This is a genomic window from Pseudomonas sp. IPO3747, assembly GCF_013385245.1.
Classification (GTDB): domain Bacteria; phylum Pseudomonadota; class Gammaproteobacteria; order Pseudomonadales; family Pseudomonadaceae; genus Aquipseudomonas; species Aquipseudomonas edaphica.
This window is the reverse complement of the sequence record NZ_JACAQL010000022.1, coordinates 30,721-146,063: the sequence shown is the minus strand read 5'-3', so window position 1 is coordinate 146,063 and position 115,343 is coordinate 30,721. Positions and strand designations below refer to the sequence as shown.

Here is a 115,343-nt window from a genome sequence, read left to right as displayed (position 1 = left end):
TTCGACCCTGCACGATGTAAAAACGCCGAATCCTTGACTATGCTGAAATCGCCTTGCTGGTCATCCAGGGTTGGATGGCCGCAGTTCATCGCAGCGGAGCCTGTGCTGAGTACAAGAGCGTCGTCCCGTCAACGGGGTACGACCCGGCATCATTCGACAAGGACGTGACACCGATGAAATCTGCCTCATTAAGCGAGGGCCGTCGCGGCCCTGCGCAAATCTGGAACAGTGCGCCACAGTTGGCGCAAATCCCCTTTATCAAGCCCTCCTCCCTGGTGCCACGCGGCGCGCGCGTGGTGGTCATCGCGCCTCACCCCGGCGATGAGGTGTTGGCGTGTGGCGGATTATTGCAACTGCTCAGCACCCTCGACCACCCACTGCAACTGATCTCGATCACCGATGGCAGCGCCAGCCACCCAGGCTCGAATGCTTGGCCGGCAAGCCGCCTGAGTGTGATCCGGCCGCAGGAAAGCGCCGAGGCGCTGCGGCGCCTGGGCATGCCGCTGCACAGCCTGAAGTGGATTCGCGGCGGCTTTTGCGACGACGCCCTTGCCGCCCGCGAACAACCCATGAGCCAGTTCATTGCCCGCTACCTGCAAGCGGGTGACGTGGTGTTCACCACCTGGCGCCACGACGGCAAGGACGACCATGACGCCGTCGGCCGCGCCAGCGCCAAAGCCTGCCAGCTCACCGGCGCGCGCCTGTATGAACTGCCGATATGGGCCTGGCACTGGCCGGTGCGCGAAGGCTCGGTGATCCCCTGGCATCGCGCGCGCAAGGTGCGCCTGGACAGCTGGAGCGTTGCGCGCAAGCTTCACGCCGCCCATGCGTATGCCAGCCAATTGGTCGGCGACCCGGAGATCGGCCTGGCGCCAATGCTTGCCCAGGAGTTGCTGGAGCGGATGCGTGAGCCCTATGAGATCGTGTTTGCCTAGGCCAGCACTCGCCTGTACCTGTCAGTTCTCACAGTAGCACCCGGCTCACTCTGCGACTAAGGTGCAAAAAGCCTGCACAGCTTGATGTGCAGTCGAGAAAGCCATGCCAACCCCTTGCATTCGCCGGTGTTTTCGTAGAACAGGCAACCCGTCGTGCCTGCTCCGTATCGCGCTCTACCTTCCCATGGCTTGAACCGCACCTGATTGCTCAGGTGCGGGAACTTCCTTCGGACAAGGAGCCGTCATGCGCACACTGCCAGTTTTTCTGACTTACCTGGGTATCACGTTGATGGCGGTGTGGCCGCTGCCGTCGCTTGGCGCCTGCACGATCAACATTACCGCCGGCAATGACACCTCGACCTGCAACAGCGGCGCCGCGCCGGGCTTTACCGACACCGCCGGCAACAACACGCTGAACCTCAGCGGCAGCGGCTCCCTCAACGGTGATGTCACCTTGGGGGCCGGCAACGATCTGGTTGACATCAACGGTGCGACAGCGGCAATCAATGGGATGCTGCACCAGGGCGACGGTGCGAATACGTTTCGTCTGACGCTGGGCGCGGTCACGGGGTCCATTACCCAGGGCGATGGTGTGGATCTGGTGCAGATCAACGGTGGGCACGCGGGGGCGATCATCCAGGGCGGGGGCATTGACAGTTTTGTCATGCGCGATGGCACTGTCGAGTCACTGGCCCAAGGCGACGGCCATGACACATTCGTTATGAGTGGTGGCACCATCAAGGGCGCCTTTGAAGACGGCGATCAAGCATTGATGACCGGCGGCACCATCGGCCGGGTCGACATGAAACTCGATAACAACGTCTTCGATATGCGCGGCGGCACCATCGTCGGCAACCTTGTCACAGGGCTGGGCAGGGACACCATTCTCGTCTCGGGCACCAGCACCATCGGCGGCAACATCAGCACCAGCGCCGGCGTGGATTTGATCCAGGTCAGCGGTGGCAGGGTCAACGGCCAAATCCTCACGAGCTTCGGCGCCGATCAGTTCATTTGGACCGACGGGGGAACAATCAACGGGGCAATTCTCATGGGTGCCGATGATGATTCTGCCCTGCTGAAAAACCTCCGCGAAACCTTGCTGGCCGCCACCCCCCAACTGGACGGCGGCGTGGGTAACGACACCCTCACCTTTGACGCAACGCAAACCAGCGTCCCGAGCCGCTACACCGGCTGGGAGCAGGTGTCTATGATCAATGGGTCAGCCCTGACACTGGGTGGCACATTCGTATTGGGAGGCAGCGATACCGGTACCGGCGCAATGAGCATCGATGCAACGAGCAGATTGATCGTCACAACGGGCACTCTCGCGCCCTTCACGTCCGGGCAATTGGCAACCTTGAACAACGCCGGTCTGATCGATATGAGTACCTACAGTTCCAGCACGACCGACAGCTTGACGGTCAACGGCAATTACATCGGCACGGACGGTCGGTTGGCGCTGCAAACGGTGTTGGGCGCGGATAACTCACCCAGCGACAAACTGGTGGTCAGCCAAGGCACCCTGCAGGGCGCCACGGCGATCAGCATCACCAACCTGGGCGGTGCAGGTGCGCTGACCGTGAAGGATGGCATAGAGGTGGTACAGGCAACCCAGGGCGCAACCAGCAGCGTCGGTGCGTTCTCGCTGGCTGGCCCCGTGTCTGCTGGTGCGTTTGACTATCACTTGTTCAGAGGGGGCGTGACCGCGGGTACGGAACAGAATTACTACCTGCGCTCCACCGTGCCGGCGCAGCCTACGCCGGATGCGGTGATTACCCCGCCCACCCCAGCGCCTGGCACCCCGGCATTGCCGCCCAATCCAGGCAACACCGCAATCCCCCTTTACCGCGCCGAAGTGCCGGTGTACGCCGTGCTGTTTCAAGCTGCCGAGCAAATCGTGCAAGGCATGCTGGGGACTTACCACGAACGCGTGGGCGATCAGCGCCAGCAGCAACAAACCGGGGTATTCCCCACGGGTTGGGCCAGGGTGTACGGCGGCAACAGTCGCCAGAGTTTCGCGGGAACGGTCAGCCCGACACTGGACAGTTCGCTGTCGGCCTTCCAGGTGGGCAGCGACCTGTACGCCACCACCACGGACAGCGGCCAGACTCACCGGCTTGGCTTCTTTGTGGGCCACAGCCGCCTGCAAGGCGACGTCAAGGGTTTCAACGGTGGCTTCCAAGACAAGGACGCAGGCCGCCTGACCTTGCGCGGCGACAGCCTAGGCGCCTACTGGACACTGATCGGCGCCAACCGCGCCTATCTGGACCTGGTGGTAATGGGCACCCGCTTCACCGGCAACAACGAGTCCGACCGGGGCATCAAGATGAAAACCAAAGGCAGCAACGCATTGGCGTCCGCCGAAGCGGGCTGGCCTTTTACTGTGAGTGCCCAATGGGAACTGGAGCCACAAGCCCAGCTCATCGTCGACCGCACGCGGCTGGACAGCCAGAACGACCGAATCTCCGCCGTCTCCTACGACGCTGACACGCATGTCACCACCCGCCTGGGTGCCCGCTTGCGTGGCAGCTATGAGGTGAGTGGTATGCCCCTGCAGCCATACGCGCGTGCCAACGTCTGGCATGCCCGCGCCGGCACCAACACCGTTAGGTTCGATGATGCTACCGACATAAACACCGAGCAAAAGTCGACCACGCTGGACCTCAACGTCGGCGCCACCTTGACCGTTGCCCAAGGCATCAGCCTGTACGGCCAACTGGGCTACAACCGCAACCTGGACAGCAATGCCCTCAACGGCCGCCAAGGCACGCTGGGGCTTCGAATGGATTTCTGATCCGCGTATGTGTATCGCACTGTATCCAGGGCCCGTTGCGATACACAACGTTTAACCCATGGCACTTGCTGAAACACAGCCGATACAGCACGACGTTCAACTGAGCACCCGGCACACATCAAGCCCCAGGAGGCTCGCCATGCACGCTCAGTTGAAACGCCACCCACTTTTCCTGGCTTTTGCCCTGTTGCCATTCGCGGCCATGGGCATGGCCCATGCCGAGATGCCCGAACCGCAAACCCCGGCACCGCAGCATCAATCGGCGTTCGGGACGCTCAAGCACATCAAGGCCGGCCTGCTGGACGTGGCCTACGCCGAGGTCGGCCCGGCCAATGGCCAAGTGGTGATCCTGTTGCATGGCTGGCCCTACGATATCGACAGCTACGCCAACGTCGCACCGCTGTTGGCCGCCAAGGGCTACCGCGTGTTGATCCCGTATGCGCGGGGTTATGGCGACACGCGTTTTCTGTCGGATAAAACCTTGCGTAACGGTGAACCGGCGGCGCTGGCCCAGGACGTGATCGATTTCATGGATGCGCTGAAGATCAATCAAGCGGTGCTGGGCGGTTACGACTGGGGCGCGCGCTCAGCAGATATCGTCTCGGCGCTGTGGCCGGAACGGGTCAAGGCATTGGTGTCAGTCAGTGGCTACCTGATCGGCAACCAGGCCGCCGGTAAGAACCCGCTGCCACCCAAAGCTGAGTTGCAGTGGTGGTACCAGTTCTACTTCGCCACCGAACGCGGCGCCGCCGGCTACCAGAAAAACACCCACGATTTCGCCAAGCTGATCTGGCAGACCGCCTCGCCGAAGTGGGCCTTTGACGAGGCCACCTTCGAACGCAGCGCCAAAGGCCTGGACAACCCCGATCACGTGGCCATCACCGTCTTCAACTACCGCTGGCGCCTGGGCCTGGTACAGGGCGAAGCGCAATACGCTGCCCTGGAGCAAACACTTGCGCAGTCGCCGAGCATTGGCGTGCCGACTATCACGCTTGAAGGCGACGCCAACGGTGCGCCGCATCCATTACCCGAGGACTACGCCAAACGCTTTACCGGCAAGTACCAGTTCCGTCTGGTGAGCGGCGGCATCGGCCATAACCTGCCGCAAGAAGCGCCGGCGGCGTTTGCCAAGGCCATAGTGGACGCCGATCGCCTGTGAAGCGACGTGAACTGCTTGGCAGCCGTGCCTAAAGTCGCCCAAAGGAATGCCGATACGCTTCTGGCGCCGCCCTTTGGCGTTCCTTTTGCGAGCCGTCATGGCACGCCGCATGCTTTGTTCCTGGCTCGACCACATGGAGTAAGAGTGAATGCCCGCACGCGCCCGCTTCCTGGAGCACTACCGCAAAGCCGACCGCATCATGCTGGCGTTGATCTGGCTGATGTTTTTATTCTCCCTGGGCCTGGCCTTCTGGCACGACACCTGGTTGCAAGCGGTGATCGTCGGCGGCGGCGCCAGCGTGGTGCTCACCTTGCTCTATCGCGCCCTCGGTGGCACCCGTTTGATGCGTTGTTTGCTGGGCGCCGGCCTGATGGTCATGGCGGCGCTGCAGATTAACCAGGCGCAGGGCTTGATCGAAGCGCACTTCGGTATCTTCGCGCTGCTGGCGGTGCTGACGTTTTACCGCGACTGGCTGCCGATCCTCGTCGCGGCGCTGACCATCGCCGTCCACCACGTGGTGTTTCACGCGTTGCAACATCAGGGTTTCCCGGTATTTGTGATGGACCATCATGGCGGCTGGAACATGGTGTTCGTGCACGCCTTCTACGTTGTGATGGAGACGGTCGCCCTGCTCTACCTCGCCATTCATAGCCAGGCCGAGGCGGTCGAAAGCCAGGAGATGCTGGAAAAAATGCTCGCCGTGACCTCCCAGCTCACCGTTGAAACCGCCCAGGGTGAAGGCAAGGTGCATATGTCCCTGGCCAAGCGTTTCGACCACTTCCTGCAACAGATCACCCACCTGATCGATGGCGTGACACGCGACTCCCACGGCCTCGGCCAACTCGGCCAGGCATTAGCCAGCGCCAGCGGTACCCTGGAAACCGGCGCACGCCATCAGTTGGCGGAAATCAACCAGATGACCGGCTCCATGCAGCGTATGGAAGACGCCACCGCCCACATCACGCAACACGTCGAACACGCGGTGGAGCATGCAGGCCAGGCCCGCGAACAGATTGTGCGCGGCCAGCAAAGCGTCGGCCGTGCCCAACATGAAATCACCCAACTGGCCTCGCGCATCGACGGCACCAACCACACCGTACAAGGCCTGGCCACCCAGGCCGAACAGATTGGTTCGGTGCTTGAAGTGATCAGCAGCATCGCCAACCAGACCAACCTGCTGGCGCTCAACGCCGCCATCGAAGCCGCCCGCGCCGGCGAGCAAGGCCGAGGTTTTGCGGTGGTCGCCGATGAGGTCCGCAGCCTGGCGCAACGCACTGCCGTCTCCACCCAGGAAATCAAACAGATCATCGAAGGCCTGCAACACGGCAGCCGCCAGGCCGTCGAGGCAATGCACGACAGCCAGGCAGGTGTAGCGCGTTGTGTGGAGGACAGCCAACTGGCGGTGGACATGTTGCAGGCCGTGGGCGCCGACATCGCGCATATCGACGAGCTGAACGGGCGAATCGTGATGACCACCCGCGAACAAACCTCGGCCAACCTGGAGATCGTCGGGCGCCTGCAGTCCGTGCAGAACATTGCACAAAACACCGCGGATGATGTGGAAACCCTCGCGCGCAGCAGTGAGCAGTTGCCGCCGATTGCAGTGCGGCTGGATGCGTTGGGGCGCAGGTTTCACTCCTGAAAAACGCCTCAACGTGAGGATGGCTCAGCCTGGCAAAATCCCCAGTTTTTTAGCCCGCATGCGCGCCAAGGCATACACGGTGCGCGTGCGAGGTATCGGTGCCCCGATGCGATCAGCCACTGAAACAAGCGTGCCAAGGATGGCCTCGATCTCCACCGGTTTGTGCCCCTCAACGTCTTGCAGCATCGAGGTTTTCACCTTGCCGAGCTTGCCGGTGATCGCAATGCGTTGCGCGGAATCAATCTGGGGCGCGATGCCCAGTGTGCGTCCCAAATCCAGCAACTCATCCATCATGCCGATGAACAGTGCGTGCAGGAATGGGTCGTCGATCAACTCATCGGTTGCGCAGCCCACCAACAGGCTGACCGGGTTGAAGCAGGCATTGCCCAGCAGCTTCAACCATATTTCTTCGCGCACATTGGCGTGGGCGTGGGCATCAAAACCTGCCTCACGAAAAGCCTCGGTGGTTGCATCTACGCGCGCGCTATTACCAACGGCCGGCTCACCGAACACCATTCGGCTTCCGGACATGTGCTTGATCACACCGGGACTCAGCACGGTACATGAGGCAAATACAACGCAACCGACAACGGCTGCAACGGGCACAGCCTTTTCTATCACGCCACCGGGGTCGACAGCCTCAAGACGCATACCCGCCAAAGCGCCTGCCGACTGCAGGAAATACCACCAGGGTAAGCCGTTGAGTGCAGGAATAACCAGGGTTTGCGGGCCAATCAATGCCTTGGCCTGTTCCACCACACTGGGCATTGCCGGCGCCTTGACGGCAAATGTGACCATCTCCTGAATGCCAAGCTCTTCAGGTGCGCAGGTCGCTTTCAGTGGGGCAACCAACACCTCATCGCCCGTGTGCAGCTTCAGCCCATGCTCGCCAATGGCGGCGAGTGTTTCGCCACGCGCGATCACGCTGACGTCGTGGCCGGCGGCGAACAATTTGCACGCCAGGAAACCACCGATTGCTCCAGCACCTACGACCGTGACGCGCATGGGTAAACCTCACTGAGGGAGTGGAACAGAATACTGGCTAAACAGGCCGGAACAAGCCCGTCTCATTGAAAAAGCAGCCGCACTTGGCTCACACCCATCAGCCAAGGCAAACATAGCCACAGGTTACTTTTGCAGCGCATCCAGCCTGCGTTTCAGTCGCCTCAAGTCATTGTTGACGATGAGCTTGTGCACCGGCCCTACCGGCAACATGTACAGGCGCCCAAAGGTGTTATGGGTGATCACCGATGAGGTGATCGTAAACACGCGGTCACTGACAGACAGACAAATCATCACATCCAGGTGCCGGTCGCGCTCGGTCAGCACCAACCTATCGGGAGCACTGTGCTCCACCAGAAAGAAGTCCAAGCGCTCGCCCGCCTGTACCGCATTTTGCGGTGTGCCGGAGAACCCACCGATACGTTTCACCCCAAACAGCGACGAAATCCCGTCGCGGATTCGAAAAGCCAACTGCATCGGCCACCCGCGCTCGGCGGTCACAATGTTCCAGGCCTCCAGTGCTGTGACATCAGTTGGCAACATGACCGACCTGCGGTCGTAGTAATCCAGCTCTGCAGGTGTGCCCAGTGTGTGAATAACATCTGTAGTAACCAACTGATTTCTCCCTGAAAAGCGCGGTTGGTGATGAAACCGAGTGATGCCTGCAGGCGCAGGTTATTTTGCAGGGCTGCTCAAGTAAAGCGCGGGACAGGCTGGTTGACATATCGATAATTCTCGATATGATCCGCCCATGGAATTACTCGACGTATTCAAAGCCCTCTCAAACCAGACACGCCTGGAAATACTGAAAGGTTTGAAAGACCCCGAAAAGAACTTCCCCGCACAAGATGAGGGTGACGTTCACACGGTGGGCGTGTGCGTAAGCAGTATCCAGGAAGGCATCGGCCTTTCGCAGTCCACCGTGTCGGGCTACCTGGCCACCTTGCAACGGGTGGGGTTGGTCGAAGTCACCCGTATCGGGCAGTGGACCTACTACAAGCGTAACGAGGCAAACATCCGTGTGCTTGCCGAGATCATAGGCAAAGAGTTGTAGGTTTTTTTTATCGCAATATATCTAGTTTTCGCGATATCTCTTTTTATCGAAACGAGGATGAGCAATGAAAGCATTGATACTCAACGCATTTGGCGGCCCGCAAGCGTTCGAACTTCGCGACGTGCCTAAGCCCGTCCCCCATGCCGGGCACGTGTTAGTGCGGGTTTACGCCACTTCCATCAACCCGTTGGATTATCAGGTGCGACGTGGCGACTACCCTGACCTGGTGCCCTTGCCGGCGATAACCGGGCACGACGTTTCCGGCGTCGTCGAAGCCCTCGGCCCAGGCGTCACTGCTTTTGCACCAGGCGATGAGGTTTGGTACACCCCGCAAATATTTGACGGCCCCGGCAGTTACGCTGAGTACCACGTGGCGGCCGAACACATCATCGGCAAAAAGCCTGCGGCCCTGAGCCACCTGGAAGCCGCGAGCCTGAGCCTGGTCGGCGGCACCGCCTGGGAAGCACTGGTGGTGCGCGCGGCGCTGCGGGTCGGCGAGAGCGTTCTGGTACATGGCGGCGCAGGCGGCGTCGGCCATGTGGCGATCCAACTGGCAAAAGCCATCGGCGCCAAGGTGTTCACCACCGTACGCGAAGCCAACATTGAGTTCGCCCGCAGCCAGGGCGCCGATGTGATCATCGACTATGAAAAGGACGATTACCTTGAGGTCATCCTGCGCGAAACCGCTGGTCGTGGCGTTGATGTGGTGTTTGACACCATCGGCGGCAACACCTTGGCCCGCAGCCCCGACGCACTCGCGCAACTGGGCCGTGTGGTGTCGATTGTGGACATTGCGCAGCCGCAAAATCTGGTTAATGCCTGGGGCAAGAATGCCAGTTATCACTTTGTCTTCACGCGGCAGAACCGCGGCAAACTCGATGAACTCAGCGCGTTGGTAGAACGCGGACAACTGCGGCCACACGTGGGTGAGGTGTATTCGCTGGCAGATATCCCGCTCGCCCACGCGCGGTTGGAGCGTCGCAATAACGGCCTGCTGGGGAAGATTGCGATTGCCGTCGCGCCGTCGCTTCTCGCGTGAATACAGCGGTTTAAGGTTGAAAACTTGCCTGGAGAAACATCATGGTTTACGAGATCGCGCTGCTGCCGGTTTACAAAGCACAATTCGAAGCGTTTAGAGCCGCATTTGCCGAGGTCTTGCCGCTGCTCAGCCGCGCTAAAGGTTACGGTGGGCATATGCTCGCGCAAGGGGTTGAAAGCCCAGAGGTGTTCAACTTGATAGTGCGCTGGGAGACCTTGGAGGATCACACGCCGGGGTTTGAGGCGAGTGAAGATCATCGTGTGTTTATGTCGGGGTTGGAGGCGTACTTCTCTGCAGAACCGGCGGTTTACCATGTGGAGGCGTTTGCCGATGGAACTTCTCTAAACAACGATGTCAATTTGACGGCTCGCTAGCGCAGCAAAAGCAGCATGGATCAGTCAGCGTCAGGCTACTTCCTGACACCCATGGAGAGAATAATGAGAGTCATCATTGCAATATTGTTGATGCTCAGTGGCTACGCTTACGCCGGGTGCGGCAATATCAGTGACGGCAACCTTCGAGCCACGTGCCAGGCAGAAATGAACGGGCAAAGCTGCGGCAACATCAGCGACAGCGATCAACGCGCTTATTGCAATGCCAAGAGCAACGGCCAAAGCTGCGGCAACATTCAAGACAGCAATTTACGTAACGAGTGTGAAGCCGCGAAGCGCTGAGCCGCCCGCGAGATGGGACCAGCCTTCGCGCTGGCCCCGTCCATCTTTTATCTTTGTGCACGCCTCTGGCCGGCGCGGTGAACCCAACACTTTTAAAGTGAAAGCACGCGTACTTAGGGATCATTGCGTCGCATCAAAACACTCATGGTATTTCACCGCGCCTGGTGCGGTTTTTGCGGATTGTCCAACCCCCTCAAGACCCTTTATCCTCCTCGCTCCCGCTCGACCCACTCCGGAGCCGCCATGGACCTCGCCACGCTCGCCCTCTTCCTCCCCGCCTGCTTCGCCCTGAACATGGCGCCTGGCCCCAATAACCTGCTGTCCGTAAGCAACTCCACGCGCTATGGCTATCGCACTTCTTGCCTTGCGGGTATTGGCCGTTTGCTGGCCTTTGGCGGCATGATCGCCCTCGCCTCTGCCGGCTTGGCGGTGGTGCTGCAGACTTCGGAGCTGCTGTTCTACGGGATCAAGATTCTCGGTGCGGCGTATCTGTTTTATCTGGCATTTCAGCTTTGGCGGGCTAACCCGCAGAAAGAAGCTGAATCAGCGACAGACAAGGTGGGATTGTGGGCGTTGGCACGTCAGGAGTTTCTGGTGGCGGCTGGCAACCCGAAAGCCATCCTGATCTTCACCGCGTTCCTCCCGCAATTCGTGGTACCCGGCCAACCGATCACCCCCCAATTCGCGCTGCTGGGTGGGATGTTCCTGGGTTTAGAATGGATAGCGATCAGCGCCTACGCCTACATGGGCACGCACATGCGTCGCTGGTTTGCCGAACCCAGCGGCAAGCGCCTATTCAATCGCTGCTGCGCCGGGCTGTTATCGGCGGCGGCGACGGTGTTGTTGATGGCGCGCAGGGTGTGAGGACAAGCCTGCGCACTCAACGAACAGGGAAAACGCGACATGACCCGAATCGAACTCGCCGACTTTTACCAAGGCTACATCGACTGCCTCAACCGCCAGGACTGGGAGCACCTGGGCCACTTCGTCCACCCGCAGGTGACCTACAACGCCACCACCGTCGGCCTGGCAGGCTACCGCGCGATGCTGGAACGCGACTTTCGTGAGATCCCGGACCTGGTGTTTCGCATCCAACTGCTGGTAGCCGACCCGCCTACCATCGCCAGCCGGTTGAATTTCAACGTCAGCCCCAGAGGCGAGTTCTTCGGGCTGCCGATCAACGGCAGGACCGTGGCCTTCGATGAAAACGTATTCTACGAGTGCTGCGACGGGAAAATTGCGCGGGTCTGGTCGGTCATCGACAAAGCCGCGATAGCCCAACAGCTGACACCCGATAAACCTTGATCGACCGTCTAGACTCTCTACACCCAACCACCCCGTGGAGACCCAAGATGAACAAAAACACCCTCTGCCTCTGGTACAACGGTACCGCCCTGGAGGCGGCCACTTTCTACGCCCGGACGTTCCCGAACAGCGCTGTGACGGCCGTGCATCACGCCCCTGGCGACTTTCCGGCGGGCAAGCAAGGCGATGTATTAACCGTCGACTTCAGCGTGCTGGGCATTCCCTGCCTGGGCCTGAATGGTGGCCCGGCGTTCCCGCACAGCGAGGCGTTTTCGTTTCAGGTGGCGACGGACGACCAGGCCGAAACCGACCGCTATTGGAATGCCATTATCGACAACGGCGGCCAGGCCAGCGCTTGCGGCTGGTGCAAGGACAAATGGGGCGTGTCCTGGCAGATCACCCCGCGCGTCTTGTCTGCGGCGGTGACGCATGCCGACCCGGCCATCGCCAAGCGTGCGTTCGATGCGATGATGACCATGACCAAGATCGACGTGGCCGCCATCGAAGCTGCGATAGCTGGGCGTTGAACGCTATACAGACCAGTGTGGGAGCGGGCTTGCTCGCGAATGCAATCTTTCAGACAGGCAGATATTGACTGACCCACCGCTTTCGCGAGCAAGCCCGCTCCCACACCCGCCCGCAGTCTGGCATTCTTGCGGCCTCAGTCGTCGAACACGAGTCTCAGGCCCATGAACCATGGCGTAAAACTTGAACCGCGCACCATCCCGGTCCCAAGCTCGATCAGCGCCCCAGCCCAGGCGACACTCCAGCGCCTGGTCGGGGCTGATGGCGTGCCGTTGAACGCACTGCACAGCATGCCCGCGCCGCACGACCACGATGGCTGGCGCCAGCTGCAAGCCGTCGTCGACCAGAACTACACCAGCGCCAATGCCGGGCAGGCGGACGCACTGCGCGCCAACCTGCACACCATCACAGTAGAAAGCGCCACCGTGCACGTGGCCACACCGACGGGCCACACGCCCTTTGCCTACATCGATCTGCACGGCGGCGCACTGGTGTTCGGTGGCGGCGAAAACTGCCGTATTGCCGCCGGCAAGCAGGCCGACCTGCACAACCTGATGTGCTACGGCATTGATTACCGCATGCCGCCTGATCACCCGTACCCGGCGGCGCTGGATGACTGCGTGGCCACCTACCGCCATGTACTCAAGCACCATGCGCCTGAGCACATCGTGATTGGCGGCCGTTCGGCAGGCGGTAACCTGGCGGCGGCAATGGTCTTGCGCGCCCGTGACGAAGGGTTGCCAATGCCAGCGGCGCTGGTGCTGCTCTCGCCGGAGGTCGACCTGACCGAATCCGGCGACAGTTTCCACGTCAACCGAGGCGTCGACGTGGTTCTGCCCATGCCGCTGATGAGCACCAACCTGCTGTATGCCAATGGCGCGGATTTGTCCCACCCGTACCTGTCGCCCCTGTTTGGTGATTTGGCCGGCTTCCCGCCGACCTTCCTGCAAAGCGGTACACGGGATCTGTTCCTGTCCAACACCGTGCGCATGCACCGCGCCTTGCGCCAGGCGCAGGTGCCGGCGCTGCTGCATGTGTTCGAGGCCATGCCCCATGGCGGCTTCATGGGCGCACCGGAAGATGCGGAACTGGCAGCCGAGGTCGCCGCATTTGTGCGCGAGCACCTTCGGCGGAGTTGACATATTCAGTCACATCCCCTGAAGATGGAGATCTTATTCAGGGTGTGCCAGCGCATGTCAGCAACGTCTTTCGTTAACCTTTGTGCCATTGGCTTGATTGCCAAGGCGCAAGGTTGCGTGGCGCACGCCCTTAAATCGAAGAAACAGTCGCTCATGTGACCGGGGCGCGCTGTCCCGTCAGATGAGCTGACAGGACATTGAGCGCGGCGGCCCCCTCCTCCTTCTGCACAATCCCTCTGCCCTTCTGACGGTGACTTTAGCGGTCAACCATCAGGAGAAAGTGCATGTCATCGTTTCAAGGTATCTGGGTTCCCATAGTCACGCCGTTTCAGGATGGCGCCATCGACTTTATCGGCCTGCACCGGCTGGTCGGTCACCTGCTGGAAAAACACGTCGCCGGGATCATGGTCTGCACCACCACGGGCGAAGCCGCGTCGTTGAGCCGTCAGGAGCAGCTCGCCGTGCTCGATGCCGTGCTGCAATGGGTGCCCGCGCAGCAGGTGGTGATGGGCCTGGCGGGCAACAACCAGATAGAACTGCTGCACTTTCAAAGCGAAATTCTCAAGCGCCCGGTAGCCGGTCTGCTGGTGCCCGCGCCCAGCTATATCCGCCCTTCCCAGGCTGGCCTTGAGGCGTTTTTCCGCACGGTGGCGGATGCCTCCAGCGTGCCGATTGTGCTCTACGACATTCCCTACCGCACCGGCGTGACCTTTGAGCAGGCCACGTTGTTGAGCATCGTCAAACACCCGCGAATCAGCGCGATCAAAGATTGTGGCGGCAACCTGGCCAATACCCTGGCGTTGCTGGCCAGTGGTGACGTGAATGTGTTGTGCGGCGAAGACGTCCAGATTTTTAACGCGCTGTGCCTGGGCGCCAGTGGCGCAATTGCGGCCTCGGCGCATCTGCACACCGAGGCCTTTGTGGCGCTGTGCCAGCAAGTGCGCGATAACCAATTGGCCGAGGCCAGGGCGACGTTTTTCACGTTATTGCCACTGATCAACACGATGTTCATGGAGCCCAACCCGGCGCCGGTGAAGGCTGGGTTGGCGTTGCAGGGCTTGATCGGCAGCGAACTGCGCGCGCCGATGCAAGCTGCCAGTGCGCGCGTACAACAGGCGTTGGGCGCGCTGCTGTAAACGCCCTGTCGGGTTCATGCGCCAAAAAAAGACATCCAACGGACCGCCCGGTTGCGACCGGCGCGATCCCGGCCTATGTTCCAAGGCACGCCTTTACTTTGCTGCTCCACCTCTGTCTGCTCGCAACCAAGGTGAATTCATGCCCAGCCTCCCACGTCCCGCCGTGCTCGAACTGATCGGCAACACGCCGCTGGTCAAGGTCAGCCGTTTCGATACTGGCCCTTGCACGCTGTTTCTCAAGTTGGAATCGCAAAACCCCGGTGGCTCGATCAAGGACCGTATCGGCCTGGCCATGATCGACGCCGCCGAACGTGACGGCCGCCTGCAACCGGGCGGCACCATTATCGAAGCCACCGCCGGCAACACCGGCCTGGGCCTGGCGCTGGTCGGCCGGGCCAAAGGCTACCGTGTGGTGCTGGTGGTGCCCGACAAGATGTCGACTGAAAAGGTCTTGCACCTCAAGGCCATGGGCGCCGAAGTACACATCACCCGTTCCGATGTCGGCAAGGGCCATCCCGAGTACTACCAGGATGTGGCCGCTCGCCTGGCCAAAGACATTCCCGGTTCATTCTTCGCCGACCAGTTCAACAACCCCGCCAACCCGCTGGCCCACGAAACCAGCACCGCCCCGGAAATCTGGGCGCAAACCCAGCATGATCTGGACGCGATTGTGGTCGGTGTCGGCTCGGCCGGCACCCTCACCGGGCTTACGCGCTTCTTCAAACGCGTGCAGCCCGAACTGGAAATGGTGCTGGCCGACCCCGTGGGCTCGGTGATGGCCGAATACAGCCGCAGCGGGAAAATGGAAACGCCCGGCTCCTGGGCCGTGGAAGGCATCGGCGAAGACTTTATCCCCTCGATTGCCGACCTCTCCAGTGTGCGCCATGCCTACTCCATCAGCGATGAAGAAAGCTTCGACCACGCCCGTCAGTTACTCAAGGCCGAAGGCATCCTCGGCGGCTCATCCACCGGCACCCTGCTTGCCGCCGCACTGCGTTACTGCCGCGAACAAACCGAGCCAAAACGTGTGGTCACCTTCGTCTGCGACACCGGTACGCGCTACTTGTCCAAGGTCTACAACGACCAGTGGATGAACGACGCGGGCCTGTTGCAATACAAACACTACGGCGACCTGCGCGACCTGATCGCGCGGCGCTTCGAAGACGGCCGGGTGATCAGCGTGAGCCCCGATGACAGCTTGCTCACCGCCTTCCAGCGCATGCGCCTGGCGGATGTTTCGCAGCTACCGGTGTTGGTGGACGGCCGTGAATTGGTCGGCGTCATCGACGAATCCGACATCCTGCTGGGCCTGCATCAGGACGCCACACACTTTTCCATGGTGGTGGCAGACGCCATGAGCAAAACCTTGCAAACCCTGGCCCCCAGCGCCAGCCTGGCCCAATTGCAGGCGGAACTGGATCGCGGCCTGGTCGCGATTATTGCCGACACATCCGGCTTCCATGGCCTGATCACCCGCGTCGACCTGCTTAACCACCTACGGAGATCCCTTGCATGAGCCTGCCCGATAAAAGCGCGTTTGCCACCCGTGTGATCCACGCCGGGCAATCCCCCGACCCAACCACGGGCGCGCTGATGCCGCCGATCTACGCCAACTCCACCTATTTGCAAGACAGCCCCGGCGTGCACAAGGGGTTTGATTACGGGCGCTCCCACAACCCCACGCGGTTTGCCCTGGAGCGCTGCGTGGCCGACCTGGAGGGCGGCAGTGCGGCGTTTGCGTTTGCTTCGGGGTTGGCGGCGATTTCCACTGTGCTGGAACTGCTGGATGCCGGTGCGCATATTGTCTCCGGCAACGACCTGTATGGCGGCACGTTCCGGCTGTTCGACAAGGTGCGTCAACGCAGTGCCGGGCACCGTTTCAGCTTTGTCGATTTAAGCGACCTGTCGGCCTTTGAAGCCTCACTGCAGAGCGACACACGCATGGTCTGGGTCGAGACCCCGAGCAACCCGCTGCTGAGCCTCACCGACCTCAGCGCCATTGCGCGTATCTGTCGCGATCGCGGCATCATCTGCGTGGCCGATAACACCTTCGCCAGCCCATGGATCCAGCGCCCACTGGAGCTGGGCTTCGACATCGTGGTGCACTCCACCACCAAATACCTCAACGGCCACTCCGACGTGATCGGCGGTATCGCCATCGTCGGCCACAACCCGGAACTCGCCGAGCGCCTGGGCTTTTTACAAAACTCGGTCGGCGCGATTGCCGGCCCGTTCGATGCCTTCCTGACCCTGCGCGGTGTAAAAACCCTGGCACTGCGCATGGAGCGCCATTGCAGCAACGCCCTGGACCTGGCCACCTGGCTGGAGCAGCAGCCGCAAGTGTCGCGGGTGTACTACCCAGGCCTGGCCTCGCACCCGCAGCACGCACTGGCGCGCAAGCAGATGCGTGGGTTTGGCGGGATGATTTCGGTGGATTTGAACAGTGACCTGGCGGGTGCCACACGTTTTCTGGAAAACGTGAAAATTTTCGCGTTGGCCGAAAGCCTCGGCGGCGTGGAAAGCCTGATCGAACACCCGGCGATCATGACCCATGCAAGCATTCCTGCGGCGACGCGGGCGCAGTTGGGGATCGGCGATGGGTTGGTGCGGTTGTCGGTGGGGGTTGAGGATGTGGAAGATTTGAGAGCCGATCTGGCTCAGGCGCTGGCCCTGATCTAGACGCCTGTGGGAGCTGGCTTGCCTGCGATACAGACACCTCGGTGTATCAGTTGCACCGCGGTGATGCTATCGCAGGCAAGCCAGCTCCCACACAAGCCAGCTTTCACAAGGGGGATTGTGTCAGGCTGAAGTGACGTTGGCCCGCGCCGAGTGCAGTTTTTTATAGCTCTCGATCAAGCGCAAATGCCGATCCAGGCCTTCCAGCTTCATGCTGGTCGGGGTCAAGCCATAAAACCGCACACAGCCGTCCACCGAACCCATCACCGCATCCATCCGCTCGTTACCGAACATTCGGCGGAAGTTGGCCTCGTAATCGGCGAGGTCCAGGTCGTCGTCCAACTGCATCTCCAACACTGCGTTCACGGCCTGGTAGAACAGGCCGCGTTCAGCGGTGTTGTCGTTGTATTGCAGGAACATCTCCACGCACTCCTTGGCCTCCTCATATTGCTGCAAGGCCAGGAAGATCAGCAGTTTCAACTCCAGGATGGTCAACTGACCCCACGCCGTGTTGTCGTCGAACTCAATGCCGATCAAGGTGGTGATGTCGGTGTAATCGTCCAGCTCGCTTTCGATCAGTCGCTCGACCAACGCCTGCAGCGCCTCCTCGTCAAGGCTGTGCAGGTTGAGGATATCGGCACGGAAAAACAGCGCCTTGTTGGTGTTGTCCCAGATCAGGTCGTCCACCGGGTAGATTTCCGAGTAGTCCGGCACCAGGATCCGGCAAGCCGTGGCGCCGAGGTGTTCGTACACCGCCATATAGGACTCTTTGCCCATGCCTTCGAGAATGCCGAACAGGGTGGCGGCTTCTTCGGCGTTGGAATTTTCACCTTCGCCCGAGAAGTCCCACTCGACGAACTCATAGTCCGACTGCGCACTGAAGAAGCGCCACGACACCACGCCGCTTGAGTCAATAAAGTGCTCGACAAAGTTGTTCGGCTCGGTCACCGCCTGGCCTTCAAAGGTCGGCTGCGGCAGGTCATTCAAACCTTCAAAACTGCGGCCCTGGAGCAGTTCGGTGAGGCTGCGTTCCAGCGCCACTTCCATGCTTGGGTGTGCGCCGAACGAGGCGAATACGCCGCCGGTGCGCGGGTTCATCAGGGTGACGCACATCACCGGGAACTCGCCGCCCAGGGATGCGTCCTTGACCAGTACCGGGAAGCCCTGGGCCTCCAGGCCTTCGATACCCGCGACAATGCCGGGGTATTTGGCCAGCACTTCTGCGGGCACGTCCGGCAAGGCGAACTCGCCTTCGATGATTTCGCGCTTCACGGCGCGCTCGAAGATCTCCGACAGGCACTGCACCTGGGCTTCAGCCAAGGTATTGCCCGCGCTCATGCCGTTGCTGAGGTAGAGGTTTTCGATAAGGTTGGACGGGAAATACACCACTTCGCCGTCGGACTGGCGCACGAACGGCAGCGCAACAATCCCGCGCTCTTCATTGCCCGAATTGGTGTCGAACAGGTGCGAGCCACGCAGCTCGCCCTCACGGTTGTAGACCTTCAGGCAGTAGGCATCGAGAATTTCACTCGGCAGCTCGTCCTTGGGCCCAGGCTGGAACCAGCGTTCGTCCGGGTAATGCACGAACGGCGCGTTGGCCAGCTCCTCACCCCAGAACTGGTCGTTGTAGAAGAAGTTGCAGTTCAGCCGCTCGATAAACTCGCCCAGGGCAGACGCCAATGCGCCTTCCTTGGTTGCGCCCTTACCGTTGGTGAAACACATCGGCGAGTGTGCGTCGCGGATATGCAACGACCACACGTTGGGCACGATATTGCGCCACGAGGCGATTTCAATCTTCATGCCCAGGCCGGCGAGAATGCCGGACATGTTGGCGATGGTCTGCTCCAGCGGCAGGTCCTTGCCGGCGATGTAGGTGCCCGCCTCGGAGGTGGAATTGGGCATCAACAATGCCTGCGCATCCGCGTCGAGGTTTTCCACTTCCTCGATCACAAATTCCGGCCCGGCCTGCACGACTTTCTTCACGGTGCAGCGGTCGATTGAACGCAGGATGCCCTGGCGGTCCTTGTCGGAGATGTCCGCTGGCAACTCGACCTGGATCTTGAAGATCTGGTTGTAGCGGTTTTCCGGATCAACGATGTTGTTCTGTGACAGGCGAATATTCTCGGTGGGAATATTGCGTGTTGCGCAGTACAGCTTCACAAAGTACGCCGCGCACAACGCCGACGAAGCCAGGAAGTAATCGAACGGACCCGGGGCCGAACCGTCGCCTTTGTAGCGAATCGGCTGGTCGGCAATCACCGTGAAGTCATCGAACTTGGCTTCAAGCCGAAGGTTGTCGAGAAAGTTGACCTTAATTTCCATGCGGGCACACCAGAATAACGAGCTAAACAAATTGGCCGCCATTATGAAGATTTTCGCCGGGAAGTCTCAGGGTTTTGCGAATCGGCTGCCGATCGGTGCTAACGTCCACCCACCACACTTTGAGCCATCGGCCCATGTCCATTACCGATAACCTCCTCGCCTTTACCTTCGCCGCCACCCTGCTCACGCTCACGCCGGGGCTGGATACCGCGCTGGTGCTGCGCACCGCCACAGTCGAAGGCAAACGCCAGGCGCTGCACGCCACCTTCGGCATCAACGCCGGTTGCTTGCTGTGGGGCGCGGCCGTGGCGTTTGGCCTGGGCGCTTTGATTGCAGTGTCGGAGCTGGCGTACAACCTGCTCAAATATTGCGGCGCGGCTTATCTCGCGTGGCTGGGCCTGAACATGTTGGTGCGCCCACGCCGCTCACTGTCACCCGCCAAAGCCGAGGGCAAACCGGGCGGCAACTGGTTCCTCAAGGGCATGTTGGGCAATGTGCTGAATCCCAAAGTGGGCATCTTCTACGTGTCCTTCCTGCCGCAATTCATCCCCCAAGGCCAGCCGCTGATTGCCTGGACCTTTGGCCTGGTCAGCATTCATGTGCTGCTGGGCCTGCTGTGGTCACTGCTGCTGATTGGCGCCACCCGGCCGCTGTCCGGTTTCCTGCGCAGGGAAAAGGTGATCCGGTGGATGGACCGCACCACCGGCATGATCTTCGTGTTGTTCGCCGCGCGCTTGGCATTGAGCAAGCGCTGAACCTTAGCCGAGGCGGATCGACAGTTCGATATCATCGGCAAACGGCACCGACAGATAGCCGTTCCCAGGTTCGCGCACGTGCGCCAGGTATTCAGGGCAGTAGTTGGTGTTGTCAGCCACCACCAGCGCGCCCGGCCGCAGGTGCTTCTCTACCAGATTCAACACATCGCCATACAGCGACTTGGCGCCATCGAGCAGCAGCAGGTCGACCGTTTGCGGCAGGTTTGCAGCCAATGAGACCAGCGCGTCGCCTTCGCGCACCTCGATCAGGTCGCTGACGCCGCCTTCGATGAAATGTTCGCGCGCCAGGGCAATCTTTGACGGTTCGAATTCGCTGCCGATCAACACGCCGCCGCCGTTGTCGCGCAGTGCGGCAGCCAGGAACAAGGTGGACAACCCGAACGAGGTGCCGAACTCGACAATAGCTTTTGCATGGCTGCTGCGGGCCAGCATATAGAGCAGGTTGCCGGTGTCACGCGAGACGGGCAGCCACAGATCCTTGAGCATCGTGTAAAGCTCAAGGTACTCGGTTTTGCTGTGCATCAGGCGGTTGCGCTCTTGCGGCGACACAGTGTCGATGAGCGGGCTGGTCGCCGCATTGGCTTGGGCGTAGAGGCGTTCGATCAGGGCTGCAAGAGGCGCGGTGGTCAGGGTGGTCATGATTGATTTCCGTCGAAGGGGGACTAAGATGCGATTAATTCGTCGCATTAAAAGTATGCGAGTGATTCATCGCCTTCGCTATTCGCGTTCGCCCAGCGCTCGGAGCCCGAAATGACCACCCGCCAGACTCCCCGTATTGCCTCGCGCAAACAGCCACAACAGGCACGCTCGACCGAGTTGGTGGCGGCGATTCTCGAAGCCGCTATTCAGGTTTTGGCCAAGGAAGGCGCTACGCGTTTCACCACCGCGCGGGTCGCGGAAAAAGCCGGCGTGAGTGTCGGCTCGGTGTATCAATATTTCCCCAACAAGGCCGCGATCCTGTTTCGGCTGCAAAGTGATGAATGGCAGCAGACCACCCAAATGCTGCGCGACATCCTCGAACAAACCGAAATAGCACCGCTGACCCGCCTGCGTACCTTGGTGCATGCATTTATCCATTCCGAGTGCGAGGAGGCGCTGATGCGCGGTGCGCTCCACGACGCGGCGCCGCTGTACCGCGATGCACCGGAAGCGGAGCAAGTGCGCGCGGCCGGCCGGCAAGCCTTTGAGACATTCATGCACGAGTTGCTGCCCGAGGTGCCCGACGCAACCCGCGCACTGGCGTGCGACCTGATCCGCAGCACGCTGGGTTGCGTGGGCAAGGACTTTTCCTTCAGCCCGCGCACCGCTGCCGAAATCGAGGTGTATGCCGATGGCATGGCCGCTATGTTCAGTGCTTATGTGAATACACTCAATCGGCCTTGATTGCTTACGAAGCCGTAGCGGAAGGTTCACACGGCGATTGAAGGCACCAGCGCTCGATGGGAGTATCGGCGACTGTGGGAGCTGGCTTGCCTGCGATGGCGGTGGGTCAGTCACCGATGTATGCACTGATAGACCGCTATCGCAGGCAAGCCAGCTCCCACTTTGGATCGATGTGCATCGTGCAAATGAGCTTCGAACAATAGACCTGTTTAAGCACGCCCAATCGCTGCTATGTTTCGCGCCTGATCCAGCTAAAGGATGTGCCATGGAACCGCTAGCCACAAACGCCGCGTTGTTGATCATCGACATGCAGCAAGGCATGAATGACCCCACGCTGGGGCGCCGCAATAACCCCGACGCCGAGGTGCAGATACAGCACCTGCAGCGTGCATGGCGGCAGTCCAATCGCCCCGTGGTGCATGTGCGGCACATGTCCCGCAGCGAAGGCTCGGTGTTTTGGCCGGGCCAACCGGGCTGTGAGTTCCAGCCGGCACTGGCACCGCTCAAGCATGAGCATGTGGTGGAAAAAAACGTCCCGGATGCGTTCGCCGCCACCGGCCTGGAGCGTTGGCTGCATGTGCGTGGGATCCGGCAATTGGTGATCGTTGGGGTGATCACCAACAACTCTGTCGAGTCTACGGCGCGCTCCGGCGGCAACCTGGGTTTTGAGGTAACAGTGGCGGCGGACGCCTGCTACACCTTTGATCAAGCCGATTTATCGGGCCGCCTCTGGCCTGCCGAGGATGTGCATGCACTGTCGCTCAGCAACCTGGCGATGGATTACGCCAGGGTCACAGCCACTGCCGATATCCTGGCCATGCTTTAAAAAACGCCTGCCTGCGCGAGCATGTCGATAAGCCCTTCTGGCCATACCGTGTCTGCCGTCGAATGCAGCGCCTCGGTGGACCACCAATGGTGATCCGCCATGACCTGGGCTTCTTGCACTGTCCATTCGTCTCGCGACAGGTGCTCGTTTTGCGCCTGCACAACAAAGTACTGCTCAATGGCCAACACCGTTTCACCACTGGGTAGCATCAGCTCAAATCGGCGATCTGCTACCGGCGCTTGTACGTCACTGACCACAATGCCGGTCTCTTCGCGCAGCTCACGGATCGCAGCGGTGTGAAAGGTTTCCCCGGCTTCAACACCGCCGCCGGGCGTCGCCCAGTAATTCCTGCCGGCCAGTGCCCCGTCCTTGTGGACGAACCGGAACAGCAGCACTTTTCGAGCCGGGCTGATCACCAAAAGGCGTGCCGCCTTGCGCTCACGCATTGTCTCTCGTCCTTTCACCAAGCCGCTCTACCAGTCTTACCAGATAACCATCCGGGTCCTGTACCAGAAACTCGCGCTGCCCAACCTCGACCTCGCCTGCCCGGTACCACACGTCTTTGCAGGCCTTGAACACGGGATAGGCCGCCCTCTCCAGCCGTTGAATAACCGGATGTACCGCCACGACATCAATTTGCAGGTTCATGCCGCGCCCGAATGGCCTTTCCAACGCCCCCGTGAGCCATTGACTGGCGAGTGGGTCGACTTGTTCAAGCATCACCTGGGCTCCGTCCAGGTCAAGATACGCGAAGCCGTCTTCCAGGCGCTGATAAGCCACCGTGAACCCCAGACAACCGACCCAGAACTCAAGGCTGCGGTTCAGGTCGGTCACCATCAATTCCGGGACCAGATTATTTCTATGCATCGCCCATCACCGCCCAACCTGAGGCCATGCGGCAGATGACTTTATCGTTGGCACCGCTGCGGGCCAGTGCGACACGTTCCGTGATCAGTGGCATGCATCATCCTTAATGAAAAAATATCGATGGCATCTTAACGGTGAAAACACCACAGGGCTCAACACTTTCAACCTGGCGGGCCCCATGCTTGTGCATTGTTAAATTTTCAGGACAAAAACATTTTTTGTTGTACACAAAATAAAGCTAAAGCTTTATAACCCTCGGGCCGAGACAGTCAGTGATATCAAATAGCCTCTTCGCCCGGTGGTCGTCTCGATGAAAATAAAAAACAAGCTCGTCCTCGCGTTCGTCTCTGTCGCCTTTATCCCGGTTAGCCTGGTTGCAGTTATCTCCGTCATGAACACGCGGACTCAGGCGGTCGATCAGTTTATTGATGGCAGCACCCGCGAAATACGTCAGATCGATGGCAATATCCGGCAATTCTTCGATGGCACCTTGCAGAACGTCGATCAAATGTCTGCTGATCCTGTATACACTTCAGTGAACACTCTAAAAGATTATCAGCCTGCAAACGCCGCGAGTCAGCCAATGCCCGCCCAGGCGCAGCAGGTAATCGACCAGTTTGCCCGTTTTGGCGCCACCCACCCTTCCGCTGCGATTCTGTCCATTGGCCTCGAAGACGGCACCTACGCCAAATGGCCCGATGACCCACAACTGGCCAAATACGACCCGCGCACCCGTCCCTGGTACAAGGCTGCCATGGCCAGCCCCAACAAGACCGTGCGCACACCCGCTTACTACTATGACAAGGATGATGTGGCGCTGGTGGGCACCGCACGTGCGCTGCTCGATAGCAGCGGCAAGGCCAAGGGCGTGTTCGTGGTCAGCGTGTCGCTGAAGAACCTCACCGAATTGCTCAAAAGCATTAAGCTGGGTGAAAGCGGCTACGTGATGTTGATCGAAGACGGCGTGGTGCTGGTCGACCCGCGCAACGCCGCGCACAACTTCAAGCCGCTCAAGGACCTCGGCGCGCCGTATGCGCACTTGGCCGAGACGCCCCAGGGCTCAACCGAGGTGGTCATCGACGGCGTGCGCTACATGGCCAACGTGTGGACCTCACCGGGCCTGGGCTGGCGGTATGTGGGGCTGATCGAATACAACGAAGTCATGGCGGCGGCGACGCGCATGACCTACCTGACCACGGCAATCGTGGCCGTGCTGGTGCTGATCTTCGGGCTGATCGCCGCGGCGTTTTCCAAGGTGATCGTCAAACCGATCGGCCAGGTCAGCACCGGCTTGCAGTCCATCGCCCAGGGTGAAGGCGATTTGCGCCATGAGCTGCAAGTACAGGGCAAGGATGAAACTGCCGAGCTGGCGGGCTGGTTCAATAAATTCCTCGCCGCAATCCGTCAACTGATCCAGCATATTGGCGCGGCCTCCACCAATCTTCAGGACGCGTCACGGGTCAACAGTGAAGTGGCACACAACATGAACGAAGCCGCCGGGCGCCAGCGTGAGGCGGTGGAATTGGTGTCTACCGCGTTCAATGAAATGGTCGCCACCGCCAACGAAGTCGCACGCTCGTGCAGCGGCGCGGCGGAGTCGGCCGAGAACGGCCATCGCCGTGTGGCCGAAGGCAAACAGCAGATCGAAGTCACCACCGATAACGTCAACCGCCTGGGCCGCCGCCTGACCGAGTCATCCCAGGCCATGGTCGAGCTGGAAGCCGGCAGCCGCAGCATCAACCAGATCCTCGGCACTATTCGCGCCATCGCCGAGCAGACCAACCTGCTGGCCCTCAACGCCGCCATCGAAGCCGCCCGCGCCGGTGATCAGGGCCGTGGTTTTGCCGTGGTGGCCGACGAAGTGCGCGCACTGGCCAAGCGCACCTCCGACTCCACCGGCGAGATCGAGCAGTTGCTCGGCACCCTCGGCAGCAAGACCGAAGAAGTCACCCAGAAGATGAGCAGTTGCCTGGACCTGTCCCGCGCCAGCGTGTCGTCCATCGAAAACGCGCGGGACAGTTTCGAGGGCATCCAGTTGTCGGTAAACGAGATCCGCGACCAGAACCTGCAGATTTCCGCCGCCGCCGAGGAGCAACACAGCGTGGCCGAAGAGATCAACCGCCATATCCAGCAGATTTATGACGAGGCAAGGTTGGTGGAGAGCCTGGCCAATGCTGCGCAGGATGATTCGGGGCGGTTATCGAGCCTGTCGCAGGAGCTGAATGGCTTGGTGGGGCGTTTTAAATCCTGATGTGCGCAGCGTAGGTAAAGTGAGCCTGAGTGCCAAATTACCTATCTATACCTGCTGTCTATACCTGCTGTGAAACCATCCACTCGATAAAGGTTTGCAGTCGCACGCTGAAGGGCTCGCCCACGGCACTCGGGTTTCGCGCCTCGAACAGGAAATACGCGATCTGGATGCGCATCGCGGGGTGATGCTGTACGAACAAGGCAACGTGCTCTTCGAGGGTGTACGGCCAGGGCGCGTCGGGGCCGCGCAATATGTTGGTCGCTCGAATCAGCTTGCGAGCCGCTTCGCGTTGCAGCCGCAGGCGCTCGGTTGGGGTATTGGCCTGATGGATGAGGTTGAGATAGCCGCTCAACACGGATTCAAAATCACCATTCAACGCCAAGGCGATTTCGCGCGAAGGCAGGAAGCGTTCAAAGCGCAGCGAAAGATCCTCGCCCCACACACAACGGCAATGATGCTTGAGCCAGAAACCCCATTTACTTGCGTTTTCGGGCGCCAGTACTTCGGCGCGGTGGCCGATATCGAAGTCAATCTTGGTGACCACCGGGTGGCGTTGCTCCAGCGCCTGGCGCAGCGTTTCCAAGTGTGCCAATACCTGTGCATCCGGCGGTTCGAGCAGAATCAGGCTAAGGTCCAGGTCCGATTCGCCTGGGCTTGCTTCGCCCCTGGCGACACTGCCATACACATAAATGCCGTCCAGCCCGGACTGGGAGAGGCTGGCGATGACATCCGCCAGCAGCGGCTCAAACTCAGGCTGGAAGGCGGCATTGCCCAGCGTCAGCACACAGCCCTGGGCATCCACACCGGTCACCGTACTCATGGGCGATGCACCTCGATCACCAGGCCTTCCGCCTCACTCGGCACACAGAAATGGCGGGTGATCAGGTCAAACTCGGCGTCGGTGGCGGCGAAATCATGCTCGCCCTGGGCATTGCGCGCCTGTAAACGGCTGCGGCAGGTGGCGTCATCCAGTTCCAGATAGTGCAGGCAGTGCGGCGCTTGCGCAGCCTGGGCCAAACTCAGCAGCCACTCGCGATTAGCCAGCGTATTGGCTGGGAAGTCCAACACCACGTTGATGCCCGATTGCAGCACGTTGATCACCAACGGCCCGAGCACACCTCGAATACGCTGGGCGCAGCTCACGTAATCGGCAATCGAGAGGACTTCACCGGGGTAAAGGGTGGCGAGCCAATGGTCTTCGCTCAACAGGATGGCGGCGTGTTCAGCGGCCAAAGTGTTGGCCAGGGTGGATTTGCCGGAGGCGATCTTGCCGCACAGCAGGTGCAGGGTTGGCATGGACAGGGTTCCTTTTGTCAGGCCCTGAAGCATGCCAGTTTTCAGGGTTCTGCATAATGAGAACCTATTCTGTAACAGTGAATGGGCACCCTGGTTTCGACAAATTAACGACAAGGGATGGTTATGATTCGCGATGCATTGCCCAAGGACGCCAAGCACATCGCTCAGGTGCATGTGAGCAGTTGGCAACAGGCTTATGTAGACCTGATGCCAGCAGATTTTCTGGCCTCGCTGAGCACAACACTGCCGCAGAAAGAGGCTAACTGGGCGCGCTTGATTGAAAGCCAAGACGCTGGCGTATTAGTCGCCGAAGTGGATGGCAACGTTATCGGCTGGCTGTCGCTGGGCCTTTGCCGGGATACGGACACGCCTGAGGTCGCATCGGGAGAGGTCATGGCTATCTACGTGTTGGCGGACTACTGGGGTCACGGCATCGGCGCGCAATTGTGGCAGGCGGGTTTCCAACGTTTGGTTGAACAGGGTTATAAACGCATTTCCTTATGGGTTTTAGCCGCCAACCAAAGAGCCGTACGTTTCTATACACGCTTTGGCGGCACTGAAGACCCGGGTAGCCGTCGCACGCTGGTGCGCGGTGGCGTGACGCTGGAAGAGGTGCGCTATGTGTGGACCCGTTGAGGCGCTGTCAAACCCTGAAATAATATTTCGACACGAATTGCGCTGAACTATCCGCCAGGCTCTACGCTCCTTCCCTATGCGCTGCCCCGCCCCGGGGCGTTGGATAAAACAAGGAGCCGCGACCCCATGACCACCCTTCCCGCCTACCCACTCGTCAGGCCTGGCCCGCTGCACTCGACCCTGTTGGCCGGCACCGTGCCGTTGTTTCTGGGCACGTTGCTCAGTGACATCGCCTACGGCCAGACCTATCAGATCCAATGGGCCAACTTCGCGTCCTGGCTGATCGCCGGTGCCTTAGTGTTTTGTGGCTTTGCATTGTTGTTCGCGCTGGTCAACCTGGTGCGCGCCGAGCATAAAGGCGGACGCCCCGCCGCGTACTTCCTGCTGTTACTGATCACCTGGGGACTCGGGCTGGTCAACGCCTTCCAACATGCCAAGGACGCCTACGCCATGATGCCGGTTGGCCTGGTACTGTCGGTTATCGTGACGGTTCTGGCGATTGTTGCCACATGGGTCGGCCTGACCAACCTGCGCTCGGGAGCTGCCAAATGAACCCACTCAATACGCTGACCTTGCTGAGCGCAGCGCTGTTGCTGAGCGCGTGTGGCGACGCCGGCGACAAAACCCAGGCACGCGGTCCCGATCCCAAACTGCCCGAGCAACAAAGCAGCCTGCTGCCGAGCATGAAGATTGCCGAGCCGACACCCTGGGGCGAGCAAAAACCCACGGTGCCGCAAGGCTACAGCGTCACGGCCATCGCCACCGACCTGGCCATTCCTCGGCAAACCCTGGTGCTGCCCAATGGCGATATCATCGTCGCCGAAGGCCGTGGCGGCAGTGCGGCCAAGCTCAAGCCCAAGGATGTAATCGCCAGCGTGATCAAGGCCCAGGGCAACACCAAGGTCAAGGGTGGTAACCGCCTCACGTTGCTGCGCGATGCCGACGGTGACGGCAACTACGAGCTCAAGACCGTGTTTGCCGACAACCTCAACGCGCCCTATGGCCTGGCTTTCGCCGACGGCAAGCTGTACGTGGCCAACCAGGATGCCCTGGTGCGCTTCGACTATACCGACGGCCAGACCAAAGCCAGCGGCGCGCCAACCAAAATCATCGACCTGCCAGCGCAGATCAACCATCACTGGACCAAATCCCTGGCCATCAGCGAAGACGGGCGCCAGCTCTATGTGGGCATTGGCTCCAACAGCAACATCACCGAGCGCGGCATGGAAGTGGAGATCGACCGCGCCATGGTCTGGCAGATCGACGCAGCCAGCGGCGCGCACAAGCCCTACGCCACCGGCCTGCGCAACCCGACCGCACTGACCATTCAGCCGGGCTCGGGGCAATTGTGGACGGTGGTCAACGAACGCGATGAACTCGGCCCCGACCTGGTGCCGGACTACCTCACCTCAGTGCGCGAAGGCGCCTTCTACGGCTGGCCCTACAGCTACTGGGGCCAGAACGTCGACCCCCGCGCGCAACCGCAGAACCCACTGAAAGTGGCGGCCGCGATCAAGCCGGATTACAGCCTGGGCTCGCACGTTGCGGCACTGGGCGTGGATTTTTCGATACCGGCCATGGGTGAACAATTCGCCGACGGCGTGTTTGTCGGCGAACACGGCAGCTGGAACCGCGACAACCCGGTGGGCTACAAGGTGATCTTCGTACCGTTCAGCAACGGCAAGCCGGCTGGCGAACCGATTGATTTCGCCACCGGTTTCCGTGGCGACGACGGCAAGACCCGTGGCCGCCCGGTGGGCGTGACGGTCGACCCCAAAGGTGCGCTGATCATTGCTGACGACTTGGCCAACACCGTTTGGCGGGTGACACGCAATCGGTAACCGCCGTTGAACCTTGTCACTGTGGCGAGGGAGCTTGCTCCCGCTGGGCTGCGAAGCGGCCCCTGCTCTTTGCTTCAAGAGCATGGGACTGCTACGCAGTCCAACGGGAGCAAGCGCCCTCGCCACAGGGGACGGGTTTACAGGTCAGTGATTTCCTTATGCCGCGGCACCAGCGCCTTCATCACGCTCCACGCGACCAGGTACGCCAAGGCACAAATCGCAAACATGATCATATAGCCGGTGTGAATGTCGTTGATGGACTTGTAGTAGTCGAACACCCAGCCACCGATCTTGGTCATCACCACACCGCCCAGGCCGCCCGCCATACCGCCGATGCCGACCACCGATGCCACGGTTTTTTGCGGAAACATATCCGACACGGTAGTGAAAATGTTGCACGACCACGCCTGGTGCGCCGAGGCGCCCACGCCGATCAACAACACCGGCACCCAGAAGCTCAGGTAACCGAACGGTTGCGCCAACAGCACCACCAGAGGGAACAGCGCGATCACCAGCATGGCTTTCATGCGGCCGTCATACGGGGCATCACCGCGCGCCATAAAGTAGCTGGGGAACCAGCCGCCGCCGATACTGCCGACCATGGTCATGCTGTACAGCACGGCCAACGGCATCACGATATCCGCGCCTTTCATGTTGTATTGCGCCGACAGGTACGTGGGCAGCCAGAACAGGAAAAACCACCACACGCCGTCGGTCATGAACTTGCCGAAGGCGAACGCCCAGGTCTGGCGGTAGGTCAGCAGCTTGAACCACGAGACTTTTTTCGGCGTCGCCCCCACAGGCTCAGGCGCGAAAGGCTGTACGGTCTGGTCACTGCGGATGTAGGCCAGTTCTTCGGCGGACAAGCGCTTTTGCTGCTCCGGTTTCTCATAGAGCATCGACCACACCGCCACCCACACAAACCCGAGCATGCCGATCACGATAAACGCGGCTTCCCAGCCCCACATGCCGGCAATCAGCGGCACACAGATCGGCGCGAGGATTGCACCCACGTTGGCGCCGGAGTTGAAGATGCCGGTGGCCAGGGAGCGTTCTTTTTTCGGGAAATATTCCGCAGTAGCCTTGATCGCGATGGGGAAGTTGCCCGCCTCGCCAATCGCCAGCACGGCGCGGGAGAGCATAAAGCCAGCAATCGACACCGGGATCACCGCCAGGCCGATGGCGGCGCTGAGCGAGGCAATCCCCGCGCCCATCGGCACCGAGAACGCATGCATGATCGCGCCGGTGGACCAGATGGCAATCGCCACCACATAGGCCGCCTTGGTGCCGATCTTGTCGACAAACCGCCCGGCAAACAGCATGGCAATCGCATAAACGAACTGGAACACCGCAGCGATGTTGGCGTAATCGGTGTTGCTCCAGCCAAATTGCGTCGACAGTTGCGGCGCCAAGAGGCTGAGCACTTGGCGGTCGAGGTAATTGACGGTGGTGGCAAAGAACAACATCGCGCAGATGGTCCAGCGATAGTTGCCGACGGCCTGGCCGACGCGGTGGGCGTTGATGGGCTCATTCAAATTCATGGCATCACTTTTTATTTTTGTTAGATAGGACATATGTAACGTCATATGTCGTCGTACAACTGCGACTTTTATAGCCGGGCGCCTTGGCGGTGTCAATCTGAAAGATTGCCGTTTCTTCAGGTATTACTTGGGCGTATAAACAATCAGTTCAAAGCGGTTGTAGGATGACAAACGCGAAACACCCGGCTAGGCGCCTTGCCCGGTACATCGTCGAGCAGGCCGTAGGGCTGCATGCCTAGCTTTTCCAACACACGGATCGAAGCCGCATGATCGGGTCGCACCAGACCGAAAACCTCCGGCAGATTCAGTGTTTGGAAGGCCAGCGCCAGCGCATCCCGACCCAGCTCGGTGGCGTAGCCCTGCCCCCACGCCTCCACGGCGAAGCGATAACCCAGGTTGATGCGCCGCTCGGTCAGGTAATTAAGCGGCGCTATGCCGCCAAAGCCAATGAGGTGCCCAGGCTGCTCCTTACGGGCGATCGCCCACCAGCCATAACCCTGGGCGGCCCACTGTTCGAGCCAATGGTTGAGCACACGCTGGGCGTGCTCCAGGCTGGCCATCGGCCCTGCAGGGTTGAACATATTTGTCTGCGGGTCACCGAAGATCGCGAACAATCGCTGCACATCGTTGGCTTCGGGCTTGCGGTAGATCAGCCGTGAGAGGGTGTCAGGCATGCGCATAATTCCTTGTTGATGCCATGAAGTTCAACGCATCAGCAAAAAAACGCAAATAGAGGTGAATTATTTCATGTCGGCTTGTATCTGAACTGACAGAGCGGTGCCATCGCAACGATGGCACCTCCCCTGTTCAGTTTTAGAGTGACCCGCATGAAATTACGTAAGAAAAGCGTCAAACCCATCGGTTTGAAAGACATCACCATCGTCGACGATACCAAGGTGCGCAAGGCCATCACCGCCGCCGCACTGGGTAACGCCATGGAGTGGTTCGACTTTGGTGTCTACGGGTTCGTCGCCTATGTGCTCGGCAAGGTGTTCTTCCCCGACGCCTCGCCCAGCGTACAAATGATCGCTGCCTTGGGTACCTTCTCCGTGCCCTTCCTGATTCGCCCGCTGGGCGGCCTGTTCTTCGGTGCCCTGGGTGACAAATACGGGCGGCAGAAAGTATTGGCCGCCACCATCGTGATCATGTCCCTGAGCACCTTCGCCATCGGCCTGATCCCCGGCTACGCCTCGATAGGCATCTGGGCGCCGATCCTGCTGCTGTTGTGCAAAATGGCCCAGGGCTTCTCGGTGGGCGGTGAATACACCGGCGCCTCGATCTTTGTCGCCGAATATGCACCGGACCGTAAACGCGGGTTCCTTGGCAGCTGGCTGGACTTCGGCTCCATCGCCGGTTTTGTGCTCGGTGCCGGCGTCGTGGTACTGATCTCGACGATCCTCGGTGAAGCTGACTTCGAGGCCTGGGGCTGGCGCCTGCCGTTCTTCCTCGCCCTGCCCCTGGGCATCATCGGCCTGTACCTGCGTCACGCGCTGGAAGAAACCCCGGCCTTCCAGCAGCACATGGACAAGCTCGAACAAGGCGACCGCCAGGGCCTGACCCACGGCCCCAAAGTCTCGTTCAAGGAAGTCGCGACCCAGCATTGGCGCAGCCTGCTGACCTGCATCGGTATCGTCGCGGCCACCAACGTGACGTACTACATGCTGCTCACGTATATGCCCAGCTACCTGTCGCACAACCTGCATTACAAAGAAAACAGCGGCGTACTGATCATCATCGCGATCATGGTCGGCATGCTGTTCGTGCAGCCATTTATCGGCTTTGTCAGTGACAAGATCGGCCGAAAACCCTTCATCATCGCCGGCAGCGTGGGCCTGCTGTTCCTGTCCATTCCGGCGTTCATGCTGATCACCAGCGGCAAGATCGGCCTGATCTTCGCCGGCCTGCTGATCCTGGCGGTGGTCCTCAACTTCTTTATCGGCGTGATGGCCTCGACCCTGCCGGCGATGTTCCCCACGCACCTGCGCTACAGCGCGCTGGCCAGTGCGTTCAACGTCTCGGTATTGATCGCCGGTGTCACCCCCACCGCCGTGGCGTGGCTGGTGGAAAGCACAAACGACCTGTTCATGCCCGCCTACTACCTGATGGTGTTTGCCGTGGTCGGCTTGATCACGGGCCTGACCATGAAGGAAACCGCCAACAAGCCACTGCGCGGCGCCGCGCCTGCGGCCTCGGACATGGCAGAAGCCAAGGAAATACTGCAAGAGCACCACGACAATATCGAGCAGAAGATCGAAGACATCGACACTCAGATTGCCGAACTGGAAGCCAAGCGCCAGAACCTGGTGCAGCAGCACCCACGCATCAACTGACTACTGACCTGGTGTGGCGGCCCCTGCCGCCATGCCTTTGGAGTGCCTGAACATGGTTCCAAGCGTCACCGCAGCACACTCGCTACTCAGCGCCGACGAACGCGCTGCCATCGCCGAAATAGAAGCCACCACCAGCATCCTGCAACTGGTTACCCGCTTGACCGGCATGCGCTTTGCCGGCATCGCCAAATTCACTGACCTTGAGTGGGTCGTCTGCTCGGTGCACGACACGGCCGACATGGGCATTCATGTCGACGACGTGCTCGACCTCGAAACCACACTGTGTAGTGAGTTCTGCATTAACCCGCAGACCCTGTTCATCCCGCAGATCAGCCACAACGGCCGCTTCGCCGCGCGCCCGGTGGTCAAGCAGTTCGCCATCGAAAGCTACGCCGGTGCGCCGATCTTCCTGCCTGATGGGCGCCTGTTCGGCGCATTGTGCGCGCTGGATTCGCGCGCGATGCTGTTTGAAGACCCCAACCTGCCGGAAACCCTGAGCCTGTTTGCGCGGCTGATCGGCTGTATTTTTTTCGCTAACTTGAGCTCGGTTGATCAGTGAGCTTGCCGCGCAAGGCGGCCATGTCGCGCTTGGGCGGCACACCGAACAGCCGGCTGTACTCACGACTGAACTGTGACGGGCTTTCATAACCCACCTTGAACGCCGCACTGGACACGTCTTGATGTTCGTTGAGCATCAAGCGCCGCGCTTCATTCAAGCGCAGCCATTTCTGATACTGCAAAGGGCTCATCGCGGTCAGGTGACGAAAGTGATGATGAAAGGTGGCAGCGCTCATCTGCACCCGCGCCGCCAACTCCTCCACCCGCAACGGTGCGGTGTAGTTGAGCTTCAGCCAATCGATCGCCTTGGCGATCCGATAGCCCTGCCCGTCAACGGCGCAGATCCTGCGCAGGCACCCGGCCTGGTCAGTCTTTAACAGCCGGTAATGGATTTCACGCTGAATCAAAGGCGCGAGTACCGGGATCGCCTCGGGTTCGTCCAGCAAAGCGACCAAGCGTGCGAACGCTGCCAGCATGCCTTCGGTGACCGTGCCGATTCCCACCCCTTTCATCACTGCCCGCTCCCGAGTGGGCGGCAACTCACTCTGGGCGATCAGCTCGGCGAGGATGCGCAGGTCCAGTTTGTAGGTCAGGCCCAGGCAGGGCCGGGCCGGGCTGGCAACCAGCACTTCGGAGTTGGCCGGGATATCCAAAGACGTCAGCAGAAACCGCGTCGGGTCATAGGGGTAGCCTTCACCGCCGACCCACAGTTGTTTTTCACCCTGGGCGACCAGCACGACGCACGGCTCGACCATGCACACCACCGGCGCTGCCGGCTGCTCACGCCGATAAAAGCCCAGGCCCGGGACTGGCATGGGGTAATCGCCGGGCGCCGTGACCTGCGCGTTGATCGCCTGGATCAAGGCGTCCAGGGGCAATGGATTAATCGTCATAAAAGGCTCTTTTAAGGCGTGACCGAACTGTACCGCGCACACCAAGCAAGTGTCACCGACAACCCACAAGACTCAGAGGATCAGGCAAGTAATCCACTGGAACGCACTACAGAACGCCGGTCCATGCCGGCAAAATGCGCGGACCAACCTTATCCGGGATCACGCCATGAAAAGCCTTTTGCTCGCCCTGAGCGTGCTGCTGACGTCTTTTTCTTCATTGGGAGCCGATATGTCCAACGGTGCTGACAACTTCTACAAAAGCGACAAAGTGACGGTGCAAAACGTCACCTTCAACAACCAGTACGGCATGGCGGTGGCGGGCCATTTGTTCATGCCGAAAAACCTCGCCCCCGGCGCAAAAAACCCAGCCCTTGTGGTTGGGCACCCGATGGGCGCCGTCAAAGAGCAGAGCGCAGATCTATACGCTACCAAAATGGCCGAACAAGGCTTCGTCACCTTGTCTCTGGACTTGTCATTCTGGGGCGATAGCGCAGGCTCACCACGCAATGCGGTGCTGCCCGACCTCTACGTCGAGGACTTCAGCGCTGCCGTGGATTTCCTCGGTACCCGCCCGCAAGTTGATCGCGAGCGCATCGGTGTGATCGGTATTTGCGGCAGTGGCAGCTTCGCCATTGCCGCCGCGAAGATTGACCCACGCTTTAAGGCAATCGCTACCGTGAGCATGTACGACATGGGTGCGGCCAACCGCAATGGCCTCAAACATAGCGTGACGCTGGCGCAACGTCAGCAACTGCTGCGCCAGGCCGCCAACCAGCGCTATGTGGAATTCCAGGGCGGCGAGACCGTCTACACCGGCGGCACGCCAGCCACCCTCACCGGCGATGCGGTGGGTGATGAGTTTTACGATTTCTACCGTACGGCGCGCGGCGAATTCACACCCGTCGGCGGCTCACCGCAAACCACCACGCGGCCGACCCTGACCAGTAATGTGAAGTTCCTGAACTTCTACCCCTTCAACGATATCGAGACGCTATCCCCTCGCCCGCTGTTATTGATCGCCGGCGCCGACGCGCACTCACGTGAATTCAGTGAAGACGCCTACCAACGCGCGGCCGAGCCCAAGGAACTGCTGATTATCCCGGGCGCAGGCCATGTCGATCTTTACGACCGGGTCGATCTGATCCCTTTCGACAGACTCGCCACTTTCTTCAAAGGCCACTTGAAATAATGTCCGATAAATCACAGATGCATAGCTGGGCCGCGGTGTTTGCGATGTCGTTGGCGGCGTTCGCACTGGTGGCCTCTGAGTTCATGCCGGTAAGCCTGCTGACGCCGTTGGCCGCCGACCTGCAGATTTCCGAAGGCCAGGCCGGCCAAGGCATCTCGGTGTCCGGTCTGTTCGCCTTGCTCACCAGCCTGGTCATCGCTGCCGTCGCTGCGCGGGTTGAGCGCAAGCGTCTGCTGTTGGCGCTGATCGTCGTGATGATCCTGTCTGGAACCGTGGTGGCGCTGGCGCCGAATTACTTGACGTTCATGCTCGGTCGCGCGCTGATCGGCGTGGCCATTGGCGGCTTCTGGTCGCTGTCGGCGGCGACCGCCATGCGCCTGGTGCCCACGGCCCAAACACCGCGCGCGCTGGCGATAGTGAATGGCGGCAACGCGCTGGCAACGGTGATCGCGGCGCCTTTGGGCAGCTTTCTTGGCGCACTGATCGGTTGGCGTGGCGCATTCTTCTGCGTCGTGCCGGTGGCGGTAGCGGCGGGCCTATGGCTGCTGTTCAGCTTGCCCGCGATCAAGGTGCAAGGCCAAGCCAAGACTGGCAATGTGCTGCGCTTGTTCAAACAGACGCCTGTGGCCCTGGGCATGCTCGCCATCAGTGGCTTTTTCATGGGCCAGTTCATGCTGTTCACTTACCTGCGTCCGTTTCTGGAAAGCGCCACGCGGGTCAGTACCTCCACACTCTCGTTGATGCTGTTGGTACTCGGCCTGGCCGGGCTGGCGGGCACTGTGCTGATAGAGCGCGTGCTGAAAAACCGCCTGTATCCTGTGCTGATTGCCATTCCATTGATCATGGCGGTGATCGCCGTGGCCCTGGTGGCCTTCGGCGGCTCGCCGATCACCACAGCCGTGTTACTCGGTTGCTGGGGTTTCGTGGCAACCGCCGCGCCGGTGGGTTGGTGGACCTGGCTGGCGCACGTGTTGCCGGACGATGCCGAAGCCGGCGGTGGATTGATGGTGGCGATCATTCAATTGGCAATCACTGCCGGTGCCACTGTCGGTGGCCTGGCGTTCGACCACAGCGGTTATCAGGCGACCTTTGAACTCAGCGCAGCCACGCTGGGGGTTGCCGTGCTGCTGGCAGGCCTGGCCGCGCGGCACTCAGCGCCGGGGTTGATGGCCAGCCGCCCTACCTGAAAAACTGACTCGGCGTCTTGCCAAACTGTTTCTTGAACATGCTGGTAAAGGCGCTCGGGCTCTCGTAGCCCAGTTCGATGGCAACATCGATAATCTTCTGCCCCACCGCAATCCGCTCCAGCGCCAGCAGCAAGCGCGCCTGCTGGCGCCATTGGCCGAAGGTCAACCCGGTTTCCTTTCGAAACAGACGCTGGATGGTCTTCTGGTCCAGCTCAAGCCGCCCACTCCAATCCTCCACCGTCGACGCATCCCCAGGATCCTGCTGCAGCGCCAGGCATATCCGGTTGATACGCGCGTCGCCCGGTTGTGGCAACGACAGCGGCAAGGCGGGCAGAATCGCCAGTTCATCAAGGATCAGGTGCATGATCCGCGCATCGCGTGAGTCCTCGGCATACGGCGGTTTCAAACTCACTGACGCCTTGATCAGCTCACTCAGCAACGGTGAAACGCTCACCGCCTTGGTCTCGGTCGGCAGGTTCGGGAACGCTTCGGGGCGCACAAACACACTGCGCATTTTCAACGGGCCGACACAGCGCAGCGAGTGGACTTGCCCGCAAGGCATCCAGAAGCCACGATTGGACGGCACCGTCCACTGGTTCTGCGCCGAGTGCACCACCATCACGCCCTCGATGGCGTAGAGTAACTGGTGCTTTTCGTGGCTGTGCTCGGGGATCACCCAGTTTTCGGGATAATCGGTGGCAGAACTGATCACCGCCCAGTCGCCTGCGTCGATTTCCTGCAAAAATTCATTCAGTGGTTTGATCATTTCGCCCTTTTTGCGACAGTTGTCTCCCGAATTTCGTGAGACAGGCATTGGCGCCGAATTTAGCATAACCGCTGAAACAATTAGAAATGGGTGGCGAGCTCAAGTACTCGCCACCTCAGTTTGCTGCCCTGTATGGAATGCCTGCATGACGACCGTCACCGCGTCACCCGCCGCTGCAACCACTACACCCCAAGTGAGCCCCTTGGTTATGCGCGTCCTCGGCGCCTGCGCCTTGGCCCACCTGATCAATGACCTGATCCAGGCCGTGCTGCCCTCGATCTACCCGATGCTCAAAGCCAACTACGGGCTGAGCTTCACCCAGGTGGGCCTGATCACCCTGACCTTCCAACTGACCGCCTCCTTGCTGCAACCCTGGATCGGCTACCACACCGACCGCCACCCCAAGCCCTGGCTGTTGCCGGCCGGCATGGTGTGTACCTTGATCGGCATCCTGATGCTGGCGTTTGTCGGCACTTTCCCGGCGATCTTGTTGGCGGCGGCCTTGGTGGGCGTCGGCTCGTCGACCTTCCACCCGGAAACCTCGCGCGTCGCGCGCCTGGCCTCCGGCGGGCGTTATGGCCTGGCGCAATCGACCTTCCAGGTCGGCGGCAACACCGGCAGCGCCTTCGGCCCGTTGCTGGCGGCGGCGATCATCATTCCTTACGGCCAAAGCCATATCGCCTGGTTCGGGCTGTTCGCTGTGTTTGCGATTCTGGTGCTGTACGGCCTGAGCCGCTGGTACCGCAACCACCTCAACCTGTTCAAGCTCAAGCAAGGTGGCAAGGCCACCCACGGCTTGTCCAAAGGCCGCGTGACCTTTGCCCTGGTGGTGCTGGCGCTGCTGGTGTTCTCCAAATACTTCTACATGACCAGCCTGACCAGCTACTTCACCTTCTACCTGATCGAGAAGTTCCAGCTGTCGGTGGCCAGTTCGCAGATGTACCTGTTCCTGTTCCTTGGCGCGGTGGCCGTGGGCACCTTCGCCGGTGGCCCGATTGGCGACAAGATCGGGCGCAAGAAAGTCATCTGGTTCTCAATCCTCGGCGCGGCGCCCTTCACCCTGGCCCTGCCCTACGTCGACCTGTTCTGGACCGCCGTACTCAGCGTGGTGATCGGCTTTATCATCGCCTCGGCCTTCTCGGCCATCGTGGTCTTCGCCCAGGAACTGGTGCCGGGCAATGTGGGGATGATCGCCGGTATCTTCTTCGGCCTGATGTTCGGCTTCAGCGGCATTGGCGCCGCGTTGCTGGGCTTGCTCGCTGACAACCATGGCATTGAGTACGTTTATAAGATCTGCTCGTTCCTGCCACTGGCGGGCATCCTCACGATATTGCTGCCCTCGACCAAAGGCGTCTGACCCGCCGATTATCGGCTGGCCGTGTGCTATTAGCCGGAATGCTCTGAAAAACCTGCGTGTGCGCTTACAATCCCGATTTTCAAGCGTACACCCAGGCAGCCCGGCACGACATGACGCTCGACCCTCCTACGATTCTGATTCTGACCATCGCGCTGGCCGCCGCTGCCGCGTTGTACCTGGCCATTGAATGGCGCAGCGTACGCGAGGCTTCCCTGCTGTTCTGGGCCGCAGGTTTTGCGACCATCAGCGTCGGCTCCACCCTGGCGTTGCTGCGCGGCAGTGGCCTGTTAATGATCGGCATCTGGTTCGCCAACGGCTTGCTGGTGACTGCGCACTTTCTGTTCCTGCTCGGCGTGGCGCGTTTTACCCAGGCGCGCCTTTCACCGCTATGGCTGTTGATGCTGCTGGTGTGGCTGGGAATGCTGATGCTTCCAGCCGAGCTCCCATGGTCCAAAGCCATGCTGGCGGTGCAGTCGCTGCTGGTGGCAGCGCCGACTCTGCGCGCCAGCTTTTTGCTGCGCCCGCACGGCAAATCACTCAGCATCGGCGCGGTGCAGTTGCGCTATGTGCTGCTGATTCACGGCGCGTTTTATGTGGCCAAGGCATTGTCGGTGCTGATCCCCGGCACACTGATTGACCTGGCAGCCTTCAAGGGCGAAATTATCCAGGTGTCCTTGGTGGAAGGTGCGATGGCGATCATGTTGATCGCGTTGTCGATGACCGGCTCCGAACGCTACCGCCGCGAGCAGCACATCGCGCGGCTGGCGGCCCGCGACCCACTCACAGCACTCTTCAACCGTCGCGCCCTTGACCTTCAAGCGCCACGCCTGTTGGCGCGAGTTTCGCCGGCCCAGCCAGGCGCCGTGCTGTTGATCGATATCGACAACTTCAAAGGGGTCAACGACCTCTACGGCCATACCGCCGGCGACCGTTTGCTCATCGCCCTCAGCGAGATGATCCGCGGCGTCGTCCCCCAGGATGCATTGGCTGCGCGCCTGGGCGGGGACGAGTTTTTGATTCTACTGAACAACACCTCAACCCAGCAGATTGTCGAACTGGGCAGCCGCTTGCGTGAACAGTTCCAGCAAGTCGCCGCTGACACCTTTATCACGCCAGCGCCGGTGACCTTGAGCATCGGCGCCAACCTGTTCGACCAACCACCGCCGAGCCTGGCCGCGCTGATCGAACAAGGCGACACCACGCTCTACGAAACCAAGCGTGGCGGGCGCGACAGCATTCGTCTGGTGGACCAGACCCGCACGTTCGGCTAAAGGTCGTAATGCACCGCTACGCTGCGCCCGGTCTTCACCGACTCCAATGCACTATCGGCCAGGTGCAAGGCATACAGGCCATCACGCACGCTGGTCGGTAGCTCTCGGCCAGCGTTCAGCGCGTCAATAAACTGTGTTAGCTCATTGCGATAAGCATCCGCGTAACGCTCGAGGAAAAAGTGCTGCAACGGCTCCAGCGCTTCGGTGTGGTCGGCACTCCAGTGGCGCAACGTGCTGGGCCGGTGGTTGTCGGTGAGCAACACGCCTGTGGCGCCGGAGACTTCCACGCGCTGGTCATAGCCATACACCGCCTGGCGGCAGCAGTTGATGTGGCATTGCTTGCCGGAGGCGGTGCGCAGCAACACCATCACACTGTCGTAGTCGTCGATGTCGGCCAGGCTCGGGTCCACCAGGCGGCTGGCGAACGCACTGACTTCCACCGGTTCCTCGCCGAGCAGGTGGCGAGCGGTGTCGAAGTCGTGGATGGTCATGTCGCGCAGGATGCCGCCGGAGTGTTCCAGGTAGTCACGCGGGGCCAGGCCAGGGTCGCGGCTGGTGATGATCACCTGGCGCACGGCGCCGATCTGGCCGGCGTCCAGCGCCTGGCGCAGGCGCAGCATGTCGGGGTCAAAACGCCGGTTGAAACCAAGCATCACCTTGCCGCCCAGGCGCTCGACGGCTTGGGCGGCGCTGCGGGCCTTGGCGATATCCAGGTCGATCGGCTTTTCGCACAGCACCGCCTTGCCTGCGGCCACCGCTGCCAGTAGCAGGTCGATATGGGTGTCGGTGGGCGTGCCGATCACCACGGCATCGATGTCTTGGCGGGCAAGCACGGCGGCGCAGTCATAGGCCGCTTCGCAACCTAACTGCGTGCTGAGCGCGTCGACACCTTCGCGCCAGGGGTCGGCCACCAGCACCAGCGTGGCGTTGGGGTGAGCGGCGACGTTGGCGGCGTGGATCCTGGCGATGCGCCCGGCACCTAAAACGGCAATACGTAGCATGGTCGAACTCCTGGCGTTGTTATTGAGGGAGCTTCAGTCCGGCAGGTTGAACGGTGTCACGATCTGCACCTGTGACGGCGCGATCGGCCCGGCTTTCCATAGCCGGTGGTGTTGCAGGATGTGCAAAAACACGCTGCGGGCATCGATCTGCAGGTTGTGATCGATGATCGCGGCGACTTTTTCTTCCAGCAGCAGCTGGCGATTTTCTTCGTCCAGGTCATGGCCGATAAACACTTCCAGCGGGCGCTCGAGCGCGGTGAAGGCATCGACAATCGCGCGGTTACCGCCGCCGACGCTGTACACCGCCTTGAGTTCGGGGTGTTGCTTGAGGGCCTGGGTGACGCGCTCAAACGTGCGGTCGTATACGCCGTAGCCACCGCTGATATCCAACACCCGCAGGTGCGCGGCACGCCCGCGTAGCCAGGCGCGAAAGCCCATCTCGCGTTCTTCCTCGCCACGGAACAGTTCGCTGCCGATCACCACCGCTACGTCCTGGGGCTGCGCCGGCAGCCAGCGCGACATCAGGTAGGCGGCGGTTTGGCCAGCGGTGCGGTTGTCCATGCCCACATAGCCAATGCGCTCGCTTTGCGGCAGGTCAGTGACCAGGGTCACCACCGGAATGCCCGCCGCGATCAACTGCTTGACTGCCTGATTCACCGCCGGCTCATCCGCCGCCTTGAGCACCACGCCCTGGCTGCCGGTTTCAAGGCAGCGCAGCAGCTGGTCGTGCATGGCCTGGGGTTCGATTTCTTCAAACAGGTGAAAACGCGGCGCGATGCGAAACGGCGCCAAGCTGCCCAATTGCGCGGTGATCGCCGCCTGCACCGCCGCGCTGAAGCGTTGGGGCGTGTGCATGATCACATCGACGTGAAAGGTGCGCCCCACCGCCAGGCCGTTTTTTTCCTGGGCCTCCAGCTCATCCAGCGCCTGCTCGATGCGCCGGGTGGTTTGCGCATGCACGCTGCCGCGCTGGTGCAACACGCGGTCGACCGTGGCTTTGCTCACGCCGGCCTGGGTCGCGAGTTGCTTGATGGAGAAGTGTTTTGCGCGTTCGAGCATGCGGTTCGCCTGAGGTGTTTTTGAGGTCTTTTTTGGGCGTTACTGAGGTTTTTCAATGCTAGTCTCAGTTTTGCCCGGCGTCGAGCCAGGTCGATAAAACAACAACAATTTCAGGAGAACCGCATGCCTCACACCGATCTCGCCAACGCATTCAACGGCCAATATTTTGTTGTCACCGGCAGCACCCAGGGTTTGGGCGCTGCCGTGGCGCATACCCTGGCGCAGCGTGGCGCTGCCGGGCTGATCATCTGCGGGCGCCGCCGCGCAGAGGGCGAAGAGCAGGTCCGGCAACTGGCACAGCTCGATTGCCAGGCATTTTTTGTCGAGGCTGACCTGGAAAACGTCGAGGATTGCCGCGCGATCATCGACGCAGCACGCACCCACTTCGGCACCTTGCACGGGCTGGTGAACTGCGCCGGCATGTCGGATCGCGGCACTATTCTCGACACCTCGCCTGAGCTGTTTGATCGGCTGTTTGCGGTGAATGTACGTGCGCCGTTTTTTCTGATGCAGGAAGCGCTCAAGCTGATGATCAGCACCGGCGTGGAAGGCGCAGTGGTAAATATCCAGAGCATCACCGGGCATGGCGGGCAGTCGTTTTTGAGCGCCTATGCGGCGTCCAAGGGCGCGCTGGCGATTTTGACCAAAAACGTGGCATTCACCGCGTTGCGTAATCGCATCCGCGTCAATGGCCTGAATATCGGCTGGATGGACACGCCTCACGAGGATCAGATTCAGCGCCAATACCACGGTGCGCAAGATGGCTGGCTGGCCGAGGCCGAGCGCGCACAGCCGTTCGGGCGGCTGCTCAAGCCCGAAGAAGTGGCGCAAAGCGTGGCGTTTTTGCTCTCGCGTGAAGCCGGGATGATGACCGGCGCGGTGATCGACCTGGAGCAAGGCGTGGTCGGCTGCACCGACAGTGGCAGCCCGCAACCGCACCAGGCGCTGAGCCTGCCGGGAGGTGTGTAATGTCGGCGTTCGTGACTGGCGCGGCGGTGCGCCTGGCGGATTTCAGCCGTATTTGCGCCCAATACACCAGCGCCGAGGATTACCCGCTGTGTGCAGAAGTGGTGAGCAATGTGCCGATCTATCAGGCCGGCACTTTACGCAACAGCGAGCGCCTGCGCGTCATGGATGAGCTGCATCACCTGTTCCGCGACGGGCCTGGGGTGATGGTGGTGCGCCAGGCCTATGAAGACCTGGCGGTGGTCGATCGCCATAGCCAGGTATTCGAGGCGATCTTTGCCCATGAGGCTGCGCAAGGCGTGGCCGCCGACCATTTTGCCCAGGCCGGCAGCAACGGGCGCATCTGGAATTCGCTGCAGAAAGCCGCGCTGCAGTCGCCGGAATCGTTTGCCGAGTACTACGCCAACCCGCTGCTCGGTTTGATCGCCGAAGCGTGGCTGGGGCCGAGCTTTCAGATGACCGCGCAAGTGAACGTGGTCCACCCTGGCGGGCAGGCGCAACAGCCGCACCGTGACTATCACCTGGGCTTTCAGACCACTGAGGTGGTTGAACGCTTTCCGCTGCCGCTGCATCTGTTGTCGCAATACTTGACGCTGCAAGGCGCGGTAGCCCATTCGGATATGCCGCTGGAAAGCGGGCCGACCCAACTGCTGCCCTTCTCCCAGCAATACCCGCTGGGTTACCTGGCCTGGCGCCGCGCGGAGTTTATCGACTACTTCCAGCAGCACGCCGTGCAACTGCCGCTGAACAAGGGCGACCTGCTGTTCTTCAACCCGGCGCTGTTCCACGCGGCGGGCAGCAACCGCACGACACATCACCGGCGCATGGCCAACCTGCTGCAAATTTCCTCGGCGTTCGGCAAACCCATGGAAGCCCTCGACCGCGACCGCATGATGCTGGCGGTGTACCCGGTATTGCTGGCCAACCCTGCGTTGAATGCCGAGGCGGTAATCGCCTGTACGGCCGACGGTTATGCCTTCCCCACCAACCTCGACACCGACCCGCCCTTGCACGGGCTCGCCCCGCAAACCGGGCAGCAACTCATGCAACAAGCCCTCAACGAACGCTGGCCCTCTGCGCACTTCGCCGCTGCCGTGGCGCAGCTGCGGGCCAAGCGCCAGGCGTGAATCACACTGCTTTTACAACAACAAAAAGAACGGAGCACCACCATGAAGAAGCAACTCCTCGCAGCACTGCTGAGCCTCGCTGTTACGTCCTGGGCCTGGGCGGATATACGTATCGGCGTGAGCATCGCCCAGGTCGACGATGTGTTCCTCGCACAGATGCGTGACTACATGGCGGCCCACGCCAAGGAGCTACCCGGGGTGACCCTGCAATTTGAAGACGCCCAGGGCGATGTGGTGCGCCAACTCAACCAGGTGCAGAACTTTACCGCCCAGGGCATGGACGCGATTATCGTCAACGCGGTGGACACGGCAGCCACGCAGAAAATGACCGTCAATGCCCAGCAGGCCAAGATCCCGCTGGTGTACGTCAACCGCCGCCCGGAGTTCAAGGACGTGCCGCCGGGCGTGGGCTATGTTGGCTCGGATGAGATCAAGGCCGGGGAAATCCAGATGCGCTACCTGGCAGAGAAAATGGGCGGCAAGGGCAACCTAGCGATCATGCTCGGGCTGTTGTCCAACAACGCCACGCACAACCGCACGCTGGGGGTGAAGACGGTGCTCAAGGATTATCCGGACATCAAGATTGTCGAGGAGCAAAGCGCCGAATGGCAGCGCGGCAAGGCGATTGACCTGATGAGCAACTGGATTGTGTCCGGACGCAAAATCGATGCCGTGGCGGCGAATGCCGATGAAATGGCGATTGGCGCCGCCATGGCGATCAGCCAGGCGGGCATGCAACCGGGCAAGGATATCCTGGTGGCCGGCAGCGATGGCGGCGCAGCGGGGCTGGACGCGGTGAAGAAGGGCCAGTTGCTGGTGACGGTGTATCAGGACAACAAAGGCCAGGCCGTCGGCTCGATTGATCTGGCGGTGAAGATGGTCAAGAAGGAACCCTATGTGGCTGAGCTGACCATTCCTTATCAGCAGATCACCAAAGACAATTACCAGGCGTTTCTGAACCCTTAATCCCTTGCCTATGGCCAGGTTTTCTTGTGGCGAGCGGGCTTGTTGTGGCGAGCGGGCTTGCCACAATAAGTTTGCTCAGCCAGGGGGGATTTCATCTCAGCCTCAAGACCACCAGGGCACCGAGCCCGAAGAGGCAGGCCACGCCCACTGCATAGGCCAGCGTGCGCCAGGGTTGCAGCCCTGCCAGATATGTCACCGTGTGCGCCAATCGGGCCAGGGTAAACAGGCCAAAGAGCCAACCCGTGACACCCTGGGAACTCCCCAGCGCCACACATAATCCGCCCAACACAAAAAACAGCGGGATGTTTTCCAGGTCATTGGCCCACGCCCTTTGCGCCCTCACGACGTGCGGCAATTCTTGTGGCTGCGCCATGCGGCTGAAGAACGCCGCATCTTCAAGGTTGGTGAACGCCCGCCGCCGAATCCGCCAAAAACCCTGATAGCAGGAAATCGCAAACATTTTCAGGCACAGCACCAGCACACAGCCTGCGTAGATAGCCAGCAGGTCATTCATCGCGCAACCCATTGACGACGATATAAAGCAACGGCCCCACCGAAACAAACACTGCCGTCAGCAAGAAATACGGCAGCACAGACACTACCGACCGCCCGCGACCACGCGCATCCCGATACATCCACACACACGCCAGCACCGCCATCAGGTACAGGTCCATCACTACCTGCGCGGTGTCCGGACGCGACATCAATTGCCGCCCGAAGGCCAGCAGCGATTGCTCGGCGGTGAGCATCGTCACCAGTGTATAGAGTGAAAATCCAACTAACCCGACCAGGGCAATAGAGGGTCTGTGCATGGTCTCGTCCTTGAAGTGAATGAAGCTCACGATAGTGATAAGGTCTTGGCCCTCGCAATGACCTCACAGGTTATGAACCCGCCATGGACACTACTGCCGGCGACCAGCTGCGCCAACTGCGTCGCCACGCCAAGCTGAGCCAGCTGGACCTGGCGCTGATCACCGGCGTTTCGCAACGCCACCTCAGTTACATCGAAACCGGCCGCGCCAAGCCGAGCCCGGGCACGTTGCACAATTTACTGACCGCGCTGGATGTGCCGCTTGAGCAGTGCAATCGCGTGTTCCTCGCCGCCGGCTACGCGCCACGCTACACCGCCACCCCGCTCGCCTCACCGGCCATGGCCGCGATTCGCGAAGCCGTCAGCCATGTGTTGCACGCCAATAACCCGGCCCCGGCGATTCTGCTCGACAGCCAATGGCAAGTGCTGGCGGCGAATGCGAGTACCGGCGTTCTGTTTGAATTGTTGGGGCTTGAACCGGATGCGGCAGACGGGCTGAACCTGCTGACCACGCTGCTGCAAACCGGCGGCTTGGGCGACCACCTGATCAACGCCGAAGAGATCCGCACGCTTGCCTGGCAACGCGCCAGCCGGGAGGCGTTGGGCAATCCTGAATTGGCGGTTTTATTAGCCAGCCTGCCGACGCCCACCCACACCGAACCACCCGGCCACATGCCGCCCTTGGTGCTGACGCGCATCCGCTCACCCCAGGGCGAGCTGAGCTTTCTGTCGACCTTCACCACGTTCGGCATGCCCCAGGACATCACCCTCACGTCGCTGCGTATCGAGCATCTGATTCCGGCTGACGAGCCGACGTGGCAAGTCATGCGCGCCGCCTATGCGGAGCATGCCGCGCTGGTTTTGTGAAATATCTGTCCGTAGACTGCCGCCATACCTCCCACTTGAAGGCGGCGAAAAAAACGTGATGCAAGTTACCGAAGTCTCCATTGCCCAACTGCGCGCGGCGCTTGAAACCGGCCAGACCACTGCCGTTGAACTGGTAAACGCCTACCTGGCGCGGATCGATGCCTATGACGGCCCGCAGACCGCCACCGCGCTGAACGCCGTGGTGGTGCGCAACCCTGAAGCCCTCAAAGAAGCCGAGGCGTCCGATGCGCGCCGGGCCAGGGGTGAAACGTTGGGGCCATTGGACGGCATTCCCTATACCGCCAAGGACAGCTACCTGGTCAAGGGCCTTACGGCCGCATCCGGCAGCCCGGCCTTTGCCAAGCTGGTTGCGCAGCGCGACGCCTTCACCATCGAACGCCTGCGAGCGGGCGGCGCCATCTGCCTGGGCAAGACCAATATGCCGCCGATGGCCAATGGAGGGATGCAGCGGGGTGTGTATGGCCGTGCCGAAAGCCCTTACAACGCCGACTACCTGACTGCACCGTTTGCCTCCGGTTCGTCCAACGGGGCGGGTACCGCCACGGCGGCAAGCTTCGCCGCCTTTGGTGTGGCTGAAGAAACCTGGTCGAGCGGGCGTGGCCCGGCGTCCAACAATGGTTTGTGCGCCTACACACCGTCCCGTGGGGTGATTTCGGTACGCGGCAACTGGCCGCTCACGCCGACCATGGACGTGGTGGTGCCCTATGCACGCACCATGGCCGACCTGCTGGAAGTGCTGGATGTGGTGGTCGCCGAAGACTCCGACACCCGTGGCGACCTGTGGCGCCTGCAGCCCTGGGTGCCGATCCCGAGCGTGGCGTCGGTGCGCCCCGCGTCTTACGCCGACTTGGCGGTAAGCAGCGAAGCCCTCGCCGGTAAACGTTTCGGCGTGCCGCGCATGTACATCAATGCCGCCCCCGAGGCGGGCACCAGCGAAAAGCCCGGCATTGGCGGGCCGACCGGGCAGAAGATCAACACCCGCGCCAGCGTGATCGACCTGTGGGAAGGTGCACGCAAGGCGCTGCAAGCCGCCGGCGCCGAAGTGATCGAGGTGGATTTCCCGCTGGTGTCCAACTGCGAAGGCGATCGCCCTGGCGCGCCAACCGTGTTTACCCGTGGCTTGGTTTCCAGGGAATTCCTGCACGACGAATTGTGGGAACTGTCGGCCTGGGCCTTCGATGACTTCCTGCGCGCCAACAACGACCCGGCGCTTAACCGCCTGGCGGATGTCGACGGGCCGAAAATCTTCCCGCATGACCCGGGCACCCTGCCCAACCGTGAAGATGACCTGGCCGCCGGCATGGACGAATACGTGCGCATGGCCGAGCGCGGCATCACGCCGTGGAACGAGATCAGCACGGTGCCGGACGGTTTGCGCGGCCTGGAGCAAACCCGGCGCATCGACCTGGAAGACTGGATGGACACGCTTGGGCTCGATGCGGTGCTGTTCCCGACCGTGGCCGATGTAGGCCCGGCAGATGCCGACGTGAACGAAGCCAGTGCCGACATCGCCTGGAGCAATGGCGTGTGGGTCGCCAACGGCAACCTCGCCATCCGCCACCTCGGCGTGCCCACCGTCACCGTGCCGATGGGCGTGATGGCCGACATCGGCATGCCCGTCGGCCTGACCTTTGCCGGTCGTGCTTACGATGATTCGGCGCTGCTGAGCTTTGCCAGCGCGTATGAAGCCACCGGCAGCAAACGCCTGATCCCACCGCGCACACCGCCGTTGTAAAAAATGTGGGATCACTGATCGTTCCCACGCCCCGCGTGGGAACGCATTCTGTGACGCTCCGCGTCACGACTTCAAGAGCGGACGCAGAGCGTCCAGGATTGCATTCCCACGCGGAGCGTGGGAACGATCAGGGCGATCAGGGTTGTGTTTAATATCAGGCCATGTAGGGCACGGCGATCAGCAGGATGGCGGTGCCGTGGGCGAGTGCAGCGGGCAGTACGCCGTAACGCATGCGCACCAGCGCACAGGCCAACCCTTCAAGCAGGGTGAACAGCAACACCGGCCAGCCCAGTTGGGTAACGCTTAAGGCCAGGAACCCATGGCAGGCTGCAAAGGCCACGCCGCTGATCAATGCAGCGCGCAATGGCGAAACCTGTTGCTCCAGGTAACCCTGCAAAAAGCCGCGGAACAGCACTTCCTCCAACGCATTGGCGCCATAGGCCAATACCACCATGCCCGGCAACCACACCCAGTAGCCGTGGAACTGGCTTGCATCAATGCCTTGGTAAACCCGCAGCGGCACGCCGATCAAACAGCCGACCACAACCCCCACCGCCATGCCAACCAACGGGTTGCCAATGGACCAACGCATCAACCGCCACAACTCGGGTGCCAGGCGTGAGAGCAGCATGATCAGCAGCACCGACAGCCCGCCCAGCGCCGCCAGTACGAAGGCATTGCCACTGAATGCGATCTGCACATCGCGACTCACCGCCCACATACCCAGCGGTGTCATCACATCGCGCATCAGCACAAACGCCGCCAGCAGAATCAGGATGCGCATCGCCACCTGCGCTCTCGGTGTCAACGCGAACCACGCACCAAACAGCAGCAGACCCGGCGCCAAGTGCACGGCGTAGTCGTTCAGTACCTCAAGCCCTTGGGTGATCATCGCCAGTTCAATCGTGTGCAACAGCGATCATGTCGATTTCGACGGCCGCCGATTTGGGCAACTGCATCACCCCCACCGACGTGCGCGTGTGCACACCGGCAGCGCCGAGGATTTCGTGGAACAGGTCCGACGCGGCGTTGGCCACTTCACTTTGCTGATCAAAGTCTTCGGCGCTGCGCACATACACGGTGATACGCACGAGGGTCTTGACCTGATCCAGCGAACCCAGCGCTTGCTTGAGCAACCCCAGGCAACGCAACGCGCTGATACTGGCGGCGATTTGCGCCTGGGCCAGGGTCAGGCTTTCACCGACCTTGCCCGGCAGCATGAGGGTGTCACCGACACGCGGAATCTGGCCGCTGATGTACAGTTGGTTGCCATCGCGCACCAACGGCGTGTAGTTGCCGCCGATTTTGAATTCCTCCAGCAGGTAGCCGATGCGTTCCTGGGCAGCCTGGTATTTTTCGTCGCGTGTCATGGGCGTGCGTCCTCGTTGCGGCGTTGCCACTCATCCACCACATCGCCCAAGGTTTTGGGCATGTCGTTGCGAATCCAGGCCATGAACGGCCGGTCGAACTTGAACGTCGGGCCGCAGTGTTCGAGCATGAAACGGCGAACGTTCTGGGTATTTTTGTAGTGTGGGGTCACGGGAGTGGCGCGGGTGATGGCGTCGCTGTGCCAGTCAAAATCCATGTTGTCTCTCGGGCGGCTTGTTATTTGCGCAGTAGCATAGCGATCGGCTTGTTGGGCTGGAAGCGACAAGGTGTACCGCCCTCAGTTATTTATTGTGTTGGGACGTCGTACAAGAAGCTATGTGATTTACGACGCCATCCAGCTTAATCTTTTCGAGATATTTCAAAATTTCACTTTCCTTGCCCCTCGAAAATATTGCATGGTTGTACGACGACTTAAGTTGTCGTGTTCACCCCAACAACAATAAGGAAACACCCATGCCAAACGTCAAAGTGCTGATCGGTTTTCTGTGCCTGTTCACCGGCTACGTCGCAGCTGCGCCTGCCCCGGCCGAAAAGGATGTGGCTCAAGCGGTCGACCAACTGACCCAAGCCATGCTGCACCTGGACCTCAAGGCGCTGCACGCGCTGACGTCCGACAAGCTCACCTATGGCCACTCCAGCGGCAAGGTGCAGAACAAAGCGCAATTTATCGCTGACCTGGAAACCCACACCAGCGCGTTCAAAACCCTCGAAATGCAAAACCAGACCATCACCCTGGACGGCGACACCGCACTGGTGCGCAACCACTTTCACGCCCTGGCCGTGAACAGCGGCGTCGAAGTGCCGACCGATATCGACAACTTCCAGGTCTGGCAGAAGCAAAAAGGCAAATGGCTGCTGATCGGGCGTCAGGCTTACAAATACTGACGCCAAGCGGTGCGGCTCACCACCGCACCGCTTCCCGGACCTTCAGCAGCGCCTCACCCAGCGCGGCCATGCTCACCGAACCCAGCGCCAGGCGCAGCGCGTGCGGCACCGTGGCCGAGACCGCAAACGGCTCGGCGGTGGACACGGAAATCTGCTCGCGCTGCAAGGCCATGGCCACCTGATCGGCCCGCGCCTCGTCCCCAAGCGGCAACCACAAAAAATACGAAGACGGATGGCTGATGTAAGGCACGCCTTTGAGCACCTGAGCAGCCAAGGCTTGGCGTGCCCGTGCGTCCTGGCGCTTTTGTGCTTCGAGCTGCGCGACGGTGCCGTCCTCGATCCAGCCCACCGCAATCGCGCTCATCACACCGGGCACGTTCCAGGTGGTGGCCATGATCGTGCGCTCCAGTTTTTTCACCCACTCCAACGGCGCGGCGATAAACCCGACGCGCAAACCCGTGGCAACGCTTTTGGATAACCCGCCCACGTACACCGTGCACTCAGGCGCCAATGTGGCCAGCGGCGGTGGCGCGTCTTCTGCCAGAAACGCATAGGCCGCGTCCTCAATGAGCATCAGATGGTGCTCACGCGCGATGGCAATCAGTTGCACGCGTTGCGCAAGGCTCATCACCCACCCCAACGGGTTATGCAGGGTTGGAATGCTGTACACCGCACGCACCGGGCGCCTGCGGCACAGCGCGTGCAGGAACGCCAGATCCGGGCCGCTGGCGGTCACGGGAATGGCGACGATTTCCAGGTGCAGGGTTTCGGCCAACACCTTGAAGCCTGAATAGGTCAGCGCATCCACGGCAATTACATCCCCAGGCTTGAGCAACGCCATCATCGTCACCGCCAGGCCGTGCTGGGCGCCGCTGACCATCAGCACCTGCTCCGCCTCAACCGCCAGGCCTCGGCTCAATAGATGCCGTGCCACGGCAGCGCGCTCATGCAGGCGACCGGCATGCGGCTGGTAACGCAACAGCGCTTCCAGGTCGCCCGACAGCGCCAATTGGCGCAGAGCGGTGCGCAGCAGGTCTGCCTGACCGGGCAGCGAGGGGTAATTGAAGTTCAGGTCGAGCATGCCGGTGGCCACATTCATCTGCCCACTGCCCTGCCCTGGCGGCAACGCGATTTCCCGCACAAAGGTGCCGCGCCCGGTTTCGCCGCTGACCAGGCCCATGGCTTCAAGCTCGGTGTACACCCGGCTCGCGGTGACCAACGCCAGGCCATGTTCAGCCGCCAATTGCCGGTGCGTGGGCAGGCGTGTGCCGGGCGCCAGTGCGCCGCTGCGGATGTCTTGGGCAAAGGTGTCGACCAGCGACTTGTAGCGGGCGCGCGGCATAGGCGGTGTATCCATGACAATTTTTTGATTGTCTTAATCCTGGCCCCTAGGATGGTGTTTACGCAACCACCTAGTTCGAGCCCTCACCATGGAACGCACCGCAAGCCTCACTGCACCGGACACCAGCGCCCAAGGCTGGATCAACGGCTTTATCGGCGTCGTCATCTTCAGCGGCTCCTTGCCAGCCACGCGCCTGGCGGTGATGGAGTTCAACCCGGTGTTTCTGACCATGATCCGCGCCGCCATTGCCGCGGTGCTCGGCGTGCTGTTGTTGGGGTTGTTCAGGGAAAAACGCCCTGCACGCCACCAATGGGGGCCGCTGGTGATCGTCGCCCTGGGTGTGGTGATCGGTTTTCCCCTGCTCACGGCACTCGCGCTGCAATACGTGACCTCGGCCCACTCCATCGTGTTCATTGGCCTGCTGCCGCTGGCCACCGCAGTGTTTGGTGTACTGCGTGGCGGCGAGCGGCCACGCCTGGTGTTCTGGGTGTTTTCGATCCTCGGCAGCCTGCTGGTGATGGGCTACGCCGTTGCCCAAGGCTTGAGCGCCGCGCCGGCCGGTGACCTGCTGATGCTGTTGGCCGTATTGGTGTGCGGCCTGGGATACGCCGAAGGCGCCACGTTGTCGCGCAGCCTGGGCGGCTGGCAGGTGATCTGCTGGGCGCTGGTGGTGTCGTTGCCGGTGGTGGCGCCGTTGAGCGTGATGCTGGCGCCGGCAACCCTCACGGGCATCAGCCTGCCGGCGTGGCTGAGCCTGGGCTATGTGTCGCTGTTCAGCATGCTGATCGGCTTTGTGTTCTGGTATCGCGGCCTGGCCCAGGGGGGCATCGCTGCGGTCGGCCAGTTGCAGTTGCTGCAACCGTTTTTCGGCCTGGCGCTGGCGGCGGGCCTGCTGCATGAGCAGGTCAGCCTGGGCATGGTGCTGGTGACGGTTGCGGTGATCGGCTGTGTGGCCGGGGCCAAGCAGTTTGCCCGTTAGCGCTGCGGCGCAACCATCTTGAATTTGATGTTGATGTCATTGGACACCACGCTGTTGCCCGCCCATTCACCCTCACCAATCTTGAAGTCGCTGCGCTTGAGGATGAACGCCCCGTCAAACACGCCGATGCCGCTTTGCTCCTTGAGCTGCACCTCAATATCCACCGGCCGCGTGATGCCCCTGATCGTCAGGTTACCGGTGATCTTGTAGCGGTTATCGCCCAGCGCCGTGGCGCCATTGGACTCATACACGCCCACAGGATAGGTCGCGGTGTCGAACCACGCCGGTTGCTGCAATTGGGTATTGGCGTCCTGGCTGCCGGCGTCGATGCTGGCGAGCTGGATCTTGAGCAACGCATGCGCCGCCTCAGGCTTTTGCGTGTCAAAGGTCAGGGTGCCTTCAAAGTCACTGAAGGTGCCATACACGCGCTGCCCGAACTGCTGAAAGGTAAAACTGATCTGGCTGGCAGTGCGGTTGACGTCTTTGTATTCCACGGCCTGCGCGCTGCCGAGAAACACACCAAGGAGGACCGCCAGGCTTACAAACAGGGGCATTCGACGCTTCATGCAACACTCCGCAAGACAAATGAACAGATGTGCTGAGCTAACACGCCATGCCATGGTTTTATTCCCTTTCGCAGCGTGCCCTGCTAAACAGAGTAGTCGCCAAAAGAAACAATAAGGACTTTGCATGCACACCCCTTCCCTGCAGGACATCACCGCGCCCGAAGGCATCTGCTACGGCTGCGGCGGCAGCAACCCCCATGGCCTGCACATCAAAAGCCGTTGGGATGCCGATGGTATCCATGTGATCGCCGAGCACCTGCCCGAAGCCCACTACAGCGGCTGGCCGGACCTGGTCTACGGCGGCCTGATCGCCATGCTGGTCGACTGCCACTCCAACTGGACCGCCATGGCCTACCACTACCGCAACGAACAGCGCGAGCCCGGCAGCCTGCCGCGTATCGACTGCGTGACCGGTAACCTGGGGATCAAATTCATCAAGCCCACGCCCATGGGCGTCACGCTGACCCTGCGCGCGCGTGTTGAAGGCGACGTGGGGCGTAAAAGCCGCGTGGTCTGCGAGGTGTACGCCGGTGACGTGCTCACCGCCCTCGGCGACTCGGTGTTCGTGCGCGTCGATACCCGGCAACTGTCGGATTCCGCCCATGGCCGCGAACGTTGATCCTGGTCTACAGTGATGACCACCGCTAATCGAGGACTGCTCCGATGACTCGTCTCACCGCGAAAGACTTCGCCCCCGAACTGCTGGAACTCTACGACGGCTACGCCCACGGCAAGCTCAACCGCCGCGAATTTCTCGACCGCGCCGCGCTGTTCACCTTCGGCGGCCTCACCGCCTCGGCCCTGCTGGCAGCCCTGAGCCCCAACTACGCGCTGGCCGAACAAGTCAAATTCACCGACCCAGACATCGTCGCCGACTACATCACCTACCCCTCACCCAAAGGCAACGGCACCGTGCGCGGCTACCTCGTACGCCCGGCCAAGGCCAGCGGCAAACTGCCCGCCGTGGTGGTGGTGCACGAAAACCGAGGCCTTAACCCCTACATCGAAGACGTCGCCCGGCGCCTGGCCAAAGCCGGCTTCATCGCCCTGGCACCCGACGGCCTCACCTCCGTGGGCGGCTACCCCGGCAACGATGAAAAAGGCGTGGAACTGCAACAAAAAGTCGACCCCACCAAACTCATGAACGACTTCTTCGCCGCCATCGAATGGCTGATGCACCACGACAGCAGCACCGGCAAAGTCGGGATTACCGGCTTCTGTTATGGCGGCGGCGTGACCAATGCGGCGGCGGTGGCTTATCCAGAACTCGGCGCAGCGGTGTCGTTTTACGGCAGGCAGCCAGAAGCGAAGGACGTGCCACGCATCAAGGCGCCGATCATGCTGCACTATGGCGAGTTGGACACGCGAATCAACGAGGGTTGGCCGGCGTATGAACAGGCGTTGAAGGCCGCAGGCACCACCTATGAGGCGTTTATTTATAAGGGCGCCAATCATGGCTTTCATAATGATTCGACGCCGAGATATGACGAGGCAGCGGCGAATCTGGCGTGGGAGCGCACGTTGGGCTGGTTCCGCAAATACCTGGTCTGAACACGTTCAGAACTGTGGCAGCTAACTTCTTGTGGCGAGCGGGCTTGCCCCGCGCTGGGGCGCGAAGCGGCCCTGACACCTCACGACGCGATACATCTGGAAAACCGCGTTGACTCCCCTGGGGCTGCTGCGCAGCCCAACGCGGGGCAAGCCCGCTCGCCACAACACCCCGCCTCTCAGCTTTGATCGGTGTTGCCTGATCGACATGCATGGTCAAAGGCCAGCAATCCATATCGCTTTAATTTGCAGGAAGTTTCCTAGACAATCCTTTGGCCTTGCGCCTGCTCACGCCACTGGCTAGCCTTCGCTCTGTCGCTGCACATCAGCGATCGGGTGTGGAAACCTGGGAATCAGTGGGCGCCAAGCGCCAGCACCATCTGACCAATGTCGGCGCTTTCTTTTTGCCTTCAGAACGTTATATGGCGGCTGTACGTGGGCAGACTTCGGTCTGGCCGGGTCCTACTGTCCGGTTTTCCACCCTGCGTACAGCTGCCACCCTTTGTCGTGTGGAAACGGCATTCGGATGGCTCCCATTTCAGTAGGAGCTTATGCATGAGCAAAATTGTCCCTGATCCACCGCGCTTTACCCCCGACCGTGAAGTGTTTGAACGCGCCTTACGTCACTACTTGCAACCCGAGTCGCCGCACTCCTTTACGGTGCAGAACGACCTCAGCTTCGAAGACGCCCTCGCCCAACTCTGCGACCTGCTGCGCTGCGCAGCCGCCACCGCTGCCGACACCACCCAAGGCCTGACAGACGATCAACGCCACATGGCCGGTGCCACCGAACACCTGATCGACATGGCCCAAACCCTGGCCGACCGTGCGCTGGAGTGCCTGCAACCCAAAACCTGCTGACACACCACAAACCAACTGTGGGAGCTGGCTTGCCTGCGAAGGCGGTGTGTCAGTGCCGGATTAATGACTGATACACCGCCGTAGGCAGCAAGCCGAACTGGGCACTTTCCCTCATGAGCCAGTTTGCCGATTCAGGAAGGTTTTTCAAAAAAAATAGGGGGCAGACCACGTTTAGTGCTCCGTCAGAAGAATAGTGGTCTGATCCCACTCGATCTCTTTTGCTCCATCTACACTGCTTTAATCGCTGAAATCAGACCCAAAAGCTCGGACTCAGTCAACTCAAACTCCTCACCGTCCTCCATTGCCATCAATGTGAGAAGTGCTCGATCCATGGGAGCAGTGATTTCTAAGCCATGGTTTTGATAAATTTCAAATGCCAGTTTAGAAATCCTAAAGACATCGAAACCGTTAACCAGTGCTTTTTCTAAATCCATAGCGAGGTCGGCTTGTGAGTACATATTCCTAACTCTTCAACTCTGGAAAAATAGGGGCCAATCCACGCTTAATACTCAGCAAGAACAATAGTGGTCTGACCCTGAGGGATCCCCGATTTTTCTTAAGAAAAATCAAGAAGTTGGAATCATTGAAGAAGCCTGCATGAGTCGGCAACTTGGTTTGCACCACACTAAAACAAGATCCTCGACCCATGCAAGCCATCCGTTTTTTACACAGAGCGCTCGCTCAAGCACTGCCTTCAATCCATTCTCGTCGCCTGACAACACTGATGAGTTGTGTCAGTTCGTTACTGCAGGGATTCCTCAGGGTCAGACAACGTTAGTGCTCCGCCAGAAGAATAGGCGAAAAATAGGGGTCAGACCGCGTTTAGTGCTCCGTAAAAAATAGTAGCATAACCCCATTTTTTGCTCTTCCAAAGAAGAATAGTGTTCTGACTTATTTTTATCCTGTTTTCCTTTTACTGAACGATTCAACTAGACTAAAACCTTTTTGAGTAACGCTTTTCTAATCTTTCAGCAGACCTTAGAACAGCGCCCCCATCATCAGGAAAGAAAGTAGAGTATACATGAGCTGCAATTTTCATCAGGAAAACGTAGTCAGGCACTGGAAGACTTGAAGTTTCCACCTCGCCCAAAAAAAAGCTGACCTCATTGAAATCCTCTGGATCGTCCCAATCCTGATCGAGAGAGTAAAAAAAACCTTCACTTACAGAGACGCCAACCCCCCGCGAAGCATCATAGATAAAAGCCGGGAAGTTAGTCCTCCTTCTCGCTATAGCAGCCTCTATGAGTTCGTAAAGATCTTCATAACCCAGACCAGTTGAAGAAAATGACTCCTTGAGTTTTTCAAGCCAAACCAATCCATCCATCATTTTGTTCTTGAAAAATATGGGGCAGACCACGTTTAATGCACCGCCAGAAGAATAGTGATCTGACCCCATTTCTCCCTTGACCTGAAGCGTCCAATTCTTCCAGTAATGCCCACTAAACTCATTAGAAACAGTAGAGATCAGACCACCTTTAGTGCTCATTTAGAACAACCTAGCTCTCCACATTAGTGATCTGATCGCATTTTTTTCGCAGGATCCGACCCATTTTTTCAACTCAAAAATCACTCTTTTCGACGATAAACAGCCCTATTGCCTTCCGAAAAACTAGGTAGATTTTCATTACCGACTAAAATCTCTGACTTGCATTGTAAACTCGAATCCTGATACGCGGCATATTGACATATAATGTCTTCTATCTCAGCGATATCATCTTCTATATTTTTCTCGAGATAAAATCTTATTACCCAGACATCAACCTCACAAGATAACACCACCATTCTAAAGTTTGGAGTAACTGCCCCTAGCATCGCTTGAACAAGCATTAACACTTGAAAATTCCAAGCTTTCAATTTGGCTACCGCATTCATTTCTCGAGAAAAATGGGACAGATTTATTTAACTTTCCGAGCCCTTTGTTACTTAAACCAACCCATCCCCTTTTCCCTAAATACCTACCAGGACAAAAATGGCAATAAATTTCATTTTTAAGTGGGAAGGCGGGCTAACCTTTGCCATCACAGAGAAGAACCTCAAGCGCGGACTTAGCCTTATCCACCACTAACTGCCACTCTTTCTTCTCCAAGTAATCCTTATCAGAAAGATCAACGCCATACTTATCAAAAACCACATCAATGGCACTCACAAGGGCTGCCATAGAACTGGCTTCTTCCGTATTTCTCAGAACCACACCTATCCAAGCATAGGGATCCTTAGCGAGCCCGGTATCATCATATAAGAAATGCACAGTGTAATCGAGTTTGTCATACCCAGACTCTGGCAAGGAGTGTTCAACCCAGGCCCGATACTGATAATTAGCGTCTGACAACCCACCCATATAAGACAGAAGCTCCTCCCTCATTGTCGGTAGCTCCAGCTCGGAAAGTTCAGTACGTTTCATTTTTACACTCTCCCAAGGACATAAGAAAAAAGGTGCCAAATTTACTTGTGATATCGACCACGTAAAATCAAATAAATTACCCACATTTTCCGCCCAGGGGAGAAAAAGCGGACGGATTTATTTGATTTTCCGAGTTCTTTGTTACTTAAAAAAATCTGTCCCCTTTTCGCCCCAGAGCCTTTTAACCTACACGTTGAAACCAGAGCTACCACCCTCAAGCAGTGCCGGGCTTCCCGTCGTCATAGATGTCGGCAAGACCGCGTACCTTAGTCAAGTTGCCGGTTTGAATCACGATGGTTTTGGCGAACATATCGCCGAGGCGGGTTCTGGACTCAAGGAAAATCCACACCCAGTCGATGATCACCAGCACCCCGGCATTGCGGGTGAGCGACTGAGAAATGGAGCAGCCCTTGCGGGTTTTACGGTCGACGACCGCGATGCTCAGCAAGCGCTTGCCCAGGCTCTGGCCATTGGGCAGCGCGTCTGCGAGCAAGAGGTAGGCAAAACCTGCGAAAAACGCCGCAAGGAACCCGCCCTTGGCCGTCACGGCGGGGACGGACGCCGACAGCACCTCGGCGCCGAACTTGACGATGAAAAAGATCAGCACCGCGATGCCAGAGTCGATGATTCGGGCCAGCAGGCGACGGCCGATGCTAGCCAAAATGGTCGGCCGTTTAGCGGGGGTAATTGCGTCCATACGGTGTCACTCCGGCTTATGTAAACAGCAACAACGGCCAAGCTCAACGCCCGGCCGCCTCAATCGCTTTTTTACTCACTTGCTTTCTTTTGCAATGGTACCCAACGACGCGTCCTTGACCAGATAACGGCCTTCCACATCGCTCAGCACTTTGAGGCTGTTGCGCGCCACGGCGAAGCCCATTTCGACTTCCTGCTTGAGGTAAACCACCTCACCGGCCTTGACGTTGATCGGCATGTCAGCCCAGTTTTCAGCTTTGGAACTGATCACGTGCTGGCCCGGCGACACGAAGAAATAAATGTACTGGTTACCACGGTTGTAACCCATCTCCGAGTCGGCTTCCTTGTCATCCAGGAACACGTTGAACCGCACCATCATCCCCACGTTGCTTGGGCGCACGACATACACCAGGCCTTTATCGGCGACGGCGGCCTTGGGCAACGAGTAGTTCGCCACGTCAGCCTGCATCTTCTCCACCGACGGCGTCGAGGAGCAGCCAAACAGCGTGGCCAGGGACAATACAACAGCAGCTTTGCAGAACAGCTTGATCATGTACTTCTTCCTTGTGGTGTGACGGTAGAGCGGGTTGAGAGCGCCGGCGATTGGCCGGCGCGGGTTCTTTGATGCGTTTAATCATCGCCAGGGTATCGGCCATGGGGATGAAGACGTGAAGCGTTGTGCGTGGGCCAGCGTAAAAAAAGGGGATTTATTTAATTTTCCGAGCCCTTTGTTTGTCCCTCATAACCGTTACCAGACAAAGTAATGTGCCGGCTTTTGCCCACCGGGCCTCCTTACCTGTTATCCGATTAAACCGATTGCATGAAGGGGGCTCCCAAAGAGCCACCTTCATGCTGTTGCTCCTTAAAACGCGTACTGCGCCTTAACCATCACACCATCGGCATCAAACCCGCTACGCGCCTGACGTGTGTAGCTGGCACCCACCGTCAGCGCCGACACCTGATAATTCAGGCCCAGGCTGGCTTCGTAACTGTCACGCGCCACCGAGGCACCGGTGACGGTAAACGCCGAGCCGCCCATCACAAAGCTCGAGGTCTGCGCCACGCGATCACCCATGAGGTCGTGATAGGCCATCAAGGTCGCTTCCGGTTGCAGGCTTCCCATGGACAGCGGGAAGTTGCCGGCCAGACGTAAACCTGCGCCCAACTCGCCCACTTCATAACGTTGCGAACCGGTGCTCAGCGCTGCCGCAGAACCCTTCTCGTTGAAGCCGTCCATGTGCACGCTGGAATAACGTGCCGCCACTCGCGGTTCAACCAGTACCGCCTCCGACAACTTGAAGGTGTAGCCGCCCAGCACGCTGGCCGACAACACATCGCTGCCATAACTGCCCTTGGCCGTGGTACCGGCCACATGACGCTTGCTGTCGTTGTCGTTATGGCCGTAGCCCAAGCTGCCATCGACAAACCAGTTCTGCAGCGACCAGTTGGCATACAGCGATAGCGCGTTGCCCTGCACTTCGGTCTTGTTGCCCAGGTCCGAATGGATATTGGAATTGATGTAGCTGTACGCCACGCCCAGCGTAGTGCTGTCGTTCAACCGACCATCCACACCCACTGCCATACCACTGCTGTTGGCCGAATAACCGTTATTACCACCACGACCGTCCTGGTCCATGTTGCTGCTCAAGCCTTGCAACCACACACCAACGGCTTCGCGGTTATCCCGTTGGCCGGTGAGGCGATTAAGGATCGCGCCATTGATCACTGTCTGGCCCGACAACGCCACATCCAATGCACCACGGTTTACATCTGGCTTGAGCTGCTCACCGATCTGCGCCAGTTGCTGCGCCGTGCCCGCACTGGCCAAGGACTGGAACACCGGATCGTTCGCGCCCAACTGCCCAAGCACGTCATTTTTCACTTCGTTGACTGCGGTGACGACCTGCTCAGTGGCGCCGACGTTGAGAAGCGCTTCTTGTACCTGTTGATTGCTCTTCAAGCCAACCACAGCCTTGACTGTCTGCGCATCTGTCGAATAGCTGAGCACATCCAGCAACGACGAGGTGCTGCTAACCGTCAGGCCATTGTTCTGCACGCTGCTGGCTTGCAACAGGGTGTATTCGGTGCCACTCGGCACGGCGGTGAAATCACCTGGATTGGCACTCAAAGTCACCTTTGAAGCCTGGGCGAAATTCGCTGCACCAGTGACCGTCAGGTACGGCGTGGTTGGCACGACGCTGTTGGCCAGGCGCATATCAATGCCTGCGCCACTGGCGACATTTAGGTCACCGGTGAGGATGGTGCCGGGGGCAGACAGGTTCAAGGAGCCGGCGTTGATGGTTACCGGCGCGATGATACGGTTGCCGGTAAAGTCCGCCTGGCCGGCGATGTTCACGGCATTCACGTTGAGTACGTCACCGACGATTTTGCCGCCGGACCAGTTCAGAGTGGCCAAATGAGCCGCATCGATGGCAGTGCCGGAGTTACTGCGGATTTCGCCGGCTTGCTGATTGATTTCGAAGGGCGACGTTTGCTCGACAGCATCAACAAAAATGGCCGTGCCGTCGGCGCTGATGGTGCCGCGGTTGACGATGCCACGGGAGCCGGTTGCGCTGTTCTGGGCGAAGGCTGCGCCCTGGAAGTCGAAGGCTTTGGCGTTTTCGCCTTTGGCTTCAATCGTGCCGGTGTTGAGGATGTAGTCGACGGTGCCGTCAAAAAATGCGATGCCTTTGGCGTCGGAGCCATTGGCAGAGATCAGACCGCTGTTTTCGATTCTCAATGGGGTTGTACTGGTCTCCACCTCAAAAGCCCAAGCGTCTTTACCTGTCACCGACAACGTCCCGGAGTTGAGGATCTTGCCACCGATGCTGGTCTGCAACGTGCCGCGCCGGTCCAGCGCCATACCCAGGGAGTCATCACCCACCATTGCTATCACGCCGGTGTTGGAGACATCACCCGCCACTGTGGTGCCATGCAGATAAATGCCATCGCCGCCGCTCAGGGAGCCAGATGTTGGGGCTGTGGATTGGATCGTACCGGAGTTGATGACACTTCCACCGATGGTGGTACCGCCTATTTCAAGACCTTCATAGCCGCCGTTGTTCATGATGATTTTGCCGGCCTGGATCACGTCACCAGTGATGGTGCTTGTGCCGGGATTGGTTGCCAGCGACACGTCCGGGTCCACGGCAAACGCACGAATGGAACGCCCCTGAGAATCCAGCACAATATCCGCACGATTGATCAACGAACCCTGGATCCTGGTGTCGGCGACACTCACCCCTCTCCAATTGCTCGTGCCTTGGCTGGCGGTCAAGTTCGTGGGCTCAGACAATGTTCCGGTAAGGGTCAGTGACTCATTGAGCGTCTCGCCGAACCACGTGGTCTTGCCTTGACCGATATCCACCTCAACGGCCAGCGCCTGGCTACTGATGAGCCCGGCCATCATGGCCAACGCGCTTTTATTAAACGACTTTTGCTTCATGTGAAACTCCATGTATGACAGACAACACCACCCATTACCCGGGCGGCTACAGGTTCAAAAAATGGAACAACCTATTTGAGCGCTAACGCCTGCTACTGACCGGCACCTGAATGACACCGATCAGCGTCCCGCTCATTACAACGGGAAAAAAGCGGGAAAAAAGGGGACAGTTTTATTTAATTCTCCGAGTTCTTTGTTACTTAAATAAATCTGTCCCCTTTTCCTACTGTGGCGGCCTCGCCATTTTGAGCAGTGCTCCCTACAGTACTTGCAGAAGCTTTTGGACCTACTTTTTAGGTACGCCAGGCTGTAGCGCCTAAACCGGAGCGTTGTAAGAAACATCTCCCGAGTCGCGCCAAACTCCATTCGCAAAGCTCACTGGCCGCTGTGGATAACAAACCAACAGCCCTTCGACGAACTGACAAAAGGATAAGTCAAGTCGCGTTACCCAACGCATATTGTCTATTTCCAACAAACGCCAGTTGTCTCCGCTGTCGAAACCGAAAGCAGTCCCGGCGCTATCCCAGCCGAACAGCCACACCTCGCCCTTCGCGCCCGCTTCATAAGGCCCATCTTTATAAATTCCATCATCACCGAAGTAGTCAGCCGCAGCAGAAAGCAGCATTGAAAAAGGGGACAGATTTATTTAGTCCGAGCTCTTTGTTACTTAAATAAATCTGTCCCCTTTTTCCGTTGCTTTTGCACCATCAAGTTTTAACTAAAACGAACTCCAATAACGTATCAGGGTCTGAAATCGTACTTAGGAAGTACTTGGCCGATTTTCTAGACTCAGCTGGGAATAGCTCTCCGGCAGTCATAGCCAGGGCAGAAAAATCCGCAATACAATCCATGTCAGGCACTCTTTTACCTCCAACGACTTTGAACCCCTCGATTCCGAGTACGGCTGCATCGTGCTCATCGCAAAAAACTAGTAACTTATGCCCATCAATTAAGTTAAATAAAGGCGTTTCACCCCAAAGCCTAGTGGGCTCCGGCCCCGCACCCAGAAATATGAATTCATTCATTACATTTAGTCCCATGGCGCGACCCAATTTTTATCATTCTTATCCGATACCTGCACGATCGTACCAGTCCGGTCATTCCGCACAACGTAAGAACCATCTTTGGCTACATAACCAGTTGCGGGATCATTGAGTCTAGTACCAGAAGCCGGATCGAACCTAGTATCTTTAGTCACAACAGTCTTGCTTGGGTTTGCGATAACACCTTCAAGAGAATCGGTTGTCCAACCTCGCTTCCCCATTTGCTGAGCAATTTTTGGCTCCACGATTGAAGATATTCCTTTTGCACCAGACGGCATAACCCCTTTACCGTCTGCCGACGTTTTATCCTGCCCCGCCTGCGCTCCCGACGTCCCTCCCTTATTCTTCCCAATCATCGACGCGATAGACGTTTTATCACGCCCTATCGACGCACCTGTAGAGGTAAGCACCTCTTTCCCAATTAAAGCTGCTTTCTCCCATGTAGGTAGGGAGTTGTACAACAGCCCCATGTCGTACTGGTTCTCTTCGGTGACAAACTGGCTCAGGCGTGAAGCGTCTGCTTCTGAAAGGCCGAAGAACCAGCGCATGCTACTGACACTATCAGCCGTCTGTATCCCACCCTCATACTCAGACTGGTAACCCACGCTGCAAAGCCCGCCCGTGCCCGCACAGCCTGCCAGCATCTCTGCGCGCTTCTCAGCGCTCAACTCTTTGTATTTCTCCCAAATGGCTTCTGTTGGCTGTCCATTTTTACTGGCTTTTGCGAGTTCAGTCTGTAAATCCACGACATCTTTCGCGCTCAATTGGTTGTTTTCAACCGCATTCTTCCCAGCCTGAGCCGCCGCCACCGCACTCAGCGCATCCTTGCCCACAGCAGAACCCGCAATCCCTGCCACTAACGTCGACAATGCAGAGATCGTTTGTTTCTGCTCCGATGTCAGCTCGTCATTACTGACGTTTCCGTACAGCTCACTACGAATCAACCTCGCCGTGGCTTCCGCTGCTAACGCACCACCGGCCCCCACCAGCGCCGAATTACCACCAGCCCTGGCCAATACCGCGCCCAACACCGCATGAGCCATCAGGTTGGCGGCGTCATCACCTGCCGTCAGGTCTTTTACTTGTTGCGCGAGGTAGGGCGCGGATGCCCCCGCAATGGCCGCTCCCACATTGCCACCGGCGATCCCCTGCACGATGGCGGTCACGGTCTGCGTCGTGCGTTGGAAACTGCTGCCAACGCCGTAATCCCGTTCAGCCTGTTGCCTCACCTGTGCGGTGGTCGGGTCACTGATCCCACTGTCCAGCAACTTCTGCCGAGCAGCTTTACCCGCGTCGCTGTTGGGATCTTCAGACTCGTCGATCTTCGCCTTGCCAATGGTGCTTCCGATCGTTATGGCCAGTTGCGCAGAGCTGTTGATCAGGTCCATGCGTTCGCGCATAGCCTTTTCATCTGGCTTGTCGAGGTGCTTGTTGGCGTTTTGCGTATCGCGATTGAGGCCGACCAGATCGTTGGCGCCCTCAGGGTTACGCACAACAATCGTGCCCTCGCTGACCGCCGCCCGGGTTTTGCTGCTGTCGGACTCACTGAGTACTGCGCCCATAGGCGGGCCCATTGTGATACCGCTGGACCCTCCGGAAATGCCTGCGCTTGCCGAAGTGCTGTTGATCTTGCTGGTGTTCTTGATGTCACTGGTAAGCAAGCGATCGGTAATCAACAGGTTCTTGTCAGCACTGGCTTCGCTCGCAATGACGGCGCCCTGTAGCGTGGTGTTTTTACCCACATCCAGTGTGTAGCCATCCTTGCCCGCATACAGCCCCGTCTGATCGGTGACCGCCTTGTAGTCACTGTTCATGTTGCCGGCAGACATGTTCGCGGACGCCGTCACCGTCGTACCGTAGCAGAATGGTGGCACGCAGATACTTGCGCCAACACCGGCGCTGCTTTGCTTGCTCTTCTGGGTGTCGGTGTCATGGCGCGAAGCGATGTTGAGGTTACCGCCGATATCCGCCTTGATGCTGTCAGCACGTACCTGGGCACCCGCCAGTGTGGTGTCTTGGCCACTGCTCAGAACCAGCGCACCAGTGTCCAGTTTGGTGTTGACCTGAGTAACAGAACTGCCGGAACCCATGCCTTTGGCAATTTGTGCACCGAGGTCCAGAGTGAAGCCGTTTTGCTCGCCGATATTGAAGCTGGCACCGATGCTGGTTTTATTGTTGTTACTGTCGTTTTTCCGCTCGGTAGTGTTCTGTGCGCTTTCCAGAATGATGTCGTTTTTGGCGATGAGCGTGGTATTGGCTGCCTTCAGCTCACTGCCAATGACATGGATATCACCTTGGGTTTCTGCGGCCTTGCCGGTGGCCACAATCGATAGCCCTTGACCGGCGTTGAGCGTGCTTTGCTTCGCCGTTTCACTGCGGTACTCAGTGGTATTTTTACTGCTGGTATTGGCCAGTTCGGTGCCAATTTTGATCAGTGAGCCGTTGCTGGCCGTGCCTCCTTTTTTATCCGCGAAACCAGAACCCTGACCATTGGCATCCGCCATCTGGCCGCCCAGGTTATAGGTGTTCAAGGCAACCTGAGCCAGCTTCACCGCTTTGAGCCGAGGATCATCGGCATTTTTAGCGGCCTCAACCCCGTCGCGGATGCTCCTGGCGGTATCGACAACGGTTCCGCCGATAACGCGCCCAACTGCAAGGCTCTTGGACTTGTCGACCGTGCTTTGGCTGGCATTCTCCATACCCGCAGCAATGGTCACATTGGAGCCTTTGAGATCCATGTCCTTGGTACTGACCAAGTCACTGGCCACCACCTTCAGCTCACGCCCCGCCTCCAGCTTTACGTTGCCAGCACTGGAACCGACTGTGCTGCCGGTAAGCGTAGTTTCTGTCGCAGTGCCGTTATGTTTCTGGCTATTGATGAACAGATGCTGGTTGCCGGTGATGTCATCCAGGCCCAGCTTATTGCCGGTTAGCACACCCGTCAGGTCGCGGTTCTTTTCCTTATGCATGTCAGTGCGCGAGAAGGTGTTCTGCGCCGCGTCGATGGCCAGGTCACGTCCGGCCTGTACCGTAAGGTCGCCGGTGCTGACCAGTGACGAACCCGTCACTTTCACGTCTTGCCCGCCCGCAACAGTGACGGTATCGCCGGAGACCATACTCCCCACCGCAGTGGTACGTTTCTCGTCGACCTGGTCCTCAACCTTGCTCGACTTGAACCCACCCCAACTGCTTTTGCTTTCCTTGCGCTCATGGCTAACGCTGTCGGAATCGGTCACGGCCAGAATCTGTACATCCTTGCCGGCCACCAATTTCGCAGCACCTTTCTCGGCAGTCACGGCACTGCCGGCCAACAGCAGGTTTTCACCGGCTACCAACGTGCTGTTACCACCTGAGTTGACCAAGCTGCCAACGTTCGTGACGGTATCGGTCTCATCGAGGCGGAACTTCTTGCCCGACGATGTCTTGCTGGTCTTGCTAAAGAAGCTGTAGTCCTGGTCTTCAGCGGATTTGAGTTCCAGATTTTTACCCGCGTACAAATACGCCTCATCCCCCGCCGTCACCCGGCTGGCAATCAACGCCAAATCATTCCCGGCACTCAACGCCACATCACCACCGGCCTTCACCGTGGTGGACACTTGCTGGGCGTGGTCTTCCTGGATCTTGACCTTCTTGGTGTTATACGAGTAATGCTGTTCATCCACGCCTGAAGCCAAGGTCAGGTCGCCCGTGGCGGCCATGGCAACGTCACGCTTGGCGTCGATCCGGCTGGCAATGGCGCTGATATCACGCCCAGCCTGCACACGGAAGTCACGGCCGGCCTCGATCACGGTGCCGTGTTGGGTGACGCTGCCGGTGCTAGCCTCTGTGGTGCCACGGCCAGTGCGTTTTTCGGCTGCGATGAGGTTCACATCGCGCCCCGCCGCTATCGTCATGTCGGCGCCGCTGCTCATCACGCCGCCAACGCTGTTAACGTCGCGACCGGCGCGTACGCTCAGGTTGTTGGCCGCTTCGATACGGGCAGCGTTGTCCACAAAGTCCTGCCGCACCTCTCGGATGTACGCCCCGCCGCTGCTCTCGTGAGTGGTAACCGTGCGCTCGTTGATCACGTCGCCGTTAACCGCCGTGAGACTCACGTCGCGCCCAGAAATGATCCCGCCCGCCTTGTTGATCAGGTTATTGCCCGCCAACAGATCGAGACGATTACCGGCCTCGATCAGGCCGCTATTGACCAGGTTGCCGCCGGCGCTGGCCGACAGATTGTTGGTGGCGCGCAGGGTGCCGACGTTGTTGAGGTTTTCACCGGCAATCAGGTTGACGTCGTTACCGGCGATCAGTGCACCGTTGGGGCCAAGACGGTTATTGGCTTGGGCCAGATACAAAACCGGTACCAGCACTTGTTGACCGGCTACGGAGGCGCTTTCCATCCACACGATGTCGTGGGTCAGCGCCGCGACCTGTTCGGAAGTGAGGCTTACGCCTACGGCCAGGTTCAGTTGTTGCTTGCTGGCGATGGCGTTGTCCATCAGGTATTTGTACAAACCGGCATCGCTGGTCTGGTTGTCGATGAAGCGCTGTCCGGTGCGGGCGATCACGGCTTGCTGGATCAGTCGTTGTTCGTAGAGACCATCACCCAGGCGTTTCCAGCTGTTATCCGGGTTGTAACCAAGCTTCGACAGCAGGTAGTCCGAGCCCATGAATTGCTTGAGGTCGGTCAGAGCCGGGTTGGTTTCGATCAAATACTTTTGAGGATTGGACACGTAACTGCTGTCAGGCAGCCCTTGCACACGGTTGACGGTCAACGCGCCTGCCGATGTCGCTTGCCCCTCTACGGGCGTTGCCGAGCTGACACCGCCGACGTCTGACCGGCCGGGCAACGTGGCGCCCGTGGCAGGATCTACGACCGGGGCCACGTTCAGGGCCGTGGCGCTACCGGATACATTGGCCGCCAGGTCAGCGGTGTGCACGGGAGCTTGCGTGGTCACTGCGGTTTGAGCTGCATTGCCCACCTGCACGGCCCTGCCGCCACTGGCAGGCACCGCTTGTTCACGTTGGGCAGTGTCGATAACCGCGCTGCCCATGGTCCAGCTTTGCGGGCCTTGTTGGGTCGGTGTTGCAGCACCTTGGCCGCTCAGGCGAAACAAACCATTCTGCCCTGTCGGCAGGCTAAAGCCGGGAAGCGTTATCGGGTTGACTTGTTGCTGGGCGACATCTGGAGGGAGTTGCGCATTGATGGAAATCGCCGTCGAGTAGCCGCTGCCTGCGCCCGTGTCGATCTTGGTTTTACCCGCCGAAACATAGGCATAGTAGGGACGAACTACGCTGTTGTTAATGTTCTGGACAGCGTTGAGTGTGACTGCGCCCCCTGCCTGAATAATCGCGTCCAAAGACTCGATGTTGGTGACGGTTGAACTCTTGGGCAGAGGGACCGCCGGTGGCCCGGTCAAGGCCAGAAAGTTGCTCAGGTCCGCCTCGACCGTGGCAGAAGGAGTCGGGCTGTTTCGCTGATTGAAGATAGCGGCCAGTTGCGCGGCTCTGCCTGTCTGGTCGACGTAACTCACGTATTGCTGGCTGGATTTGATCTCTTGCGCTTGCAGCCCTTTGTTGTTGATCGTCGTGGCATTCGCCGTCAGGTTTCCGGCAGCGCTAATGCTGCTGCTTGTGTTGTTCAGTTCTCGGGCATTGATCACCAGATCCGCACCGCTATTGATCGTGGCCGCTGCGGACCGCAGCGTGATCAGCAAGCGGTCGGTTTCTGATACCTCCCAAAGGCCGTTGAAGCGCCCACCGCCCCGATTGTCGCAGCCCCATATGGGTATCAGTGCGCACGATAGCCGAGTGATGGTCGTGGCACTTTTCTCATGTTCGGTGTACTGCAACACGTCCATGGTGTTGTTGAGTGTGGCGGCGGCTAGGGTCAGGTTGCCCACGCTTTCGATCCCTGCGGAACGGTTGTCCAGCAGGTCTGCTTTGGTCCCGTCTTTGTCCCGGGCAATCAGTAAACTCCCCAAGCTGTAGACCTGGGCGTAGCTGTTGGTGAAGCTCGGGCTGAGCAGCTGCATGTCTGCGCCACTGAAGATCAGGCCGCGGTCGTTGAGCAACGTCCCGGCAGTCACTGTCAGGTTCTGGCCGGCGCCCAGGGTCCCGGTATTGTTCACGCTACCGGCGGTCAAGGTCAGGTCGGTCGCCGACGTCATGCGCCCGGCATTATTCAACTGGCCCGCCACAGACACCGCCGTATTGCCGCCTCCCGCGAGCGTGGCGGCGCTACTGAGGTTCATTTGCGCGGCACTCAGGCCCAGTGTTCCGAGGCTGCTGACGCGTCCACTGCCGCTATAGGTTCCGCCCAGCGTCAGCTTGAGGCCGCCATCACTGGCAATCAGCCCATCGTTACTCCAGTTACCACCATCACCAATCAAGCTATCGGAAGCCAGTAACTGCCCCCCTGCCGTTTGGTTGAGCGTCTTGACGTTAACCGTCAATCGCCCAGCCTGGATCACGCTGCTGTTGGTCCAGTTGTCGGCCGTCAGGGTCAGGCCGCCGCGGGTGATAACGGTGCCGCCCGCATTGGTCAGGTTGGCGGTACTGATATCAAACGTACCAGCCCCCACGTGCAAGACACTGCCGCCCACGTTCTGGAAGCTGCCGGCGTTCAACGTCAGATCGCTGTTGGCGGTTTCCAACGTGCCGTTGCGGTTATCAAACACCCCACCAATCTGAAACTCAGTCTTACCGCTAGCCCCCAGCGCCCGCAGTTGGCCTTTCTGGTTGTCCACGCTGCCCGCAACGACTTTCAGGGTGGTATCGCTTTCAATGATGCCTTTCTGGTTGTTCAGCGCACCGCTGAGGTTGAGGTCGATCTGCCTGCCTGCAACCTGGCCGCGTACATCGCCGCTGTTATCAAAGCTGCCGCCGGTGACCTTGACCGCTCCTTTGGCGTACAGGCCGCCGTCGCGGTTGTCGAAGGCGCCTGTGGTGACAACGGTGTCGCCGCTCTGTGCAGCAATTCGGCCGCCGTTGTTGTTGAGGCTGGCGCTGGTCAGGATCAGGCTTTGTGCCTGGATGATGCCGGCCTGGCGGTTGTTGTTCAGGTCGAAGTCGTTGCGCAGCCAGCCGCCCAGTGCTTTGGCTTGCAGGGCGCCTTTGAGGCTGGCCAGGGTGCCGCCACGGTTGTCGAGGGTCGCGGCGTTGATGTCCACATCACCGGCCTGGGCGATGACTTTGCCGCTTTGGTTGTCGAGGTCGCCGCTGATGTCGAGGTTCAGGGTGGTCTGGCTTTGGATCGAGCCCTTGGCGTTGTCGAGGCTCGCAGCCTTGAGCTTCAAGTCGGCGTTCTGGCTGTAGATCAGGCCGTCGCCGCTGTTTTGTACGGCGCCAGTGGTGGTGATTGCCAGTGCGCCGTTGGCGGCGACGGTGCCGCGATTGCGGTTGTCCAGGCTGCCCGCGAATAGCGTCAGCAGGCCTTGGCTGGCCAGTTGGCCGCCCTGGTTGTTGATTTCAGTGGCGCGTTTGAGCAGCAGCGCGCCAGCGCTGGCGAGCTTGCCATTGGTGTTGGTCAGGGCGCCGAGCAGGTCCAGGGTTACGGTGCCGTTGCCGATCAAGGTGCCGGCGCTGTTGTCGAGGCTGGTGCCGATCAGGCTGAGTGCCTGTTGCGCATTGACTGTGCCGCCCGCGTTGTTGAGCGTTTGCGCTTGCAGGTCGAGGGCCGCGCCGCTGTCAATCAATCCACCTTGGGCGTTGTTGAGCAGGCCGGTGACGGTCAGGGTTTGCCCGCCTGCACTGGAGAGGATGCCTTTGTCACTGTTGTCGAGGCTGGCGGCTTTGACGGTCAGGGCTTTTTGGCTGACCAGCGCACCGGCGCCGCTGTTGAGCAGGCTGTTGCTCAGGGTGGCGTCGACGTTGCCATAACGGCTGGAGACGGTGCCTTGGTTGCGGTTGTCCAGGTCCGCGCCGCTGATGCTGACACCCTGCCAGCCGGAGATCAGGCCGCTCTGGTTGACCAGCTTATTGCCGCTTAGGGTCAGCAGGTTGTTGCTGATCAGTTTGCCGGTGCTGTTATCCAGCGTGCGACCACTGAGGTTGAGGTTCTGGGCGGTGGAGATTTCGCCACCCTGGTTGCTCAGGTCACGCAGGTGCGTGATGGTCAGTTGGCCGTCGGTGGTGATCAGGCCCGCGCTGTTGTTCAGGTCGCCGGTGGCGCTGCCCAGGTCGATGGCAATGGACTTGCCCAGCACAGAGCCGCCCTGGTTGTTCAGGCCGGTGCTGTTGAGGGTCAGGGTATTGGCAGCGTTAATCTGCCCTTGGTTCTGGTTACTGAGCTGGCCGTCGACATTAAACGAAGTGTCGCCACGACTGGTCAGGGTGCCGCCGCTGTTGTCCAGGCTGGCGGCACGGCCGTCGATGGACTGGGCGGCGATCAGGCCTTTGACGTTGCTCAACGCCTGGTTGATGCGCAGGGTCAGCGCCTGGTTGCTGAGCAACTTGCCGTTGCTGTTATCCAGGCTGTCGGCGGCCAGAGTGAAGGCTTGGGCGCTGGAGAGTTCACCGCCCTGGTTGTTCACGCCTTTGAGGTTTTTCAGCATCAACAGCGGGCCGTTGATCAGACCGCCCTGGTTGTTCAACTGGCCGTGGTTCAGGTCCAGTGCGACCGAGGTGTTGCTGAAGAGTTTGCCGCCCTGCTGATCCAGGCCGGTGACCTTGGCGATCAGGGCCTTGTTGCTGGTCAAGCGACCGCCGTCCTGGTTGGTCAACTGGCCGGCGGTGATGTCGAGGGTGTCGCTGGTGCTGACGTTGCCGGCGTGGCTATTGTCGAACGCGCCGGTGGTGATCTTCAGCGCGGCAGTGCTGCTGAGGGTGCCTTTTTGCCTGTTATCCAGGCTGGCGCTGCTCAAGGTCAGGCCTGCATCAGTGACCAGTTCCCCGCCTTGGTTATCCACGGCCCCTGGGGTGGTGACGTTTAACGCCCCTGCACTGGATACGCTGCCTTGACGGTTGTTCAGGCTCGCCGCGTTAACAGTCAGCAGACCTTCACTGCTCAACTTGCCTTGGCTGTTGTTCAGCTCGCCACCGAGCTTAAGGGCAAGGTCTTTCTGGCTGATCAGGCCGCCGCCGCTGTTGTCCAGACTGTCGCCTGCCAGGTTCACACCGCTCTGGCCGCTGAGTTGGCCCTTGTTACGGTTCAGCACCTTGTCGACGTTTAGCTTCAAGTCAGTCGCGGCGAGCACCAGGCCACTGTCACTGTTATCCAAACGCTGGCCGGTTATCTGCACGGCGGCTTTGCTGGAGATCTCACCGCCACGGTTATCCACCGCGCCTACGTTGACGTCGGCACGTTGGTTGGCGCCTACGAAACCATTTTTCCGGTTGTCCAGCGTCTGACCTGTAAGGGCAAGCGCACCTTGGGCGATCAGGGCGCCGTTCTGGTTGGTGACCGCCGCGACGTTCACCGTGAGATCACCTTTGCTGGAAACCTGGCCGTCGGTGTTGTCCAGGCTGGCCGCCGTCAGTTGCGCGTTGCCGTCGCCAATCGCCGAGCCGTCCTGGTTCTTGAAAGCACCGTCAACCGTGAGACCTAACTCGCCACGGCTACTGAGCAGACCGCCGCTGTTATCCAGGCTGGCGCTATGCACCTGCAGCGCAGCTGCAGAAACCAGGCCCTTAATGTTGCTCAGAGCCTGTTCAACGCGCAGGGTCAGCGCTTGGTTGCTGATGAGTTTGCCGCTGCTGTTATCCAGGCTTTTGCTGGCCAGGGTGAACGCCTGGGCACTGGAGATTTCGCCGTTCTGGTTGTTGACCCCATTGAGGTTTTTCAGCATCAGTAACGGCGCGTTGATCAGGCCTTGCTGGTTGTTCAGTTGACCGTTGTTCAGGTCCAGGCTCAGTGAGGTCTTGCTGTAGAGCTGTCCGCCCTGCTGATCAAAACCCGTCACGCTGGCGACCAGATTTTTGTCACTGGCAATACGACTGTGCGTGCCGTTGCTGACCTGGCCGGCAGTCAGAGTGAGGGTGTCATTGCTGATCAGGCGACCGGCCTGGGTATTGTCAAAAGCACCGGTGGTAACGCCTACCGCACCCTTGGCACTGAGTGTGCCCCCGCTATTGCCCAGGCTGGCACTGTTAAGGATCAAGCCTTGGTCGGTGGTCACGGCGCCATTGTGGTTAGTCATCGCACCGGTAGCGGTTAGCGCAATGGCACCGGCACTCGATACCTTGCCCGCCGTATTGTTCAGCCCGGCCGTTGTGGCGGTGATGGAGCCTTGACTGGTGAGCAAGCCGCCGGTGTTATTCAGATCACCACTGTGGGTCAGGGTCAGGCCTTGTTGGCCGGACACCGTGCCGCCGCTGTTGTCCAGGCTCAGGCCTTGCAGCGTCACCTTGCCCTTGCCGAACAACAGGCCTTCGCTCTGATTGATGACCTGCGCCACCTTGAGCCCCAGGTCGGTACCGGCCAACAGCTTGCCGTTACCGCTGTTATTGAGGCGGGTACCCGCCAGGTTCACGTCTACGGCGCTGGAGATTTCCCCGGCCTGGTTGTTGATGTCATCGACGGTGAGGGTCAGCGCTTTTGTCGCGCCGATCAGACCGCCGTTGCGGTTATCGAGCGTGCTGCCGGTCAGGCGCAAATTACCTTCGGCGACCAATTCACCTTTTTGCTGATTGAAATGGGTGACGTTGGCCGTCAGATCAGACTTGCTGGAGATACGCCCGTCGGTGTTTTCCACGGTCGTCGCGTCGAGGCGCACCGGTCCCACGCCACTGAGCAAGCCGCCCTGATTACTCAGGGTCGTGCCCAGGTATTGGATCGCCGATTGCCCGCTGAGCAGGCCCTTGTCCTGGTTATTCAACTGGGTGACGTTGAGCTGCAGGTTCTTGTCGGCACTGACCTTGCCGCCACGGTTGTCCAGGCTTGCCGTGTTCAGGGTCAGCAAGTCTCTGCCGCTCAAGCTGCCGCCCCGGTTATCGAGGCTGCCCGCCTGCACATCCATCGTGCCTTTGGCGGTGAGCAGACCGTTGTTCTGGTTGTCCAGCAGGCCCGTGATACGCGCGGTGAGGCTGCCGTCACTGAGCACTTTGCCGGTGTTGCTGTTGTCCAGGCTCGCGGCGGTGATCGAGGCCGTCTGGCCGGTGCCGAGTACGCCTTGGCGGTTGTTCAGCGCGCCACGCACATCAACGCTCAACGAGGTATCGCCCGTGACCTTACCGCCGCTGTTATCCAGGCTGGCAACCTGCACTTGCGTGGCGTTCGTGCTGGAAACTTCGCCCTGGTTGTTGGCCAGGGCCCCGTCCAGGTTCAGCAACAGACCGGCGTCACTGGTAAGCGTACCCGTGCTGTTGTTCACACTGGCCGCACGGACATCAAGACCGTTGGCCGAGACCACGCCTTTGACGTTGGTCAGCGCCTGGTCCAGGCGCACGTTCAAGGCCTGATCGCTGAGCAGTTTGCCGCCCGTGTTATCCAGGCTCTTCGCCGTGAAGGTGAAACCCTGGGCGCTGGAGATTTCACCGCTCTGGTTGCCGACGTCGGCGAGGTTGTTCAGGGCCAGGGCCGGACCACGGATCAAGCCGCTCTGGTTGTTCAACTGACCCTTGTTCACGTCCAGGGTCAGCGACGTGACGCTGGTGAGTTGACCGGCGTTATTGTTCAGACTGGCAACGTTGGCGGTCAGTGCCTGGTTGCTGGCGATACGGCCAGCGGCGCTGTTATCCACGGCACCGGCCTTGAGGTTCAGCGTGCCTTGGCTGGTAAGTTGACCGCCCTGGTTATTGACCGCGCCGCTGGCGGTGAGGCTCAGGGCGTTGCCCGCAGTGACCAGCCCGGCAACGTTGTCCAGCGAAGCGATGTTCAGCGTGGCCGTGTCAAGGCTCGACACCTCGCCGCTGCGGTTATTCAATTGCCCGGCCGTCGCGCTCAATGGACCACTGCTGTTCACCAGCCCGCCCTGGGCGTTGAGCAATTGGCTGGCATTCAAGGTCAGGCTGCCCGTGCTCAGCACGCGGCCTTTGTTCTGGTTGTCCAGGGTGCCCGCGCTAATATTGGCGACCTGTTTGGCACTCAAGGTTCCGCCCTGGTTGTTCAGGGCTTGTGTCGCGTTGACGGTCAGGTTGCGACTGGCAACCAGACTGCTGGCGTTGTTGTTAACGGTTTGCGCGGTGAGGTTCAGATCACCTGTGGCGTTGCGGGTGTTATCCGCGTTGACCCCGGCCTCGATAATGCCGTTGTTGGTCAGTTGGCCGCCGCTGGTCAAGGTGATGCTGTCGCGGGCCGCGAGGGTTTTACGGCTGTTCAGGTCGCCTTGGGTCTGCACATCCAACGCCGTGCCGGCGTAGACCGGTCCCTGGGCGTCGAGGCTTGCGGCCTTGATGTTGACCGCGCCGCTGGCCGCCGCCTGCGCCATGCTCAACCGCCCATTGGCATCGAGCTGAATATCCCCACCACTGGCCGCCAACGTCCCGTCCAGCTTCACGCCCACACCGGCTTCGGTGCCCACCAGCTTGATCGCACCGGCGTACATCCCGCCTAACGCCGACGAGTCAATCGCCAGTTCCGGCTTGGCGCTGCCGTCATCGGCACGTGCGGTGGCATTCAGGGTCTGGGCGTTGACGTCGTTACGCCCGGCAATCACGGTCAAGTTGCGCGCATTGATCTGCGCGTTGATCTTCGCCGAGCGGGTGATGATTTCGAAGCGGTCGACGTTGCTGGCGTTCAGGCCCTGGCCGTCGATGGTCACGGCGCCGCCATCGACCTGGTAACGGTCCAGGCGACCGTTATCGAGGATGGGTTTGCCGGTGGTCAGGGTGACGTTGGGGGTGTTGATGAAGCCGCAACCGTTGCAACTGATGCCGTAGGGGTTGGCGACGATGACCTTGGCCGACTGCCCCGCCACTTCGGTGTAGCCACGCAACTGGCTGGGGCTGCCGCCGTTGACTTCGTTGAGGATGATATTGGCCGAGCGGCCCTGCAGATTGGGGTTGCCGAGGATGATCCCGCCCAACTGGGTCGACTGCGTGGTGGAGGTGGCGTTGTTGAGGATCAGCCCGTTGGCGCCGACGTTGTAGTCCTTGAACTGGTTGTGGGACAAGCCACTGCCATTGGGCGCGGCGATGTTCACCACCGGCACGCCATTGCCGGCCTGGCCGACGCTGGTGCCGGGGGCGCTGACCACAATGCCTTCGGCTTGGGCCAGCAATGGCTGCCAGAACAGCGCATTGGCCAGGATCAGGGCCAAGCCACGTTTGGGCAGGCCCAGGAACGCGTCACGGCTTTTCAGGGCAGCCGAAGGCTGGCGAACAAGGAAGGCAAACTGGCGAACATCCATTTCAAATTTTCGATGCAACGGGGCGTTGAATTACAGGAAAAAATCCATGCGGAAGTAGATCGGCGCTTCGCGTTCAAGCAGCGTGGCCGGTCGTTCCAGCGAGTGGGCAAAGGTCACACTGGTGCTGACGTATTGGCCACGGGCAAACAGCTCCAGCGAGTTGCTCGAGACCCGGCCGTGTAACTCGCCGTTGTAGCGCGCATTGCGAATCACGCCTTGGTCATAACCAACACTGGCGCCGTACTCACCGAACACCGGGCGCAGCCAACCCAGCGTCACCGGGCGACTCCAGCGCAGGTCGTTGCGCCAATAACTGCCACTGTCGCCACTCAGTTGCTGGTCCTTGTAGCCACGAATCGACGAGGAACCGCCGAGGCTCATGCGCTGCGGGCTGAACAGCACGTCTTCACTGCGCTGCCCGGTGGCCAGGCTGGTGAAACTGAAGGACTCGCCCCACAGCTTGAACGGTTGCAGGTAGCTGACGGTGGCGGTGTATTTGCGGTAGCGCGCATCCGGCACGCCTGGGCCGGGGTTGTGATTGCCCTGGGCGTCGAACGCGCCGGTGCCGTTTTGCATGCCGACATCGAGGTTGACGAAGGCGCTGCCAATCCGGCGCCCGTGGTTGATGCCCACCTGCAACTCACTGAGGCGGTTGCTGCTCTCTTTGAGGTGGCTGTCGTTGATGTAGTTATTGGTGCGCAGATGGGCCAGGCCCACGTTGACCGAGGTTTTGCTCAGGGCGTCGCGATGGATCACCCGTTCGGCGCGCAATTGGTGGTTCTGGCTGTCGCCGGTTTGCTTGAAGTCAAAGCCGTCGCCCTGGGCCACCGAGCGGTAATCGCTCTGGTTGTAGCTGTAGCTGAAGTTCCACCAGCCCCACGGCACGTTGTAATAGAGCATGGCGTTTTTTGAGGTTTTCTGGTGGTCGCTGATCGCGTCGTGGCCGCCGCGCAGCACCAGTTGATCAGCCAGGCCGAGTGGGCTGTCCCATTCAAAGCCGGTGCCCCACTGCTGCTCGCCGGTGCTGCGCTGCCCATCGTTATTGCGCGACAGGCTGGCACGCCAGGGTTTTTGCGGGTTGTTTTTGACCAGCACCGTGCTGCCGCCCACTGCGGTGCCGGGAGCCAGTTCCATTTGCGCCTGGTTGGACGGCAACCGATTGAGCTGATCGATGGCCTGCTCGACTTCTCGCAGGTTGAGCAAGTCGCCGGTGTGGCCGGGAAACGCCATGGCCAACTCGCGCTCGGACAGCTTGCTGTTGTCGGCGCCTTTAACCCCTTCGAGCTTGCCTTCCACCACCAATACTTGCAGACGACCGCTGGACAGGTCTTGTTGCGGCAAGTAGGCGCGGCTGGTGACCAGGCCTTTGTCGATGTAAGAGTCGGTCACGCGCTTGAGCAATTCATTCAGCTGGGAAACCCCCAGGCACTGATTGACATAAGGCTTGACCAGGCGCTCGCGCTCATCGACAGACAGGTTGTCGGCGCCCTTGAGTTCAATGTGCTGGATGGGGAAGCAACGGGTATCGACGGGGGTGGCGGGCGCCGCCGGTTTCAGCTCTTTGCCGGGCAGGTCCTTGAGTTCTTCAAGACGCCGCTGTTGCTCTTCCAGCAGGCGGTTTTGCCGGTCGCGAATCAGGTCCTGGTCACCTGGATTGGTCGCGGCGAAGGCGCTGTTGTGAGCGCTGAGGCACAACACTGTCAGGCACAGTAATGGCCGAATCCATGGCGTGGACAAGTGCATATTCGATCCGTCGATAATTGAAGGCGGAACGCTATCATCGAACTTTGAATATGCCAACATTCCGGCAATTTATAAAATAGTCAGAATTATAGATATAACTTATTGATATATATAAGAATAAAATAAATTTGTGCATTTTTTGATATTTAATCTTTCCGACAAGCGGCAATAGACCTTGGCTTGACACTCTCAAAATAACGACTAATGAAATAGGAAATTTCCTAAATAATAGCGAAATTTTCTTAACGCCATAAATAGCCACAACGCTCATGCGCCGCTTCTAGTGCTCCAACGCATACCGCCGACAATGGTTGAGATACCCCTGCTCATGGCTGCCCACCAACTGCACCACGCTGGTCCATAACCACGACGGCGCATCCAATTGTTTGGAGCGGTTTTCCTGCAACACCGCCATCCACTCCTTGCGCGTATCGCGGTCCATCTGGCGGGCATGGGCGATGCCGACCACGCGGGCCAGGTAACCGGCGGCGTGCATGGCGTCGATCTCGCTCAGCTCATCGAGTTCCAGCTTCATGTCTTGAGGCAGCAGTTCACGGATGAAGAAACCGTGATCGAGAAAACGTGTGGCCAGCATGCGCTCGCCCAGGCCCGGTGACAGCTGGCGGGCGCCTTCCACCACACGCCGGCCATTGTCGCGTGGCATCTTCGCGCGTGCCGCCCGGGGCGCGGCGGCGCCGACGGCTTCCTTGATGTCGATCAGGCAATATTCCTGGTCGTCCTTGTCGCCCACGCCCAACAAGGCTGCATAACGCAGCAAGCCGAGGGAGCTGCAGCCTTTGACCCAATAGGCCGAATCAAGCAATTGGACCTTGGCGTCTTTGGGCCGGCCTTTGAGCGAGGTCACCAACTGGTGGATTTCATCCGAGGCGCAAACACTTTGCAGCGCGCTCTTTTCCGCCCGCGACAATGACCAGAAGTGCTTGCCCAGCGGAATAGTAGGCCGGGCATTTTCAATGCGTTCACGCGCCAGGTTTTTCCAGGTGCGTTCCACCGCGCTGCGCATGCCAGCCTTGACTTGGGACGGACGCGGTGGCGCTTCATCGGGCTTGTCTTTGAAGGCTTGTTCGTAGCCCACCATCATTTCTTCCAGCATGCGTGCGGTGGTCACGCCCGGCAGGTCCGAGCCGCGTGCGGCAGTGGCCAACGACAGCGCCAGGCGCACCAGGTCATGGGCCGGGTTGCCGATCACGGTTTGGTCGAGGTCGCGGATATGCATGTCGATACGGCCCTTGGTATCACCCGTGGGGCCGAGGTTGCCCGCGTGGCAATCGCCGCAGATCCAGATCGCCGGGCCATGGGGCAAGCGGCGGCCGGGCTGGCTGTGCAGCCACTCGTAAAACTGCACCGTGCTGCCGCGCACATAAGCATGGGCCGAGCGCGCCATCTTCAGGTTGCGCAGTTGGATGAGGTGGGGCATGCGGGCAGAGGGGCGCGGAATTTTCATGGAAGCACTCGGTACGGGGTACGGTAGAGGCTGGCCCGTCACGAATGTTTCATTTTGTTTCAAGAATAAAAACTTCAAGCCTGGGCGCTGTGCGCTTTCAACCAGCCTTTGAACGCGGCCATGGCCGAGGTTTCTGCCCGCGACTGCAAGCGCGTCAGCCAATAACTGCCGGTGCTGATGCCCACGCTGAAAGGCTGGCGAATCACATCACTCTCCAGTTGCCGTGAGAACATCATCGCCGGCGCCAAGGCCACGCCGATGCCCTGCTGCGCGGCCTCCATCATCGCCAGGGACGAGTCGAACACGATGCTGCGCGGCACCGGCGTGTCGGCCGGCAGCCCGGCGGCCTGGAACCACAGGTTCCATTCATCGGCGCGGTAAGAGCGCAATAAGGTGTGCTTGAGCACGTCGTCCGGCGTGTGCAATTGCTCGGCAATCTGCGGCACGCACAGCACGGTCAACGGCGCTTCAAGCAACTGGCAGGCGTCGGTGCCATGCCAGGCGCCAGCGCCGAAGCGGATCGCGTAGTCGAGGCCCTCGGCGGCGACGTCAACACGGTTGTTGTGGGTCGACAGGCGCAGGTCGATAAACGGGTAGCGGCTTTGAAAGTCCGGCAAGCGCGGCAGCAACCAGCCGACGGCGAAGGTGCCCACCGCCCCGACTGTGAGCACTTCACGGTAATGGCCACCTTCGAACTGGCCTAAGGTAAGGGCAATCCGGTCGAAAGAGTCGCGCACGACCGGCAGCAGTGTTTCGCCTTCGCGGGTCAGCATCAGGCCGCGTGGCAGGCGCTTGAACAAGGTGACGTTCAACTGCGCCTCCAGGCTTTTGACCTGATGACTGACTGCCGCCTGGGTCACGCACAGCTCGATGGCCGCTCGGGTGAAGCTCAAATGCCGGGCGGAAGCTTCGAATGCGCGCAACGCATTGAGCGGTAAATGGGAGCGCAGCATGCATGACCCTAAATTAACTAATGGCTGATGCGAGATATCATCGTTTGCCCGCCGAACAAAATCCACCTAGATTTGCCCCGCCTGCGCAGGCCTTGATCGTCAGCACATCTTTTACATGGAAGCGAACCCGCATGAATCACACCTTACAAAAAATTCTGTTCAGCGCCCTGTTAATAGGCTCCGGTAGCTGCATGGCCGCCACCGACCTGCGCACGGTAGTCGATGCCAGCGTTGCGCCGCTGATGCAGCAACAAGGGATTCCCGGCCTGTCGGTCGCGGTGGTTAACCAAGGCAAGGTTCAATACTTTAACTACGGTGTTGCATCAAGGGAAACCAAACAGGCCGTTAACCAAGACACCCTGTTTGAAATCGGATCGATCAGCAAAACCTTTACCGCCACCCTCGGCGGCTACGCGCAGGCCACCGGTAAGCTCGAGCTCTCGGATACCGCCAGCCAGCACCTGCCAGCCCTGGCCGGTGGCGTATTCGATCACATCAGCCTGCTGCAACTGGCGACCTACACACCGGGTGGCCTGCCGTTGCAGTTTCCCGACGCGGCCGACAACGCCGGTGCCATGCTCGGTTATTTCCAGCACTGGAAACCCGCGTATGCGCCGGGCGAACAGCGTTTGTATTCCAACCCCAGCATCGGCTTGTTCGGCTACCTCGCGGCGCAAAACCTGGGGCAGCCGTTTAACGTTGCCATGGAGAAAACCTTGCTGCCCAAGCTGGGCCTGACCAACACCCACGTCAGCGTGCCGGCGAGCAAAACCGCTCAATATGCGCAAGGCTATGACAAAAATCTGAAACCCATTCGCGTCAGCCCCGGCGCCCTGGACAGCGAAGCCTACGGTATCAAGACCAGCACCCAGGACCTCGCCCGCTATGTGATTGCCAACCTGCACCCCGAGACCCTGGAAAAACCGCTGCAACAAGCGATCGCCACCACTCACGCGGGTTACTACACCGTCAATGGCATGACCCAGGGTCTGGGCTGGGAACGCTACCCCTACCCGATCAAGCTGCAGGCCTTGCTGGAGGGCAACTCGACCGAAATGGCGATGCAGCCGCACAAGGTCAATTGGCTGACGCCGGCGCAGGCACAACCGGCCAACGTGCTGTACAACAAAACCGGCTCCACCGGCGGTTTTGGCGCGTATGTGGCTTACGTACCGAGCAAGGACATGGGTGTGGTGATTCTGGCTAACCGCAATTACCCGAATGCCGAACGGGTGAAGCTGGCTTATGCGATCTTGGGCGCGATGGACCACTAAGACCTGACAAAAACCAAAGGTGGGAGCTGGCTTGCCTGCGATGGCGGTATATCAGTCACCGAATTGGCTGACTGAACCACCGCTATCTCAGCATAGGTATCTACACAACTGCCGGTTAAAACAAAGCCTGCGGTACGCCGCTTGTTGTGGCGAGCAGGCTTGCCCTGCGTTGGGCTGCGCAGCAGCCCCCAGCAAGGGCACTGAAATTCTTTCTGAAAGAACTCAGCGCCTGGTTTTGGGGCTGCTGCGCAGCCCAACGCAGGGCAAGCCTGCTCGCCACAGGGGAACGGGGTGCCTTCGAACGTATGGCTATCGCAGGCAAGCCAGCTCCCACATTTTCAGACCGTGTTACATGCCCAGCCAGTGCGGCAGCGCCAGCGAGATAAACGGCAAGTACGTGACCATGATCAAAAACACCAGCAGGATCATCAGCCACGGTAACGCTGCGCGAATCGTCTGCCCGAGGGTCAACCCGGTCACCGCCGAGGTCACAAACAGGTTCAACCCTACTGGCGGGTGCACCAGGCCGATTTCCATGTTGACCACCATCACAATCCCCAGGTGAATCGGGTCAATCCCCAGCTTCATGGCAATAGGGAAGAAGATCGGCGCCAGGATCAGCACAATCGCGGACGGCTCCATAAAGCTGCCGGCCACCAGCAACACCACGTTGACCATGATCAAAAAGCCAATCGGCGTGAGGCCTTCGGAGATCACCCAGGCGGTGATTTCCTGCGGGATCTGTTCGGTGGTCAGTACATGGGCAAAGAGCATGGCGTTGGCGATGATAAACATCAGCATGATCGCCAGGCGCCCGGATTCCAGCAGCACCTTGGGGCAATCGCGCAGCTTCATGTCCTTGTACACAAACAGCGCGACAAACGCCGAATACACCGCCGCCACGGCCGCCGCTTCCGTCGGCGTGAACATGCCGCTGTAGATGCCGCCGAGGATGATCACCAGCAACAGCAAGCCCCAGAACGCGCGACGTGCGCAGGTCAGCCACTCGCGGAAGGTCGCACGGGGCTGCGCCGGCAGCTTCTTGATGCGCGCGACGATGTAGATCGCGACCATCAGCATCAGGCCCAGCAGCAATCCTGGAATCACACCGGCCATGAACAGCTTGCCCACCGAGGTTTCGGTGGCTGCCGAGTACACCACCATCACAATCGACGGCGGGATCAGGATGCCCAGGGTGCCGGCGTTGCAGATGATCCCGGCGCCGAACTCCTTCGGGTAACCCGAGCGCACCATCCCCGCCACGGCAATCGAGCCCACTGCCGCCACCGTCGCCGGCGATGACCCGGACAGCGCCGCAAACAGCATGCACGCCAGCACCGCCGCAATCGCCAGGCCGCCTCGGATATGCCCGACACAGGCGTTGGCGAAGTCGATCAGCCGTTGCGCCACACCGCCGGTGGTCATGAACGCACCGGACAGCAGGAAGAATGGAATCGCCAGGAAGGTGTAGGCGTCGGAGGTTTCAAACAGCTTGATGGCCAGCGAACTCACCGAGTCCTGGCTGAACATCAGGATCGACACCGCGCCGGACAGCCCCAGGGAAATCGCGATCGGCACCCCGAGGAACATGAACACGAACAACAGCAAAAACAGACAGAGCACGGCCATCAGTGACGCTCCTCATGGCTGCCAGCCAGCTTACTGGCCTCCCCGGCCTCGTCGGCCAGCCCCAACCCGACCTGACGGTGGGTAAAGATGCGGTAAAAAATTTCCAGGTAGCGGATAAACACCAGGGCAAAACCGATGGGCACGATGATCACGATATCGCCCACGTCCACGCCGTATTGGTCGAGGTCTTCGGCGCCGATCTGCGCGGTCATCACCGCACTCACCCACTTGTAGCTGGCGACCATGAACAGCCCGGCGTAGGCCAGGCAACACAGGCAGGCGAGCATGCCGAGCAGGCGTTGCACCGGGCGTTTGGTCAGCTTGACCAGCGCATCTACGCCAAGGTGGCCGGCGGTGCGCACGCCGTAGGAGATGCCGAAGAAAATCAGCCAGCCGAACATGGCCTTGGTCAGCGCCACGCTCCAGGTCATGTCCTGGGCCCAGGTCATGGTGTGGTCGCCCAAGGCACCGAAAAAGCTGCTGCTCCATGCCCACTTGTCAGACAGAGCAAAAAACAGGGTGTAGATGTTGTTGAGCATGACGTAGACGAATGTCACCAGGGTCATGGCGGCCAGCAGGAAGGCGATAAACCCTTCCTCCAGGTGCTCCCAGACGCGCCTTAGCGTTTGCATGGCAAAACCTCGCGAAGCGGGAATGATGTCGGGGTGGAAAGCGGAACAAACTGTGGAAGCGGACCTCTGTGGGAGCCGGGCTTGCCCGCGATGGGATCAACTCGGCGCTACAGATACACCGAGTTGCCTGCATCGCAGGCAAGCCAGCTCCCACATAAAGCCCTTTCCACAGTAGTTTTGGGTAGTCGCCCGATTACTGGTTGGAGGCGTCCGCCGCCTTGATCAGGTCGGCGCCGATCTCACCTTCGAACTTCTGCCACACCGGGCGCATGGCTTCGCGCCACAGTTGGCGTTGCTGCGGGGTCAGTTCGATGATTTCGCTGGTCTTGGCGTCGATGATCTTCTGCTTGGCCGACTGGTTCAGCGCTTCGGCCTGCTTGTTCACCTCGACGGTGACTTCGACCATGATCTGGTCCAGGGTGGTGCGCACATCCGGCGGCAGGCCGTTCCAGAACTTGGCGTTGGTGATCACCATGTAGTCGATCAGGCCATGGTTGGACTCGGTGAAGTACTTCTGCACTTCGTTGACCTTCTGGCTTTCATAATTGGACCAGGTGTTCTCGGTACCATTCACGGTGCCGGTCTGCAGGCCTTGATACACCTCGGCAAAGCTCATCTTGCGCGGGTTGGCGCGGATCGCCTTGAACTGTTCTTCAAGTACGCTGGAAGCCTGCACACGGAACTTCAGGCCACGGGCGTCCTTGGGTTCACGCAGTGCTTTGTTGGCCGAAAGCTGCTTGAGGCCATTGTGCCAATAGGCCAGGCCGAGGATGTTCTTGTCTTGCATCGAGGTCAGCAATGCCTTGCCCTGAGCAGCCTGGAAACGGTCGACGGCGGCCAGGTCGTTGAACAGGAACGGCAGGTCGTAGATCTGCACTTGCTTGGTGTACTGCTCGAACTTGGCCAGGGACGGCGCCAGCATCTGCACATCGCCCAACAACAACGCTTCCATCTCCTTGCCATCGCCGAACAGCGAGGAGTTGGGGTACACCTCGACCTTCACACGGCCCGGCAAGCGCTCTTCAGCGAGCTTTTTGAAGAGCAGCGCGCCCTGGCCTTTAGGGGTGTTTTCGGCAACCACGTGGGCGAACTTGATCACAATCGGGTCTGCCGCCTGGGCCAGGCCCGCGGCAAACAGAGTGGCGGCGCACAGCAGCGCCCGAGAAAGCTTGAGCATGGGGAATCACCTTCTTATTGTTGTGTTACAGGGCAAGGTGCCTGATGTGGTGCGTGTAGTGAATTTCGAATTTTAGATACCTGCGTTCGGCCAGGCCGAACGCCATACTTCAGAACAATGAAGATCCAGTGTGGGAGCTGGCTTGCCTGCGATGGCGGAGTGTCAGGCAGCAGATTCATGGGCGGGTCCACCGCTATCGCAGGCAAGCCAGTTCCCACATTTTGCTCCCGGTTGTTTCAGTCAGAATTGGCCGGCCAGGAGCCTTTGTGCGCGCAGCAACACCGGCGCATCCACCATCTGCCCATCCATCTGATAAGCCCCGGCGCCATGAGCCCCCGCCTCGACCACGCGCTTGGCCCAAGCCAGGTCTTCGGCACTGGGCGCCAGTGCGGCATGAATCACTGCCACCTGCTTGGGATGGATGCACAGCGCGCCGGCAAAGCCCATTTCATAGGCGTGCCGGATCGAACGGCGCAGGCCTTCGGGGTCGTCGATGGCCGGGTGCACGCCGTCCAGTGGCGCCACCAAACCAGCAGCGCGCGAGTGCACAATCAGCGCCAGGCGTGCCTGATCCAACGCAAACTGCGCAGCCGCGGAACCGCTGCTCAGGTTCAAGTCCAGCGCCAGGTCCAGCCCGCCAAACGACAGGCGCTCAACCTGCGGCGCGTGGGCAATCTCAGCCACGGCCAGCAAGCCCTTGGCGCTTTCGATAATCGGCCATATCACCTTGCCAGCTGCCGCCACCACGGCCACCTGGGCGGCGCTCTCTACCTTGGGCAGCAGCACACCCGTCACATTGGCATGGGCTTTACAGAACGCCACATCCTCAAAATGCTCGGCATGCTCCGGCGCGTTGATGCGCACCCACACCTGAGCCTCTGGATGCGCTTGCAAGAACACCCCGAGGTTATCCCGCGCCTGGCGCTTGAGGGGTTCTTCAACCGCGTCTTCAAAATCCACAATAACCGCGTCGGCGCCACTGGCCAGCGCTTTGGAAAACCGCTCCGGGCGGCTGCCGGGTACAAACAAGGCCGAACGAACTATAGGCTTTGGCATCACTTGAATTCCTTATTAGATAACGCCGCGTGCGCGCAGGCCGTCGATGGTTTGCGCCGAAAACCCAAGCTGATCGAGGATGCCCTGGCTGTGCTGGCCCAAGGCGGGAACGCCGTCCATGCGCGGGGTAAACGCAGCATTACGCGCCGGCGGCAACAACGACGGCAGCGGCCCGGCCGGGCTCTGGACTTCACGCCAGCTGTCTCGCGCCTTGAGCTGCGGGTGGTCCCACACGCCTTGCATGTCATTGACCCTGGCGCTGGCAATCTGCGCGTTTTCCAGGCGTTGGATCACGGCTTCAGCGTCCAACTGCGCGAAGCTGTCAACGATGATCTGGCGTAGCACGTCACGGTTGGCCGAGCGCTTGAAGTTGGCCGAGAAACGTTCATCGGTAGCCAGTTCAGGCGTGAGCAGTACTTTGTCGCAGAACGCCGCCCATTCGCGTTCGTTCTGCAAGCCGAGCATCACCGTGCCGCCGTCGCCGGTGGGAAACGGCCCATACGGGTAGATCGTCGAATGCGCCGCCCCGGCCCGTGGTGGCTGGGGCGCGCCGTCGAAGGCGTAATACATCGGGTAGCCCATCCACTCCACCAGGCTTTCGAGCATGCTCACATCGATGCGGCTGCCCTGCCCCGTCTTGCCGCGCAACAGCAGGGCCGAGAGGATGCCACTGTAGGCGTACATGCCGGCGGAAATATCGGCGATCGAGCAACCGGCCTTGGCCATCTGATCTTCACCTGGGCCACCGGTTACCGATAAAAAACCGCCCTCGCTTTGGATCAGCAGGTCATAAGCTTTCTTTTTCTCGTAAGGCCCGCCTTCGCCATAGCCGGAAATATCGCAGACGATGAGCCGTGGAAAGCGCTCATGCAGCGCTTCAAACGACAGGCCCATGCGCGCCGCCGCGCCGGGTGCAAGGTTCTGCACCAGCACGTCGGCATCGGCCAGCAGGCGTTGGAGGATGTCGCCGGCCTCGTCCTGCTTGAGGTCCAGGGTCAGGCTTTCCTTGGAGCGGTTGGTCCACACAAAGTGCGAGGCCAGGCCGCGCACGCGCTCGTCATAGCCACGGGCAAAGTCACCGGCGCCGGGGCGTTCGATCTTGATCACACGGGCGCCGAGGTCCGCCAATTGGCGGGTGCAAAATGGCGCAGCAATCGCGTGTTCCAGGCTGATCACGGTGATGCCGTCCAGCGGTCGTTGATTAGTCATGACGCTTCCTCAAAGCCAGTGGGCCATGGACGCTGCATCGCGCAGGTGCCAGACCTTTTCGATCAGTGCATTGGCCTGCGCGGGTGTGCGCGCGCCGCTGAATTGGGTAAGGCGCCGGAATTTATCCGCGAGCTCCACCCGACTCAGGGTGTTACCAGGGTCGCCCTTGGGTTCATCGATGGCGCCCTGCAGCGTGCGGCCATCGAGCGTGGTGACAGTGACGCGGCCCAGCCAGCGCTGCGGGTAGGCGCCGTCAACTTCCGCGTCGAGGGTCATGCTGACCTTGTCGCGGAAAGCCGAGACGGCGGGGTCGGTCAGCGCCCGTTCGTGGAACTCGGTGAGCCCGGCTTTACCGTGCACGGCGATCAGGCCGAGCACGGTGCCCATGGAGAATTTGGCCTGGTGCACAGTGGCAGGCGTGGTCACGCGGCCCAGCACGTCGATGGCACCTTGATGGACACGCGTTTCAACTGTGGCGATATCGGCAGCGCACAGCCCTTCGCGCTGCATCAGATCCAGCAGCGCATCGGCGGCCGGATGGGTGTGACGGCACGAGGCGTAGAACTTGAAGGAGGTTTCCAGCAGCGCCCAGCGGCTGCCAAGGTCGGCCGATAACTTGCGAGGCTCGGCATCACTGGACATGCCTGCTGCCAAGCCTTGATCGCCTTCCAGAATATTGCGTGCGCCGGTGAGCCCGTCCGCCGTCAAATACGCCGCGAGCAAGCCATCCGCCGCCGCCTTGGCGGTGTGCAGTTGCTTGGAGTCGGCGGCATCGCGCAAAAACTCCCACAATCCGGCGGCCTGGGTACCGGCGCTGCCGAGCAGGTTGATGAACTGTTCCTGGTTAAAGTCCAGCAGTTTGCCCACGGCAACCGCCGCCGCCAGGGTGCCGACGGTGGCTGTGGTGTGGAAGATGCGGTAGTGGGACCGGCCCATGAATTCGCCGATGCGAATTCCGGCTTCATAACCGGCCACCGAGGCCAGCAGCAATTCACGGCCGGATTTCCCGAGGTCCTGGGCGGCAGCCAGCGCGGCCGGAAACACCACGGTCGCGGGGTGCAGCACCGAGCTGTTGTGCAGGTCATCCTGCTCCACCAAGTGTGAGGATGCGGCGTTCACCAGCGCCGCAAAATACGCGCTGGTGGTGCTGCCATTGACGATCACCTGGGCGGGACCGCTGTGGGGTCCCATTTTTTGTGCATAGCGTTCAAACAACGGGATCGGGTGCGCGCCCTTGCTTGCCAGCGCCGAGGCCAACCAATCCAGATACAGATCTTCGGTGCGTGCCAGTACCTTTTCCGGCAATTGTTCGTAGTTCAGGTCCGCAAGGAACCGGCACAGCGTTTGGGTATGGCTCATGCTCAGGCCCTCAGAAACTGCGTGGCAGTTCGAGCAGGTGCTCGGCCACGTAGGACAGGATCAGGTTGGTGGAGATCGGCGCAACCTGGTACAGGCGTGTTTCGCGGAATTTGCGCTCTACGTCGTACTCACAGGCAAAGCCGAAACCGCCGTGGGTTTGCAGGCAGGCGTTGGCCGCTTCCCAGGACGCCTTGGCAGCCAGGTACTTGGCCATGTTGGCGCTGGCCCCGGCATTCTTGCCGCTGTCGTATTCTTCGCAGGCACGCCAGCGCATCAGGTCCGCCGCTTCGATTTCGATATGCGCCTCGGCAATCGGGAACTGCACACCCTGGTTCTGCCCGATCGGGCGGCCAAACACCACGCGGTCGCGGGCGTAGGCGCTGGCCTTTTCGATAAACCAGCGACCGTCGCCGATGCACTCGGCGGCGATCAGCATGCGTTCGGCGTTGAGGCCGTCGAGGATGTATTTAAAGCCTTTGCCCTCCTCGCCGATCAGGCTGTCGAGGGGTAGCTCCAGGTTGTCGAAAAACAGTTCGTTGGTTTCGTGGTTGACCATATTGGCGATGGGCTGCACGGTCAGGCCGTTGCCGATGGCTTCGCGCAGGTCGACCAGGAAGATCGACATGCCTTCAGACTTCTTCTTCACCTCGGCCAGCGGCGTGGTGCGCGCCAGCAGAATCATCAAGTCGGAATGCTGGATGCGCGAGATCCAGACTTTCTGGCCGTTGATCACATACTTGTCACCACGCTTGATCGCCGTGGTCTTGATTTTGGTGGTGTCGGTGCCGGTGGTGGGCTCGGTCACGCCCATCGATTGCAGGCGCAATTCGCCGCTGGCGAGCTTGGGCAGGTAGAAGCTTTTTTGCGCTTCGCTGCCGTGGCGCAGCAAGGTGAACATGTTGTACATCTGGCCGTGCACGGTGCCGGAGTTACCACCGCAACGGTTGACTTCTTCGAGGATCACCGAGGCTTCGGCCAGGCCCAGGCCAGAGCCGCCGTATTCTTCAGGGATCATCGCCGACAGCCAGCCGGCGTCGGTCAGGGCTTTGACAAAGGTTTCGGGGAAGCCTTTTTGTTCGTCGATCCTGCGCCAGTACGCCGCGTCGAACTCGGCGCACAAGGCGCGCACGCCTTCACGGATGGCATTGAGTTCTTCGTTGTCATTGGGGTTCATTAACGGCTCTCCGCCTGTTGTTCCTGGATTATTCGAAGTGGACCTGAGCGGTCTGCGCCAGGCCACCGGCGTCGCCCGCCCACAACTGCGCCACACCGGTTTCGGTCACGCGCCCACCGACCACAAATGGCTGCGGTGCAATCAGTGGGCGAACACCGCGATAGGCAAAACGGCGCAGGGTCGCGTCGGGATGGGCGCGGCAAAACGTGCGCAGGCTCAAGGTAGCGATCAGCGGGCCGTGCACCACCAGGCCTGAATAGCCTTCGGTGTCGGTGACATACGGGTAGTCGTAGTGGATGCGGTGGCCGTTGAAGGTCACGGCGCTGTAACGAAACAGCAGGGTTGGCGTGGGGCTGATCGATGCCTGCCATTCGCCTTCAGGCAAGGCGTCGCCACTGCCCTGTTTGGGCGGCGTCGGTTCGCGGTAAACGATGTCCTGTTCTTCTCGGATCGCCAGGCGACCGTCCTGGGAATAGTCATGACGCACGGTGACAAACAACAGCGAGCCGGTTCGCCCGGTCTTTTCTTCGACCTGGGTGATGGTCGACACGCGGGTCGCCGCCTCACCCGCGCGCAAGGCATGCACGAACTCGATGCGCCCACCGGCCCACATGCGATTGCGGTTATCAGCGGGCGGCAGGAACCCGCCACGGGCCGGGTGGCCATCGGTGCCCAAGGCCGATTCCGGCAGCGGGTCCTGGAAAAAACACCACTGCCACAGCGGCGGCAAATCGGCACCCTGTTCCGGCACAGCTTCGCCAAAAGTAGCAGCAATGCGTTTGAGCAGGTTAAGGCTCAGGTGGTCGTGGGCAGTCTCGCTTCGGCCGATCCAGTCAGTGGCGCTCATCGGGTGCAGGTCCTCGGGCAGTGAGTGTCTGCCCCGGATCATGCAAGCGCCTGCCCGTTCTGAGAATTTGCATTTCAATAAACCAGCGTTCGGTTATGCTGAACGCTAGCCATGAGTACCACTCCATCCCCTGTGGGAGCTGGCTTGTTGTGGCGAGGGAGCTTGCTCCCGTTGACTGCGCAGCAGTCTCCGGCTTTTTGGGGGCGCTTCGCACCCCAGCGCAAGCAAGCTTGCTCGCCACAACAAGCCAGCTCCCACACTTGGACCTCACCGTTGCCAAAATAGGGGTTTGCATGCATTTCGATCTCGCCGACCTGCGCCTGTTTATCCACATCGCCGAATCCCCCAGCCTCACCCAGGGCGCCAAGCGTGCGTTCCTCTCGCCGGCCGCTGCCAGTGCGCGGATCAAGGCGCTGGAAGGCCAGTTGGATACGCGCCTGCTGTACCGCGACAGCCGTGGCGTGGAGATCACCCCGGCGGGCGAACGGCTGCTGCACCATGCGCGCCTGATCATGCGCCAGGTGGACTACCTAAAAAGCGAGTTCACCCAATACGGCGTGGATTCGGCCGGGCATATCCGCATCTTCGCCAACACCACGGCGGTGACCGAGTTTCTGCCGGAGGTGCTGGCGGGTTTTCTGTCCCAGCGCCCGGGCGTGACCGTCGACCTGCAAGAGCGTTTATCCCGCGACATCGTACGTGGCGTGCTTGATGGCACCAGCGACATGGGCATCATTGCCGGGCCGGTTGAGGCAGCAGGTTTGCAGGTGTTGCATTTCAGCACCGATGAATTGGTGTTGATGGTGCCCGTGGGCCACCCATTGGCCGACCAGTCTTCGGTGACGCTGGAGCAAACCCTGGCCTACCAGCACATCGGCCTGCATGAAGGCAGCACGTTATTGAGTTTTTTGCGTGAACACGTCGATCGCCTGGGCAAGCAGTTGTCGCTGCGCATTCAGGTGTCGAGCTTCGAAGCGATCTGCCGAATGGTCGAGGCCGGCGTGGGCATTGGCATCATTCCCGAATCCGCCGCCGTGCGGCACAGCAGGACCATGCAGTTGGTGACGGTGAAGCTCGATGAGCCATGGGCGATTCGCGAACGCAGTATCCTGGTGCGCGAGCTTGAGGCATTGCCCGGCACCATTCGGGCGTTGATCGCCACCTTGATGCCGGACACACTCAGTGCAGGCTGATGTTGCGCTGGCTGGCGTTATCAATATTGATATGGCTCAGCCGGCCCTGCCCATCGAACAGCAACAGATCAGACCCGAGGCGGCGAAGCTGGGCCGGCGATTGCGGCCAGTGCAACGTGACGCAAAGCCGATCGCTGGCACGGTGGATCACGTGCCAGCAGGTGTCGTGCTGCTCAACCCGATAACTGATCAGCAACCAGTCCTCAAATAGAAACGGGCTGACGGACTCATCCCATTCTTCTTCCGGTAAGTTGCCAGGCAGCCGGTAGCGCTTTCGAACCCCGTGCTGCTTCAGTATCAGCGTGGGTGTTCCATAGTCGTGCTTGATCCGATACTGCGCCGATTCAGCGGTGGCACTGGGAACCTGGAAGTCCGTCGCGACGATGTCAAACGCGCTTTCGCGGCTGACCAAACGCCGCTCCGGCAGACGATAATGCCACAGCATCAGGCACCCGCCCGGCGCCGACAGCCACAGGTATTCATTGTGTTCATCCACCTTGATGGCACGCACCGACTCCGGTAGATCACTCACATGCCAGAGCGTTTCAAAGCCACGGTCAACATCCACCACGCGCAACTGCGGGCCTTTGCCGATGGTCCAGTTGCTGCCATCAAACGCGTGTGCAAAGACATCCATGGCCAGCATACCGAGGTCTTTGGCGACACGATTGACCAGGTCCAGTTTGCTCACGCGCCATACATTCCCCCGCCAGATCAGCACCAACGCAACCTGTCGGCTATGGGCAATCACGATTTTCTGCGCCGGTACAGCAAAGTGAAACAACATTGTGCCCGCCGCATCCACCACCATCACACCCGACTCGCCCAGCGCCACCAGGTAACGCTGGTCTTCCAGCGGCGCCGCGTCGAAAATCGGCCGGCTGCCAGCCGCCGGCGCAGCCCACTCGCGGGTGTCGCCCAAGTGCTCCAGTGAGACCACGGGCGTACGCTTCAGGGCTTGGCCCGGCAAGTCCGCCTGAAGCGCTTTATCGCGACTCATCTTGACCAGCGCTTGTAACTGGTTATGGGTCAGTTGGCCTTGATCGCTGAATTGATCGGCCAGAATCGCGTGCACAGTGGCACCTGCCAGCCAGGCCAAGGCGGTGGTGTGTGCCTTGTGTTGCAACAACGCCTGCGCCAGGGCGGCGCGTTCCCCGGCGCGCGCGGGGTCGTCACGCAATTGCTCGACCCACGGCCCGTAAGCGTGCAGCGTTTCGGGCAACAGGACCGCGCGTTTAACCAGCGCCTCAATGCCCAAGCGCCCGCCGGCAGCCTCGGCGTTGAGCAGCCATTGCGCGGCGCGTGGGCGCTCTGCGGGCAGGCTCCAAATAACATCGACGGCTTGCAACCACAGGCCTTTGGCGATCAACGACTCGGCCCATTCCAGGCGCAAGCGGTCGGCGGCTTCCGGCGACTTGGCCTGGAGCATCACCACGGCGTCAGCAAACGCATTGTCGCGCCGCGCCACCAGCACGGCGCGCTGCCACTGCTCGGCCAGGCACAGCAAGCGCACGATCACCGCAGGCGGCATGTCCCACGCCAGGGCCAGGTCAGCGGCCTGCTGATAGCGCGCGTGTTTCTCCAGGTAATCGAGAGCTTGCTGATGCTCCTTGAGCAATTCGGCAAGGACAAACACCGCTTCCTCGATACGACCGGCACGGTCCAGGCGTTCAAAAGTCTGGCGATACACCTGGCGCAAATGCTCGGTCAAGTCGTCTTCAAACAGCATCGAGCGCGCGGGGCCAGCCTTTTGGCTGAGGCTCAAATCCTCGCGGCGCTGTGGCGTACCAAAGCTCTGTTCACCGCTGGAGGCAGCGCTGTTCAAGGGGATCGCGTGGCGCAAGGCTTCTTCGAAATTGCCGTCTTCGAACATCTCCAACATGCGCTGCATGTAGGCGGCCTGGCGTTTGCCATACAGTTTGGACAGCTGGGAATGCTGGGTCAGCCGGGTCAACAAACGGCGCCACGCGGCAGGTTTATAACTGCGCGGGGTGGCACGCGCAGCGATGCCTGGGTTAGCGGGTGCGCGAGCCACCGGCCGGGGCGCCGCTTGGGCGGGGGCAGACGCGCCACGGTGCAGGAAGCGGTTCAACCCGTACAACAACGCGGTGATCACCACCATCCAGATCACGGCGCCCAGGAGCATGCCGCCGAAGGACTGTGTGTGCTCGGCCAACAGCGCGGCGGGCTCGCTCTGGCCGAAGAGGCGGACCAGCCCACCCAGCAGTACCAGGCCGATCACGATTTTCAGCACCGGGGAAGAGACTTCGCGGGCGCTGTTTGCGTTGTTTTGCGCAGACGCCGCGCTGGCGCCAGGCCCTTTACTCGACGTGTGACGCGGGCGCTCCAGCAGTGCTTGCATGATTGCTTCGCGCTCCGGGCTGACGGGCTCCAGTGGCCCACCGAGGATTTCACGCAGGTCGGTGACCACCGCCTCCGGCAGCGTTGCCGGCAACGGGGTATGGCAGTCAAAGGTGTCGAGCAGCGTGTAGGTACTGATGTCGAGCCACAGCCCAGGCGTCAGCACGTGTGCATCGCGCAACTGCAATGCATGGATCTGGCTGCCGCGCACCAGCCACAAGTCGGCAACGGGCAGCCCGCGCAATTCCTCAGGGTGCAGCGCGGCAGACGACAAGCCCAGGCCCTGGCGGATCAGCGGCCAGCCGTGCAGGCTTTCGCAGTGTACCGGGCAAGGTGTGTGGAACTGCAGCAAGTCGCCGTCGGCAAAACGGTAGGCACGCGCGTCGACTTGCCAATACTTGAGGATCAGGCGCCTGCGCTCGCTCTCATCAAAACGCTCGGCGGCAAACCATAGGCCGTCAATCTGTTGGTGCCCGGTGAGTACCGGGCGGCGAATCAGCATCCGTTCTGGCTCATGCATTGGCAGCTTCCTGGGTGAGCTGCGGTGCCTGGTTGCACATCACTTGCAAACGCATGGAGCGCTCGCCAACCGAGTAAACCAGTAATTCGCGGTCAGTGGTCAGTACGGCGATCAAGCCGCTCATGGGGCAAAAGCTCGCGCGGGCAATTGGCGCCGAGGTGGTGAACAACGTGCGCTGTTGCCCCTCGGCGTACAGCCCGACGCTGTGCTGGTTCGGCCCCAGCAGCACCAGTGAGTAAGCCGGCCGTTGGGCGTACGTATAGTGCAGGCCGATGGCTTTCCAACCGGGCGCCAAGTCGATCTGTTCGTGTTTCGCCGGAAAGCTTTCATGGGTCACCAGGCGCCAACTCTGGTAGCCGTCCTCGGTGGTCAGCAGCGCGCAACCACCGCAGTACTGGCGCCAGTAAAAGTTGGCAGCCAACAATACCTGGCTGACGCCCGCTGCCGAGCCGACCGCATGACCATTGGCGCGTAAACCGTCAGCAGACCCGGAATACGCGACAATCTGCCCGCCTTCTCTGCGCGCATAAGCGATGGTCAAGGGGTCGACCTGCACCAGGCTCATCACGTCATCCGCCACCTGGCAAAGTTGACGCGACTTCCAATAGGCAAGCCGCCCCTGGCTGTCGAGCAAGTACACACGCACGGCGTTCTGACTGTGCAGCCAGACACTCGGCAGGAACGTCGCGGTGCCCGGTGGCAGTTGCAGCTGTTCACGGGCGGGCTTGTCGACGGTGGGCATACCGGGAATGTTCCAGAACGTCAGGCTGTCGTTGTCGCTCAACACGGCACCGAGGCTGCGGTGGTGAAAGGTGGTGCTCAATACACGCTGATGCTTGCCCCACAGACGGCGTCGAACCTCCAGCGACTTTTTCTGGTTTTTGTGCGGCAGCTTGATCACCACCATGCCCGCCTCATCGAGCAGGCGCAGCGCCACATAGTTACCGGCGCTGGAGACTACCGGCGGCAAGGTCAAGGCTACGCGTGGCACCGCACGTGCGAGATTCGGCGGCGGCGCCTGGACTTCATCGTCGAACTGGCCTTTGAGCAGTTGCACCGCGTGCGCCTCATCCGGCATAGGCAACAGCACGCACCGCACAGAACCGGCTTGCAACTCGAATGACAGGCTGTGCCCATCCAGGCTGCGCTGCACCTGCACCCGGTGCGTACAGGTCTTGGTCGTGTCCTTGGGCAAGCGTTGCCCGACTGTCCAGCACTCACCCAACGTCTCACCCTGCGTGGCAAGCCATTCCTGCCAGGCTTGCCAGTGCGCCGGGGCGACACTTTCATAGGTGCGCGCCCTGAGCAGTTGCTTGAGCTGCCCCGCGCTATCGAACTCATGCAGCAGCGGCGCGCCTTGCAGGATCCCCCAACGCAACTGCGCCCCTGCCTCCTCGGCACGCCGGGCCAGCAGCATCAGCAAGGCGATATGCACCAGCCGCGCGGCGCCCCATTGCAACGGGCCGGCGTCGAACAGCACGACAATCAGGCGGTTGGCTTCACGGGCGCGGTACTGCGGCGCCAGGAACATATGCTCGCCGCCGACAGCCCTGCGCATAAACTCATCCGGCACTTCATCGGCCAGCAGCCATTCGCTGGAAAGCAGGCGCTCGTAAGGCCCACGGCGTTGCAGATCGCCCACGCCATCCGGCTCAGGCACCCCGCCTTGCTGCCTACCGCGCAGTGGCCCCAGCACCGGGTTAAGCCGCCCAAGCAAGTCGGCGAACAGCGGCAGGTGCTGCGGCGCAAACCACTCCAGCCACTGGCGCCAGGGTTGCAAGGCTTCAGGCAGTTGCATGGCGGGTGCCCCAATTCGTCGCGATGCGCTGAAGGTGTTCAACCGTCACCGGCAACAGGCGATCCAACGGCACTACAACTTGCGGTTCGCGCCACAACAGCAAGGGCGAGCGCTTGAAACGTGCCGACAGCGTCTGGCCGAGCAAGTCTACCGGCACTGTCGGCTCCCAACTGGTGGGCAGCCATACGCCAGGCGCGCCGGGGTGTACTGCGGCGTATTCGACACCGTCGACCCACGGCAAATCCGCCACCGCCCCAGTGACGACCAATACATCGCCATTGGCGGTAGCGTGCAAGCGGACAGCCTGTTCATCTGCGAGCAGCAGCAAGCGCGCAAGCAAGCGGCGCGCGGCATCGCCCCATCCGACGGCGGCTTGTGGTTCGGCAGGCTCCCGCCTTGGGCGCCAGGTCCAGGCGTAGTGGTCTGCACTCATGGCGTCAGCATTCGGGACAGTTGCCCGCGTACCTGCTGCAAGGTCTCCGGCATTGTCTCGCTATTGAAGTTGGCGTCGATCTCGCGCAGCAGCCCTTCGAGGGCCGGGCTGTCGGGCGGCTCGCTGCGGGCCAGGTAGTCTTGCGCAGTTTCCAGCAAGCGATTCAAGCGCGACATCGGTTGCAAGGTGGCCTCTTCGACCGCACTGAACAAATGGCTGTTGCTGGACGCGGCAAACAGGTCGCGCAGCACCTCGCGGCCATGCTGCTGAGTCTCTTTAGTGGGCAGCACATACAGCAGGGGCCATAGATCCGCGTCGCTGGCTTCCAGCCGCCCGCCCAGCAACGCGGCGGCCGCGATCAGCCGTTGAGACTTGACGATACGGCGGTCCGATAACGCTATGCCGGCTTCGCGCAGGCGCCGAATCGCCTGGGCCAGGGCTGGACGCACCGCGCCCAGGTCGACGTTTTTCAGGGCTTGGCTCAGCGTATCCAACTGGGCCAGACCCAGTAACTGTTGCACCGGGCGCTGCTCCGACTGCCAACCGCCCGCCAGCATGGCTTCCAGTTGATTGTCCGGCACCGAATCGACGAACAGGTGCAACAGGAAGCGGTCGCCAAACGCCGCCAGTGCCTCATCGTCCGGCAAACCGTTGGCCGCGCCGACACACACACGCAGCGGACATTGAATTTGAGTATGGCCCCGGCGAAAGCGACGCTCGTTGAGCACGCCCAGCAAGGTATTGAGAATGGCGGTCGAGCCCAGGAAGACTTCATCGAGAAACACGATATCGGCCTCTGGCAGCATGCCGCTGACGTCGGTTTCCACCGTGCCTTCACGCAATTTCTTCAGGTCTACGGCACCAAAAAGCTCCGACGGCTCAGTGAAGCGCCCCAGCAAGTATTCGAAGTAACGCCCACCCATGGACTGCGCCACACGGCGTACCACGGCGCTCTTGGCCGTGCCAGGCGGGCCGATCACCAGAATGTGCTCTTGGGCGACCGCCGCCAGCACAATCAGCTCGGCCAATTGCTCGCGCCCGATCAATCCTTCGGTCGCCTTGCGCACAGCGTGGCGGATTTGCGTGGCAGCGCTTTGCAACTGAGCAATCATGGGTGTCTTCCCTGAAACCAAAGCAGAGAATCTTGCCTGAGGCTAAGGTATTAGCAAAGTGTTGTTACACACTCTTAGAGGAGCCAGCCCATGCAACTCGAAGGATCCTGCCATTGCGGCGCCGTAACATTCAGCCTGAACAGCCAGCATCCCTACCCGTACCAGCGTTGCTATTGCTCGATCTGCCGCAAGACCCAAGGCGGCGGCGGTTATGCGATCAACCTGGGCGGCGACGCCAAGAGTTTGAAGGTACGCGGGCGCAAGCTGATCTCGGTCTACCACGCCAGGCTCAAGCCCGAAGGCGCCAGCCGCGCGCATGCGAGCACTGCCGAACGGCATTTTTGCTCGCAATGCGGCAGCGCCTTGTGGCTGTTCAGCCCCGAATGGCCAGAGCTGATTCACCCGTTTGCTTCAGCCATCGACACGCCGTTGCCGGTGCCGCCTGAGCACACGCACCTGATGCTCGGCTCGAAGGTGCCGTGGGTCGAAGTCAGTGTGCACAAGGGCGATTTGCAGTTCGACGAGTACCCCGAAGAATCCATCGCCCAGTGGCATGAGCGTTTGGGGCTCGCGCGTTAACACTCTTTGACAGTTTCTCGACAAAGCTCTCAAAGATTGTTGGCCAGCATCGCCTTAGCATTCGAGCATCCAAACCACCATTCGGGTGCTCTTCATGTTTCGCACATTGCGCGGTATTCCGTTATGGGGTTGCCTGCTCGGCACGCTCGGCTGCCACGTGCAGCCGCCTGCCCCGCCCGCGATTCCCAAGGGCGATTACGGCGCGATCATCCGTTACCTGCAAGCGCGCATCCCCAAGGACCTGGCCCGCGAGAATGTGCCCGGTTTGTCGATTGCGCTGGTCAATGGCCAGGAGCTGATCTGGGCGCGCGGCTTTGGCCTGGCCGACAAGGCCCAGGGTGTGCCGGTGACCGCCAACACGGCGTTTCGCGCCGGCGGCATTTCCAAACTACTGACAGCCACAGCGGCCATGCAGTTGGTCGACCAACAGCGCCTGGCCCTCGACGCGCCGATCCAGCAGACCTTGCGCGAATTCTACGTGCGTTCGCGCTTTCACACTGACCAGGCCGCCGCCGACCGCGACATCACCCTGCGCCGCCTGCTCAGCCATCAATCCGGCTTGCCCAGCGAGCACCTGCGCGACGTGCGCAGCACCTACGCCATGGGCCAGATGCCGATGCGGGTGTCGGGTGTATGGCTGAGCAGCCCGCCGGGCTCGCAGGTGGCCTATTCCAACCTCGGTTATTCGCTGGTCGGTGCGGCCATCGAGCGCAGCAGCGGCAAGAGTTTTGAAGCCCAACTGCAAAGCCGCCTGCTCAAGCCCCTGGAGATGAACCAGTCGAGTTTTGTCGGCACCGGCACGCAATTGAGCTTTCGCGCCCTGGGCTACGAAGACGGCGTGGCAAGTACCGATGCACAGGTGCGTGACCTTGCCGCCGGCGGCTTGTGGGCCAGCCCCAAAGACCTTAGCCATTATGTGCAGATGCTGTTTGCCCACGGCCTCTATAAGGGCAACCGTGTGCTTGAGAGCCCGTCGATTGATCAGATGTTCACCCAGCAAAACACCGGCAATGCCCTGGACTTCGATTGCCAGATGGGCCTGGGCTGGTTCCTGGCGCCCTGCGGCGATGAACCCGTCGCCCCCGGCGTGCGCACTTACCAGCACAGTGGCGGCGGCGATGATTTTGCCGCGCAGCTGAGCGTGCTGCCAGACCAGCAGTTGGCGGTGATCATCATGGCCAATGACAGCAACGCCGAAGAACTGGTCGCGCGCCTGGCCACCGAGACCCTGCGCCTGATGTTCCAGGCGCAAACCGGGCAGTCCGTGTGCGCCGAGGACTGCCAGGCGCCCAGCCATGGGCTCAAGTTGCGCCAGGTGCCCGCCGCCGTCGACCGCAAGCGCCTGGCCGGGTTTTATGCCACGGCCTGGGGCGTATTCCGGGTCAAGGATGAGGGCGATCGACTGAGCGGTGAGCTGGCCGGGTTTGACTTCGAGTTATTGCGCGACGAACACGGTTGGCTGCGCGCGCAGAAAAAAGTCCTTGGCTTTTGGCTCAAGGACTTGGGTGAACTGGGCCGCGTGCAGCTGGACGTGGTCACGGTGCAGGGCCGCCAAGTACTCACGGCCCGCAGCCATGGCCAACGCCTGGCCATCGGCGAGCGCATCGACCCGCCGCCGCTGCCGCTGGCGTGGGCCAACACCATCGGCACCTACCAGGTGCTTAACACCCACGAACCCGACGCGCCGTTGAGCGGTATCAGCGTGCGCCTGGAAGAAGGCTTTCTGGTGATTCGCGGCCAATTGCACAACGAGCCGCTCACCGACTACATCCTGCTTCCCGTCGACAACGCCCACGCGGTGCTGGCCGGCAACGGCTACGGCCTGGGCGACACGGTAAGCCGCCAGGTAAACGGACTCAGCGCTTCGGGTTACTCCTTCAAACGCACGCAATCGCGAGATAAACCCTTGAGTTTCTGAACCTGGGCTGAAGCAAAAGCCATCATTGCGCACCGATACAATTTACCAACAGAACTGAACACCCCCTGCCGCTACGTTGGTGCTCGAACGCTTCATTCAATATCAACCGATCAGTGACATCGTGCATTGGCGCGCCGACCAACGCGCCCATCGCATGAATACCGCAGTATCCGTATTTAACCGGGGAACGACCATCAAGCCTCTTAACCGATCGCATGCCTTTCGATCGCTATGTGCACTCTCGTTAGTGTCAATGGCGCTTGCAGGATGCTCAACAGCCCCCCTGCCGGTATTGAAACCGTCTACACCGGAGCAATGGCGCAACGTCCAACCTTCTCTTGCGCCGCCCCCACCCGACCTGAACCAATGGTGGCATGCATTCAACGACCCCCAGCTCAATACGTTGGTAGATCGTGCACTGCAAAACAACCTGAACGTCGCCGTAGCGGTGGAGCGCTTGCGCGCCATCCGGATTATGAGCCAGCACGCGCAGTCCCCTTACCTGCCCTCGCTGAGTATAAAAACCAAGGATGCCGTCAGCCCTGATACCAGTACTTCTTATTTCCTGATCGGCTTCGATTCGGTCTGGGAGTTGCCATTGTTTGGCATGCAACAAAGTGCCGAGCGCCTCGCCCAAGGGAACCAGGCATTGGCGGATAACAACCTGCGCACCCTACAAGTTTCATTGGTGGCTGAAGTCAGCCGGCGCTGGATCGAATTGCGAGCAGCCCAACAAACGGAGCAGACCCTTGCAACCCTGCGCGAAGTTGGCCATGGAAAACTGGCACGGCTGCGCGCCCGGGAACAGCTCGCACTGGCCTCCTGCGCAGACGTTGCCGCTGCACAGGCTGAACTGGCCCTCGCTGAAATGGCGCTGACGCGCGTGCACCAGCGGACAAACCGCAGCGCGCAGCAATTGGCATTATTGTTGGGCCAGAGCGCGCCCGACCCTCTTTGGCTGCAACCGGGGCGGCTACCGACGCTCGGTGACTGGCAACTCAATAGCGTTCCCACAGACCTGTTGCGCACCCGCCCGGAAATTGCCGGCGCCGAAGCCTCGGTGATTATCGCCGCCGGTGAGCTGGGCATGAGCCAGGCCGATATTTACCCGCACATCAGCTTCGGCACCTCACTGCAGTGGTCGCTCAATATCGCCAGCAACCGCAACAATACCCCCAATGGCAACAGCATCTTCTCGGCGGGCCCCGGCATCAGTATTCCCTTGTTCGACTGGGGCCTGCGCGTTGCGGCTGCGAAAGCCAAGGACCACCATCTGCAGGCCGCCGTCCTCGGGTATCGCCAAGCGGTGCTGGAGGGGGTTGCCGAAGTCGAAAACGCCTTGGGTGACCTGGAGCAATTACGTGCACGCGAACAATTGTCCCGTCAGGCCTATGCCGCCAGGCAAACCCAGCTTGGCGCACTGCAACAACGGGCAGCGTTGAAGCTCTTGAGTCCATTGGACCTGGTAGAAGCGCAGGTTCAGACACTGCATGCGCAGCAACAAGTCGACCGGGCCGGCACCGAGCGTGCCATTGCCTACGTCGCACTCTACAAGGCACTCGGCGGCGCACCGTTGCCAAGCGCCGCACCTCAGACAGCCACGCGCCATAAGGAGACTGACTGATGGTTGCGCTTGCACGCCTGACGCTGATCCATGAATGGCGGCGCTTCCTGCCAGCGATTATTGCAGTGGGCTTCGCAGGGCTGCTGCAACTGCTTCAGACCGCGTTGGTACTGGGTATCTTCAGCAGCGCCAGTGTGTACGTCACCGGCTCGCGCGCCGACCTTTGGGTGGGCTACCCCGGCACCCAAAGCGTCAACCTGGGTCGACCGATCGATGCCGGTGTAGAGATGCGTATACGCATGGACCCCGATGTCCTCAGGGTCGAGCCCTACCGCTGGGTGGATGCTGACTGGCGGGGTACCCGGGACACAGGTGGAGTCTCGGTATTTGTTTCCGGTATCGACGCAGACCCACAAGGTTTGATGTTCGCCCGCTTACTGCCCGGCTCGTTGCGGGCACGCCTGAATGAACCGGGAGCGGTCATCGTTGACCGCGCCGACCTCGACAGCCTGGGCCTTGATCCTGGAAACGCGGCCACTATCAACGGCCACCGGGTGCATGTAGTCGGCGTCATCAGCGGATTACGCGCACTGGGTGGGGTTAACGTGATCGCATCGTTAGCCACGGCCCGCCAGCTGGATACGAGCGCCGATACAGATCGCATAACCTACTGGGTGGCCAAGGTCCGAGACCCCAGTCAGGCGGACGCGGTTGCAGCACGCATCGACGGCAGCCCGGCATTCGGCAAATACGCGGTGTGGACCGCAGCGCAGTTCAGCTACCGCTCGCAGATGCATTGGATGTTCGACACCGGGGCCGGCGCGGGTGTGTTGTTTTTGGCAGTGATCGTGTTCCTGGTAGGGGCGGTGATTACCAGCCAGACCCTGGTGGCGGCCGTGATTGGATCGATCCGCGAATACGCAACCCTTAACGCCCTCGGCGTCGGCGTCACGTCTCTGCGCAAAGTCGTGATGGAACAAGCGTTCTGGGTGGGCGCCCTGGGCTTGCTGGGCAGCACTGGGCTGACCGGCCTGTTCTTCGCCCTGGCGCATTACTACAACGTTCCGATGACTCTTTCCCCCGTCGCAGCCCTGGCCTGCCTGCTCTTGAACATGACCCTGGCCCTGGTTTCCGGCCTGGCCGCGATGCACTCATTGCGTCATGCCGACCCAGCAAGCCTTTTGAGATAGAACCCACGATGACCACATCCTTCACCCTGCATGCCACTGGCATCGGCAAGGCATTTGTATCAGGCCAGGTTATGACCCCTGTACTGCACGACATCACCCTGGCAATAAGGCCCGCGGAACTGACCCTGATCGCGGGGCCATCCGGTTGCGGAAAAAGCACGCTGCTGGCGATTCTCAGCGGCTTGCAGCAACCCGACCAAGGCCGTGTGGAGGCCCTCGGGCAAAGCCTGGGAACGCTTGCCCCACGGGCGCTGGAGCATTTTCGGCTGCATCACACGGGCTTCATATTCCAAGGCTTCAATTTGTTCCCGGCGCTGACGGCCTTGCAACAGGTCGAGTTGCCCCTGAGTTACCTCGGGCTCACTTCGCAGGAAGTGCGCAGGCGCGCGACTCAGGCTCTGGAAGATGTAGGCCTCGGTTCGCGCATGGCCTTGCGCCCGGCCGCGCTGTCCGGGGGAGAAAAACAACGGGTGGCTATCGCCCGCGCCGTGGCGAAGGCGCCCGAGTTGCTGTTCGCAGACGAACCCACCAGCGCCCTGGACGCGGCCAACGGCCAGATCGTGATCGATATCTTGCACCGTATCGCCCGTGAACGCGGCACTACGGTGCTGTGCGTCAGCCACGACCCGCGTTTGATCAGCCACACCGACCGTGTATTGGCCATTGAAGACGGCCGCATCATCAGCGACTCCCACCAACACCTGCGGCCCGCCAGCCCTGCCGCCCCCCAGGAACACTGCGTATGAATGTCCGCTCCCTCTCCCCTTGGCTGACCCTGTTCAGTGCCTGTTTGCTCCTGAACGGCTGTTCACGTGAGGATACGCCGGCTCAAGCCACGGCCTCGTCACCGACTTACCTGGCAGTGGCTCGCGGCCGCGTCGATGTCGAGGGTGGCCTGCTCAACCTGCAGTTTGCCCGCGATGGCGTGGTGGCCGAGATCAAAGTCAAAGAAGGTGATTCTGTAAAAAAAGGCCAACTGCTCGCCTCCCTGGACAGCGAACAGGCGCGCCTGGCCGTAAGTGCCGCGCTTGCCGACCAACAACAGGCTCAAGTGCACGCCAGGCACCTGCAAAGACAGTTCAACTTTGCCGACCAGAAAGCCACGCGCCTGTCAAAGGCGGCCGCGGCTGGAGCCGCAGATGGCCAGAGTGCCGATGATGCGCGCGAGGCCGCCGAGCAACTGCGCGACGCTATTGAAAAAAACCAAGGACACCTCGAAGCCGCCACAAGAACACTCACCGGTGCGCGCTACGAACTGACCCAGCGCAACCTCTATGCACCGGCGGACGCCGAAGTCGTGCGGCGCCTGACCCAACCTGGCGCTACCGTTTCATCGGAGTCAGGGCCTGCCTTCGTGTTGCTGCCGAACGAGGTACGCATCGTGCGAGCCGAGCTCAACGAGTCGTTTATTGCGCAGGTCCACGCCGGTATGAAAGCCGATATATCGACCGAAAACGGCAACGACCAACTGTCGCTGTCCGGTCATGTGGTGCGTATCAGCTCCGTGCTGGGTAACAGCACGCTTGAAGGCGACCCACAGGCACGAGCCAATATGCGTACCGTGGAATGCATAGTAGCGTTCGAACAACCTGCACCTGCGTCACTGCGTGTGGGCCAGCGCATGCTGGTACGGTTCGGGGCACCTTAAAGCCTTTGGCGGCTGCCCGCGACCGCCGGCAACCGCCTACTCGCCATACGCCCACGTCATCCGAAACGACGCCCCGCCCCACTCCGAGTCCAGCACTTCAACCTGCCCGCCATGCCACTGGCTGACGCGTTTGACCAACGCCAGGCCCAAGCCAAAGCCGCCGGTGCGGCGATCGCGGCTGGCGTCCAGGCGCAGGAAGGGTTCGAATATTTTGGAACGGCCCTCCATCGGCACACCTGGGCCATCATCATTGACCCGCACTTCGTAACCATTGCCGAACTTGACCAGCGACACTTCTACACGGCGCTCGGCATAACGAATGGCATTGCGCAGCAGGTTGATCACTGCGCGCGCCATAAAGCGCGGCTCGATCTGGATAAAGTCGACGTCACAGGTGCGCAACGAGAGCTGCACACCCGCGGCTTCAGCTTCCAGGGCCACACTGCCGATCACACTATCGAGCCAGCTATGCGCTTCGATATTTTCCCGGGTGACCTGTGTGGCGCCGCGCTCCAGGCTGGCATAGGTCAACAACTCAGACACCATTTCTTCCAGTTCGCCAAGGTCGGCGTACATATCGGCGATCAATTCGCGGCTCTGGCGTGGGTCGGCCTGTTGCTTGAGTTGGTCCAGCTCAAACGACAAGCGCGCAATCGGTGTGCGCAACTCATGGGACACCGCGTTGGTCAGTTCACGCTGGTTGGCGATCAGGCTTTCGATGCGCTCGGCCATCTGGTTGAAGTGCCCGGCCAGCTCACGCACGGTGGAACGGCGCGGCAGCAGGATACGCGAGCCGAGGTCGTTATCGCCAAAACGCTGCGCGGCCAGGCGGATATGCTCCAGGTCGCGCCAATGCGGGCGTACCCAAAAATACAGGACGATGGCCAGGCTCACACCCAGGAAGCCATAGGCCCACAGGTACAACCATTTGGGCTCTTCCGGCAGTTTGATCTGCAACAATTGCGGGCCACCATCAATGGTGGTCAGGAACTCCATGAAGTCGCCGCGCACCACCAGTTGGCCGCCCGCCAACAGTTGCTGTTCGCGGTCATTGAGCGCCAGGGTGTCGCGCGGCACCAGCTTGAGGCGCAAACCATAATGGGGTTGCAGCTCAGCCAGGCGCGCATCGCGGGCCGCCCCCTGCACCGGGCGCAGTTGCTCGACCAGGCCATAGGCCGGCCCGCGCAAGGCTTCACGGTTATAAACCTCGTTGGCCTCGGGCAATAACTCGTCGAAGGTGTAGTTGACCAGCCAGATTGCCCCGGCCAACCCCAGCGCCAGGATCACATACAGGCGCAGAAACAGGCGCAGCATCTAAACCTCCCACGCAAACGGATTGAACAGATATCCCTTGCCCCAGATGGTCTTGATGCACACCGGTTCGCGCGGGTTGTCATTGAGCTTGCTGCGCAATTTGCTGATGTATACGTCGACACTGCGGTTCAGGCCGTCGAAGGCAATACCGCGCATGCGGTTGAGAATGTCGTCGCGCGAAAGGATAGTCCCAGAGTGACTGGCCAGCAGCCACAGCAACTCAAACTCCATGGTGGTGAGGTCGATGGCCTCACCGCCCAGGCTGACGCCCCGGCAACTGCGATCAATCGACAAGCGGCCGAACTCCAGCGCACCGCGCACCGTGGGCTCCGGCACCTGGCGGCGCTGCAGCGCGCGCAGGCGGGCGAGCAATACCGGCGGCTTGATCGGTTTGATCACGTAGTCATCGGCGCCCGACTCCAGGCCCAGGATGTGGTCCAGGTCGTCTTCCTTGGCGGTGAGGATGACGATGGGCGTGTCGGACACGCTGCGAATTCCCCGGCACACGTGCAGCCCGCTCTGGCCCGGCAGCATCAGGTCGAGCACCACAATTTTCGGTTTGAAGTCGAGAAAGGCCGCCAGGGCCTCATCGCCCCGGTGCACCACGCGCACCTCGAAACCGTGTTGCGACAGGAAGTGCGCGATCAGCCCTGCCAGCTTTTCATCGTCCTCAACGAGCAGGACCTTGCCCAGACCCAGGTTTTCCATAAGTTCTCAGTGTGGATGCGCGGATTGAAGTTGGAGCATTATAGGTGGCAAGCTGGCCGACTTAAGCAACTGGCCATTACCGCCCGACGAAGCTTCATGCTTTTAAGAGTTTTTAACAAATAGCCTGCAATCTTTTACGCCACTAACAGGAGTTATATGCGCAAGGACTACCTGGCTTTTTTTATCTCGCTGTTCCTGTCGCGGCTGGCGGACCAGATTCTGTTATTTATCGTGCCGCTGATCGTATTCCAAACCACCAACAGTGTGTCGTGGGCCGGCTTGGCGTTCTTCGTCGAGTCACTGCCGCGTTACCTGGCGTTCCCGGTGTGCGGCGCATTGTGCGACAAGTTCTCGCCGGTGCGCATCCTGCATATCAGCCAGGTTTACCGCGCATTGGCGTGCGTGCTGGCGGTGGCGTTGTATGGCGTGTTCGACGGCATCTATTGGCTGGTCATCCTGTCGGCGCTGTGCGGCGTGTTGACGACCCAGGGCATCATGGCCCGCGAAGTGGTGATGCCGCATATCTTCAAGCATTACACCTATGCCAAGACCTTGTCCTACTCGCAGATCGCCGACCAGAGCGGCCTGGTGCTGGGGCCACTGGTGGCGGCGCTGATGCTGGAGGTGTGGGCGTGGCCGTGGGTGGTGGTGGGCATTGCCGGGCTGTTTGTGCTGGCGGACCTGGCGATGTTGGTGTGGCAGCGCAACACCACGGTCAGTCTGGAGAGCTTTGAGCAACATCAGGATATCTGGCTGCAACCCCTGCGCATTGCCTTCGGGCATATCCGCAAACTGGCGGAACTGAAGCGGGTCATTGCCCTGGCGGTGGGCGTCAACTTGATCATCGGGGTAACGCTGGCCACGTCCGCGGCCATGGTCACTGGCCTGTTCGACGCCGGCAAAGATGCCTATGCGTTGTTGCAGGCTGCGGGCGCGGTGGTGACCATCGTCATTCTGTTTTACCTGGCGCGTTCCAGCCTGCCGTTGAAGGTGCTGGGCGGGCTGTCTTATTCAATGATCGCGGCGGGGGCACTGGTCATGGCCGTCAGCCCTACCCTGTGGGCTTACACCCTGGGATTTTTACTGATCACCGGCTTCGACAAGATGTTCAACGTGTACATGCGCAGCACCCGCCAGCGGGTGATTCCGGTGCAGGACTTCGGCAAGACAGTGGGCGTGATCACCTTGCTCAACAACCTGGCGCAGCCGCTGGCGGGTCTGTTGATTGCCGTGCTGGCGGCGCCGTTGGGCACGCAAACGGTGATCCTGCTGCTGGCCGGGATCACCGCACTGATCGGCGTGGCCGTCGCCTCAGGCTGGCACGCCACTGTGAAAGCGGAACTCGATGTCGGGTGACTCGATCAGTTCCTGCTCGGCGGCGCGCACCTGTTCTATCACCTGGGCGATGTCCTTGGCGTCGCCGTACTGGTAGGCAAGCTTCAGGTAACCCTGGAAGTGCCGGGCCTCGCTTTTGAGCAAACCGAAGTAGAACTTGCCGAGTTCTTCGTCCAAATGCGGTACCAGGGCTTCGAAACGCTCGCAACTGCGCGCCTCGATAAAGGCGCCGACCACCAGCGTGTCCACCAGCTTGACCGGCTCATGGCTGCGCACAACCTTGCGCAAGCCCGAGGCATAACGGCCGGCATGCAGTTGGCGCAGCTCGATCTTGCGCTTTTTGATCAGGCGCATGACCTGTTCGTGGTGCACCAGCTCTTCACGGGCCAGGCGCGACATCATGCTGATCAGGTCCACATGGGCGTGGTACTTGGCGATCAGGCTGAGGGCGGTGCTGGCGGCTTTGAATTCGCAGTTCTTGTGGTCGATCAGCAGGGTGTGCTGATCGGCCAGCGCGGCCTGGACCCAGGCGTCGGGGGTGCGGCAGCCGAGGAATTCGTGGATTTCGGGCAGGTTCATCGGGCTCACGGGCAAAAGGATCACAAAAGGCCGGCGATTATACCGACCCCGCCGCAGACCACCAGCTACTGGCCTTGATGTGCATCAACATGACGTCTGGCGGGCAGCAACTATAGTTGTTCCAGGCCCACCCTTTGGAGACCCCGACCATGCAAGCCATCCGCAGCATCCTGGTGGTTATCGAACCCGAGCATTCCGAAAGCCTGGCCCTCAAGCGCGCCAAGCTGATTGCCGGGGTCACCGGCGCGCACCTGCACTTGCTGGTGTGCGACAAAAAGCACGAGCATTCGGCGCTGCTCAGCCTGCTCAAGTCCGGCCTGCAGGAGGACGGCTACAGCGTGACCACCGAGCAGGCGTGGAATGACAGCCTGCATGAAACCATCATCGACGTGCAGCAGGCCGAAGGCTGTGGCCTGGTGATCAAGCAGCACTTCCCGGACAGCCCATTGAAAAAGGCCCTGCTGACGCCAGCAGACTGGAAACTGCTGCGCTACTGCCCTACGCCGGTGCTGCTGGTAAAAACCTCGACGCCCTGGGCCGGCAAGGTGGTGCTGGCGGCCATTGATGTGGGCAACACCGACAGCGAACACCAGGCACTGCACAACGCTATCGTCGACCATGGGTTCGATATTGCAAGCCTGGCCAAGGCCCAGTTGCATGTGATCAGCGCTCACCCGTCCCCCATGCTGTCAGCAGCAGACCCGACCTTCCAGCTCAAGGAAACTATCGAGGCGCGCTATCGCGAGCAATGCAAGGCGTTCCAGGCCGAGTTTGATATCGACGACACCCACTTGCATATTGAGGAAGGCCCGGCGGATGTATTGATTCCCAAATCTGCGCAGAAATGGCAGGCAGCAGTGACCATTATCGGCACGGTGGCGCGCACCGGGATTTCCGGAGCGCTGATAGGCAATACGGCGGAGGTGGTGCTGGATGCGGTGGAAAGTGATGTGCTGGTGCTTAAGCCGCAGGCGTTGATGGATCACCTGGAGGAGTTGGCCACCAAGGCCTGACATAGCCTCTTCAGACTATGGAGATCAAAGGTGGGAGCTGGCTTGCCTGCGATAGCAACCTTTCAGTCAAAACACCTTTGGCTGATCTGCCGCCATCGCAGGCAAGCCAGCTCCCACATTGACCTCTGCGGTCAGTGTCCCAGTGCGTCTCTCAGGAACCCCGGCGCGATATAGCGTTGGTAATGCGCCTCGGACAAGATAAAGAACTCTCGATCGATGGCATCGCGCAGTTCCGGGAGTGCCCACTCACGAAACTCCGGCAGCAACACCATGCCATAGGCTTCAAGGTTGGAAATCACCCGCGCGCCTCGGGCGATCAACTGGTAGGCCCAGCAGTACTCGGACTGGTGCGGCACGAAGCGAATCTTGCGCAGCTCAAGCTGCCCGCGCAGCATCTTGGGGTCGAAGACTTCCAGTTTGCCGGCCATCACTTGCACCAACAGTTGCTCCAACCGCAGCCATACCGCACGTTTTTCTTCTTCGTTATAGCCATTCCACTGAATCACCTCATGGTGGAAGCGCTTGCAACCGCGGCAGACGAGATCGCCGTAAACCGTGGAGCACAGGCCGACGCAGGGGGTCTTGATGGCTTGGTTGGACATGGGCAATGCACACAAATCAGCGAAACAGTGCGCCATGTTAGCCCTTTGTCTAAGGTTGATCACCCAGCAAACTTGGCTAGATAACTTACCTTTAGATTTTTTTTGCCGTAGAATCATCCGGCCTTGTAAGGCGCCAATAATCCGCTGGAAGCTGTTTTCAAAGCGTCACGAGCACAGTCGTTCCTTCAGAACGGTGTTGGCGCAGGTTCGACCCGGTAGGTCAGAGCCCGCGCCAACCCTCATCAGCTCCGTTCTGCAGGCGTAAAACTTTGAAAGCAGCTTCTGTGAGGAATGCCGGCAGCGCTGGCTTTGCGGCCCAAAAAGCCCCCGAGCGCATGCGTGCCGTTCATTTCTGGATGAGCGTCCCGTGGGACCACTGATGAGGGTAATAACTGTGCTTGAAGCCTACCGCAAACATATCGAAGAGCGTGCAGCACTGGGTATCGTTCCCCAGCCGCTTAACGCCGAACAAACCGCAGGCCTGGTCGAGCTGCTGAAGAATCCTCCGGCTGGCGAAGAAGAATTTCTCGTTGACCTGATCACCAACCGCATTCCACCAGGCGTTGACGAGGCTGCCTACGTCAAGGCCGGCTTCCTGTCCGCCCTGGCCAAGGGCGAAGTCACTTCTCCCCTGATCGACAAGAAACGCGCGGTTGAACTGCTTGGCACCATGCAAGGCGGCTACAACATCGTGACGTTGGTCGAGCTGCTGGACGACGCCGAGCTGGCCCCTGTCGCGGCCGCCCAACTCAAGCACACCCTGCTGATGTTCGATGCGTTCCACGACGTGGCCGAAAAAGCCAAGAACGGCAACGAGCACGCCAAAGGCGTGATCCAGTCCTGGGCTGACGGCGAGTGGTTCCGCAACCGCCCAACCCTGGCCGACAAGATCAGCCTGCGCGTCTTCAAGGTCACCGGCGAAACCAACACCGACGACCTGTCCCCTGCCCCGGACGCCTGGTCCCGCCCTGACATCCCGCTGCACGCCCTGGCCATGCTGAAAATGGCGCGCGAAGGCATCGTGCCGGACGAGCAAGGCAAAACCGGCCCGATGAAGCAGATCGAAGAAATGCGCGGCCAAGGTTTCCCGATCGCCTACGTCGGCGACGTGGTGGGTACCGGTTCGTCGCGTAAATCGGCAACCAACTCGGTACTGTGGTTCTTCGGCGACGACGTACCTTACGTGCCGAACAAGCGCGCCGGCGGCTTCTGCTTCGGCAGCAAGATCGCTCCTATCTTCTACAACACCATGGAAGATGCTGGCGCACTGCCAATCGAATTCGACGTCACCAACATGAACATGGGCGACGTGATCGACCTGTACCCGCATGCTGGCAAAGTCTGCAAACACGGCACCGACGAAGTCCTGACCACCTTCGAAATGAAGACCCCGGTTCTGTTGGACGAAGTTCGCGCCGGCGGCCGTATCCCGCTGATCATCGGTCGCGGCCTGACCGACAAGGCGCGTGCTGAACTGGGCCTTGGCCCTACCGACCTGTTCAAACTGCCTGAAGCACCTGTCGACACCGGCAAAGGCTTCACCCTGGCACAGAAAATGGTCGGCAAGGCCTGCGGTCTGCCAGAAGGCAAAGGCGTTCGTCCTGGCACCTACTGCGAACCGAAGATGACCACCGTAGGTTCCCAGGACACCACCGGTCCAATGACCCGTGATGAACTCAAGGACCTGGCGTGCCTGGGCTTCTCGACCGATCTGGTAATGCAGTCCTTCTGCCACACCGCGGCCTACCCTAAGCCGATCGACGTGACCACCCACCACACCCTGCCTGACTTCATCATGACCCGTGGCGGTGTTTCGCTGCGTCCAGGCGACGGCATCATCCACAGCTGGCTGAACCGTATGCTGCTGCCAGATACCGTCGGTACCGGTGGTGACTCCCACACCCGTTTCCCGATGGGCATCTCGTTCCCGGCCGGTTCCGGTCTGGTCGCGTTCGCCGCAGCCACTGGCGTAATGCCACTGGACATGCCGGAATCGATCCTGGTGCGCTTCAAAGGCAAAATGAAACCTGGCATCACCCTGCGTGACCTGGTTCATGCCATTCCTTACTACGCGATCCAGGCTGGCCTGCTGACCGTAGAGAAGAAAGGCAAGAAGAACGCCTTCTCCGGCCGCATCCTGGAAATCGAAGGCTTGAACGACCTGACGCTGGAACAAGCCTTTGAGCTGTCCGACGCCTCGGCTGAACGTTCGGCTGCCGGTTGCACCATCAAGCTGTCCAAGGACTCCGTCACCGAGTATCTGAACTCCAACATCACCCTGCTGCGCTGGATGATCGGCGAAGGCTACGGCGATGCACGCACCCTGGAACGTCGCGCCCAAGCGATGGAAGCCTGGGTTGCCAACCCGGAGCTGATGGAAGCCGATGCCGACGCCGAATACGCCGAAATCATCGAGATCGACCTGGCCGAAATCAACGAGCCGATCCTCTGCGCACCGAACGACCCGGACGACGCCCGTCTGTTGTCCAGTGTTGCCGGCGAGAAGATCGACGAAGTGTTCATCGGTTCGTGCATGACCAACATCGGTCACTTCCGCGCTGCCGGTAAGCTGCTGGAGCAGGTCAAGGGTCAGCTGCCAACCCGTCTGTGGCTGTCGCCGCCGACCAAGATGGACGCTCACCAACTGACCGAAGAAGGCTACTACGGCATCTACGGCAAGGCTGGCGCGCGCATGGAAATGCCGGGCTGCTCGCTGTGCATGGGTAACCAGGCACGTGTAGAGCCGAACTCGACTGTCGTATCGACTTCGACCCGTAACTTCCCGAACCGTCTGGGTGATGGCGCGAACGTCTACCTGGCTTCGGCAGAACTGGCGGCAGTTGCCTCCACGCTGGGTCGCCTGCCGACCGTCGAAGAGTACATGGGTTACGCAGCGAAACTGGACACCATGGCCAGCGACGTTTACCGCTACCTGAACTTCGACCAGATCGCCGAGTTCCGCAAAATCGCAGCAAGCGCCAACATCCCGGTGATTCAAGCCTAAGATGTTGTGATTTAAAAAACGCCGCGCATCGCAAGATGCGCGGCGTTTTTTTATGCCTGGAATACGAGTATTCGTCACACTGATAAACAACTGTGGGGGCTGGCTTGACTGCTGTGGCGGGCTTTTGGTGGTGTACATATCCATTTCTTTGATAGCGGCGACCTATGGTTCCGCTCTTACAGCGGGTCACTTTTGGCAAACGCCCGGAATGCCGGCCCAGCCAAAAGTAACCAAAAGGTTTGTGCCTCACCACTCGGTGCCTCGCCTAGGCTCGGCATGCCCGCACTCCGGCCATCGTGGTTAACGGGGCGCCTCAGATCAAAATCAAGATCAAGATCTACAGCACGGCGGCCTGAAAGCCGACCTGAGTGGTTAGATCAAAAGCGAAAAGCGGATTTGCATACACTGAGGATCTGCTTTTCTGTGGGAGCTGGCTTGCCTTCGATGCAGACACCTCGGTACATCAGGCACACTGAGTTGATGCTATCGCAGGCAAGCCAGCTCCCACCTTTGACTGAGTATGGCTCTGCTGTTGCTGTTGCTGTTGCTGTTGCTCCGGCCCTTACATCCTTTTCGATGACGAAGTCAGCGGTCTTTTGATC

Annotated in this window: 100 protein-coding genes and 1 pseudogene; 49 read left to right on the top strand and 52 right to left on the bottom strand. The window is 60.3% G+C overall.

Features of this window, described 5'->3' with window-relative positions:
- The first annotated feature begins 173 nt into the window (after positions 1-173).
- From HX790_RS22160 to HX790_RS29750, 4 genes are all read left to right on the top strand, one after another.
- Positions 174-935, top strand: a complete 762-nt coding sequence (locus tag HX790_RS22160; protein WP_176992148.1) for a PIG-L deacetylase family protein — start codon at positions 174-176, stop codon at positions 933-935.
- A gap of 244 nt (positions 936-1,179) precedes the next feature.
- On the top strand, positions 1,180-3,729 hold the full coding sequence (locus HX790_RS22155; RefSeq protein WP_176992147.1) for an autotransporter outer membrane beta-barrel domain-containing protein: 2,550 nt from the start codon (positions 1,180-1,182) through the stop codon (positions 3,727-3,729).
- 139 nt (positions 3,730-3,868) lie between these two features.
- Positions 3,869-4,888, top strand: a complete 1,020-nt coding sequence (locus HX790_RS22150; protein WP_176992146.1) for an alpha/beta fold hydrolase — start codon at positions 3,869-3,871, stop codon at positions 4,886-4,888.
- A 148-nt stretch (positions 4,889-5,036) separates the two neighbouring features.
- Entirely contained in the window at positions 5,037-6,530 is a 1,494-nt protein-coding gene (locus HX790_RS29750) for a methyl-accepting chemotaxis protein (protein ID WP_176992145.1), read from the top strand.
- A gap of 24 nt (positions 6,531-6,554) precedes the next feature.
- Here HX790_RS29750 and HX790_RS22140 read toward each other — a convergent pair whose 3' ends face one another.
- Together HX790_RS22140 and HX790_RS22135 are read right to left on the bottom strand one after the other, a co-directional pair.
- Positions 6,555-7,535, bottom strand: coding sequence for a ketopantoate reductase family protein (locus tag HX790_RS22140; RefSeq protein WP_176992144.1), 981 nt, complete (start codon positions 7,533-7,535; stop codon positions 6,555-6,557).
- Positions 7,536-7,658: 123 nt separating this feature from the next.
- On the bottom strand, positions 7,659-8,129 hold the full coding sequence (locus HX790_RS22135) for a DUF2867 domain-containing protein (protein ID WP_026013834.1): 471 nt from the start codon (positions 8,127-8,129) through the stop codon (positions 7,659-7,661).
- Between the two features lie 154 nt (positions 8,130-8,283).
- Between HX790_RS22135 and HX790_RS22130 the strand changes: the two genes are divergently transcribed.
- From HX790_RS22130 to HX790_RS22080, 11 genes are all read left to right on the top strand, one after another.
- Positions 8,284-8,586, top strand: coding sequence for a helix-turn-helix transcriptional regulator (locus tag HX790_RS22130; protein WP_017138928.1), 303 nt, complete (start codon positions 8,284-8,286; stop codon positions 8,584-8,586).
- 64 nt (positions 8,587-8,650) lie between these two features.
- Positions 8,651-9,625, top strand: a complete 975-nt coding sequence (locus HX790_RS22125) for a zinc-dependent alcohol dehydrogenase family protein (RefSeq protein ID WP_017138929.1) — start codon at positions 8,651-8,653, stop codon at positions 9,623-9,625.
- A 41-nt stretch (positions 9,626-9,666) separates the two neighbouring features.
- Positions 9,667-9,999 carry an antibiotic biosynthesis monooxygenase gene (locus HX790_RS22120; protein WP_017138930.1) on the top strand — a complete coding sequence of 111 codons (333 nt, stop codon included), beginning with the start codon at positions 9,667-9,669 and terminating at the stop codon, positions 9,997-9,999.
- Positions 10,000-10,062: 63 nt separating this feature from the next.
- Entirely contained in the window at positions 10,063-10,299 is a 237-nt protein-coding gene (locus tag HX790_RS22115; RefSeq protein ID WP_017138931.1) for a hypothetical protein, read from the top strand.
- A gap of 243 nt (positions 10,300-10,542) precedes the next feature.
- Entirely contained in the window at positions 10,543-11,163 is a 621-nt protein-coding gene (locus tag HX790_RS22110) for a LysE family translocator (protein WP_176992143.1), read from the top strand.
- Positions 11,164-11,202: 39 nt separating this feature from the next.
- Entirely contained in the window at positions 11,203-11,604 is a 402-nt protein-coding gene (locus tag HX790_RS22105; protein ID WP_176992142.1) for an ester cyclase, read from the top strand.
- A 47-nt stretch (positions 11,605-11,651) separates the two neighbouring features.
- A complete protein-coding gene (locus HX790_RS22100; RefSeq protein ID WP_017138934.1) occupies positions 11,652-12,131 on the top strand; it encodes a VOC family protein in 480 nt (159 codons plus the stop codon).
- 162 nt (positions 12,132-12,293) lie between these two features.
- Positions 12,294-13,268 carry an alpha/beta hydrolase gene (locus HX790_RS22095; RefSeq protein WP_176992141.1) on the top strand — a complete coding sequence of 325 codons (975 nt, stop codon included), beginning with the start codon at positions 12,294-12,296 and terminating at the stop codon, positions 13,266-13,268.
- Between the two features lie 284 nt (positions 13,269-13,552).
- A complete protein-coding gene (gene dapA / locus HX790_RS22090) occupies positions 13,553-14,404 on the top strand; it encodes a 4-hydroxy-tetrahydrodipicolinate synthase (protein WP_176992140.1) in 852 nt (283 codons plus the stop codon).
- Positions 14,405-14,543: 139 nt separating this feature from the next.
- Positions 14,544-15,920 carry a cystathionine beta-synthase gene (locus tag HX790_RS22085; RefSeq protein ID WP_017138937.1) on the top strand — a complete coding sequence of 459 codons (1,377 nt, stop codon included), beginning with the start codon at positions 14,544-14,546 and terminating at the stop codon, positions 15,918-15,920.
- The gene (locus tag HX790_RS22080; protein ID WP_099549649.1) at positions 15,917-17,083 is read left to right on the top strand and encodes a cystathionine gamma-synthase; all 1,167 of its coding nucleotides are present in this window, start codon (positions 15,917-15,919) and stop codon (positions 17,081-17,083) included. Before HX790_RS22085 ends, HX790_RS22080 begins: the two co-directional genes overlap by 4 nt.
- A 120-nt stretch (positions 17,084-17,203) precedes the next feature.
- Here the strand turns inward: HX790_RS22080 and HX790_RS22075 are convergent, their stop codons facing one another.
- Complete coding sequence (locus tag HX790_RS22075) at positions 17,204-19,402, bottom strand: OsmC domain/YcaO domain-containing protein (RefSeq protein ID WP_176992139.1); 2,199 nt, start codon at positions 19,400-19,402, stop codon at positions 17,204-17,206.
- Between the two features lie 134 nt (positions 19,403-19,536).
- On the opposite strand from HX790_RS22075, the gene HX790_RS22070 reads away from it, so the two are divergent.
- A complete protein-coding gene (locus tag HX790_RS22070) occupies positions 19,537-20,157 on the top strand; it encodes a LysE family translocator (RefSeq protein ID WP_017138939.1) in 621 nt (206 codons plus the stop codon).
- A 3-nt stretch (positions 20,158-20,160) separates the two neighbouring features.
- Here HX790_RS22070 and HX790_RS22065 read toward each other — a convergent pair whose 3' ends face one another.
- Positions 20,161-20,817, bottom strand: a complete 657-nt coding sequence (locus HX790_RS22065; protein ID WP_017138940.1) for an O-methyltransferase — start codon at positions 20,815-20,817, stop codon at positions 20,161-20,163.
- Between the two features lie 111 nt (positions 20,818-20,928).
- Here HX790_RS22065 and HX790_RS22060 point away from each other — a divergent pair, with 111 nt between their 5' ends.
- The gene (locus HX790_RS22060; RefSeq protein WP_017138941.1) at positions 20,929-21,561 is read left to right on the top strand and encodes a TetR family transcriptional regulator; all 633 of its coding nucleotides are present in this window, start codon (positions 20,929-20,931) and stop codon (positions 21,559-21,561) included.
- 265 nt (positions 21,562-21,826) lie between these two features.
- On the top strand, positions 21,827-22,387 hold the full coding sequence (locus HX790_RS22055) for a cysteine hydrolase family protein (RefSeq protein WP_017138942.1): 561 nt from the start codon (positions 21,827-21,829) through the stop codon (positions 22,385-22,387).
- On the opposite strand, the gene HX790_RS22050 is transcribed toward HX790_RS22055, so the two are convergent.
- From HX790_RS22050 to HX790_RS29620, 3 genes are all read right to left on the bottom strand, one after another.
- Positions 22,384-22,833, bottom strand: a complete 450-nt coding sequence (locus HX790_RS22050; protein WP_017138943.1) for an NUDIX hydrolase — start codon at positions 22,831-22,833, stop codon at positions 22,384-22,386. The genes HX790_RS22055 and HX790_RS22050 overlap by 4 nt on opposite strands.
- Positions 22,826-23,254, bottom strand: coding sequence for a VOC family protein (locus tag HX790_RS22045; protein ID WP_169986247.1), 429 nt, complete (start codon positions 23,252-23,254; stop codon positions 22,826-22,828). Before HX790_RS22045 ends, HX790_RS22050 begins: the two co-directional genes overlap by 8 nt.
- A 238-nt stretch (positions 23,255-23,492) precedes the next feature.
- Entirely contained in the window at positions 23,493-23,762 is a 270-nt protein-coding gene (locus tag HX790_RS29620) for a hypothetical protein (RefSeq protein WP_256349297.1), read from the bottom strand.
- Here HX790_RS29620 and HX790_RS22040 point away from each other — a divergent pair.
- Positions 23,646-25,505: a methyl-accepting chemotaxis protein gene (locus HX790_RS22040; RefSeq protein WP_225932994.1), complete on the top strand. Its 1,860-nt coding sequence runs from the start codon at positions 23,646-23,648 to the stop codon at positions 25,503-25,505. The genes HX790_RS29620 and HX790_RS22040 overlap by 117 nt on opposite strands.
- Before the next feature lie 58 nt (positions 25,506-25,563).
- Here the strand turns inward: HX790_RS22040 and HX790_RS22035 are convergent, their stop codons facing one another.
- Both HX790_RS22035 and HX790_RS22030 read right to left on the bottom strand, forming a co-directional pair.
- Positions 25,564-26,325, bottom strand: coding sequence for a nucleotidyltransferase domain-containing protein (locus tag HX790_RS22035; RefSeq protein ID WP_176992138.1), 762 nt, complete (start codon positions 26,323-26,325; stop codon positions 25,564-25,566).
- Positions 26,322-26,801, bottom strand: coding sequence for an ATP-binding protein (locus HX790_RS22030; RefSeq protein WP_176992137.1), 480 nt, complete (start codon positions 26,799-26,801; stop codon positions 26,322-26,324). The genes HX790_RS22035 and HX790_RS22030 overlap by 4 nt, the downstream gene beginning before the upstream one ends.
- A 123-nt stretch (positions 26,802-26,924) precedes the next feature.
- On the opposite strand from HX790_RS22030, the gene HX790_RS22025 reads away from it, so the two are divergent.
- The 3 genes from HX790_RS22025 to HX790_RS22015 all read left to right on the top strand — a co-directional run bounded on the left by HX790_RS22025 (position 26,925) and on the right by HX790_RS22015 (position 29,278).
- Positions 26,925-27,437 carry a GNAT family N-acetyltransferase gene (locus tag HX790_RS22025; RefSeq protein ID WP_017138949.1) on the top strand — a complete coding sequence of 171 codons (513 nt, stop codon included), beginning with the start codon at positions 26,925-26,927 and terminating at the stop codon, positions 27,435-27,437.
- Positions 27,438-27,563: 126 nt separating this feature from the next.
- Entirely contained in the window at positions 27,564-27,989 is a 426-nt protein-coding gene (locus HX790_RS22020) for a DUF2231 domain-containing protein (protein WP_017138950.1), read from the top strand.
- Positions 27,986-29,278: a sorbosone dehydrogenase family protein gene (locus HX790_RS22015; RefSeq protein WP_017138951.1), complete on the top strand. Its 1,293-nt coding sequence runs from the start codon at positions 27,986-27,988 to the stop codon at positions 29,276-29,278. The genes HX790_RS22020 and HX790_RS22015 overlap by 4 nt, the downstream gene beginning before the upstream one ends.
- Positions 29,279-29,415: 137 nt before the next feature.
- Here HX790_RS22015 and HX790_RS22010 read toward each other — a convergent pair whose 3' ends face one another.
- A complete protein-coding gene (locus tag HX790_RS22010) occupies positions 29,416-30,819 on the bottom strand; it encodes an MFS transporter (protein WP_099549644.1) in 1,404 nt (467 codons plus the stop codon).
- Positions 30,820-30,962: 143 nt separating this feature from the next.
- Positions 30,963-31,493, bottom strand: coding sequence for a GNAT family N-acetyltransferase (locus HX790_RS22005; protein WP_017138952.1), 531 nt, complete (start codon positions 31,491-31,493; stop codon positions 30,963-30,965).
- A gap of 153 nt (positions 31,494-31,646) precedes the next feature.
- Between HX790_RS22005 and proP the strand changes: the two genes are divergently transcribed.
- Positions 31,647-33,149, top strand: coding sequence for a glycine betaine/L-proline transporter ProP (gene proP, locus HX790_RS22000; RefSeq protein ID WP_017138953.1), 1,503 nt, complete (start codon positions 31,647-31,649; stop codon positions 33,147-33,149).
- A 52-nt stretch (positions 33,150-33,201) separates the two neighbouring features.
- Positions 33,202-33,708, top strand: a complete 507-nt coding sequence (locus tag HX790_RS21995) for a GAF domain-containing protein (RefSeq protein ID WP_017138954.1) — start codon at positions 33,202-33,204, stop codon at positions 33,706-33,708.
- Here HX790_RS21995 and HX790_RS21990 read toward each other — a convergent pair.
- A complete protein-coding gene (locus HX790_RS21990; RefSeq protein WP_176992136.1) occupies positions 33,683-34,600 on the bottom strand; it encodes an AraC family transcriptional regulator in 918 nt (305 codons plus the stop codon). The genes HX790_RS21995 and HX790_RS21990 overlap by 26 nt on opposite strands.
- A 166-nt stretch (positions 34,601-34,766) precedes the next feature.
- Here HX790_RS21990 and HX790_RS21985 point away from each other — a divergent pair, with 166 nt between their 5' ends.
- A complete protein-coding gene (locus HX790_RS21985; protein WP_099549642.1) occupies positions 34,767-35,789 on the top strand; it encodes an alpha/beta hydrolase in 1,023 nt (340 codons plus the stop codon).
- Positions 35,789-36,976 carry an MFS transporter gene (locus HX790_RS21980; protein ID WP_176992135.1) on the top strand — a complete coding sequence of 396 codons (1,188 nt, stop codon included), beginning with the start codon at positions 35,789-35,791 and terminating at the stop codon, positions 36,974-36,976. Before HX790_RS21985 ends, HX790_RS21980 begins: the two co-directional genes overlap by 1 nt.
- Here the strand turns inward: HX790_RS21980 and HX790_RS21975 are convergent.
- Positions 36,969-37,790 (bottom strand): helix-turn-helix domain-containing protein, encoded by an 822-nt coding sequence (locus HX790_RS21975; protein ID WP_026013835.1) that lies wholly within the window; start codon positions 37,788-37,790, stop codon positions 36,969-36,971. The genes HX790_RS21980 and HX790_RS21975 overlap by 8 nt on opposite strands.
- 97 nt (positions 37,791-37,887) lie before the next feature.
- Between HX790_RS21975 and HX790_RS21970 the strand changes: the two genes are divergently transcribed.
- Both HX790_RS21970 and HX790_RS21965 read left to right on the top strand, forming a co-directional pair.
- A complete protein-coding gene (locus HX790_RS21970) occupies positions 37,888-39,099 on the top strand; it encodes an MFS transporter (protein WP_017138958.1) in 1,212 nt (403 codons plus the stop codon).
- A 110-nt stretch (positions 39,100-39,209) separates the two neighbouring features.
- On the top strand, positions 39,210-40,370 hold the full coding sequence (locus HX790_RS21965; RefSeq protein WP_176992134.1) for a GGDEF domain-containing protein: 1,161 nt from the start codon (positions 39,210-39,212) through the stop codon (positions 40,368-40,370).
- On the opposite strand, the gene iolG is transcribed toward HX790_RS21965, so the two are convergent.
- Positions 40,367-41,371 (bottom strand): inositol 2-dehydrogenase, encoded by a 1,005-nt coding sequence (iolG, locus tag HX790_RS21960; RefSeq protein ID WP_176992133.1) that lies wholly within the window; start codon positions 41,369-41,371, stop codon positions 40,367-40,369. The genes HX790_RS21965 and iolG overlap by 4 nt on opposite strands.
- Before the next feature lie 33 nt (positions 41,372-41,404).
- A complete protein-coding gene (locus tag HX790_RS21955; protein WP_176992132.1) occupies positions 41,405-42,430 on the bottom strand; it encodes a LacI family DNA-binding transcriptional regulator in 1,026 nt (341 codons plus the stop codon).
- 123 nt (positions 42,431-42,553) lie between these two features.
- On the opposite strand from HX790_RS21955, the gene HX790_RS21950 reads away from it, so the two are divergent.
- From HX790_RS21950 to HX790_RS21940, 3 genes are read left to right on the top strand one after another with little or no spacing between them, the layout of a single operon-like run.
- Positions 42,554-43,399 carry an SDR family oxidoreductase gene (locus HX790_RS21950; RefSeq protein WP_176992131.1) on the top strand — a complete coding sequence of 282 codons (846 nt, stop codon included), beginning with the start codon at positions 42,554-42,556 and terminating at the stop codon, positions 43,397-43,399.
- Entirely contained in the window at positions 43,399-44,523 is a 1,125-nt protein-coding gene (locus HX790_RS21945) for a phytanoyl-CoA dioxygenase family protein (protein ID WP_176992130.1), read from the top strand. The genes HX790_RS21950 and HX790_RS21945 overlap by 1 nt, the downstream gene beginning before the upstream one ends.
- A gap of 42 nt (positions 44,524-44,565) precedes the next feature.
- Positions 44,566-45,489 carry a sugar ABC transporter substrate-binding protein gene (locus HX790_RS21940; protein WP_176992129.1) on the top strand — a complete coding sequence of 308 codons (924 nt, stop codon included), beginning with the start codon at positions 44,566-44,568 and terminating at the stop codon, positions 45,487-45,489.
- Between the two features lie 91 nt (positions 45,490-45,580).
- Here the strand turns inward: HX790_RS21940 and HX790_RS21935 are convergent, their stop codons facing one another.
- Positions 45,581-46,003 (bottom strand): MAPEG family protein, encoded by a 423-nt coding sequence (locus HX790_RS21935; RefSeq protein ID WP_099549637.1) that lies wholly within the window; start codon positions 46,001-46,003, stop codon positions 45,581-45,583.
- On the bottom strand, positions 45,996-46,301 hold the full coding sequence (locus HX790_RS21930) for a DUF2834 domain-containing protein (RefSeq protein WP_169986264.1): 306 nt from the start codon (positions 46,299-46,301) through the stop codon (positions 45,996-45,998). Before HX790_RS21930 ends, HX790_RS21935 begins: the two co-directional genes overlap by 8 nt.
- Positions 46,302-46,384: 83 nt before the next feature.
- Here HX790_RS21930 and HX790_RS21925 point away from each other — a divergent pair, with 83 nt between their 5' ends.
- Both HX790_RS21925 and HX790_RS21920 read left to right on the top strand, forming a co-directional pair.
- Positions 46,385-47,167 carry a helix-turn-helix domain-containing protein gene (locus HX790_RS21925; protein ID WP_176992128.1) on the top strand — a complete coding sequence of 261 codons (783 nt, stop codon included), beginning with the start codon at positions 46,385-46,387 and terminating at the stop codon, positions 47,165-47,167.
- Positions 47,168-47,222: 55 nt separating this feature from the next.
- On the top strand, positions 47,223-48,923 hold the full coding sequence (locus HX790_RS21920; protein WP_176992127.1) for an amidase: 1,701 nt from the start codon (positions 47,223-47,225) through the stop codon (positions 48,921-48,923).
- A 154-nt stretch (positions 48,924-49,077) separates the two neighbouring features.
- Here HX790_RS21920 and HX790_RS21915 read toward each other — a convergent pair whose 3' ends face one another.
- From HX790_RS21915 to HX790_RS21905, 3 genes are read right to left on the bottom strand one after another with little or no spacing between them, the layout of a single operon-like run.
- Positions 49,078-49,815: a CPBP family intramembrane glutamic endopeptidase gene (locus HX790_RS21915; protein ID WP_170037766.1), complete on the bottom strand. Its 738-nt coding sequence runs from the start codon at positions 49,813-49,815 to the stop codon at positions 49,078-49,080.
- A gap of 7 nt (positions 49,816-49,822) precedes the next feature.
- On the bottom strand, positions 49,823-50,293 hold the full coding sequence (locus HX790_RS21910) for a RidA family protein (RefSeq protein ID WP_176992126.1): 471 nt from the start codon (positions 50,291-50,293) through the stop codon (positions 49,823-49,825).
- A complete protein-coding gene (locus HX790_RS21905) occupies positions 50,290-50,508 on the bottom strand; it encodes a DUF6434 domain-containing protein (protein WP_017138970.1) in 219 nt (72 codons plus the stop codon). Before HX790_RS21905 ends, HX790_RS21910 begins: the two co-directional genes overlap by 4 nt.
- Before the next feature lie 257 nt (positions 50,509-50,765).
- On the opposite strand from HX790_RS21905, the gene HX790_RS21900 reads away from it, so the two are divergent.
- Complete coding sequence (locus tag HX790_RS21900) at positions 50,766-51,197, top strand: nuclear transport factor 2 family protein (protein ID WP_017138971.1); 432 nt, start codon at positions 50,766-50,768, stop codon at positions 51,195-51,197.
- Positions 51,198-51,213: 16 nt separating this feature from the next.
- Here the strand turns inward: HX790_RS21900 and HX790_RS21895 are convergent, their stop codons facing one another.
- The gene (locus tag HX790_RS21895; protein ID WP_017138972.1) at positions 51,214-52,539 is read right to left on the bottom strand and encodes a PLP-dependent aminotransferase family protein; all 1,326 of its coding nucleotides are present in this window, start codon (positions 52,537-52,539) and stop codon (positions 51,214-51,216) included.
- Between the two features lie 88 nt (positions 52,540-52,627).
- Here HX790_RS21895 and HX790_RS21890 point away from each other — a divergent pair, with 88 nt between their 5' ends.
- Positions 52,628-53,518 carry a DMT family transporter gene (locus tag HX790_RS21890; RefSeq protein ID WP_176992125.1) on the top strand — a complete coding sequence of 297 codons (891 nt, stop codon included), beginning with the start codon at positions 52,628-52,630 and terminating at the stop codon, positions 53,516-53,518.
- Here HX790_RS21890 and HX790_RS21885 read toward each other — a convergent pair.
- A complete protein-coding gene (locus HX790_RS21885; protein ID WP_026013837.1) occupies positions 53,515-54,084 on the bottom strand; it encodes a YceI family protein in 570 nt (189 codons plus the stop codon). The genes HX790_RS21890 and HX790_RS21885 overlap by 4 nt on opposite strands.
- A gap of 124 nt (positions 54,085-54,208) precedes the next feature.
- Here HX790_RS21885 and HX790_RS21880 point away from each other — a divergent pair, with 124 nt between their 5' ends.
- From HX790_RS21880 to HX790_RS21870, 3 genes are all read left to right on the top strand, one after another.
- Positions 54,209-54,703: a PaaI family thioesterase gene (locus HX790_RS21880; protein WP_017138975.1), complete on the top strand. Its 495-nt coding sequence runs from the start codon at positions 54,209-54,211 to the stop codon at positions 54,701-54,703.
- 44 nt (positions 54,704-54,747) lie between these two features.
- On the top strand, positions 54,748-55,635 hold the full coding sequence (yghX, locus tag HX790_RS21875; RefSeq protein ID WP_017138976.1) for a YghX family hydrolase: 888 nt from the start codon (positions 54,748-54,750) through the stop codon (positions 55,633-55,635).
- Between the two features lie 552 nt (positions 55,636-56,187).
- Positions 56,188-56,493 (top strand): DUF6124 family protein, encoded by a 306-nt coding sequence (locus HX790_RS21870; protein ID WP_017138977.1) that lies wholly within the window; start codon positions 56,188-56,190, stop codon positions 56,491-56,493.
- A 227-nt stretch (positions 56,494-56,720) separates the two neighbouring features.
- Here HX790_RS21870 and HX790_RS21865 read toward each other — a convergent pair whose 3' ends face one another.
- The 13 genes from HX790_RS21865 to HX790_RS21805 form a co-directional block, all read right to left on the bottom strand.
- Positions 56,721-56,951 (bottom strand): hypothetical protein, encoded by a 231-nt coding sequence (locus HX790_RS21865; protein ID WP_017138978.1) that lies wholly within the window; start codon positions 56,949-56,951, stop codon positions 56,721-56,723.
- 476 nt (positions 56,952-57,427) lie between these two features.
- Positions 57,428-57,979, bottom strand: a complete 552-nt coding sequence (locus HX790_RS21860; RefSeq protein ID WP_176992124.1) for a hypothetical protein — start codon at positions 57,977-57,979, stop codon at positions 57,428-57,430.
- Between the two features lie 80 nt (positions 57,980-58,059).
- On the bottom strand, positions 58,060-58,347 hold the full coding sequence (locus tag HX790_RS21855; RefSeq protein ID WP_176992123.1) for a hypothetical protein: 288 nt from the start codon (positions 58,345-58,347) through the stop codon (positions 58,060-58,062).
- Between the two features lie 151 nt (positions 58,348-58,498).
- Positions 58,499-58,894, bottom strand: a complete 396-nt coding sequence (locus tag HX790_RS21850; protein ID WP_100219310.1) for a hypothetical protein — start codon at positions 58,892-58,894, stop codon at positions 58,499-58,501.
- Between the two features lie 214 nt (positions 58,895-59,108).
- Complete coding sequence (locus tag HX790_RS21845; RefSeq protein ID WP_138453803.1) at positions 59,109-59,591, bottom strand: RDD family protein; 483 nt, start codon at positions 59,589-59,591, stop codon at positions 59,109-59,111.
- Positions 59,592-59,666: 75 nt separating this feature from the next.
- Positions 59,667-60,059 (bottom strand): DUF2846 domain-containing protein, encoded by a 393-nt coding sequence (locus tag HX790_RS21840; RefSeq protein WP_026013838.1) that lies wholly within the window; start codon positions 60,057-60,059, stop codon positions 59,667-59,669.
- A 393-nt stretch (positions 60,060-60,452) separates the two neighbouring features.
- Positions 60,453-63,035, bottom strand: coding sequence for an autotransporter outer membrane beta-barrel domain-containing protein (locus tag HX790_RS21835; protein WP_176992122.1), 2,583 nt, complete (start codon positions 63,033-63,035; stop codon positions 60,453-60,455).
- A 316-nt stretch (positions 63,036-63,351) separates the two neighbouring features.
- Positions 63,352-63,660 (bottom strand): hypothetical protein, encoded by a 309-nt coding sequence (locus HX790_RS21830; RefSeq protein WP_017138983.1) that lies wholly within the window; start codon positions 63,658-63,660, stop codon positions 63,352-63,354.
- An 82-nt stretch (positions 63,661-63,742) separates the two neighbouring features.
- The gene (locus tag HX790_RS21825; protein ID WP_017138984.1) at positions 63,743-64,060 is read right to left on the bottom strand and encodes a hypothetical protein; all 318 of its coding nucleotides are present in this window, start codon (positions 64,058-64,060) and stop codon (positions 63,743-63,745) included.
- 5 nt (positions 64,061-64,065) lie between these two features.
- Entirely contained in the window at positions 64,066-77,352 is a 13,287-nt protein-coding gene (locus tag HX790_RS21820; protein ID WP_176992121.1) for a hemagglutinin repeat-containing protein, read from the bottom strand.
- Between the two features lie 30 nt (positions 77,353-77,382).
- Positions 77,383-79,095: a ShlB/FhaC/HecB family hemolysin secretion/activation protein gene (locus HX790_RS21815; protein ID WP_176992120.1), complete on the bottom strand. Its 1,713-nt coding sequence runs from the start codon at positions 79,093-79,095 to the stop codon at positions 77,383-77,385.
- A 280-nt stretch (positions 79,096-79,375) separates the two neighbouring features.
- Complete coding sequence (locus HX790_RS21810) at positions 79,376-80,560, bottom strand: DUF2252 domain-containing protein (RefSeq protein ID WP_026013734.1); 1,185 nt, start codon at positions 80,558-80,560, stop codon at positions 79,376-79,378.
- 74 nt (positions 80,561-80,634) lie between these two features.
- The gene (locus tag HX790_RS21805) at positions 80,635-81,513 is read right to left on the bottom strand and encodes a LysR family transcriptional regulator (RefSeq protein WP_017137470.1); all 879 of its coding nucleotides are present in this window, start codon (positions 81,511-81,513) and stop codon (positions 80,635-80,637) included.
- 131 nt (positions 81,514-81,644) lie between these two features.
- On the opposite strand from HX790_RS21805, the gene ampC reads away from it, so the two are divergent.
- Complete coding sequence (ampC, locus tag HX790_RS21800) at positions 81,645-82,787, top strand: class C beta-lactamase (protein ID WP_176992119.1); 1,143 nt, start codon at positions 81,645-81,647, stop codon at positions 82,785-82,787.
- Positions 82,788-83,135: 348 nt separating this feature from the next.
- Here ampC and dctM read toward each other — a convergent pair whose 3' ends face one another.
- From dctM to HX790_RS21760, 8 genes are all read right to left on the bottom strand, one after another.
- Complete coding sequence (gene dctM, locus HX790_RS21795; RefSeq protein WP_017137472.1) at positions 83,136-84,416, bottom strand: C4-dicarboxylate TRAP transporter large permease protein DctM; 1,281 nt, start codon at positions 84,414-84,416, stop codon at positions 83,136-83,138.
- On the bottom strand, positions 84,416-85,048 hold the full coding sequence (locus HX790_RS21790) for a TRAP transporter small permease (protein WP_017137473.1): 633 nt from the start codon (positions 85,046-85,048) through the stop codon (positions 84,416-84,418). The genes dctM and HX790_RS21790 overlap by 1 nt, the downstream gene beginning before the upstream one ends.
- A 193-nt stretch (positions 85,049-85,241) precedes the next feature.
- Positions 85,242-86,225: a TRAP transporter substrate-binding protein gene (locus HX790_RS21785; RefSeq protein WP_017137474.1), complete on the bottom strand. Its 984-nt coding sequence runs from the start codon at positions 86,223-86,225 to the stop codon at positions 85,242-85,244.
- A 240-nt stretch (positions 86,226-86,465) separates the two neighbouring features.
- Complete coding sequence (locus HX790_RS21780) at positions 86,466-87,281, bottom strand: CoA ester lyase (RefSeq protein ID WP_176992118.1); 816 nt, start codon at positions 87,279-87,281, stop codon at positions 86,466-86,468.
- 15 nt (positions 87,282-87,296) lie between these two features.
- The gene (locus HX790_RS21775; RefSeq protein WP_099549623.1) at positions 87,297-88,490 is read right to left on the bottom strand and encodes a CaiB/BaiF CoA-transferase family protein; all 1,194 of its coding nucleotides are present in this window, start codon (positions 88,488-88,490) and stop codon (positions 87,297-87,299) included.
- A 9-nt stretch (positions 88,491-88,499) separates the two neighbouring features.
- Positions 88,500-89,849, bottom strand: coding sequence for an MmgE/PrpD family protein (locus HX790_RS21770; RefSeq protein ID WP_176992117.1), 1,350 nt, complete (start codon positions 89,847-89,849; stop codon positions 88,500-88,502).
- A 10-nt stretch (positions 89,850-89,859) separates the two neighbouring features.
- Positions 89,860-91,023 (bottom strand): acyl-CoA dehydrogenase family protein, encoded by a 1,164-nt coding sequence (locus tag HX790_RS21765; protein ID WP_176992116.1) that lies wholly within the window; start codon positions 91,021-91,023, stop codon positions 89,860-89,862.
- Positions 91,024-91,051: 28 nt separating this feature from the next.
- Complete coding sequence (locus HX790_RS21760; protein WP_176992115.1) at positions 91,052-91,870, bottom strand: MaoC family dehydratase N-terminal domain-containing protein; 819 nt, start codon at positions 91,868-91,870, stop codon at positions 91,052-91,054.
- 293 nt (positions 91,871-92,163) lie between these two features.
- On the opposite strand from HX790_RS21760, the gene HX790_RS21755 reads away from it, so the two are divergent.
- On the top strand, positions 92,164-93,063 hold the full coding sequence (locus HX790_RS21755) for a LysR family transcriptional regulator (RefSeq protein ID WP_017137479.1): 900 nt from the start codon (positions 92,164-92,166) through the stop codon (positions 93,061-93,063).
- Here the strand turns inward: HX790_RS21755 and HX790_RS21750 are convergent.
- Genes HX790_RS21750 through HX790_RS21735 form a run of 4 tightly spaced genes read right to left on the bottom strand, consistent with a single transcriptional unit; the run spans position 93,050 to position 99,287 of the window.
- On the bottom strand, positions 93,050-95,944 hold the full coding sequence (locus HX790_RS21750) for a bpX6 domain-containing protein (protein ID WP_176992114.1): 2,895 nt from the start codon (positions 95,942-95,944) through the stop codon (positions 93,050-93,052). The two genes, HX790_RS21755 and HX790_RS21750, sit on opposite strands and share 14 nt — an antisense overlap.
- Positions 95,937-97,742, bottom strand: coding sequence for a hypothetical protein (locus tag HX790_RS21745; protein WP_176992113.1), 1,806 nt, complete (start codon positions 97,740-97,742; stop codon positions 95,937-95,939). Before HX790_RS21745 ends, HX790_RS21750 begins: the two co-directional genes overlap by 8 nt.
- Positions 97,729-98,175 (bottom strand): hypothetical protein, encoded by a 447-nt coding sequence (locus tag HX790_RS21740; protein ID WP_017137482.1) that lies wholly within the window; start codon positions 98,173-98,175, stop codon positions 97,729-97,731. The genes HX790_RS21745 and HX790_RS21740 overlap by 14 nt, the downstream gene beginning before the upstream one ends.
- Positions 98,172-99,287, bottom strand: a complete 1,116-nt coding sequence (locus HX790_RS21735) for an AAA family ATPase (RefSeq protein WP_017137483.1) — start codon at positions 99,285-99,287, stop codon at positions 98,172-98,174. The genes HX790_RS21740 and HX790_RS21735 overlap by 4 nt, the downstream gene beginning before the upstream one ends.
- 90 nt (positions 99,288-99,377) lie before the next feature.
- On the opposite strand from HX790_RS21735, the gene HX790_RS21730 reads away from it, so the two are divergent.
- The 6 genes from HX790_RS21730 to HX790_RS21705 all read left to right on the top strand — a co-directional run bounded on the left by HX790_RS21730 (position 99,378) and on the right by HX790_RS21705 (position 106,186).
- On the top strand, positions 99,378-99,866 hold the full coding sequence (locus HX790_RS21730; protein WP_017137484.1) for a GFA family protein: 489 nt from the start codon (positions 99,378-99,380) through the stop codon (positions 99,864-99,866).
- Positions 99,867-99,960: 94 nt separating this feature from the next.
- Positions 99,961-101,784, top strand: a complete 1,824-nt coding sequence (locus HX790_RS21725) for a serine hydrolase (protein WP_176992112.1) — start codon at positions 99,961-99,963, stop codon at positions 101,782-101,784.
- Positions 101,785-101,863: 79 nt separating this feature from the next.
- On the top strand, positions 101,864-103,408 hold the full coding sequence (locus tag HX790_RS21720; RefSeq protein ID WP_346342940.1) for a TolC family protein: 1,545 nt from the start codon (positions 101,864-101,866) through the stop codon (positions 103,406-103,408).
- The gene (locus HX790_RS21715) at positions 103,408-104,538 is read left to right on the top strand and encodes an ABC transporter permease (protein WP_176992111.1); all 1,131 of its coding nucleotides are present in this window, start codon (positions 103,408-103,410) and stop codon (positions 104,536-104,538) included. Before HX790_RS21720 ends, HX790_RS21715 begins: the two co-directional genes overlap by 1 nt.
- Before the next feature lie 8 nt (positions 104,539-104,546).
- A complete protein-coding gene (locus tag HX790_RS21710; RefSeq protein WP_176992110.1) occupies positions 104,547-105,284 on the top strand; it encodes an ABC transporter ATP-binding protein in 738 nt (245 codons plus the stop codon).
- Complete coding sequence (locus HX790_RS21705; protein ID WP_176992109.1) at positions 105,281-106,186, top strand: HlyD family secretion protein; 906 nt, start codon at positions 105,281-105,283, stop codon at positions 106,184-106,186. Before HX790_RS21710 ends, HX790_RS21705 begins: the two co-directional genes overlap by 4 nt.
- A gap of 36 nt (positions 106,187-106,222) precedes the next feature.
- Here the strand turns inward: HX790_RS21705 and HX790_RS21700 are convergent, their stop codons facing one another.
- Positions 106,223-107,500 carry an ATP-binding protein gene (locus HX790_RS21700; RefSeq protein WP_017137490.1) on the bottom strand — a complete coding sequence of 426 codons (1,278 nt, stop codon included), beginning with the start codon at positions 107,498-107,500 and terminating at the stop codon, positions 106,223-106,225.
- On the bottom strand, positions 107,501-108,208 hold the full coding sequence (locus tag HX790_RS21695) for a winged helix-turn-helix domain-containing protein (RefSeq protein WP_017137491.1): 708 nt from the start codon (positions 108,206-108,208) through the stop codon (positions 107,501-107,503).
- Between the two features lie 156 nt (positions 108,209-108,364).
- Between HX790_RS21695 and HX790_RS21690 the strand changes: the two genes are divergently transcribed.
- On the top strand, positions 108,365-109,564 hold the full coding sequence (locus HX790_RS21690) for an MFS transporter (RefSeq protein ID WP_017137492.1): 1,200 nt from the start codon (positions 108,365-108,367) through the stop codon (positions 109,562-109,564).
- Here the strand turns inward: HX790_RS21690 and HX790_RS21685 are convergent.
- Positions 109,520-110,122, bottom strand: coding sequence for a tRNA-(ms[2]io[6]A)-hydroxylase (locus HX790_RS21685; RefSeq protein ID WP_176992108.1), 603 nt, complete (start codon positions 110,120-110,122; stop codon positions 109,520-109,522). The genes HX790_RS21690 and HX790_RS21685 overlap by 45 nt on opposite strands.
- A gap of 149 nt (positions 110,123-110,271) precedes the next feature.
- Here HX790_RS21685 and HX790_RS21680 point away from each other — a divergent pair, with 149 nt between their 5' ends.
- On the top strand, positions 110,272-111,135 hold the full coding sequence (locus HX790_RS21680; protein WP_017137494.1) for a universal stress protein: 864 nt from the start codon (positions 110,272-110,274) through the stop codon (positions 111,133-111,135).
- Between the two features lie 131 nt (positions 111,136-111,266).
- On the opposite strand, the gene HX790_RS21675 is transcribed toward HX790_RS21680, so the two are convergent.
- Positions 111,267-111,737 carry a DUF1289 domain-containing protein gene (locus HX790_RS21675; protein ID WP_017137495.1) on the bottom strand — a complete coding sequence of 157 codons (471 nt, stop codon included), beginning with the start codon at positions 111,735-111,737 and terminating at the stop codon, positions 111,267-111,269.
- A gap of 394 nt (positions 111,738-112,131) precedes the next feature.
- Between HX790_RS21675 and acnB the strand changes: the two genes are divergently transcribed.
- Entirely contained in the window at positions 112,132-114,741 is a 2,610-nt protein-coding gene (acnB, locus tag HX790_RS21670) for a bifunctional aconitate hydratase 2/2-methylisocitrate dehydratase (RefSeq protein WP_017137496.1), read from the top strand.
- A gap of 377 nt (positions 114,742-115,118) precedes the next feature.
- On the opposite strand, the pseudogene HX790_RS29490 reads toward acnB, so the two are convergent.
- Positions 115,119-115,343 (bottom strand): annotated as a pseudogene (locus HX790_RS29490) (hypothetical protein); the annotation flags it as partial.

Excerpts from the sequence above, each read along its gene's own strand:
- HX790_RS21695 (WP_017137491.1), bottom strand. The coding sequence starts at position 108,208 with ATGGAAAACCTGGGTCTGGGCAAGGTCCTGCTCGTTGAGGACGATGAA.
- HX790_RS22025 (WP_017138949.1), top strand. The coding sequence starts at position 26,925 with ATGATTCGCGATGCATTGCCCAAGGACGCCAAGCACATCGCTCAGGTG.
- HX790_RS21880 (WP_017138975.1), top strand. The coding sequence starts at position 54,209 with ATGCACACCCCTTCCCTGCAGGACATCACCGCGCCCGAAGGCATCTGC.
- HX790_RS22085 (WP_017138937.1), top strand. The coding sequence starts at position 14,544 with ATGCCCAGCCTCCCACGTCCCGCCGTGCTCGAACTGATCGGCAACACG.
- yghX (WP_017138976.1), top strand. The coding sequence starts at position 54,748 with ATGACTCGTCTCACCGCGAAAGACTTCGCCCCCGAACTGCTGGAACTC.
- HX790_RS21780 (WP_176992118.1), bottom strand. The coding sequence starts at position 87,281 with ATGCCAAAGCCTATAGTTCGTTCGGCCTTGTTTGTACCCGGCAGCCGC.
- HX790_RS22150 (WP_176992146.1), top strand. The coding sequence starts at position 3,869 with ATGCACGCTCAGTTGAAACGCCACCCACTTTTCCTGGCTTTTGCCCTG.
- HX790_RS22045 (WP_169986247.1), bottom strand. The coding sequence starts at position 23,254 with ATGCATAGAAATAATCTGGTCCCGGAATTGATGGTGACCGACCTGAAC.
- HX790_RS22065 (WP_017138940.1), bottom strand. The coding sequence starts at position 20,817 with ATGACCACCCTGACCACCGCGCCTCTTGCAGCCCTGATCGAACGCCTC.
- HX790_RS21955 (WP_176992132.1), bottom strand. The coding sequence starts at position 42,430 with ATGCTCGAACGCGCAAAACACTTCTCCATCAAGCAACTCGCGACCCAG.
- HX790_RS22100 (WP_017138934.1), top strand. The coding sequence starts at position 11,652 with ATGAACAAAAACACCCTCTGCCTCTGGTACAACGGTACCGCCCTGGAG.
- HX790_RS21700 (WP_017137490.1), bottom strand. The coding sequence starts at position 107,500 with ATGCTGCGCCTGTTTCTGCGCCTGTATGTGATCCTGGCGCTGGGGTTG.
- HX790_RS21905 (WP_017138970.1), bottom strand. The coding sequence starts at position 50,508 with ATGGATTTTGACTGGCACAGCGACGCCATCACCCGCGCCACTCCCGTG.
- HX790_RS21715 (WP_176992111.1), top strand. The coding sequence starts at position 103,408 with ATGGTTGCGCTTGCACGCCTGACGCTGATCCATGAATGGCGGCGCTTC.
- HX790_RS21675 (WP_017137495.1), bottom strand. The coding sequence starts at position 111,737 with ATGTCCAACCAAGCCATCAAGACCCCCTGCGTCGGCCTGTGCTCCACG.
- HX790_RS21860 (WP_176992124.1), bottom strand. The coding sequence starts at position 57,979 with ATGAGCACTAAAGGTGGTCTGATCTCTACTGTTTCTAATGAGTTTAGT.
- HX790_RS21910 (WP_176992126.1), bottom strand. The coding sequence starts at position 50,293 with ATGACACGCGACGAAAAATACCAGGCTGCCCAGGAACGCATCGGCTAC.
- HX790_RS21840 (WP_026013838.1), bottom strand. The coding sequence starts at position 60,059 with ATGCAGGCTGACGTGGCGAACTACTCGTTGCCCAAGGCCGCCGTCGCC.
- HX790_RS22095 (WP_176992141.1), top strand. The coding sequence starts at position 12,294 with ATGAACCATGGCGTAAAACTTGAACCGCGCACCATCCCGGTCCCAAGC.
- HX790_RS21895 (WP_017138972.1), bottom strand. The coding sequence starts at position 52,539 with ATGCCGCGCGCCCGCTACAAGTCGCTGGTCGACACCTTTGCCCAAGAC.
- HX790_RS21745 (WP_176992113.1), bottom strand. The coding sequence starts at position 97,742 with ATGCAACTGCCTGAAGCCTTGCAACCCTGGCGCCAGTGGCTGGAGTGG.
- HX790_RS21740 (WP_017137482.1), bottom strand. The coding sequence starts at position 98,175 with ATGAGTGCAGACCACTACGCCTGGACCTGGCGCCCAAGGCGGGAGCCT.
- HX790_RS21990 (WP_176992136.1), bottom strand. The coding sequence starts at position 34,600 with ATGACGATTAATCCATTGCCCCTGGACGCCTTGATCCAGGCGATCAAC.
- HX790_RS21975 (WP_026013835.1), bottom strand. The coding sequence starts at position 37,790 with ATGCCTGTCTCACGAAATTCGGGAGACAACTGTCGCAAAAAGGGCGAA.
- HX790_RS21940 (WP_176992129.1), top strand. The coding sequence starts at position 44,566 with ATGAAGAAGCAACTCCTCGCAGCACTGCTGAGCCTCGCTGTTACGTCC.
- HX790_RS29750 (WP_176992145.1), top strand. The coding sequence starts at position 5,037 with ATGCCCGCACGCGCCCGCTTCCTGGAGCACTACCGCAAAGCCGACCGC.
- HX790_RS21815 (WP_176992120.1), bottom strand. The coding sequence starts at position 79,095 with ATGCACTTGTCCACGCCATGGATTCGGCCATTACTGTGCCTGACAGTG.
- HX790_RS22110 (WP_176992143.1), top strand. The coding sequence starts at position 10,543 with ATGGACCTCGCCACGCTCGCCCTCTTCCTCCCCGCCTGCTTCGCCCTG.
- HX790_RS21770 (WP_176992117.1), bottom strand. The coding sequence starts at position 89,849 with ATGAGCCATACCCAAACGCTGTGCCGGTTCCTTGCGGACCTGAACTAC.
- HX790_RS21705 (WP_176992109.1), top strand. The coding sequence starts at position 105,281 with ATGAATGTCCGCTCCCTCTCCCCTTGGCTGACCCTGTTCAGTGCCTGT.
- HX790_RS21935 (WP_099549637.1), bottom strand. The coding sequence starts at position 46,003 with ATGAATGACCTGCTGGCTATCTACGCAGGCTGTGTGCTGGTGCTGTGC.
- HX790_RS21765 (WP_176992116.1), bottom strand. The coding sequence starts at position 91,023 with ATGAACCCCAATGACAACGAAGAACTCAATGCCATCCGTGAAGGCGTG.
- dctM (WP_017137472.1), bottom strand. The coding sequence starts at position 84,416 with ATGGCCGTGCTCTGTCTGTTTTTGCTGTTGTTCGTGTTCATGTTCCTC.
- HX790_RS22105 (WP_176992142.1), top strand. The coding sequence starts at position 11,203 with ATGACCCGAATCGAACTCGCCGACTTTTACCAAGGCTACATCGACTGC.
- HX790_RS22060 (WP_017138941.1), top strand. The coding sequence starts at position 20,929 with ATGACCACCCGCCAGACTCCCCGTATTGCCTCGCGCAAACAGCCACAA.
- HX790_RS21820 (WP_176992121.1), bottom strand. The coding sequence starts at position 77,352 with ATGGATGTTCGCCAGTTTGCCTTCCTTGTTCGCCAGCCTTCGGCTGCC.
- HX790_RS22020 (WP_017138950.1), top strand. The coding sequence starts at position 27,564 with ATGACCACCCTTCCCGCCTACCCACTCGTCAGGCCTGGCCCGCTGCAC.
- HX790_RS22070 (WP_017138939.1), top strand. The coding sequence starts at position 19,537 with ATGTCCATTACCGATAACCTCCTCGCCTTTACCTTCGCCGCCACCCTG.
- HX790_RS21785 (WP_017137474.1), bottom strand. The coding sequence starts at position 86,225 with ATGCTCAAGCTTTCTCGGGCGCTGCTGTGCGCCGCCACTCTGTTTGCC.
- HX790_RS21830 (WP_017138983.1), bottom strand. The coding sequence starts at position 63,660 with ATGCTGCTTTCTGCTGCGGCTGACTACTTCGGTGATGATGGAATTTAT.
- dapA (WP_176992140.1), top strand. The coding sequence starts at position 13,553 with ATGTCATCGTTTCAAGGTATCTGGGTTCCCATAGTCACGCCGTTTCAG.
- HX790_RS21760 (WP_176992115.1), bottom strand. The coding sequence starts at position 91,870 with ATGAGCGCCACTGACTGGATCGGCCGAAGCGAGACTGCCCACGACCAC.
- HX790_RS22055 (WP_017138942.1), top strand. The coding sequence starts at position 21,827 with ATGGAACCGCTAGCCACAAACGCCGCGTTGTTGATCATCGACATGCAG.
- HX790_RS21965 (WP_176992134.1), top strand. The coding sequence starts at position 39,210 with ATGACGCTCGACCCTCCTACGATTCTGATTCTGACCATCGCGCTGGCC.
- HX790_RS21755 (WP_017137479.1), top strand. The coding sequence starts at position 92,164 with ATGCATTTCGATCTCGCCGACCTGCGCCTGTTTATCCACATCGCCGAA.
- HX790_RS21980 (WP_176992135.1), top strand. The coding sequence starts at position 35,789 with ATGTCCGATAAATCACAGATGCATAGCTGGGCCGCGGTGTTTGCGATG.
- HX790_RS21995 (WP_017138954.1), top strand. The coding sequence starts at position 33,202 with ATGGTTCCAAGCGTCACCGCAGCACACTCGCTACTCAGCGCCGACGAA.
- HX790_RS21985 (WP_099549642.1), top strand. The coding sequence starts at position 34,767 with ATGAAAAGCCTTTTGCTCGCCCTGAGCGTGCTGCTGACGTCTTTTTCT.
- HX790_RS22050 (WP_017138943.1), bottom strand. The coding sequence starts at position 22,833 with ATGCGTGAGCGCAAGGCGGCACGCCTTTTGGTGATCAGCCCGGCTCGA.
- HX790_RS22010 (WP_099549644.1), bottom strand. The coding sequence starts at position 30,819 with ATGAATTTGAATGAGCCCATCAACGCCCACCGCGTCGGCCAGGCCGTC.
- HX790_RS21710 (WP_176992110.1), top strand. The coding sequence starts at position 104,547 with ATGACCACATCCTTCACCCTGCATGCCACTGGCATCGGCAAGGCATTT.
- HX790_RS22040 (WP_225932994.1), top strand. The coding sequence starts at position 23,646 with ATGAACACGCGGACTCAGGCGGTCGATCAGTTTATTGATGGCAGCACC.
- HX790_RS21750 (WP_176992114.1), bottom strand. The coding sequence starts at position 95,944 with ATGCATGAGCCAGAACGGATGCTGATTCGCCGCCCGGTACTCACCGGG.
- proP (WP_017138953.1), top strand. The coding sequence starts at position 31,647 with ATGAAATTACGTAAGAAAAGCGTCAAACCCATCGGTTTGAAAGACATC.
- HX790_RS21870 (WP_017138977.1), top strand. The coding sequence starts at position 56,188 with ATGAGCAAAATTGTCCCTGATCCACCGCGCTTTACCCCCGACCGTGAA.
- HX790_RS21900 (WP_017138971.1), top strand. The coding sequence starts at position 50,766 with ATGCCAAACGTCAAAGTGCTGATCGGTTTTCTGTGCCTGTTCACCGGC.
- HX790_RS22130 (WP_017138928.1), top strand. The coding sequence starts at position 8,284 with ATGGAATTACTCGACGTATTCAAAGCCCTCTCAAACCAGACACGCCTG.
- HX790_RS21680 (WP_017137494.1), top strand. The coding sequence starts at position 110,272 with ATGCAAGCCATCCGCAGCATCCTGGTGGTTATCGAACCCGAGCATTCC.
- HX790_RS22120 (WP_017138930.1), top strand. The coding sequence starts at position 9,667 with ATGGTTTACGAGATCGCGCTGCTGCCGGTTTACAAAGCACAATTCGAA.
- HX790_RS21735 (WP_017137483.1), bottom strand. The coding sequence starts at position 99,287 with ATGATTGCTCAGTTGCAAAGCGCTGCCACGCAAATCCGCCACGCTGTG.
- HX790_RS21790 (WP_017137473.1), bottom strand. The coding sequence starts at position 85,048 with ATGCAAACGCTAAGGCGCGTCTGGGAGCACCTGGAGGAAGGGTTTATC.
- HX790_RS21845 (WP_138453803.1), bottom strand. The coding sequence starts at position 59,591 with ATGGACGCAATTACCCCCGCTAAACGGCCGACCATTTTGGCTAGCATC.
- HX790_RS21950 (WP_176992131.1), top strand. The coding sequence starts at position 42,554 with ATGCCTCACACCGATCTCGCCAACGCATTCAACGGCCAATATTTTGTT.
- HX790_RS21835 (WP_176992122.1), bottom strand. The coding sequence starts at position 63,035 with ATGAAGCAAAAGTCGTTTAATAAAAGCGCGTTGGCCATGATGGCCGGG.
- HX790_RS22075 (WP_176992139.1), bottom strand. The coding sequence starts at position 19,402 with ATGGAAATTAAGGTCAACTTTCTCGACAACCTTCGGCTTGAAGCCAAG.
- HX790_RS21725 (WP_176992112.1), top strand. The coding sequence starts at position 99,961 with ATGTTTCGCACATTGCGCGGTATTCCGTTATGGGGTTGCCTGCTCGGC.
- HX790_RS22015 (WP_017138951.1), top strand. The coding sequence starts at position 27,986 with ATGAACCCACTCAATACGCTGACCTTGCTGAGCGCAGCGCTGTTGCTG.
- HX790_RS22005 (WP_017138952.1), bottom strand. The coding sequence starts at position 31,493 with ATGCCTGACACCCTCTCACGGCTGATCTACCGCAAGCCCGAAGCCAAC.
- HX790_RS21885 (WP_026013837.1), bottom strand. The coding sequence starts at position 54,084 with ATGAAGCGTCGAATGCCCCTGTTTGTAAGCCTGGCGGTCCTCCTTGGT.
- HX790_RS22080 (WP_099549649.1), top strand. The coding sequence starts at position 15,917 with ATGAGCCTGCCCGATAAAAGCGCGTTTGCCACCCGTGTGATCCACGCC.
- HX790_RS21850 (WP_100219310.1), bottom strand. The coding sequence starts at position 58,894 with ATGAAACGTACTGAACTTTCCGAGCTGGAGCTACCGACAATGAGGGAG.
- HX790_RS22125 (WP_017138929.1), top strand. The coding sequence starts at position 8,651 with ATGAAAGCATTGATACTCAACGCATTTGGCGGCCCGCAAGCGTTCGAA.
- HX790_RS21685 (WP_176992108.1), bottom strand. The coding sequence starts at position 110,122 with ATGAACCTGCCCGAAATCCACGAATTCCTCGGCTGCCGCACCCCCGAC.
- HX790_RS22035 (WP_176992138.1), bottom strand. The coding sequence starts at position 26,325 with ATGAGTACGGTGACCGGTGTGGATGCCCAGGGCTGTGTGCTGACGCTG.
- HX790_RS21730 (WP_017137484.1), top strand. The coding sequence starts at position 99,378 with ATGCAACTCGAAGGATCCTGCCATTGCGGCGCCGTAACATTCAGCCTG.
- ampC (WP_176992119.1), top strand. The coding sequence starts at position 81,645 with ATGAATCACACCTTACAAAAAATTCTGTTCAGCGCCCTGTTAATAGGC.
- HX790_RS22030 (WP_176992137.1), bottom strand. The coding sequence starts at position 26,801 with ATGCCAACCCTGCACCTGCTGTGCGGCAAGATCGCCTCCGGCAAATCC.
- HX790_RS21890 (WP_176992125.1), top strand. The coding sequence starts at position 52,628 with ATGGAACGCACCGCAAGCCTCACTGCACCGGACACCAGCGCCCAAGGC.
- HX790_RS22155 (WP_176992147.1), top strand. The coding sequence starts at position 1,180 with ATGCGCACACTGCCAGTTTTTCTGACTTACCTGGGTATCACGTTGATG.
- iolG (WP_176992133.1), bottom strand. The coding sequence starts at position 41,371 with ATGCTACGTATTGCCGTTTTAGGTGCCGGGCGCATCGCCAGGATCCAC.
- HX790_RS21810 (WP_026013734.1), bottom strand. The coding sequence starts at position 80,560 with ATGAAAATTCCGCGCCCCTCTGCCCGCATGCCCCACCTCATCCAACTG.
- HX790_RS22140 (WP_176992144.1), bottom strand. The coding sequence starts at position 7,535 with ATGCGCGTCACGGTCGTAGGTGCTGGAGCAATCGGTGGTTTCCTGGCG.
- HX790_RS21930 (WP_169986264.1), bottom strand. The coding sequence starts at position 46,301 with ATGCACAGACCCTCTATTGCCCTGGTCGGGTTAGTTGGATTTTCACTC.
- HX790_RS22160 (WP_176992148.1), top strand. The coding sequence starts at position 174 with ATGAAATCTGCCTCATTAAGCGAGGGCCGTCGCGGCCCTGCGCAAATC.
- HX790_RS21925 (WP_176992128.1), top strand. The coding sequence starts at position 46,385 with ATGGACACTACTGCCGGCGACCAGCTGCGCCAACTGCGTCGCCACGCC.
- HX790_RS21865 (WP_017138978.1), bottom strand. The coding sequence starts at position 56,951 with ATGTACTCACAAGCCGACCTCGCTATGGATTTAGAAAAAGCACTGGTT.
- HX790_RS21945 (WP_176992130.1), top strand. The coding sequence starts at position 43,399 with ATGTCGGCGTTCGTGACTGGCGCGGCGGTGCGCCTGGCGGATTTCAGC.
- HX790_RS21915 (WP_170037766.1), bottom strand. The coding sequence starts at position 49,815 with ATGATCACCCAAGGGCTTGAGGTACTGAACGACTACGCCGTGCACTTG.
- HX790_RS22115 (WP_017138931.1), top strand. The coding sequence starts at position 10,063 with ATGAGAGTCATCATTGCAATATTGTTGATGCTCAGTGGCTACGCTTAC.
- HX790_RS21775 (WP_099549623.1), bottom strand. The coding sequence starts at position 88,490 with ATGACTAATCAACGACCGCTGGACGGCATCACCGTGATCAGCCTGGAA.
- HX790_RS21825 (WP_017138984.1), bottom strand. The coding sequence starts at position 64,060 with ATGAATGAATTCATATTTCTGGGTGCGGGGCCGGAGCCCACTAGGCTT.
- HX790_RS21690 (WP_017137492.1), top strand. The coding sequence starts at position 108,365 with ATGCGCAAGGACTACCTGGCTTTTTTTATCTCGCTGTTCCTGTCGCGG.
- HX790_RS21970 (WP_017138958.1), top strand. The coding sequence starts at position 37,888 with ATGACGACCGTCACCGCGTCACCCGCCGCTGCAACCACTACACCCCAA.
- HX790_RS21805 (WP_017137470.1), bottom strand. The coding sequence starts at position 81,513 with ATGCTGCGCTCCCATTTACCGCTCAATGCGTTGCGCGCATTCGAAGCT.